Annotated in this window: 90 protein-coding genes, 5 tRNA genes, 1 other RNA gene and 1 pseudogene (1 of these 97 cut by a window edge); 48 read left to right on the top strand and 49 right to left on the bottom strand. The window is 66.8% G+C overall.

Going from position 1 to position 86,388, the window contains the following annotated elements; all coding sequences use genetic code 11:
• Positions 1 to 97 (top strand): MspA family porin (locus AB0I14_RS23150; RefSeq protein ID WP_207544394.1); only part of this gene is annotated, 97 nt, incomplete at its 5' end.
• Positions 98 to 195: 98 nt separating this feature from the next.
• Positions 196 to 612 (top strand): pyridoxamine 5'-phosphate oxidase family protein, encoded by a 417-nt coding sequence (locus AB0I14_RS23145; protein WP_358026351.1) that lies wholly within the window; start codon positions 196 to 198, stop codon positions 610 to 612.
• Between the two features lie 3 nt (positions 613 to 615).
• Here the strand turns inward: AB0I14_RS23145 and AB0I14_RS23140 are convergent, their stop codons facing one another.
• From AB0I14_RS23140 to AB0I14_RS23120, 5 genes are read right to left on the bottom strand one after another with little or no spacing between them, the layout of a single operon-like run.
• Complete coding sequence (locus AB0I14_RS23140) at positions 616 to 1,446, bottom strand: ABC transporter permease (RefSeq protein ID WP_358026347.1); 831 nt, start codon at positions 1,444 to 1,446, stop codon at positions 616 to 618.
• Positions 1,443 to 2,399 (bottom strand): glycosyltransferase family 2 protein, encoded by a 957-nt coding sequence (locus AB0I14_RS23135; protein WP_358026434.1) that lies wholly within the window; start codon positions 2,397 to 2,399, stop codon positions 1,443 to 1,445. Before AB0I14_RS23135 ends, AB0I14_RS23140 begins: the two co-directional genes overlap by 4 nt.
• The gene (locus AB0I14_RS23130; RefSeq protein ID WP_358026344.1) at positions 2,359 to 3,156 is read right to left on the bottom strand and encodes an ABC transporter ATP-binding protein; all 798 of its coding nucleotides are present in this window, start codon (positions 3,154 to 3,156) and stop codon (positions 2,359 to 2,361) included. The genes AB0I14_RS23135 and AB0I14_RS23130 overlap by 41 nt, the downstream gene beginning before the upstream one ends.
• Positions 3,157 to 3,162: 6 nt before the next feature.
• Complete coding sequence (locus AB0I14_RS23125; RefSeq protein WP_358026341.1) at positions 3,163 to 3,678, bottom strand: bacterial proteasome activator family protein; 516 nt, start codon at positions 3,676 to 3,678, stop codon at positions 3,163 to 3,165.
• A gap of 30 nt (positions 3,679 to 3,708) precedes the next feature.
• Entirely contained in the window at positions 3,709 to 5,667 is a 1,959-nt protein-coding gene (locus tag AB0I14_RS23120; RefSeq protein ID WP_358026338.1) for a DUF6541 family protein, read from the bottom strand.
• A gap of 124 nt (positions 5,668 to 5,791) precedes the next feature.
• Between AB0I14_RS23120 and AB0I14_RS23115 the strand changes: the two genes are divergently transcribed.
• Positions 5,792 to 6,988 carry a cysteine desulfurase-like protein gene (locus AB0I14_RS23115; RefSeq protein ID WP_358026336.1) on the top strand — a complete coding sequence of 399 codons (1,197 nt, stop codon included), beginning with the start codon at positions 5,792 to 5,794 and terminating at the stop codon, positions 6,986 to 6,988.
• Here the strand turns inward: AB0I14_RS23115 and AB0I14_RS23110 are convergent.
• A complete protein-coding gene (locus tag AB0I14_RS23110; RefSeq protein WP_358026334.1) occupies positions 6,985 to 7,962 on the bottom strand; it encodes an NAD(P)H-quinone oxidoreductase in 978 nt (325 codons plus the stop codon). The genes AB0I14_RS23115 and AB0I14_RS23110 overlap by 4 nt on opposite strands.
• Positions 7,963 to 8,029: 67 nt before the next feature.
• Here AB0I14_RS23110 and AB0I14_RS23105 point away from each other — a divergent pair, with 67 nt between their 5' ends.
• Both AB0I14_RS23105 and AB0I14_RS23100 read left to right on the top strand, forming a co-directional pair.
• The gene (locus AB0I14_RS23105) at positions 8,030 to 8,542 is read left to right on the top strand and encodes a MarR family transcriptional regulator (protein WP_064957336.1); all 513 of its coding nucleotides are present in this window, start codon (positions 8,030 to 8,032) and stop codon (positions 8,540 to 8,542) included.
• 19 nt (positions 8,543 to 8,561) lie between these two features.
• Positions 8,562 to 8,651 (top strand) — tRNA-Ser (locus AB0I14_RS23100).
• A 105-nt stretch (positions 8,652 to 8,756) separates the two neighbouring features.
• Here the strand turns inward: AB0I14_RS23100 and AB0I14_RS23095 are convergent.
• Together AB0I14_RS23095 and AB0I14_RS23090 are read right to left on the bottom strand one after the other, a co-directional pair.
• Positions 8,757 to 9,242, bottom strand: coding sequence for a DUF2628 domain-containing protein (locus AB0I14_RS23095; protein WP_358026331.1), 486 nt, complete (start codon positions 9,240 to 9,242; stop codon positions 8,757 to 8,759).
• Positions 9,243 to 9,431: 189 nt separating this feature from the next.
• A complete protein-coding gene (locus AB0I14_RS23090; RefSeq protein WP_358026329.1) occupies positions 9,432 to 10,211 on the bottom strand; it encodes a hypothetical protein in 780 nt (259 codons plus the stop codon).
• Between the two features lie 378 nt (positions 10,212 to 10,589).
• On the opposite strand from AB0I14_RS23090, the gene AB0I14_RS23085 reads away from it, so the two are divergent.
• On the top strand, positions 10,590 to 11,477 hold the full coding sequence (locus AB0I14_RS23085) for an AraC family transcriptional regulator (protein WP_358026326.1): 888 nt from the start codon (positions 10,590 to 10,592) through the stop codon (positions 11,475 to 11,477).
• Positions 11,478 to 11,528: 51 nt separating this feature from the next.
• On the opposite strand, the gene AB0I14_RS23080 is transcribed toward AB0I14_RS23085, so the two are convergent.
• The 5 genes from AB0I14_RS23080 to AB0I14_RS23060 form a co-directional block, all read right to left on the bottom strand.
• Positions 11,529 to 12,356 (bottom strand): DUF4344 domain-containing metallopeptidase, encoded by an 828-nt coding sequence (locus AB0I14_RS23080; protein ID WP_358026431.1) that lies wholly within the window; start codon positions 12,354 to 12,356, stop codon positions 11,529 to 11,531.
• Positions 12,357 to 12,401: 45 nt separating this feature from the next.
• Positions 12,402 to 13,280: a DUF4436 family protein gene (locus AB0I14_RS23075; RefSeq protein WP_358026323.1), complete on the bottom strand. Its 879-nt coding sequence runs from the start codon at positions 13,278 to 13,280 to the stop codon at positions 12,402 to 12,404.
• Positions 13,281 to 13,283: 3 nt separating this feature from the next.
• Positions 13,284 to 13,553 (bottom strand): hypothetical protein, encoded by a 270-nt coding sequence (locus tag AB0I14_RS23070; protein ID WP_358026321.1) that lies wholly within the window; start codon positions 13,551 to 13,553, stop codon positions 13,284 to 13,286.
• Positions 13,554 to 13,674: 121 nt separating this feature from the next.
• Positions 13,675 to 14,157 carry a hypothetical protein gene (locus tag AB0I14_RS23065; RefSeq protein ID WP_358026318.1) on the bottom strand — a complete coding sequence of 161 codons (483 nt, stop codon included), beginning with the start codon at positions 14,155 to 14,157 and terminating at the stop codon, positions 13,675 to 13,677.
• Entirely contained in the window at positions 14,154 to 14,429 is a 276-nt protein-coding gene (locus tag AB0I14_RS23060) for a hypothetical protein (protein WP_358026316.1), read from the bottom strand. The genes AB0I14_RS23065 and AB0I14_RS23060 overlap by 4 nt, the downstream gene beginning before the upstream one ends.
• An 89-nt stretch (positions 14,430 to 14,518) precedes the next feature.
• On the opposite strand from AB0I14_RS23060, the gene AB0I14_RS23055 reads away from it, so the two are divergent.
• Positions 14,519 to 15,538: a linear amide C-N hydrolase gene (locus AB0I14_RS23055; protein WP_358026313.1), complete on the top strand. Its 1,020-nt coding sequence runs from the start codon at positions 14,519 to 14,521 to the stop codon at positions 15,536 to 15,538.
• Here AB0I14_RS23055 and AB0I14_RS23050 read toward each other — a convergent pair.
• Entirely contained in the window at positions 15,535 to 16,314 is a 780-nt protein-coding gene (locus tag AB0I14_RS23050) for a hypothetical protein (protein WP_358026310.1), read from the bottom strand. The two genes, AB0I14_RS23055 and AB0I14_RS23050, sit on opposite strands and share 4 nt — an antisense overlap.
• A 380-nt stretch (positions 16,315 to 16,694) precedes the next feature.
• On the opposite strand from AB0I14_RS23050, the gene AB0I14_RS23045 reads away from it, so the two are divergent.
• The 4 genes from AB0I14_RS23045 to AB0I14_RS23030 all read left to right on the top strand — a co-directional run bounded on the left by AB0I14_RS23045 (position 16,695) and on the right by AB0I14_RS23030 (position 19,331).
• Positions 16,695 to 17,612 carry an acyl-ACP desaturase gene (locus tag AB0I14_RS23045; protein WP_358026307.1) on the top strand — a complete coding sequence of 306 codons (918 nt, stop codon included), beginning with the start codon at positions 16,695 to 16,697 and terminating at the stop codon, positions 17,610 to 17,612.
• 169 nt (positions 17,613 to 17,781) lie between these two features.
• Positions 17,782 to 18,477, top strand: a complete 696-nt coding sequence (locus AB0I14_RS23040) for a cutinase family protein (RefSeq protein WP_358026428.1) — start codon at positions 17,782 to 17,784, stop codon at positions 18,475 to 18,477.
• A 58-nt stretch (positions 18,478 to 18,535) separates the two neighbouring features.
• On the top strand, positions 18,536 to 18,685 hold the full coding sequence (locus AB0I14_RS23035; protein ID WP_358026305.1) for a hypothetical protein: 150 nt from the start codon (positions 18,536 to 18,538) through the stop codon (positions 18,683 to 18,685).
• Between the two features lie 157 nt (positions 18,686 to 18,842).
• Positions 18,843 to 19,331 (top strand): DUF1877 family protein, encoded by a 489-nt coding sequence (locus tag AB0I14_RS23030; protein ID WP_358026302.1) that lies wholly within the window; start codon positions 18,843 to 18,845, stop codon positions 19,329 to 19,331.
• Between the two features lie 39 nt (positions 19,332 to 19,370).
• Here AB0I14_RS23030 and AB0I14_RS23025 read toward each other — a convergent pair whose 3' ends face one another.
• Positions 19,371 to 20,255, bottom strand: coding sequence for a PLP-dependent aminotransferase family protein (locus AB0I14_RS23025; protein WP_358026426.1), 885 nt, complete (start codon positions 20,253 to 20,255; stop codon positions 19,371 to 19,373).
• A 290-nt stretch (positions 20,256 to 20,545) separates the two neighbouring features.
• A pseudogene (locus AB0I14_RS23020) lies at positions 20,546 to 20,746 on the bottom strand (GntR family transcriptional regulator); the annotation flags it as partial.
• Between the two features lie 46 nt (positions 20,747 to 20,792).
• Here AB0I14_RS23020 and AB0I14_RS23015 point away from each other — a divergent pair.
• Together AB0I14_RS23015 and AB0I14_RS23010 are read left to right on the top strand one after the other, a co-directional pair.
• A complete protein-coding gene (locus AB0I14_RS23015) occupies positions 20,793 to 21,215 on the top strand; it encodes a hypothetical protein (protein ID WP_358026299.1) in 423 nt (140 codons plus the stop codon).
• Positions 21,216 to 22,124: an NAD(P)-dependent oxidoreductase gene (locus tag AB0I14_RS23010; protein WP_358026297.1), complete on the top strand. Its 909-nt coding sequence runs from the start codon at positions 21,216 to 21,218 to the stop codon at positions 22,122 to 22,124.
• On the opposite strand, the gene AB0I14_RS23005 is transcribed toward AB0I14_RS23010, so the two are convergent.
• The gene (locus AB0I14_RS23005; protein WP_358026294.1) at positions 22,111 to 22,926 is read right to left on the bottom strand and encodes a crotonase/enoyl-CoA hydratase family protein; all 816 of its coding nucleotides are present in this window, start codon (positions 22,924 to 22,926) and stop codon (positions 22,111 to 22,113) included. The two genes, AB0I14_RS23010 and AB0I14_RS23005, sit on opposite strands and share 14 nt — an antisense overlap.
• A gap of 19 nt (positions 22,927 to 22,945) precedes the next feature.
• Here AB0I14_RS23005 and AB0I14_RS23000 point away from each other — a divergent pair, with 19 nt between their 5' ends.
• Positions 22,946 to 23,491, top strand: coding sequence for a TIGR03086 family metal-binding protein (locus AB0I14_RS23000; RefSeq protein WP_358026291.1), 546 nt, complete (start codon positions 22,946 to 22,948; stop codon positions 23,489 to 23,491).
• On the opposite strand, the gene AB0I14_RS22995 is transcribed toward AB0I14_RS23000, so the two are convergent.
• Positions 23,488 to 23,961 (bottom strand): DUF4334 domain-containing protein, encoded by a 474-nt coding sequence (locus tag AB0I14_RS22995; RefSeq protein WP_358026288.1) that lies wholly within the window; start codon positions 23,959 to 23,961, stop codon positions 23,488 to 23,490. The two genes, AB0I14_RS23000 and AB0I14_RS22995, sit on opposite strands and share 4 nt — an antisense overlap.
• Complete coding sequence (hisC, locus tag AB0I14_RS22990; RefSeq protein ID WP_358026286.1) at positions 23,958 to 25,040, bottom strand: histidinol-phosphate transaminase; 1,083 nt, start codon at positions 25,038 to 25,040, stop codon at positions 23,958 to 23,960. Before hisC ends, AB0I14_RS22995 begins: the two co-directional genes overlap by 4 nt.
• Positions 25,041 to 25,128: 88 nt before the next feature.
• Between hisC and AB0I14_RS22985 the strand changes: the two genes are divergently transcribed.
• Together AB0I14_RS22985 and AB0I14_RS22980 are read left to right on the top strand one after the other, a co-directional pair.
• Positions 25,129 to 25,220: transfer RNA gene (locus tag AB0I14_RS22985), tRNA-Ser, on the top strand.
• A 37-nt stretch (positions 25,221 to 25,257) separates the two neighbouring features.
• Positions 25,258 to 25,330, top strand: a tRNA-Arg gene (locus AB0I14_RS22980).
• Between the two features lie 165 nt (positions 25,331 to 25,495).
• On the opposite strand, the gene AB0I14_RS22975 is transcribed toward AB0I14_RS22980, so the two are convergent.
• Together AB0I14_RS22975 and AB0I14_RS22970 are read right to left on the bottom strand one after the other, a co-directional pair.
• Positions 25,496 to 25,909 (bottom strand): hypothetical protein, encoded by a 414-nt coding sequence (locus tag AB0I14_RS22975; RefSeq protein WP_358026283.1) that lies wholly within the window; start codon positions 25,907 to 25,909, stop codon positions 25,496 to 25,498.
• Positions 25,910 to 26,013: 104 nt separating this feature from the next.
• The gene (locus AB0I14_RS22970; RefSeq protein ID WP_358026281.1) at positions 26,014 to 26,370 is read right to left on the bottom strand and encodes a Fe-S protein; all 357 of its coding nucleotides are present in this window, start codon (positions 26,368 to 26,370) and stop codon (positions 26,014 to 26,016) included.
• Positions 26,371 to 26,463: 93 nt separating this feature from the next.
• On the opposite strand from AB0I14_RS22970, the gene AB0I14_RS22965 reads away from it, so the two are divergent.
• From AB0I14_RS22965 to AB0I14_RS22945, 5 genes are all read left to right on the top strand, one after another.
• Entirely contained in the window at positions 26,464 to 26,964 is a 501-nt protein-coding gene (locus AB0I14_RS22965; protein WP_358026278.1) for a metallophosphoesterase, read from the top strand.
• A gap of 65 nt (positions 26,965 to 27,029) precedes the next feature.
• The gene (locus AB0I14_RS22960; protein ID WP_358026275.1) at positions 27,030 to 28,907 is read left to right on the top strand and encodes an alkyl sulfatase dimerization domain-containing protein; all 1,878 of its coding nucleotides are present in this window, start codon (positions 27,030 to 27,032) and stop codon (positions 28,905 to 28,907) included.
• Between the two features lie 108 nt (positions 28,908 to 29,015).
• On the top strand, positions 29,016 to 30,161 hold the full coding sequence (locus AB0I14_RS22955; RefSeq protein ID WP_358026272.1) for a TIGR03364 family FAD-dependent oxidoreductase: 1,146 nt from the start codon (positions 29,016 to 29,018) through the stop codon (positions 30,159 to 30,161).
• Between the two features lie 29 nt (positions 30,162 to 30,190).
• The gene (locus AB0I14_RS22950; RefSeq protein WP_358026269.1) at positions 30,191 to 30,889 is read left to right on the top strand and encodes a phosphonatase-like hydrolase; all 699 of its coding nucleotides are present in this window, start codon (positions 30,191 to 30,193) and stop codon (positions 30,887 to 30,889) included.
• A 181-nt stretch (positions 30,890 to 31,070) separates the two neighbouring features.
• Positions 31,071 to 32,405 (top strand): MFS transporter, encoded by a 1,335-nt coding sequence (locus AB0I14_RS22945; RefSeq protein ID WP_358026266.1) that lies wholly within the window; start codon positions 31,071 to 31,073, stop codon positions 32,403 to 32,405.
• A 52-nt stretch (positions 32,406 to 32,457) separates the two neighbouring features.
• On the opposite strand, the gene AB0I14_RS22940 is transcribed toward AB0I14_RS22945, so the two are convergent.
• Both AB0I14_RS22940 and AB0I14_RS22935 read right to left on the bottom strand, forming a co-directional pair.
• Positions 32,458 to 33,198 (bottom strand): GntR family transcriptional regulator, encoded by a 741-nt coding sequence (locus AB0I14_RS22940; protein ID WP_358026264.1) that lies wholly within the window; start codon positions 33,196 to 33,198, stop codon positions 32,458 to 32,460.
• 65 nt (positions 33,199 to 33,263) lie between these two features.
• Positions 33,264 to 34,019, bottom strand: coding sequence for an SDR family oxidoreductase (locus AB0I14_RS22935; protein ID WP_358026261.1), 756 nt, complete (start codon positions 34,017 to 34,019; stop codon positions 33,264 to 33,266).
• 51 nt (positions 34,020 to 34,070) lie between these two features.
• Here AB0I14_RS22935 and AB0I14_RS22930 point away from each other — a divergent pair, with 51 nt between their 5' ends.
• Positions 34,071 to 34,679, top strand: coding sequence for a histidine phosphatase family protein (locus tag AB0I14_RS22930; protein WP_358026258.1), 609 nt, complete (start codon positions 34,071 to 34,073; stop codon positions 34,677 to 34,679).
• 9 nt (positions 34,680 to 34,688) lie between these two features.
• Positions 34,689 to 35,711 carry a phosphotransferase family protein gene (locus AB0I14_RS22925; protein WP_358026255.1) on the top strand — a complete coding sequence of 341 codons (1,023 nt, stop codon included), beginning with the start codon at positions 34,689 to 34,691 and terminating at the stop codon, positions 35,709 to 35,711.
• Positions 35,712 to 35,715: 4 nt separating this feature from the next.
• On the opposite strand, the gene AB0I14_RS22920 is transcribed toward AB0I14_RS22925, so the two are convergent.
• Entirely contained in the window at positions 35,716 to 36,111 is a 396-nt protein-coding gene (locus tag AB0I14_RS22920) for a lipopolysaccharide assembly LapA domain-containing protein (RefSeq protein WP_358026252.1), read from the bottom strand.
• A gap of 117 nt (positions 36,112 to 36,228) precedes the next feature.
• Between AB0I14_RS22920 and AB0I14_RS22915 the strand changes: the two genes are divergently transcribed.
• Genes AB0I14_RS22915 through AB0I14_RS22895 form a run of 5 tightly spaced genes read left to right on the top strand, consistent with a single transcriptional unit; the run spans position 36,229 to position 40,320 of the window.
• Positions 36,229 to 37,161, top strand: coding sequence for an ABC transporter substrate-binding protein (locus AB0I14_RS22915; RefSeq protein ID WP_358026249.1), 933 nt, complete (start codon positions 36,229 to 36,231; stop codon positions 37,159 to 37,161).
• Positions 37,158 to 38,264, top strand: coding sequence for an ATP-binding cassette domain-containing protein (locus AB0I14_RS22910; protein WP_358026247.1), 1,107 nt, complete (start codon positions 37,158 to 37,160; stop codon positions 38,262 to 38,264). Before AB0I14_RS22915 ends, AB0I14_RS22910 begins: the two co-directional genes overlap by 4 nt.
• Positions 38,265 to 38,267: 3 nt before the next feature.
• Positions 38,268 to 38,942, top strand: a complete 675-nt coding sequence (locus AB0I14_RS22905; protein WP_358026245.1) for an ABC transporter permease — start codon at positions 38,268 to 38,270, stop codon at positions 38,940 to 38,942.
• Entirely contained in the window at positions 38,939 to 39,733 is a 795-nt protein-coding gene (locus AB0I14_RS22900; RefSeq protein WP_358026243.1) for an ABC transporter permease, read from the top strand. Before AB0I14_RS22905 ends, AB0I14_RS22900 begins: the two co-directional genes overlap by 4 nt.
• Entirely contained in the window at positions 39,730 to 40,320 is a 591-nt protein-coding gene (locus tag AB0I14_RS22895; RefSeq protein ID WP_358026241.1) for a putative glycolipid-binding domain-containing protein, read from the top strand. The genes AB0I14_RS22900 and AB0I14_RS22895 overlap by 4 nt, the downstream gene beginning before the upstream one ends.
• Here the strand turns inward: AB0I14_RS22895 and AB0I14_RS22890 are convergent.
• The gene (locus AB0I14_RS22890; RefSeq protein ID WP_358026424.1) at positions 40,283 to 41,227 is read right to left on the bottom strand and encodes a prephenate dehydrogenase; all 945 of its coding nucleotides are present in this window, start codon (positions 41,225 to 41,227) and stop codon (positions 40,283 to 40,285) included. The two genes, AB0I14_RS22895 and AB0I14_RS22890, sit on opposite strands and share 38 nt — an antisense overlap.
• A gap of 98 nt (positions 41,228 to 41,325) precedes the next feature.
• Here AB0I14_RS22890 and AB0I14_RS22885 point away from each other — a divergent pair, with 98 nt between their 5' ends.
• From AB0I14_RS22885 to AB0I14_RS22875, 3 genes are all read left to right on the top strand, one after another.
• On the top strand, positions 41,326 to 41,832 hold the full coding sequence (locus AB0I14_RS22885) for a tRNA adenosine deaminase-associated protein (protein ID WP_358026238.1): 507 nt from the start codon (positions 41,326 to 41,328) through the stop codon (positions 41,830 to 41,832).
• Positions 41,829 to 42,284 carry a nucleoside deaminase gene (locus tag AB0I14_RS22880; protein ID WP_358026236.1) on the top strand — a complete coding sequence of 152 codons (456 nt, stop codon included), beginning with the start codon at positions 41,829 to 41,831 and terminating at the stop codon, positions 42,282 to 42,284. The genes AB0I14_RS22885 and AB0I14_RS22880 overlap by 4 nt, the downstream gene beginning before the upstream one ends.
• A gap of 70 nt (positions 42,285 to 42,354) precedes the next feature.
• Positions 42,355 to 42,445 (top strand) — tRNA-Ser (locus AB0I14_RS22875).
• 113 nt (positions 42,446 to 42,558) lie between these two features.
• On the opposite strand, the gene AB0I14_RS22870 is transcribed toward AB0I14_RS22875, so the two are convergent.
• Genes AB0I14_RS22870 through AB0I14_RS22845 form a run of 6 tightly spaced genes read right to left on the bottom strand, consistent with a single transcriptional unit; the run spans position 42,559 to position 48,417 of the window.
• Positions 42,559 to 43,023 carry a DoxX family membrane protein gene (locus AB0I14_RS22870; RefSeq protein WP_358026234.1) on the bottom strand — a complete coding sequence of 155 codons (465 nt, stop codon included), beginning with the start codon at positions 43,021 to 43,023 and terminating at the stop codon, positions 42,559 to 42,561.
• A complete protein-coding gene (locus tag AB0I14_RS22865) occupies positions 43,020 to 44,435 on the bottom strand; it encodes a Dyp-type peroxidase (protein ID WP_358026232.1) in 1,416 nt (471 codons plus the stop codon). The genes AB0I14_RS22870 and AB0I14_RS22865 overlap by 4 nt, the downstream gene beginning before the upstream one ends.
• A complete protein-coding gene (locus AB0I14_RS22860; RefSeq protein ID WP_358026229.1) occupies positions 44,432 to 45,781 on the bottom strand; it encodes a hypothetical protein in 1,350 nt (449 codons plus the stop codon). Before AB0I14_RS22860 ends, AB0I14_RS22865 begins: the two co-directional genes overlap by 4 nt.
• A 5-nt stretch (positions 45,782 to 45,786) precedes the next feature.
• The gene (locus tag AB0I14_RS22855) at positions 45,787 to 46,257 is read right to left on the bottom strand and encodes a hypothetical protein (RefSeq protein ID WP_358026227.1); all 471 of its coding nucleotides are present in this window, start codon (positions 46,255 to 46,257) and stop codon (positions 45,787 to 45,789) included.
• On the bottom strand, positions 46,254 to 48,047 hold the full coding sequence (locus AB0I14_RS22850; RefSeq protein ID WP_358026225.1) for a peroxidase family protein: 1,794 nt from the start codon (positions 48,045 to 48,047) through the stop codon (positions 46,254 to 46,256). Before AB0I14_RS22850 ends, AB0I14_RS22855 begins: the two co-directional genes overlap by 4 nt.
• Entirely contained in the window at positions 48,007 to 48,417 is a 411-nt protein-coding gene (locus AB0I14_RS22845) for a hypothetical protein (RefSeq protein ID WP_358026223.1), read from the bottom strand. Before AB0I14_RS22845 ends, AB0I14_RS22850 begins: the two co-directional genes overlap by 41 nt.
• A 131-nt stretch (positions 48,418 to 48,548) precedes the next feature.
• Between AB0I14_RS22845 and AB0I14_RS22840 the strand changes: the two genes are divergently transcribed.
• The 4 genes from AB0I14_RS22840 (at position 48,549) to AB0I14_RS22825 (ending at position 54,268) form a co-directional block, all read left to right on the top strand.
• On the top strand, positions 48,549 to 49,904 hold the full coding sequence (locus AB0I14_RS22840; protein ID WP_358026221.1) for a wax ester/triacylglycerol synthase family O-acyltransferase: 1,356 nt from the start codon (positions 48,549 to 48,551) through the stop codon (positions 49,902 to 49,904).
• An 88-nt stretch (positions 49,905 to 49,992) separates the two neighbouring features.
• A complete protein-coding gene (locus AB0I14_RS22835; RefSeq protein ID WP_358026422.1) occupies positions 49,993 to 52,212 on the top strand; it encodes a propanediol/glycerol family dehydratase large subunit in 2,220 nt (739 codons plus the stop codon).
• Entirely contained in the window at positions 52,209 to 52,553 is a 345-nt protein-coding gene (locus AB0I14_RS22830) for a diol dehydratase small subunit (protein ID WP_358026219.1), read from the top strand. The genes AB0I14_RS22835 and AB0I14_RS22830 overlap by 4 nt, the downstream gene beginning before the upstream one ends.
• 2 nt (positions 52,554 to 52,555) lie before the next feature.
• Complete coding sequence (locus AB0I14_RS22825; RefSeq protein WP_358026420.1) at positions 52,556 to 54,268, top strand: diol dehydratase reactivase ATPase-like domain-containing protein; 1,713 nt, start codon at positions 52,556 to 52,558, stop codon at positions 54,266 to 54,268.
• Here the strand turns inward: AB0I14_RS22825 and AB0I14_RS22820 are convergent.
• From AB0I14_RS22820 to AB0I14_RS22805, 4 genes are all read right to left on the bottom strand, one after another.
• On the bottom strand, positions 54,265 to 54,501 hold the full coding sequence (locus AB0I14_RS22820; RefSeq protein WP_358026217.1) for a hypothetical protein: 237 nt from the start codon (positions 54,499 to 54,501) through the stop codon (positions 54,265 to 54,267). The two genes, AB0I14_RS22825 and AB0I14_RS22820, sit on opposite strands and share 4 nt — an antisense overlap.
• A 101-nt stretch (positions 54,502 to 54,602) precedes the next feature.
• Positions 54,603 to 56,375, bottom strand: coding sequence for a penicillin-binding transpeptidase domain-containing protein (locus AB0I14_RS22815; protein WP_358026214.1), 1,773 nt, complete (start codon positions 56,373 to 56,375; stop codon positions 54,603 to 54,605).
• A 22-nt stretch (positions 56,376 to 56,397) separates the two neighbouring features.
• Positions 56,398 to 57,735, bottom strand: coding sequence for a PE-PPE domain-containing protein (locus AB0I14_RS22810; RefSeq protein ID WP_358026211.1), 1,338 nt, complete (start codon positions 57,733 to 57,735; stop codon positions 56,398 to 56,400).
• Positions 57,736 to 57,841: 106 nt separating this feature from the next.
• Positions 57,842 to 58,342, bottom strand: coding sequence for a lipoprotein LpqH (locus AB0I14_RS22805; RefSeq protein ID WP_358026209.1), 501 nt, complete (start codon positions 58,340 to 58,342; stop codon positions 57,842 to 57,844).
• A gap of 137 nt (positions 58,343 to 58,479) precedes the next feature.
• Between AB0I14_RS22805 and AB0I14_RS22800 the strand changes: the two genes are divergently transcribed.
• Complete coding sequence (locus AB0I14_RS22800) at positions 58,480 to 59,388, top strand: haloalkane dehalogenase (protein ID WP_358026207.1); 909 nt, start codon at positions 58,480 to 58,482, stop codon at positions 59,386 to 59,388.
• Here AB0I14_RS22800 and AB0I14_RS22795 read toward each other — a convergent pair.
• Entirely contained in the window at positions 59,375 to 59,824 is a 450-nt protein-coding gene (locus tag AB0I14_RS22795) for a lipoprotein LpqH (RefSeq protein ID WP_358026205.1), read from the bottom strand. The two genes, AB0I14_RS22800 and AB0I14_RS22795, sit on opposite strands and share 14 nt — an antisense overlap.
• 66 nt (positions 59,825 to 59,890) lie before the next feature.
• On the opposite strand from AB0I14_RS22795, the gene tgt reads away from it, so the two are divergent.
• Positions 59,891 to 61,135, top strand: coding sequence for a tRNA guanosine(34) transglycosylase Tgt (gene tgt / locus AB0I14_RS22790; RefSeq protein WP_358026203.1), 1,245 nt, complete (start codon positions 59,891 to 59,893; stop codon positions 61,133 to 61,135).
• Here tgt and AB0I14_RS22785 read toward each other — a convergent pair.
• Positions 61,114 to 62,316, bottom strand: a complete 1,203-nt coding sequence (locus AB0I14_RS22785; protein WP_358026201.1) for an MFS transporter — start codon at positions 62,314 to 62,316, stop codon at positions 61,114 to 61,116. The genes tgt and AB0I14_RS22785 overlap by 22 nt on opposite strands.
• 73 nt (positions 62,317 to 62,389) lie before the next feature.
• Here AB0I14_RS22785 and AB0I14_RS22780 point away from each other — a divergent pair, with 73 nt between their 5' ends.
• Genes AB0I14_RS22780 through AB0I14_RS22770 form a run of 3 tightly spaced genes read left to right on the top strand, consistent with a single transcriptional unit; the run spans position 62,390 to position 65,702 of the window.
• Positions 62,390 to 63,703, top strand: coding sequence for an acetyl-CoA hydrolase/transferase C-terminal domain-containing protein (locus AB0I14_RS22780; protein ID WP_358026199.1), 1,314 nt, complete (start codon positions 62,390 to 62,392; stop codon positions 63,701 to 63,703).
• Between the two features lie 59 nt (positions 63,704 to 63,762).
• Complete coding sequence (gene hpnE / locus AB0I14_RS22775; protein ID WP_358026197.1) at positions 63,763 to 65,109, top strand: hydroxysqualene dehydroxylase HpnE; 1,347 nt, start codon at positions 63,763 to 63,765, stop codon at positions 65,107 to 65,109.
• An 11-nt stretch (positions 65,110 to 65,120) separates the two neighbouring features.
• Positions 65,121 to 65,702 (top strand): TetR/AcrR family transcriptional regulator, encoded by a 582-nt coding sequence (locus AB0I14_RS22770; protein WP_358026195.1) that lies wholly within the window; start codon positions 65,121 to 65,123, stop codon positions 65,700 to 65,702.
• Here AB0I14_RS22770 and AB0I14_RS22765 read toward each other — a convergent pair.
• Genes AB0I14_RS22765 through gluQRS form a run of 3 tightly spaced genes read right to left on the bottom strand, consistent with a single transcriptional unit; the run spans position 65,699 to position 68,855 of the window.
• Positions 65,699 to 66,463 (bottom strand): amino acid ABC transporter ATP-binding protein, encoded by a 765-nt coding sequence (locus tag AB0I14_RS22765; RefSeq protein ID WP_358026193.1) that lies wholly within the window; start codon positions 66,461 to 66,463, stop codon positions 65,699 to 65,701. The two genes, AB0I14_RS22770 and AB0I14_RS22765, sit on opposite strands and share 4 nt — an antisense overlap.
• On the bottom strand, positions 66,460 to 67,929 hold the full coding sequence (locus AB0I14_RS22760; RefSeq protein ID WP_358026191.1) for an ABC transporter permease subunit: 1,470 nt from the start codon (positions 67,927 to 67,929) through the stop codon (positions 66,460 to 66,462). Before AB0I14_RS22760 ends, AB0I14_RS22765 begins: the two co-directional genes overlap by 4 nt.
• Before the next feature lie 44 nt (positions 67,930 to 67,973).
• Entirely contained in the window at positions 67,974 to 68,855 is an 882-nt protein-coding gene (gene gluQRS, locus AB0I14_RS22755; RefSeq protein ID WP_358026189.1) for a tRNA glutamyl-Q(34) synthetase GluQRS, read from the bottom strand.
• Positions 68,856 to 68,891: 36 nt separating this feature from the next.
• Here gluQRS and AB0I14_RS22750 point away from each other — a divergent pair, with 36 nt between their 5' ends.
• The 3 genes from AB0I14_RS22750 (at position 68,892) to AB0I14_RS22740 (ending at position 73,991) form a co-directional block, all read left to right on the top strand.
• Positions 68,892 to 70,193, top strand: coding sequence for a carboxylesterase family protein (locus tag AB0I14_RS22750; protein ID WP_358026187.1), 1,302 nt, complete (start codon positions 68,892 to 68,894; stop codon positions 70,191 to 70,193).
• Between the two features lie 74 nt (positions 70,194 to 70,267).
• Positions 70,268 to 73,066, top strand: coding sequence for an AAA family ATPase (locus AB0I14_RS22745; protein WP_358026185.1), 2,799 nt, complete (start codon positions 70,268 to 70,270; stop codon positions 73,064 to 73,066).
• A 70-nt stretch (positions 73,067 to 73,136) separates the two neighbouring features.
• A complete protein-coding gene (locus AB0I14_RS22740; RefSeq protein ID WP_358026182.1) occupies positions 73,137 to 73,991 on the top strand; it encodes a hypothetical protein in 855 nt (284 codons plus the stop codon).
• Here AB0I14_RS22740 and AB0I14_RS22735 read toward each other — a convergent pair.
• Complete coding sequence (locus AB0I14_RS22735; protein ID WP_358026180.1) at positions 73,988 to 75,061, bottom strand: ATP-dependent DNA ligase; 1,074 nt, start codon at positions 75,059 to 75,061, stop codon at positions 73,988 to 73,990. The two genes, AB0I14_RS22740 and AB0I14_RS22735, sit on opposite strands and share 4 nt — an antisense overlap.
• 219 nt (positions 75,062 to 75,280) lie before the next feature.
• On the opposite strand from AB0I14_RS22735, the gene AB0I14_RS22730 reads away from it, so the two are divergent.
• Both AB0I14_RS22730 and ligD read left to right on the top strand, forming a co-directional pair.
• Positions 75,281 to 76,339 carry an ATP-dependent DNA ligase gene (locus AB0I14_RS22730; RefSeq protein ID WP_358026178.1) on the top strand — a complete coding sequence of 353 codons (1,059 nt, stop codon included), beginning with the start codon at positions 75,281 to 75,283 and terminating at the stop codon, positions 76,337 to 76,339.
• A 1-nt stretch (position 76,340) separates the two neighbouring features.
• Entirely contained in the window at positions 76,341 to 77,384 is a 1,044-nt protein-coding gene (gene ligD / locus AB0I14_RS22725; protein ID WP_358026176.1) for a non-homologous end-joining DNA ligase, read from the top strand.
• 6 nt (positions 77,385 to 77,390) lie between these two features.
• Here the strand turns inward: ligD and AB0I14_RS22720 are convergent, their stop codons facing one another.
• From AB0I14_RS22720 to AB0I14_RS22690, 7 genes are all read right to left on the bottom strand, one after another.
• Complete coding sequence (locus tag AB0I14_RS22720; RefSeq protein ID WP_358026174.1) at positions 77,391 to 77,954, bottom strand: TetR/AcrR family transcriptional regulator; 564 nt, start codon at positions 77,952 to 77,954, stop codon at positions 77,391 to 77,393.
• Between the two features lie 4 nt (positions 77,955 to 77,958).
• Positions 77,959 to 78,426 (bottom strand): GreA/GreB family elongation factor, encoded by a 468-nt coding sequence (locus AB0I14_RS22715; protein ID WP_358026172.1) that lies wholly within the window; start codon positions 78,424 to 78,426, stop codon positions 77,959 to 77,961.
• Between the two features lie 97 nt (positions 78,427 to 78,523).
• On the bottom strand, positions 78,524 to 79,774 hold the full coding sequence (locus AB0I14_RS22710) for an FAD-binding oxidoreductase (RefSeq protein WP_358026169.1): 1,251 nt from the start codon (positions 79,772 to 79,774) through the stop codon (positions 78,524 to 78,526).
• 75 nt (positions 79,775 to 79,849) lie between these two features.
• Positions 79,850 to 81,415 carry a helix-turn-helix domain-containing protein gene (locus AB0I14_RS22705; protein WP_358026167.1) on the bottom strand — a complete coding sequence of 522 codons (1,566 nt, stop codon included), beginning with the start codon at positions 81,413 to 81,415 and terminating at the stop codon, positions 79,850 to 79,852.
• A 4-nt stretch (positions 81,416 to 81,419) separates the two neighbouring features.
• Positions 81,420 to 82,442, bottom strand: a complete 1,023-nt coding sequence (locus AB0I14_RS22700; RefSeq protein WP_358026165.1) for a S1C family serine protease — start codon at positions 82,440 to 82,442, stop codon at positions 81,420 to 81,422.
• A gap of 50 nt (positions 82,443 to 82,492) precedes the next feature.
• The gene (locus AB0I14_RS22695) at positions 82,493 to 83,260 is read right to left on the bottom strand and encodes a hypothetical protein (RefSeq protein ID WP_358026163.1); all 768 of its coding nucleotides are present in this window, start codon (positions 83,258 to 83,260) and stop codon (positions 82,493 to 82,495) included.
• Positions 83,261 to 83,344: 84 nt separating this feature from the next.
• A tRNA-Ser gene (locus AB0I14_RS22690) sits at positions 83,345 to 83,430 on the bottom strand.
• Positions 83,431 to 83,499: 69 nt separating this feature from the next.
• On the opposite strand from AB0I14_RS22690, the gene ffs reads away from it, so the two are divergent.
• Both ffs and AB0I14_RS22680 read left to right on the top strand, forming a co-directional pair.
• An RNA gene (ffs, locus tag AB0I14_RS22685) (signal recognition particle sRNA small type) lies at positions 83,500 to 83,594 on the top strand.
• Between the two features lie 34 nt (positions 83,595 to 83,628).
• Positions 83,629 to 84,909 (top strand): aminotransferase class I/II-fold pyridoxal phosphate-dependent enzyme, encoded by a 1,281-nt coding sequence (locus AB0I14_RS22680; protein ID WP_358026417.1) that lies wholly within the window; start codon positions 83,629 to 83,631, stop codon positions 84,907 to 84,909.
• A 51-nt stretch (positions 84,910 to 84,960) separates the two neighbouring features.
• On the opposite strand, the gene AB0I14_RS22675 is transcribed toward AB0I14_RS22680, so the two are convergent.
• Positions 84,961 to 85,857, bottom strand: coding sequence for a DUF559 domain-containing protein (locus AB0I14_RS22675; RefSeq protein ID WP_358026161.1), 897 nt, complete (start codon positions 85,855 to 85,857; stop codon positions 84,961 to 84,963).
• A gap of 198 nt (positions 85,858 to 86,055) precedes the next feature.
• Between AB0I14_RS22675 and AB0I14_RS22670 the strand changes: the two genes are divergently transcribed.
• Positions 86,056 to 86,388, top strand: partial view of a DNA polymerase III subunits gamma/tau gene (locus AB0I14_RS22670; RefSeq protein WP_358026159.1) — the beginning only. 1,701 nt of this gene lie beyond the right edge of the window; only the first 333 of its 2,034 coding nucleotides appear in the window; the start codon lies at positions 86,056 to 86,058; its stop codon lies beyond the right edge, outside the window.

The following is an 86,388-nucleotide window of genomic DNA, read 5'->3' as shown; positions in this document are numbered from 1 at the left end:
TGCGGCCGGTGGTGTGTTGCTGCGTCCGTTCGCCCGCCTGATCGCCTCGACCGGTGACAGCGTCACCACCTACGGCGAGCCCTGGAATATGAACTGAGGACGTGAACGTCCAGTAGTCATCCTGCCGATCGGCGCGTCCCGCTTCTCTCGAGGAGCCGGGCGCGCCGATCGCCATTTCGGCGCTACGGTGGCCTCATGACGTCGCAGGGCCCGGTTTCGGTGCTCGGGGAAGACGAGTGCTGGCAGCTGTTGTCCAGCGTGACCCTGGGTCGGCTGGTCACGACGATGGGCACCCGGCTGGAGATCTTCCCGGTCAACTTCGTCGTCCAACACCGCACGGTGTTGTTCCGAACCGCCGAGGGGACCAAGTTGGTCACCGCCCTGTTCAACGATCGGGTGCTGTTCGAAGCCGACGATCACACTGTCTCCGGTGGGTGGAGTGTGATCGTGCGCGGCGAACCGCGACTGCTTGAGGCACCGGACGAGATCGCCGAGGCCGAGGGTGGCCAACTGCTCTCGTGGATTGCCACCACGAAACGCCGCTACGTCCGCATCCAGCCCAAAGAGATCTCCGGACGCAGGTTCGTGTTCGGCGGCGCGCCTGCGCCCTAAGGGCTACACCCAGTACGGGACGCGTGCCCGGTACTGGCGCATCGCGATTGCCGCGAAGCCCCAGCCGATCGCGGTCAAGACCAGCACCACAATCCAGTGCCGCGCTTCCTGATCGGCGCCCAACAGCGGCGCACGCACGATGTCCAGGTAGTGCAGCAGCGGATTGATCTCGACGATCTTCGCCCATGATCCGGCGCCCTGCTGCCGCAGCGTCGACTCGTTCCAGATGATCGGAGTCATGAAGAACAACAGCTGTACCACCGAGGCCAGCAGCGGACCGATGTCGCGGTAGCGGGTGGCGAGGATGCCGAAGCAGATCGACACCCACACGCAATTCAGCACGATCAGCCCCAGCGCCGGGATGACCGCCAGGTCGACCCATTTCCACGGCTTCGGATAGATGATCGCGATCACCACGAAGATGACGATGTTGTGGCCGAACAGGATCAGCTGCCGCCACACCAAGCGGTAGACATGTACCGACAAAGGGGTCGGAAGTTGTTTGATCAGGCCCTCATTGGCGATGAACACCTCGGAGCCCTCGAGGATCGACGCGTTGATCAGGTTCCAGATGATCAACCCGAGCGTCACGTAGGGCAGGTGTTCTTCGAGGGGGAGCTTGAACAGTTTCGAGTACAGCAGGCCCATCGCCACCGCGGTGGTGCCGGTGGCGATCGTGATCCAGAACGGGCCGAGCACACTGCGCCGGTAACGCTGCTTGATGTCCTGCCAGCCCAGGTGCAGCCACAGTTCGCGCTTGCTGAAACCTTCGGAAAGGTCGCGGATCGCTCGGGTCATGGTCTTGGACTCGGACGCCGCGTCAGTGAACGTCATCTGTTGTTCCTCCCGTCGCTTCGCTCGCCCCGCTCGAATCTCTCGCGCCTGCCCAACCGCCGCAGGCGAATCCACTCGCGCAGACCCGCCGGGTCGCGGCGGGACACCAGGAAGTACCAGCCGAACCGCACCCACTCCTGCGCCAGCAGCTTGCGCAAACCCGGCTGTGACAGCAGATAGCCGCGGTTGCGGTAGGTGAAGAACCGCTTCGTCTCGTCGTCGGGGTACTGCGTGTGCATCCGGCCGCCGAGGATCGGTTTGAACTCATCGGTCCCGCACGGGTGCAGATAGCTTGCGGTCAAACACGTTCCGAACGGCAGGCCGGAGCGCACCAACCGCCGGTGCAGTTCGACCTCGTCGCCGCGGACGAACAGGCGCAGATCCGGGACGCCGACGGACTCCACCGTGGTGGCCCGGAACAGGGCGCCGTTGAACAGTGAGGCGATACCGGGCAGCAGATCACCCTCACCCTCGGTGCGTAACTCGCTGACCAGTCGTCGCCACACCAGTCCACGGCGCAGCGGGAACGCCAGGCGGTCGGGATCATCGAGGTTGCACACCATGGGTGAGACCTCGGCCAGGCTGTACTGCTCGGCACAGGCCAGCAGGGTGGACAGGACGGTGTTGTCGGCGGGGCGGCCGTCGTCGTCGGCCAGCCAGATCCAGTCGGCTCCCTGAGCCAGGGCGTGCAGCATGCCCAGCGCGAAACCGCCTGCGCCGCCGAGGTTTCGGCGGGATCCGAGATAGGTCGCCGGTACCGGCTGGTCGAGGACCAGCTCACGCACGGCCTCGTCGTCGTCGTTGTCGACCACGATCAGGTGATCGGGTTTGCGGTCCTGGTTCACCACCGCGGCCAACGATGCGGCGAGCAGTTCACGACGGCGGTGCGTGACGATGACGGCAATTACGGACTCAGGCTCCACGAGCCGTCTCTTCCAACACCTCGCGCACATGCCGGGCCGCATCCGGACCCTCGTAGGCGCCGACGACTTCTTCGATGCCGCCCGTCATCTTGATGGTGCCGTGGTCGATCCACATCGCCGTTTTGCAGAGCCTGGCCAGGAATTCGTTGGAATGGCTTGCGAACACCAGGATTCCGGACCGTTCCACCAGGCTCTGTAGGCGTGACTGCGCCTTCTTGAGGAATTCTGCGTCGACAGCGCCGATGCCTTCGTCGAGCAGCAGGATCTCGGGGTCGATGCTGGTGACCACGCCCATCGCCAGGCGCACCCGCATACCGGTCGAGTAGGTGCGAAGGGGCATCGACAGGTACTCGCCCAGTTCGGTGAACTCGGCGATCTCGTCGACCTTGGCCAGCATCTGCTTGCGGGTCTGCCCGAGGAACAGGCCGCGGATGAGGATGTTCTCGAACCCGGAGATCTCGGGGTCCATCCCGACGCCGAGGTCGAACACGGGGGCCACCCGGCCCCTCACTGTGGCCGAGCCACGTGTCGGCTCGTAGATACCCGAAAGTAGCCGCAGCAGTGTGGATTTGCCCGCACCGTTATGGCCGACCAACCCGACGCGGTCGCCCATTTTCAGCGACATCGTGATGTCGCGCAGTGCTTCGATGACGACGACGTTGGACTCGTTGCGTCCGATGGCGCCGCCGGCCTTGCCGAGGAACGCCTTCTTCAGCGAGCGGGTCTTGGCATCGAAGATGGGGAACTCCACCCACGCTTCGCGCGTCGAGATAAACGGATCAGACAACGCGACCTACAAGTACTGGCCGGTGCCGGGGTGAGCCGGACCGCCGCGTTGTCCGCCCGGGACCTGAAGTCCTGGCGGAAGGGCACCCTGGCGCATCGACTCGAGCTGTGCGCGGGCGGCCATCTGCTGGGCGAACAGTGCCGTCTGGATGCCGTGGAACAGCCCTTCGAGCCAGCCCACCAACTGTGCCTGCGCGATGCGCAGTTCGGCGTCGGACGGCACGCTGTCCTCGGTGAAGGGCAGTGTCAGCCGCTCGAGTTCGTCGCGAAGTTCGGGGGCCAGGCCGTCCTCGAGTTCGCGGATGCTGGTCCGGTGGATGTCGCGCAGCCGGTTACGGCTGGCGTCGTCGAGCGGAGCCGCGCGCACCTCTTCGAGCAGTTGCTTGATCATGGTGCCGATGCGCATGACCTTGGCCGGTTGTTCGACGAGGTCTGTCAACGCCTTGCCGTCGGCGTCGGCATCGGTCTCATCGGCCGTGCTGGCCAGGATCTCGATGTTGTCATCGTCGGGGTTGATGGTCATGGCCTTCCCTTGCAACAGTTCTGTCTCGTGTCAGTTCTTCTTCGTCGCCGCGTTCTCTCCGTGCCAGCGGTAGATGCGGTCCTCACCGTTGTCGTAGATCTTCTCCCACGACCGTGAGCGCTCTAGCGACACTAGTCCGTCGGGCATGACGAACCCTCGAACCACCGGTGTACTGGTGATCACGTAGCGAATGTTGAGCGCCTCAACCGCCTCGGCAACCCTGGGATCGGTGTCCGCGTCGTCGGCGTAGGCCCAGAAGATGAACCGGTGGTACCCGGGGCCTTGTTGCACCGGGTAGTCGTAGTGGGTCCACAGCGGGTGCAGCCCCGAAACCGCGTACATCCAGGCGGTGCCGTCGGTGTTGGCGTCGCCGATCAGCGTGGTGCGGGCATCGGGAAGCTCGGCCAGGTAGGCGAAGGCCTCCAGGTCCTTGGCGCCGATCATCACCGAGTCGTACTTCTGCCCGAACAGGTACTTGTGCCGGGGGAAGTAGTGCCAGGCCAGCCCGACGGTGGTGGCGACCAGTGCGACGGCAGCCGTCGCGCGGATCCACGCCGGGCGGGCGCCGGTCCGGCGCAGGGCCGCGGCGCCCAGCAGGACCAGTGTGCCCAGGCCGATGGCCGCCATCGGTGCGTACAGCAACGTGACCACCGCCGACAGTCGACGCGGATCGCTGTAGAACAGGTCGCTGAACTTGCCGGTGATGACGCCAAGCGGCCCGCCGAACGGGGCGCCGGAATGCACGATCGACGCGATCAGGATCAGCCACACCGCCAGCGGCCACCACATCTTCTTCACCAGCATGACCAGTCCGCCGACGGCGGCCATGGCGATGAGTGCGTTCTGGATCGGGAAGTCGTTGAGGTGACGGGTGTGCTGGACCACCGCCGCGAACAGCGAGTGTTTCTTACCGAGGTGGTTGACGAAGGCGTGGCCGACGATGATGTCGGCCTGTTGCAGGACCCCGAGAAACTGGGGGAGCAGGATCAGCAGGGTCGGCACCGCGACGGCGGCCAGCGCCAGGAAGTCGGACAGCCTGCCGCGCACCGGCCGCCACAGCGCATCCGCGAGCCACCAGACGCCCACCAGCAGCGCCGTCACCACGCCGCCGGTGAGGTGCACCGAGAAGACGCCGACCGTGGCCAGCACGGCCAGGCCGATGCGGTCGCGATGGGCCGGCGTCGAGGCGATCAGGACGAACACCGGTACCGCGAGGCCGTAGGCCACCAGGTTGGGCATCGCCGCGACATCGAATTCGACGTAGGGCACCGCGGTGAACGACGCGGCGAGTGCCGCGGCCGTGCCCGCAGCGACAGCGGTGCGCATCTCGCAGGTGTGTGGGCGGAGCATCTTCCACGTCAGCACCGCGGCGCTGACCGGGAACAGCCACACCGCGGCGGTGACCGAACTCACGGTGTACGCGGTGGTCGCGGCGGCGCCGGTGAGCTGGCAGTAGACGGCGGCCAGGGCGTGGAAGGCCGACGGGTAGTAGAGCGCCTCGTGGGTTTCGACGTTGCGCAGTTCACCCATGTGAGTCGGCGAGGCCTGGCCGGTGTCGAGGATCCACCGGATGGTGTTGGCGTGCCACACCGAGTCCCAGGTGCTGGGGATGGATTGCCAGTGCGCCAGGCCGGCGAAGGCCGCGGCAGCAATCAGTACGGCGCCCAGCAGCACGCCCGCCGCAACCACCGCTGTGGGCCGCAGCGTCATGGCTGACGCCTCGGCATCGCGGTCACGGAAGCGGGCAAGAAGCCTCCGCAAGCCGGCCGCAATGGCAGTAACGACGACCACAGCAAACAGCGCCGTCCACGCGTTCCACGGCACGCCGATGGCCCCGAGAGGGACGATCGTCAATGCGACGGTGCCGTAGGTCAAGGCCGGACCCACTGCGACCGCCGTCGACACGGTCAGCCCGCCCGCCCTGGCTATCAGCGCCCCGGGGATCACCAGCAACAACAGTGCGATTAGCACTCCGAACCCGAAGCCCACTGGACTAGTATGGCTGCCCAGGGTGACCCGGTCCGAGCATGGTCTCGGAAGTGCAAACGTGCGGTCGGGCGCTCACCAAATCGTGTCGGTTTGTGATATCTGCGGACGCTCTAAGGTGGCTGGCATGGCATACGACGTCGCCCGGGTGCGGGGCTTGCACCCGTCATTGGGCGATGGGTGGGTCCACTTCGATGCCCAGAACGGCATGCTGGTGCCCGATTCCGTCGCGACGACGGTGTCCACTGCGTTCCGCGGCTCGATGCCCACGGCAGTGGGACCGCACCCATCGGCACGCCGCAGCGCGGCCGTCCTCACCGCTGCCCGGCAGGCTGTCGCCGACCTGGTCAACGCCGATCCGCGGGGCGTGGTGCTCGGCGCGGACCGCGCTCAACTGCTGACCTCGCTGGCCGAGGCGTCCTCGAGTCGGGTCGGGCTCGGCTACGAGGTGGTGGTCACCCGCCTGGATGACGAGGCGAACATCGCGCCCTGGTTGCGGGCTGCGAATCGCTATGGCGCCAAGGTGAAGTGGGCCGAGGTCGACATCGAGACGGGTGAGCTGCCGTCCTGGCAGTGGGAAGGGTTGATCGACAAGCCGACCCGCCTGGTGGCCATCGCGTCGGCGTCGTCGACGCTGGGGACCGTCACCGATCTGGGTGAGGTGACCAAGCTCACGCATGAGGTCGGCGGAATGGTGGTGGTCGACCATTCGGCCGCCGCTCCGTACCGGCTGATCGACATCAATGAGATCGACGCCGACGTCGTCGCCCTCAACGCGGTGCCGTGGGGTGGCCCGCCGATCGGTGCCCTGGTGTTCCGCGACCCATCGGTGATCGACTCGCTGGCGTCGGTCTCGTTGAATCCTCAGGCGACCGGTCCGGCCCGCCTGGAGGTGGGCATGCACCAGTACGGCCTGCTGGGTGGCGTGGTGGCCAGCATCGAGTACCTGTCGAACCTCGATGATTCGGCCAGCGGCTCGCGGCGCGAACGCCTGGCCGTGTCGATGCAGTCGGCCGGCGCGTATCTGGACCGCCTGTTCGAGTACCTGGTGGTCTCGCTGCGCTCGTTGCCGTTGGTGATGGTGATCGGCAGGCCGGAGTCCCAGATTCCGGTGCTCAGCTTCGTGGTGCGGGACATCCCGGCCGAGCGGGTGGTGCAACGGTTGGCCGACAACGGCATCCTGGCGATGTCGAATGCCAGCTCGCGCGTGCTCGACGTGATCGGGGTGAACGACATCGGTGGCGCGGTGACAGTGGGGCTGTCGCACTACTCGACGGGTGCCGAGGTCGATCAGCTCGTGCGGGCTCTGGCCTCGCTCGGCTAGACCGTCAGCACGATTTTTCCCGACACCTCGCCGGAGGCCAGCAGTTCGTGGGCCCGCTGGGCCTGCTGGATGGGCAGTTCGGCACCGATGATCGGCCGCACCCGCCCGTCGGCGATCATCGGCCAGACGTTGTCGAGCACGGCCCGCACGATCTCGCCCTTGCCGCCGGGTCCGTCGACGGGCCGCGGGCGCAGTGAGGTGGCGATGACCCCGGCCCGTTTACCGAGCAGCTTGGCGATGTTCAGTTCGGCCTTGATGCCGCCCTGCATGCCGATGATGACCAGGCGTCCACCGGTGGCCAGGGCGTCGACATTGCGGTCCAGGTAGGCCGCGCCCATGATGTCGAGGATCACGTCGGCCCCGGAGCCGCTGGTCTCGGCCCGCAGCCGTTCGACGAAGTCCTCGTCGCGGTAGTTGATGGTGATGTCGGCGCCCAGGTCGCGGCACAGGGCGAGCTTGTCGGCGGAGCCCGCTGTCACCACGACCCGGGCGCCGAGCGCGTGGGCCACCTGGGTGGCGTGGGTGCCGATGCCGCTGGCGCCGCCGTGCAACAGGACGAGGTGACCGGCTGTCAGGCCCGCTGTCATCACGAGGTTCGACCACACCGTGCAGGCCACTTCGGGCAGGCCTGCGGCGTCGTTCAGGGCAACGCCATCAGGCAATGGCAGCACCTGGGGGGCCGGTACGGCGACGTATTCGGCGTAGCCGCCGCCGGCGAGCAATGCACATCCCGGTTGCCCAACTGACCAGTCGGTAACATCCGCGCCGAGCGCGGCGACGGTGCCCGACACCTCCAGTCCGATGACCTCGCTGGCGCCTGGCGGGGGCGGATATTTGCCCGCCGCCTGCAACAGATCGGCCCGATTGACGCCCGCAGCCTGAACCCGAATCAAAATCTCGTCGTTTGCTGGTGCGATATCAGCGACGTTTTCCCAGGTCAGATGGCCATCGACGGACGCGACAATTGCATGCATTTTTTCCACGCTACAAGCCTTCTGTTTCCCAAGCGCAGCAATACTGACGTCCCTTACGATTGCGCCCATGGCGGGGATGATTGCGGGGCGCACGGCGGGTGACATGCCGGGCCTGGACATCGCCGAGCAGAGGTCATGGCAGAACTACCTCGACTCGGCGTTGCGTATGTATGCGACCTTGAACCGGTCGTTGGTGGACGCGCATCATCTGACGCTGAATGATGTGCGCCTGCTCGATATCTTGGACAAGTCGTCGACCGGGTCGGCGCGGATGGGCGACTTGGCCGAGCGGCTGATGTCTCTGCCCAGCCGGGTGACCCGGCAGATCCGGCGGCTGGAAGTTCAGAACCTGGTGACCAGGTGTGCCAGTCCGGACGACGGGCGCGGCGTGGTCGCCACGATCACCGAAGAAGGCAGGGCTGCTGTCCGCGAGGCGATGGTGACGTACGGGCAGGGCGTCCGCTCGCACTTCCTCGGCAGGCTCTCACGTCCGCAGATCGCGGCGATGGGGGAGAACTGTCGTCGCATCAGCGTCGCGCTGAAGAACGGATCGCCGCCCGCCCACATCGGCCGGGTGTGAAACCCGTACGCTTGTCGGCGGTGGCGTGGCAGAGCGGCCTAATGCACTCGCCTTGAAAGCGAGAGACGGCTAACACCGTCCGGGGGTTCAAATCCCTCCGCCACCGCCATCAGGGCGGGGTTGCCGGGACTCGGCGATGAGTCCCGCAGCGCATCCATCACCGCCGCGTCGTGCGACGCGATGGCGTCACGAGCCGTGAACCACGACGCAAACCCTAGCTCTTCTTGCGGAAGAAGGGCGTGCCCTCGTACGGGTTCCAACTGGTGCTGCCGCGGGTGACGTGGAGGAAGTAGGCCCAGTTCGCGGTGCTGGAGTAGAGCACGCCGATTGCCGCGCCGTAGGCGGCTGGCGGAAAGGTGAACTTCAGGATGTACTCGACGAGCGCGATGACGAAGCTCAAGACGAACGAAATGGCGAAGAGGCTGAGGCCCTTGCGCCAAGGCCCCTTGATAGCAAAGTAGATCGGGCCGAAGAAGAACGCGGGCCCGTTCGCTCCGAGCCGCATCCGCTGTCCGAACGAGAGTTGCTTGAATGCGGCCGTTGCCTCGGGCGAGGATCCGGGCTGGCCATAGCGTGAGAAGAAGTCGAATCGGCTGCGCCACTTCTCGGGCACCTCGAAGGCCGCCGGGGCCGGTGCGGGCGCCCCGTACGGGCTCTGCGGATCATTCGAGTACTGAGGAGGAACACCGTTGTCGGTCACCGCGCGATAATAGCCGTCGAGCAGAAGCTCGTTGCGGTCAGCGAAGTCTCCTGCGGTACGGGAGCACGCCGACGAACCTACGCATGGGCCGGCCACTCCACCTGATCCAATGAGGTTGGGGTGTAGTCGAGTTCGACACCCGAGACATTGAGCGCGGCGTTTGCGACGGCATCAACCACTGGTCCGCACTCAGTCCGCCCGCAGTACCTCGAGCATCCCCGGTCGCAGCAGATCGGCGATCCGGTCCCACGGCACGGTCACGGGCACGTAGTCACCCATCGCATGGACGACAGACACGTACACCTGGAGCCCGCTCGGCGTGGGCAGCCAGTTGGCGGCGATGTCCTCGCCCGACAGCCATTGCTCATCCAGACGGCGGCTGGGGTCCAGTTGCGGCAGGAGCGTCCGCAGCCGGGCCAGCGCGCCAGCGCGGTCCAGGTACAGATCGTCGACGGTGACCGGTGTCGCGCTGTGGGTCTCGATCACCACGGTGCCGAGACTGTGATTGGGGTGTGCGGCGCCTTTGCCGTACCAGAGCAGGACGATCCGTCCGGCTACGACTCCGGAGCCGATTCTGGTCACGCCGCTGCCGAACCCGCCGGGGAGCTCACCATCGTCCACGCTCATGTCGGCGGACTGTTCGGGCATCCCGGCCCGGGAGGCCTGCATGGCAGCGTTGAAGCGGGCGGTGACGGCCGGTTCGCCGCCGGACAACTGAGGGATGGTCACCGACTTGCCCGGCTGCGAGCCGGGGGCAGTGATCGACGTGATCGTGTACCCGTGCGCGTCGGTGGCCAGTGGTGCGGCCGATTCGGCGCCGGCGGACGGTTCGGGTGTCGCGATCGGTGACGTCGTCGTACTTTCCGCCGCAGATGGTGTCGACGGCGCAGGGGCCGGTCCGCAGCCCGCGAGGGCGAGAACGACTACCGTCGCCGCCGCGACCAGGGCGCCACTTCGGGGCATTGCCATGAACGCAACACTTTGCTCATCGCGTTGCGTGGGCGGCATAAAGGCAAATCCTATCGGTTAGCTGTCCGAAATCGCGTGATACGGCACGGGCAGAACTACGTGAGCCGCGGCCGAGGCACCCGCGATCACAAGTTTTTTGGAAAGTCTGTCGACGGATTCTGAAGGCGTTGCCGAGCGGTGAGTGTCTATGGTGGCTGTGCGTCATACGAATTAGGCGACGTAGACGTGCATCCGGTTGCCGCGGACTTGTTCCCGGCAACCGGATTTCGCCTGTACAGCGCCGCTCCGCCTGCGGGTCACGAAGTTTGCGCGCCAGGCCGGTCGCCATAGACGTTACGATCGTTGCGTGTTAGCTGAACGAACGGTCGGCCTGTTGTCGTGACGGTGAATCACGATGTCGGCGACGGCGAACACGTGCACGGTGCGACCGGAGACGGCTTCCGCGAGCGCGACGTCATGGTGCTCGGGATCGGTGTCGAGTTTGTTACCCAGCAGTTCGCTGAATCGGTTGATTGGTCATTTTCTGAATCCGATCACAAGGTCCTTGTTTGGCGTGGTGGGCAGGCGAGTTCTAAGGAGGTTGAGTTCGAGGGCGGATTCGCTGGTCATGTCATCCCCCGCACGAGCAACGTGTGGGTGATCCCCGCCGAACTGCGGTCGGCCGCCATGGCAAGAGAGACCGAATGCCGATTCGTTCAGCTGACCTTCCCGACTGCGATCATCGGGCGCGATACGTTGCGCCCATCGGCCGGGCAGCAGGATCCCTTGTTGCACCACATGATTGAGCGGATCATCAGCGTCGAGGAGCGCGAGGACATGGCGGCGAGGCTGCTGCAGGAGTCCCTTGCCGACGGGCTGCGCCTGCATGTGCGCGACCGGTACGGCGAGGCTGCTCCACCGACGCGGCTGCCGCGGAGGGTCCGGGAGTTGAGCCGGGACGAACAGCGGTGCCTGGTTGAGTTCATCCGCGACGGCGTGGACTCTGAGGTCAGCCTTCCGACGTTGGCGGGGCTGGTCGGGATGAAGCTCGACGTGTTTCGTCGTGCGTTCGAGCGGGCGTTTCACATGACGCCCTACCAGTTCGTTCTGGACCAACGGATCGCCGAGGCCAAGCTGCTGCTGGAATCCGCGCCCATCTCGATCACTGAGATCAGCAATGTGGTCGGGTTCTCCACGCCCAGCCACTTCTCCACGACGTTCAAACAGCGGGTGGGCGTCACCCCGACCGCATACCGACACGCAACGTGGGGTAGCCGCGAGGTGTAATCCGTTGAGGCTCAGCCATTTACGGATGGATCCTTGGAAGTGTTGTGGTGGTTACTGTTTGAGGTGAGGTTTGAGGAGTTCGGACCAGGCGTTGGTGAGCTTGACGAACTCGTCTTGGCAGCCGTCGGCTCGGTCTTGCGGCAGCAGCCCATCGGTGACGACGTCGGCGTTGGCCTCGGGATCGGATCCGTAGATCCAGCATTCGAAGTTGTACATGCGGGCTTCGTTGAGGGTGTGCACGTCGGCCATCAGCGCTTCGTCGGGTTGCGGACCGTCGTCCTGGGCGTACAGGCGGTATTCGCGAGCCTGATCCTTGGCGGCCTGCACCTCGTCGGGGTCGACGTGGCCGTCGGTGTCGGCGGCCAGCAGCAGGTACGCCGAGAGTTGGTCGGCAACGTCCTCTTCTCGCCCGGTGGCGGGCAGTTGGTAGAGGTCGATGGCCATGTGGCCGAGCTCGTGGTAGAACGACGCGACCGCTACCCGGCGCGCAGTGGCTTCCGGATCGGGGTCGTCGGCGAAAAGGGTGAGACTCTCGGCGATGTCCTCGTAGCACAGGACCATCTGCTGATCCTCCGGGCTCCAGAAGTCGTTGGCCTCCCCGCACTGGGATCCGACGAGCGGAATATCGTAGGGCAGCTTGAAGATCCCGGTGACCTCGTCGGCCAGTCCTTCGAGCACCTGGGTTTTCTCCATCAATGCCCGGCCCTGTTGGGCTTCGGGTGTGGTGGCTTCTTCGAAACTGACGACCATGGCGCCGTCGTCTGCCTCGGTGGCTGCGGCGGAGGTGGTAGGGGGCGTCGTTGCCGGCGGGGACTGCGCGTCCTCGGCGCAGCTCGATGCCAGCAGTGCGATCGCCACCAGTGCCGTGGTGATAGGGATCCGGCGCACTGTGTGTCCTTTCGGGGGATCAAAAAGCATTGTGGGTCAGTCAGTTCCGTCGAGTTCATTGGCAATCTCGACCCGGTAGCCGATGACCACCGAGGCGATCAGCGCGGCGGCGATCAGGATCTCGGCGATGAAGAACGACACGAAGTCGATCACCGACCCGATGGGAGGGTCGCCGGGAACGGCGTTGCGCAACGGGATCAGCGCGAACAGCACCGCGGCCATCATCGAACAGGCGGGGAAGATCAGCCCGCGTCGCCAGCGCAGGATGTAATAGCTCGCGGTCAGGGCCGCGATCGACAGGCCCAGCATCAGTACCATCACGAACACCGCGAACACCAGGGTAGGGGTGGAACGCGTTGCGCTCAGGGTGATCTCGACGGTCTGGTCTGATTCATCGGGTGGGGCGGATTCGGCGGGCGCGATCCGGAAGAACGGGTCGTCGCTCCACATCGTCACCGCCACCGGAATTGCCGTGCCGTCGGGGCTGCTGGCGGCGAAACTCATGGTTGCGCTGTAGCGGTCGAACGGGTAGTCGGTGACGGTGCCCGAGCCGGTCCAGAAATGGCGCTCGACATCGAGCAGGATGTCGCTCTTCTTGACTGCCATCGGCCCGCCCAGGGCCGAGGTGGTCAACACCGTGTCGCTGCCGAAGTTTCCGTCGGGATCCGTCAGTGCCCCGGCCGGCTCTACGTTCATGTGCACCACGACCGTTCGGGCGCTGGGATCGATGCGCGTGATCCACACGGACACGTCCACCCGGTCAGCGGCGTCGGCCGCACCGAAGGTGTATGAGTAGTCGGAGTTGCGGTGCATGAGGTAGAGACTGAGGCTCCCGGCCATCACCAGGACCAGCACCAGCCCCGCTGCCGCAGCACCTTTGACGCCCAGCCGCCGGATCTCGGTGTTCGAAGCCACTGACTAGTTCGGAATGTCGGTGTTCCACAGGTACCAATGGACGGTGTCACCGCGATCGTCGCCGATCCGGCAGTACCAGTACGGGTAGGTGGTGTCGTTGATCTGCAGGTGGACGGTCGGCCCGTCCTCTTGGCATTCGGCTTCGGTGTTGTAGTACTCCTCGACGCCGTCGTACCCCACCACCAGGATGTCATCGGCCTGTGCGACGCCGTTCCCGTTCGCAACCATGGCACCCAATGCCAGCGCACCAGCCACAGCAAACCTCGTCAACATGGAATCTCCTCAGCTCGTTCGTCAGACCGTGCGGTCTGGAGCAAACGCGGCCGACGTTACCCAGGTAATTCCGAAAACGCCTTCGGAAAAATGGCGGACTTTCGGGAAACTTGTTGTCGTTTCAGCTGTCCCGTGACGGGCGTGGGGCGAATGCCCGGCTCCACACTTCACGGACGGCCACCCCGAGCAGCACCAGCACGAGCACGACGATCGGGTTGAGCTGCAGCTCACCTGCGAATCCGGTCCGCGCATAGAGCGCGACCAGGACGACGGCCGCGCTGGTCACCGGGGCAAGGATCGTGCCAATGCCGATGGGCCACTTGCCGACTGCCACGGCTTCGGTCACCGCGCCGATGACCGTCACCGTCAGTGCGACGATGGCGACGCTCGAGATGAGGTTCGTGCTGTAGAAGTAGTCGCCTTGGCCCAGGCCGACCCCGAACAAGGAATCCTCGGAGAAATCCGCGTAGCGGCGGGGCATGCCGTACGAGTTCATCTCCGCCATGAGTCGGGCGACGACGAATATCCACCAGGCCGCGTCCCCGGTGACGTGGGCGATCCGTGCGATGGCGTAGCGCCGGTTGCTGAAATTGTTGAGGCTCAACCGAACACCGGTATCCCGTTCGGCCCGATCTGCGGCGGCGGCATGAAGCACGGCGGGATGCCCGGCGCGTACGGTGGCACGCACGGTTGCGGGAAGCAAGGCTGCCCGTTCCAGTTGGACGGCTGGTTGGGTGGGCACACCGTCATCGGATCGGCCCCGGCCACCGCGGTACCCGGTAGCGTCGTCACGGCGGCGAGCGCGGTTGCCGTGAGGACCGTGCGAAGCATTGCCGGAAGCGCGGAACGCAACTTGAACAACGTCGTTGACGCCATGACTGGAAACGATAGCGGTTAACTGGCCGATGGGAACTGGTCCGTGCGTTCGTCATACATCGACGCGCCCCGGCACTAGGCTCGCTCCAATGTGTACGCGAGTCATGTGGCCCGAAGCGGGCGATGGGGTTCTGGTCGGCAGGAACATGGATTTCCACAAGGATTTGATGACCAACCTGTGGAAGCAGCCCCGCGGCGTGCAGCGTGACGACGCGGTTTCGGGCAAGCTCACCTGGACCTCGAAGTACGGCAGCGTCATCGCCTCGGCTTACGACATCACCACCGTCGACGGCATGAACGAGGCGGGTCTGGGCGGGCACATCCTGTGGCTGGCCGAATCGACGTACGGCGAGCCGGATGACTCGCGCACGCAGCTGGGCCAGGCCATCTGGCTGCAGTACTTCCTGGACAACTTCGCCACCGTCGCCGAGGCGACCGCATGGATCGCGGAGACCGACGTGCAGGTGGTCCAGATGGACGATCCGACCGGTGGCGTCCGCCCCGGACTGCACCTGGCGCTCGATGACGCGACCGGCGACTCGGCGATCATCGAGTACGTCGACGGCAAGGCCCGGGTGTATCACTCGAAGGACTACCGGGTGATGACCAATTCACCGACCTTCGATCAGCAGCTGGAGCTCGTGAAGTCGTTCACCGGTCTCGGTGGCGATCAGCCGATCCCGGGCTCCACCCTGGCCAGCGACCGCTTCGCCCGGGCGAGCTACTACGCCGGCCGGCTGCCCACGCCGTCCAGTCAGGTTGAGGCCATCGCGAGCATGTTCTCGGTGATCCGCAACGCCGCTCAGCCGTTCCGCATCCCCGACCCGGGCAAGCCCGACGCTTCGCAGACCATCTGGCAGGTGGTGCTCGATCTCACCAACAAGCGGTACGTCTACGAGTCGACCACCCGCCCCAACATCGTGTGGGTCGACCTGGCGGACCTCGACTTCTCCGAGGGCAGTCCGCAGCTCAAGCTCGACCTCATCGGGGAGCTTGCGGTGCAGGGCGGCATCGCCGGCAACGTGGCCCACAAGTTCGAGGACAAGGGCCCCATGACCTTCCTGTCGCTCGGGTTGCTCCATCAGTTGGAGAAGGCGGGGGAGCGTTAATCCGCCTCGTCGCCTGACGCGGGTCCGGTGAATGTCGTCTGCCCCGGTTCAGGTGGCCCGTCCGCCGCGGGTCCGGTGAACGTGTTCTGGCCCGGTTCGGGTGGTCCGTCCGGTGTTGGTCCGGTGAAGGTGGGGTGACCCGGTTCCATCGGACCCGCCGGCGCGGGGCTGGTGAACGTGTTCTGGCCCGGTTCGGGTGGTCCGTCCGGTGTTGGTCCGGTGAAGGTGGGATGGCCCGGTTCCATCGGACCGTCCGGTACGGGTCCGGGGTTGACGGGCTCGGGTACGACGGGATATCCGGGTACTGCTCCCGGGTTGCTCGGCTGCGGGACGACGGGCGTCGCACCGCCGGGTGAGGCGGGACCCGGCGCCGGTGGCGCGGTCCGCGCCGGTGCTTGCGGTGCCGACTGTCCATTGCCCGGTCCCGCCGGGGCCGGGACATTGGGGCTCGTGGCCGACGACGGTGGTGCCAGGGGGGCGGTGTTCCCGGTAGGGGTTGTGTTGTCGTCGCGGCTGACCATCAGAGCGACCGCCACGGCGATGATCCCGACGACCGCACCACCGAGAGCGATGAGAACCGCAGGGACCTTGTACCACGGCGGTGATTGCTCAGGGGCGTGATCAGAAATTTGCTCGTCACGCGGAATCTCGTTGGAGACCGTCGGTTCTGCCGGCGCCTCGCTGTACGCCGTCGGTTCCGGTGGAACCTCGTTGTACACGGTCGGCTCATCAGGAACCTCGTTGTACATCGTCGGATCTTGCGTGGGGTCAGACATTGCCGGAGCATACCGCCATCGGGAATCGCGATGTGTCAGGAAATGCGCGGTAACCGTGGGATATTCGAGTTCTTCCGATCGAATCCCATTGGGATGGTGAAGATTACACTCCCGTGGTGCTGTGACGGTCGGCGACGTGAGCGGGCATGTCTTTTCATTGCTGTCGGCTCCGATGGTGGAACTAGTGTTTGCGTTCCTTGCTTGTCGGCTGCCTGTCGGTGTTTGCCGAGTGGCTCCGCTGGCGGCTGCTCCGCCGCTCGCCGTCCTCGGGCCCTTTCGTTTCACCAATATGTAACCTACGGTTCCGTAACCTACGGTACCGTAGGTTACGGAAGGCGCGCGGATGTCGATGCGCAGCCAACACGTTGGGAGGACTGGAAATGGACACCCAGGCCGGATTGCTTCACGAGCTGGAGCCGGTAGTCGCGAGCAACCTCGATCGCCATCTGTCGATGGCGCGGGAATGGTTTCCGCACGACTACGTCCCGTGGAGCCGAGGGCGCGACTTCGCCTTCCTGGACGGAGAAGACTGGCAGCCCGAGGACTCGCCGTTGGACCATGTGGCCAAGGTGGCGATGACGGTCAACCTGCTGACCGAGGACAACCTGCCCTCCTATCACCGTGAGATCGCCACGCGGTTCTCCCGCGACGGCGCGTGGGGCACTTGGGTGGGGCAATGGACGGCCGAAGAGGGCCGTCACAGCATCGCGCTGCGCGATTACCTCGTCGTCACGCGCGGAGTGGATCCCGTTGCCCTGGAACGTCTTCGCATGACCCATACGGTGGCCGGGTACGACTCCGGTGACAAGACGCCGCTTGCGGCGCTGGCCTATGTGTCGTTCCAGGAGCTGGCCACCCGGGTATCGCACCGCAACACCGGGCGGGCGTCCGGTTGCCCCATCGCCGATCAGTTGCTCGCGCGGGTAGCCGCCGACGAGAACCTCCACATGGTCTTCTACCGCAATCTCATGGCGGCAGCGCTGGATATTGCGCCCGACGCCTCGATGACCGCGATCCGCGATGAGGTGGTGAACTTCGCGATGCCGGGTCAAGGAATGGCCGACTTCGCACAGAACGCGATCACCATCGCCAAGGCCGGCATCTACGACCTGCGTGTCCATCACGACGACGTGGTGCAGCCGGTGTTGCGGTTCTGGCGGATCTTCGATCGAACCGATTTCGGGCCCGAAGGTGAGAAGGCCCGCGAGGAGCTCGCACAGTTCCTCGACGTGGTCGATGAACGGGCCCGGTTCTACGAGGAAAAGCGCGAGCGCCAGCGCGTCGGGGCCGCCTCGTAGCAAATCGAAGACCCCTCCGTGTCCGGTAAACGTGTCATACATCACACACCCGGAGAGATTCGTCCGGCCTTGATCTTGGGTATCGAGGAGTAGTTGGTACGAAAAGTTGTCGCGGGTCGAAACGAGTGTGGGGTCGAAAATGAACCGGATTGGTCGTTGGTTGGCGGCGATGGCGTCGTCGGTGTTCGTGGCGGGTGGGTGTATCGCCGCTGCCGGTCAGGCTTCTGCGGAATCGTGTGCGGACGTCCAGGTGGTCTTCGCGCGGGGCACCTTCGAGCCGCCGGGAGCCGGGGGCGTCGGGGATGCGTTCGTGAACGCGCTGCAGGCCAGGACGGGCGGGAAGTCCGTCGATGTCTACGCGGTGAATTACCCGGCGTCACTTGACTTTGCGACTGCGGCCGACGGCGTCGCCGACGCGAGCAACAAGGTCAGGGCGACGGTGGCGGCCTGCCCCGACACAAAGATCGTGCTGGGCGGTTTCTCGCAGGGTGCAGCGGTGACCGCTTACCTCACCGAGGATTCGGTGCCGCAGGGGTTCGTGTTGCCGCCGAGCATCAGTGGCCCGCTGCCCGCGGAGGTGGCCGACCATGTCGCCGCGGTGGCCCTGTTCGGCAAACCGTCGAGTGGCTTCCTGCAGATGATCTACACCGGTGCGCCGCCGATCACGGTCGGTTCCCGGTACACCGCCAAGACTGATGACCTGTGTATCCCGGAGGACCCGGTGTGCTCACCCACCGGCAGCGACAACAATGCGCACAACTTGTACGCCGCCAACGGGTTGACGGATCAGGCGGCGGACTATGTGGTCGGCAAGCTGGGCGTCAAGCGGGCGGACCAGGGTGTCGACCAGGCCTCCGGGCGGTAGGAACCCCGGAGCCGACGCACGCTACTGTTCGATCACGTTCTCGGATAGGGGAGATTCAGTGACGGAACAAGAGCAGCAGTTGACGGCAGGCCAGAAGGCAAAGCTGTACTTTCAGGCCGCAGGCGCGTTCGCGCGCAATCCCAAGGCGCTGGTCGCTCTTGTGAAGTACAAGCTCGCCGAGCGGAAGTCGGCCAAACAGGCCGGCTGACCATCTGGCGTAGCCCGGGAGCGGCCCGGGTGGCGCGGTCTCTGGATTACCGAACTGCCGGTGTCGGCAAGGCTTTTGGCGGGTCTGATCCGCTCGATCAGGTGGGCGCCCGCTAGATTGGCGATCACGCGTGCCGTGCGCGAAAGATCGGGGGACCATGGAGCTCGGAGTTCACTTCCGTCTACGCGACGCCGAGGCCGAGCGCGTGCTAGGCGTTGTCGGCGACGATGAACGCCTGCATGAAGTGATCGGTGCCCTCGAAGCCGACGACGAGGTCTGGGCGCAGGCGTGCGAGACCGACAAGGCCTGGGATCCGATCGCGTGCGCGCTTGCGCCGGCGGGCGACGACGGTGAGTGGCCGGCCCGCGGTGTGATCGGCGGCGCCCGTGCGCTGCAGCAGGACGACGAGGAGTGCTGGGTCACCCATCTCAACCCGGCCGAGGCCGCCGAGGTCGCCGCCTATCTTGCGACGCTCGATGACGAGGCGTTCGTCAGCGCCTACGGGCTCATGCCACCCGAGTTGCGCAATCCCGAGTACGGCGACGACGAACAGGTCTACGCCCTCGCAATGCTCGCGGGGCTGCGCGAGTTCTTCGCATCGGCCGCAGCCGAGCGGCAGCACGTCGTATTCACGGTGTGGGGGTAGGGCACGCGCCCGAGCGCATGCTCTCTGGCGGTCAGAAGCTCAGTGCGCAGCCTTGCCGAGTAGTTCCACGCCCGTTGCGATCTGGGATTCGGTGAGGTTCGCATAGCCCAGGATCAACCCGGGCGGCGCGGTCGCGGGATCGGCGTAGCACGGGGCCAGTGGCTCCAGTCGGATGCGTAATTCGGCGGCGCGACGGGTCAGGTCGTCGATGGGGAAGCCGGCCGGGAATCGCACGGTCAGGTGTACGCCGGCGGCCGCACCGAGAACCTCGGCCTGGGGTAGGTGCCGCGACAATGCTGCCAGCAGTGCGTCGCGTCGGGCCGGATAGCGCCGGCGCATCTGACGTAGGTGACGGTCGTAGGCGCCGGAGGTCAGGAATTGGGCGAACGCGATCTGATCCATCACCGAACCCCCGGTGTCGGCAAGGCTTTTCGCGGTTCGGACCCGATCGATCAGATGGGCCGGTATGACCATCCAGCCGATCCGCAGTCCGGGGGCCAATGTCTTGCTGGTCGAGCCGAGGTACACCACGCGATCCGGCGCGACCCCTTGCAGTGCGCCCACCGGCGCCCGGTCGTAGCGGTACTCGGCGTCGTAGTCGTCCTCGATGATCAACCGTCCGGGTTGGGCCCATTCCAGTAGTTCGGTCCGCCGGGCGGCCGAGAGCACCACCCCGGTCGGAGATTGGTGGGCCGGGGTGGTCAGCACCGCGGTGGCGTCGGTGGCGGCCAGTGCACCGACGTCGATGCCGTCGTCGTCCACCGGGATGGGGATCGGTTCGGTGCCGTTGTGTCGCAGGATCATTCGGTGTAGCCAGAATCCCGGGTCCTCCACCGCGATCGGCCCGTCCAGGCATCGGGCGAGCAGCGCGATGGCTTGCGTTGCGCCAGAGCACAACACGATGCCGCGTGGGTCGGCGACCACGCCGCGGGTACGCCGCAGGTAGTCGGCCACCGCGGTCCGGGCGGCCCGTGCGGGGCCGCGTAACCGAATGCGCTGGATTCGATCTCGGCCAGGCCCTGGCGCATGGCGCGGAGCCAGGCCTGACGCGGGAAGCTGGCGAGATCCGGTGAGCCGGGGGCGAAATCGATGTCGAAGCGGGAACGGGTCCGTTCGGGATGAACATGGTTCGCGGGGGCAGCGTCGACGGACGCTACCCGGGTGCTGCCGCCCTGGCTGCTGTGCAGGAATCCCTCTGCCGTCAGTTGCCCGTAGGCCTCGACAACGAGCCGTCTGGACACCCCGAGGTCGGCGGACAGCACGCGGGTGGACGGCATGCGCGAGGCGGGGGCCAACCGGCCGGAACGGATGGCGTCGCGCAGCCCGTCGGCGAGTTGGCGGTGCAACGGCGTCTTGCTGTCCCGGTCCAGGGCGACCAGCAGCTCCGGACCGGAACTGGTACCCGAATCTGCCATGGAATTGGAGCCTACTCGGAGACCACTGCGGCGTTAATGTGATGGCATGGCCAACGCCGCGCCCCCGGTCACGCACACTCGGCGCTACCCCGAGGTGGTCCTCGCGGTGTTCGGTGTCTACTCGGTGAGCCTCGGTCTGTTCATGCTGCTGGCGCCGGGCACGTTCTTCGACACCCTCGGCGCGTTCGGCACGCGCAACGATCACTACATCCTGGACAACGCGTCCTTTGAACTGCCGCTCGGGTTGATGATGCTGGCCGCCCTCAAGTGGCCGCGCTGGCGCGTGCCCGCACTGGCTTTTGCCACCGTGCACTGGGCGCTGCATTCGTTGAGTCACCTGATCGACACCCACCACGCCGCCGGCAGCTGGGTCGGCTGGCTGGAGGCCGGGGGCCTGGTGGTGACCACGGTCCTGCTGGCAATCGCCTTGCGTATCAGCATTTCCGACGAGAAGGCAGGAGAACCATAGATGCGCGTCCTGGTGGCGGGTGCAACCAGTGTCCCGGGGATCCCGTTGCTGCGTGAGCTCAACGCACGCGGCCATGAGGTGATCGGGGTGACCCGGTCACCCGGCAAGACCGCCAAGATCTCCGCCGAGGGTGCCAAGCCGGTGGTGGCCGACGTCCTCGATGCGGGCCAGATCGACTCTGTGATGGCCGAATTCAACCCCGAGGCCGTGGTCAGCCTGCTGACCACGCTGCCCAAGTTGGGTCCCAAGCGGATGAAGGACTTCGAGCCGGCCAGAGAGTTGTGGAGCCGGGGTGCCGGCAATCTGATGGCCGCCGCCCAGCGGGCCGGAGTCCGCCGCGTGGTCGCCGAATCGGTGATCTTCGCGTACGGGTACGGATCGACCGGACCTCGACTGATCGACGAGACCGACCCGTACCCGGGTCCGCCGCCGCGCGGCGGCGAACAGATGCTGGCTGCGTTGCGGGGGATGGAACGTGACGTGTTGACGTCAGGGGAGCGCAGCGGTACCGAGGGAATCGTGTTGCGCTACGGCGTTTTCTACGGTCCCGGCGTCACCCACGACGATCTGTTCCGCCGGCTGGCCAAGTGGTGGGCCGTGCCAGCGATGACCGGGACCGGGGTGCTGTCGTGGGTGCACATCGACGACGTCGCCCGGGCGACCGCCGACGGGCTCGACAAGGGCCGGGGTGGGCAGATCTACAACATCGTCGACGACCGGCCGCAGTCCTTCGGCGATTACGTCCGGGAACTCAACGCGAAGCTGAACCGGCCGCGACCCTGGCCGATTTCGCACCGGCTGGTCGGATTGGTCGCGCCCTATCCGGCCACCGCGTTCGGCACGGCCTGGCTGCCCCTGTCCAACGCGAAGGCCAAGGCTGAGCTCGGCTGGACGCCTATTCCCCGGTGAACTGGGGCGGGCGCTTCTGGAACATCGCGGTGACCGCCTCGGCCAGATCCTTCGACGGCAGGAACGCCGAATTCCATGCGGCCACGTATCGCAGGCTCTCGGCGACCCCGGCGGTGCGCTGCTGGTCGAGCACGTCCTTGACCCCGGCGACGGTCAGCGGCGGGTTGGTGGCGATCTCGGCTGCCGTGGCGTGTGCGGCCGCCAACGAGGCGTCGGCGTCGGCGTGCACGTCGTTGACCAGACCGATCTTCTCGGCCCGCGCGGCATCAATGTCCTTGCCGGTCAGGACCAGCTCCCGCAGATGTCCGTCGGACAGGATCAGCGGCAGGCGCGCCAGGCTGCCGACGTCGGCGACGATGGCCAGCTTGGTCTCGCGCACCGAGAACTTGGCGTCGGCGCTGGCGTAGCGGATGTCCACGGCGCTGATCAGGTCGACGCCGCCGCCGATGCACCAGCCGTGGATCGAGGCGATGGTCGGGGTGCGGCAATCGGCGACGGCCGTGATCGCGCCCTGCATCTTCCGCAGCGTGGTGTGAAAGTCGGCCCGGGCTTTCGCGCCGGCGTCCAGGCCGGGCATCGTCGCACCCATTGCGGGAAGGTCGAGGCCGTAGCTGAAGTTCTTGCCGGAGCCGGTCAGCACGATCGCGCGCACTTCGGGGTCGGCGTCGAGGGTGCCGAACACGTCGGGCAACTCGGCCCAGAACGCCGGACCCATCGCGTTGCCCTTGCCGGGACCGAGCAACGTCACCTGGGCGACGTGATCCTTGGTCTCGATGGAAAGGGACTCGTACGTGTCGGTCATGGAGTGGACACTACCGAGTATGGAGGAACTCGATAGTGCCGAGGCCACGCTCGACGTGCTGCAACGCGTGCTGCACGGCATCACCGCAGATGATCTGTCCAGGCCGACACCGTGTCGCGAGTTCGACGTGGCGGGGCTGACGGACCATCTCCTGAACTCGATCACCGTGATCGGCTCGGCGGCCGGGGCGCAGATTCCCGAACGCGACCCCGGCACCTCGGTGGAGGACCAGGTGATCAACGCGGCGCGGCCGGCCGTGGCGGCATGGCGACGGCGCGGGGTCGATGGCGCGGTGCCGTTCGGGCAAGGCGAGGCGCCCGCGCGGATGATGGCCCGGATCCTGTCGCTGGAATTCCTGGTGCACGCCTGGGATTACGCCGCGGCCACCGGGCAGACGGTCGACGTGCCGGATCAGCAACCGGAGTGCGTCCTGGGGTGGGCGCGGGAGATCATCACGCCGGACGGGCGCGTGCGCGCCGGCTTCGACGACCCGGTCGAGATCGGCGCAGACGCACTGCCGCTGGACCGGTTGCTGGCGTTCACCGGCCGCCGGCCGACGGACTAGACGCGCTGCAGGTAGAAGTACAGGTAGCGGGCGACGCCCGAGGTGGCGTCGACCGCGCCCTTGCCGTTCATGATGCCCATGACGGTGTTGTCGTCGACCACCTTGAAGTGGTCGTGCACGGGGCGGCCGTCGTAGACCATGGTCGCGGTCACCTCGCCGCGGAACTCCTCCAGCCACAGGCTGGCCTCGCCGTTCATGGCCTCGGTGTTGGAGAACTTGTTGCCGTCGGCGTCCAGGCACACGAGCGGCTGGGCCTCGGCGGCCGAGCGGAACGTCTTACCGAACCAGTTGAGCCGGTTCATGAATCCGTTGGCCTTGTGCCCGGTCTGGAATTCGCCGCCCTTCCACTCGCCGAGCATGAAGTCGATGCCGGCGGGCCGCAGCAGCGCCCAGAACGCGTCGAGTTCGGCGTCGGGGATCTGCCCCTCGCGGCTGACGAATCCGTCGAACGTGCCGCGTGCGTCGCTCACTTGGTCTCTCCTGTCCGAGTCCCGGCGTCACCCGCGATCCAGCCCCGGGCGAACTCCAGAAAGGCGTCGTTCTCGTGCGGGGCCCCGATGGTGACCCGCACGCCGTCCTCACCGTACGGGCGCACGATGATGCGGTTGTCGGCGGCCCTGGCCACGAAGTCCAGGGTGCGTTCGGCCAACGGCAACCAGACGAAGTTGGCCTGAGAGGGCGGGAGCTCGAATCCCGCGTCACGCAGTGCCGCGCTGACGCGGATGCGCTCGGCGACGACGGCGTCGGTGCGGGCGAGGAGTTCGTCGGCGGCTTCCAGGCTGGCGATGGCCGCGGCCTGGGACACGCTCGTCGCACTGAACGGCACGTAGACCTTGCCCAGCGCGGTCACGATCTCCGGATCGGCCACCGCGTACCCCACCCGCATGCCGGCCAGCCCGTAGGCCTTCGAGAAGGTGCGCAGAACAACCACATTGCGGTGCGACCGGACCAGGCCGAAGCTGTCGGGCAGCAGCCCGTCGCGGATGTACTCCACGTACGCCTCGTCGAGCACGATCAGGATGTCGTCGGGTACCGCCGCGACGAACCGGGCGAGCGCCTCGGGTTCGACCACGGTGGAAGTCGGGTTGTTCGGGTTGCAGACGAAGATCAGCCGGGTGCGGTCGGTGATCGCCGCGAGCATGGCGTCGAGATCGTGAGTCTCATCACGCAACGGCACCGGGACGCCGGTCGCGCCGGCGGTGCGGATCTGCAGCGGATAGATCTCGAAACTGCGCCACCCGAACACGACTTCGTCGCCGACGGTGGATGTGATTTGTATCAACTGCTGGCACAAGCTCACCGAACCGCAGCCCACAGCGACGTTCTCGGGCGCGAAGCCGACGTGTTTGGCCAGGTGTTCGCGCAGGTCAAGGTATCCGTTGTCGGGGTAGCGGTTGATGTTCTCGGTGGCGCGCAGGATCGCCTCGCGCACGCTGGGAAGCGGCGGAAACACGGTTTCGTTGCTCGCGATCTTGATTGCGCCCGGAACTGTTTTGCCTGGTGCATACGCCGGGAGGTCGGCCATTTCGGGGCGCAATCGGATACTCACTTGGCCAGAATAGGGGAGGCTGTGTACTGTGTGCCCTCGGCGGTTTCGGGCGACAGGACGGAGTCCGGTACCCTCACAGAAGTTCAAAGGAGGCGTGCCAGAGCGGCCGAATGGGACTCACTGCTAATGAGTTGTCCCCCTTAAAGGGGACCGGAGGTTCAAATCCTCTCGCCTCCGCCACGGTTGACTTGTCAACCGCACAACTGAATAACGCTAGGCGCCCGTAGCTCAACGGATAGAGCATCTGACTACGGATCAGAAGGTTAGGGGTTCGAATCCCTTCGGGCGCACGCATAGAAATCGAGGCGCGGTCTGCGGACCGCGCCTCGATTTGTTTTCTTCGGGGGTGCCATGTCGGCGGAGCCTTGGTGCATCGAGATCGACACCAGGGCTGTGATTCGTGCGAAACAACAAACCTGACGTCGCTCTCGGCGTCGGCTGAGGCCCGAGGGGGCTTACTCAGAGGCGACGGCGTTGGCGATGTCGACGGCCATCTCGCGCAGTACGTCGTCGGTGACGAACTGACGCGCGGTCTGACGGTCCAGCCGCAGCACGGAGACCAGGAGTTCGACGTGACCGGCCACCTGGACCCGGGCCAGCTCCAGCGGGAGGTGCAGCCCATGCAGATCGGCGAGGAAGCCGCGCAGCACGGTGACGCGATCGTTCATCCACGGTGACCGGCCGGCCACCGTGGATGTCGAGGTCTTCAGCTGTCCGATGTAGCGGCGTTGCCGCGGCCTCTCGAACACGCCGTGGTGGGCTTGACGTGCGGACTCCGCGGGACGGGTCCTGGCGCGCAGGTGGGCGTCACCGTGCGGTGATCCGCATCCGGTGAATGCCGCCGTGCGCATGACCCTGGCGGTTGCCATGGCGTGTCTGTGACCCATTGATTCCCGTACCTGCCGACAATTGTTCTTTGCCAGTTAACTTTACGGGAATGTCTCAGGTTCAGCTCAGATTCGCGCCTGGGGCCTCAGTTCCACAGCACCGCGATCGCCGATGCGAGCAGGGGCAGTACGCCGGCAGCGATGAAGAGCGGCATGACCGGTTGGCCGCCCGCGCGACGCTGCCGCGCGGTGCCGATGCCCAGCACCGCGCCGAGCGCCACCAGGATGATCAGCTTGGTGCCGAGTTTGGGGTAGTTCAGCACGATGCCGGCCGGCCACGGTGCGGCCAGGGCCAGGCCGGTGATGAGCGACAGCGTCATGCCGTAGGTCATCACAGGGGTGATCAGAAAGCGTCGGGCCGCGGCTTCGGCGATCCAGGCGCCGACCATCACTGCGAAGCCGAGCAGATGTGCATATACAACTACGTTGCGTAGTAGATCCATGGTCGGAGTGTAAGCGCCGCGGCGGCGCGGGGTGCCTGAACCAGTCGGTGTGCTTCCAGGCTCATCGGCATCGGTCACGTAGGCTCGGCTGGCATGCGGCTGCTGCTGATCGCCGATACCCATGTACCCAAGCGCGCCACAGATCTGCCGGCTCAGGTGTGGGACGAGGTGGACCAGGCGGATGTCGTTGTCCACGCCGGTGATTGGGTCGATCCCGCCCTGCTCGATGCGCTCAGTTCACGCGCAGCGCATCTGGTCGGCTGCTGGGGCAACAATGACGGGGCCGAGTTGCGCAGGCGGCTGCCCGAGCGTGCCGACGTGACCTTGGACGGCCTGCGATTGACCGTCGTGCACGAGACCGGTGCGGCCACCGGGCGGGAGGCCCGGATGGCCAGGGACTACCCCGGAACCGACGTCCTGGTCTTCGGCCACAGCCACATCCCATGGGACACGACCGCGAAAACGGGTCTGCGCCTGTTGAATCCGGGCTCGCCGACCGACCGCCGCCGGCAACCGTACTGCACCTACATGACGGCCCGCATCGCCGCCGGAGTGTTGTCCGACGTCAGCCTGCACACTCTCGATCGGCCGTGACCGAACCCGCGGGTCAGGTTCGCGGTGCCGTGACGCCGACTGCATGAGGTGGCACGCTCGACGGTATGGAACAGAAGCCACCTGCCGACGTCATCGAGGCCGCCCACCGTGCGCACCTGAAAGACCTGCCGTTCGAGGACACCAGGGACTTCGAAGACACCGACCGCGGTTTCATCGCCGCGCTCGATCCGTGTGTGGTGAGATCCGCTGACGGAACCGTGGTGTGGGACAACGACGCCTACGCCTTCCTCAAAGGGGACGCGCCGCCGTCGGTACATCCGAGCCTGTGGCGCCAGTCGCAGCTGTGCGCCAAACAGGGCCTTTACGAAGTGGTCGAGGGCATCTATCAGGTCCGCGGGCTGGACATCTCGAACATCAGCTTCATCGAGGGCGATACCGGCGTCATCGTCGTCGACCCGTTGATCTCCACCGAGGTCGCCGCGGCCGCGTTCGGGCTGTACCGCGAGCACCGCGGCGACCGGCCCGTCGTCGCAGTCATCTACACGCACAGCCACGGCGACCACTTCGGCGGCGTGCTCGGTGTCACCAATCAGGCCGACGTCGATGCGGGCAAGGTCGCGGTGCTGGCGCCCGAGGGTTTTGTCGAACACGCCGTGCAGGAGAACGTCTACGCCGGCACCGCCATGACCCGGCGCGCCACCTATATGTACGGCGCGCTGCTGGATCGTGGCCCGCAGGGGCAGGTCGGCTGCGGGTTGGGGCAGAGCACGTCCACCGGCGAGGTGGCGATGATCGTGCCGACGATCGATATTCGCCACACCGGGGAGCGGCACACCATCGACGGTGTCGAGATCGAGTTCCAGATGGCGCCCGGTACCGAAGCACCGGCCGAGATGCACTTCTACTTTCCCAAGTTCCGGGCCCTGTGCATGGCCGAGAATGCCACCCACAATCTGCACAACCTGCTGACCCTTCGCGGTGCGCTGGTACGTGATCCGCACGGGTGGGCGGGGTACCTGACCGAGGCCATCGACACCTTTGCCGACCGCGCCGACGTGGTTTTCGCCTCGCACCACTGGCCGACCTGGGGCCGCGAGCGGATCGTCGAATTCCTGTCGCTGCAACGGGATCTGTACGCCTACCTGCACGATCAGACGTTGCGCCAGCTCAACCAGGGCTACACCGGCGTCGAGATCGCCGAGCAGTTCCAGCTCCCGCCCGCACTGGAGAAGGCTTGGCACGCCCACGGCTACTACGGCTCGGTCAACCACAACGTCAAGGCGATCTACCAGCGGTACATGGGATGGTTCGACGGCAATCCCGGCCGGTTGTGGCCGCACCCGCCCGAAGCGATCGCGCCCCGCTACGTCGAGGCGATGGGCGGCGCCGACCGGGTCGTCGAACTGGCCGGTAAGGCCTTCGATGAAGGTGATTACCGCTGGGCGGCAACCCTTCTGGACCATGTGATGTTCACCGATGCCGAGCACGCCGCAGCACGTGCGCTCTACGCGGATACCTTCGAACAGCTCGCCTACGGTGCGGAGAACGCCACGTGGCGCAACTTCTTCCTGGCCGGCGCGACCGAGTTGCGGCAGGGCAAGTTCGGTACCGCCGGGCAGATCACCGCGCCGACGATGCTGGCCCAGCTGAGTCCGGAGCAGATGTTCGACGTCCTCGCGATCAGCCTCAACGGGCCGCTGGCCTGGAATCTGGACCTGGCGATCGACGTGACCTTCCTCGACAAGGCAACCAATTACCGCCTGACGGTCCGCAACGGGGTGCTGGTCTACCGCAAGGCCGACGCTGACGAGACGAGTGCGCTGACCACGGTGAAGCTGGCGAACAAGTTGCGGCTGCTGGCCTTCGCGGCGGGTGATGCCACTTCACCGGGCCTCGAGGTCGCCGGTGGCGCCAGTGCCCTGCCCGCGCTGTTGGCCGCCCTGGATCGGCCCGACCCGGACTTCAACATCGTCACACCATGAGGTGAACACAACACCTACTTATATAGACAGGTAGACTTATATAGACAGGTAGAAAACTTCCTCAACTTGTATTGACAAGTTGTGGTGATGTGGCCCACAGTACTCGGCATGGGAAATCATCACAGCTACGACGTCGTGGTCGTCGGCGCGGGCATCGTCGGCCTGGCGCACGCCTATCACGCGCATCAACGGGGACTGAGCGTCGCCGTCGTCGACCATGCCGACGGCGTCGTCGGCGCGTCGGTCCAGAACTTCGGTCACGCCTGCATCACCGCTCAGTCCGGCGAAGCGCTCGAATACGGCCGCGCCGGGCGTCAGCACTGGCTGGACCTGTCCCACAAGGCGGGGTTCTGGTCGGCCGAGGCGGGCACCTTCTGCGTCGCGCGCCACGATGACGAGCTCGCTGTCATGGACGAATTCGCCACCACTCGCGAGGACGGCGAGGTGCGGCTGCTGAGCCGCGAGCAGATCCTGGAGCAGATCCCGGTGGTGCCGTCTGGAATCACCGGCGGCATGTACCTTCCGAACGACCTGCAGGTCGACCCGCGTACGGCCGCTCCGTCGATCGCCCGGTGGCTCGCCAGTGAGGGTCTCGACTTCCATTGGCGTACCGCAGCTTCCGGGTTCGAACCGGGAATCGTACGCACGTCGCGCGGACCGTTGCGCGCAGGCACGACGTTCGTCACGGTGAACTACGACGTCGATCGGTTGTTCCCGGCGCTGGCCGAACGCGACGGTCTGCTGAGGTGCCGGCTGCACATGCTGAAGGCCCGGCTGCCGCTGGCCTTCGCCCTGCCCGCGCCGTTGTTCACCGGCTGGTCGTTGTTGCGCTACGCCGGTTTCGAGAATCTGCCCGCCACTGCGGCCGTCGCCGAGCGGCTGCGCACCAAACATCCCGACTACGTCGCCATCGACCTGCACCAGATGTACACCCCGCAGCCCGACGGCTCACTGCTGATCGGCGACACGCACTACCGCGACGTCTCCGCACCGCCGTTCCAGTCCGAGGAGGGCTTCGCCGTGCTCCTCCAAGAGGCCCGGAAACTGTTCGGGGTCAATGAAATCGAGGTCACCGAGCGCTGGCAGGGCGTGTACACCTCCGCGCCCGGGAAAGAGTTCCTGATCGAGCAGCCCATCGAGGGCACCCACGTCGTCACCGTCACCACCGGCATCGGCATGACCACCAGCATGGGCCTCGCCTACGCCACCGTCGGCAATGCCCTGGACCGCGACAGAGTCGTCGCACACGCCTGAACGATCCAACTGAACCGAAGGGATAACCAATGAGCATCAACACAACTGACTCAATCAGCCTCGTCGTGTTCGACATGGCCGGAACCACTGTCGAGGACACCGGGCTCGTCCAACAGTCGTTCCTGGCCGCCGACAGGCACGCTGGTCTGTCGAAGACCGATGCCGACCGCGACGAGATGCTGCGCTACGTCTCCGACACCATGGGACAGTCGAAGATCGTGGTCTTCCGTCACCTGGCGAAAGGTAATGAGGAGCAGGCGCAGGCCGCGAACAAGGAATTCGAACGCTGCTACGCCCAGCTGGTCGCCGAGGGCAATTGCAGCCCCATCCCCGGTGCCGAAGATGTCATTACATCTTTGCGGTCCAGCGGCATCAAGACCGCGCTCACCACCGGATTCGCCAAGGAGACCCAGTCGGCCATCATCGAGACGCTGGGCTGGCAGAACCTCGCCGACGTGGTGCTGTGCCCGTCGCCGGGTGTGCGCGGCCGGCCCTATCCGGACATGCCGCTCACCGCACTGATGCAGACCGAAACCGATTCGGTGCGTTCGATGATCGTCCTGGGTGACACCTCCTCGGATGTCATCAGCGGGCTACGTGCGGGTGCGAGGGCCTCGATCGGAGTGCTGACCGGAGCCCACAACCGGGCACAGCTGTCCGAGGCGGGGGCCACACACATCCTCGACAGCGTCGCCGATCTCCCCGCTCTGGTGGCAGCCCTCCGATAGTCCACCGACCGTTACAGCCCCGCGGCGGTCGGTCGTAGGCCTCGCCTCCCGACCGCCGCACCTCCTCTGCACCCGTTCTCGCAAGAGAAACCTGCCTTTGACGTTCGGCCGAACTCGCTCGGCAATCTGCCCCGGCCCGTCAGCACACCGTCTGCAGCACGCCCATCAGAGGTGCAATCTCATGACCCAAGTAACGACCGCCGTCAGTCCAACGACCGCTCCGCGCTACAAGCGCTGGCGTATCCAGATCTTCGCAGTCACCTGGATCGCCTACGCCGGCTTCTATTTCACCCGGCAGGCCTTCTCGGTCGCCAAGCTGGGCATTCTCGAAGACCCGATCCTCTCCATCAGCCTGACCAAGAGCACCCTGGCCAATCTCGACGCCGCCTACCTCGCGGCCTACGCGGCCGGTCAGTTTGTCTGGGGTCAGGTGTCCGACCGCTTCGGTCCGCGGGTGGTCATCCTCGGCGGATTGGCGATATCGGCCATCGCCACCGTCTTCATGGGCTTGCTGCCCGCACTGGTGTTCCTGCTGCCGCTGATGATCGTGCAGGGTCTGGCCCAGTCCACCGGCTGGTCCCCGACGCTGAGCAACATGGCCCAGTTCTTCTCGATCGGAGAACGCGGCCGCGTTCTCGGTTTGTGGAGTACCAACTACGCATTCGGTGGTTTGGTCGCCGCACCGATCCTGGGCTGGGCCGCCTACGACGTGTTCGGAACCTGGCGGGCGGCGTTCTTCACCGGTGCCGCCATCGTGGTCGGTGTGTTCGTGCTCGTGCTGCTGTGCCAGCGCAACCGGCCGCAGGACGTCGGGCTGCCACCGATTGAGGAGTACCGGGCAGCTCAGGACGCCAGCGAAGGTGTCGAACTCGATGACTCGCCCGAAGCCGAGGCGGTTGCCGAGCCGACCCCGTCGTGGCGGGATTCGCTGAAGGTGGTGCTGAGTGACAGCATGGTGAGAACCCTTGGTGCGTCGTACTTCCTGCTCAAGCCCGCCCGCTACGCGATCCTGCTGTGGGGTCCGGTGATCGTCGCGGAACGACTCGTCGACGGCGACAAGTTCCAGGCCGTGACCATCCCGGTGGCGTTCGGTGTGGCCGGCGTGATCGCCCCGATCCTGCTCGGCCGGATCTCTGACCGGGTGTTCAGCGCGCGCCGGGTACCTGCTTGCGTGATCAGTCTCGGGATCCTGGTAGCGGTACTCGCGCTGTTCGGTCCGCTGACCGCAACGGGCAGTGCCTGGGTCATGGTGGTGGTGCTCGGCCTGATCGGGCTGAGTGTCTATGGCGCCGACGCGATGATCTCCTGTGTGGCGGCCGTCGACTTCGGCACCTCCAAGCACGCCGGGACCGCGGCCGGCTTCATCAACTGCTGTGGTTCGGTCGGCGCGATCCTCGGCGGGTTGCTGCCCGGTTACCTGAACACGTCGACCCTGTTCTACGGATTCGCCGGTGCCGCTTTGCTTTCCATGCTGCTGCTGATTCCGCACTGGAACCGGATGCCTGCCGCTGACTGACCGTCCGCGAGCAAACGCGAAACCCCCCTTTCCCGCTCGGAAAAGGGGGGTTTCACGTCTGGTCTGCGGAGGAAAATTTGGTGCGGGCGTTGACGATGCTGAACGCCACCATGTCCGGCCGGTACCGGTCATCGGCGGATTCGAACACGACGCCGTGCTGATCGCGTGAAATCCGGCGCTCACGCAACAGCGGGCTGCCCGGCGCGATCCCGAGGTTCGCGGCGTCGTCCGGACCGGCGGCCACCGCGTCGAGCACGTGCTCCATGGAGTCGAAGGACACGCCGTGGCTTGCCAGATAGTCGGTCATCGAGCCGGAATCGGTGTCGAAGTCGAACAGCAGCGAACCCACGGATTCGATGAACGTGCTGCGCTCGATCATCGCCGGTTCACCGTCGAGCAGACGTACGCGCAGCACCTCCACCACGAAATCGCCGGCCGTCAAACCCAGTGCCTCGATGGTGGTTTCGGAGGCGCGTCGCCGCGCCACCTCGATCGTGCGGTTACCCGCGACGCGCCCGACGCGCTCGGCCCACTGGGTGAACGGGGTGAACGTATCGAGCGTCTGGGTGGCGTCATGACTGCGGACCACTGCCGGCTTACCGCGCGAGACCCGGATCAGGCCCTCGTTCTTCAACGTCGCCAGGGCCTGGCGGACGGGGCCGCGGGACACGTCGAACTCCGCGCACAGTGCGCTCTCGGTGGGCAGCGGCGCTCCGATGGCGTAGTCCCGGCGCCTGATGCGCTGACGCAGTTCGGCGGCGACGTGCTCGTGGCGCGAACGGGGCTCCGCCATCCGCATCACCCTTCGGTCAGGTTGTCATGACAAGTTTGCTATCCAGCTACATTACCGTGCCGTGCTCAGGGCAATCCGCCGTCCACCCGCAGGATCGAACCCGTGGTGAAGCTGGACGCGTCCGACATCAGAAACAGTGCGGCGCCGACGATCTCGGCAGGGTTGCCGGCCCGTTGCAGGGCGAGGTGGCCGAACGGGTCGCCGGCCATGTCCCAGGCCTTGCTGACATCGGTGAGAAATGGCCCGGCCATCAGGGTGTTGACCCGCACCGTGGGCCCGAACGCCTTGGCCAGCCCTTCGGTCATGGCGTTCAGCCCGGCCTTGGCCGCGGCGTAGGGCAGCATGTACTGGTCGGGCCGCAGCGATCCCGACGAGCTGACGTTGATGATCGCGCCGCCGCCGGCCGCCACCATCCGCTCACCGAGCAGGGCCGAAAGCCGGAACGGCCCTTTGAGATTCAGGTTGAACACCGAGTCGAAGAGTTTCTCGGTGACCGAGCCCAGCGATTCGTACAGCGGGGACATGCCGGCGTTGTTGACCAGCACATCGACCTTGCCGAAGCGGTCATAGGCGGCCTCGACCAGACCGTCGAGTTGATCCCACCGGCCCACGTGCACCTGATAGGGCAGGGCGGCGCGACCGGTGGCCGCGGTGATCTCCTCGGCCGCGGCCACGCAGGAATCCAGGTTGCGGCTCGCGATGACCACGTCGGCCCCGCAGCGCGCGGCTCCCATCGCGATCTCACTGCCCAGTCCGCGGCTGCCGCCGGTGACCAGCACCACCCGGTCGGTGAGGTCGAACAATTCGTCGGCATATCCCATGTGATGAAAACCCTCTCCGGCCGTCCGGCACCGCGGCCCTATGGTGACACGGTGCAACTGCTTCTGGTCCGACATGCTTTACCGCTGCGCAGCGAGCCCGGTCAAGGGTCCGATCCCGACCTGTCCGAGGAAGGCATCGCGCAGGCGGAGCGGCTGCCCGCCGCGCTGTCCCGGTTTCCCGTCAGCCGGCTCGTCAGCAGCCCGCAGCGGCGCGCGATCCAGACCGCGGGACCGCTCGCCAAGGAGCTGGGACTGCAGGTCGAGGTCGACGAGCGGCTCGCCGAGTACGACCGCGACATGTCGCACTACGTGCCGATCGAGGAGATCGCCAAGGAGAACCCCGAGGAGCTGGCCCGACTGGTGAACGGCCACCTGCCCAGCAGCGTGGACGAGGACGCGTTCATGGCACGGATCGGCGCCGCGGTCGAGGACCTGGTGGCGGCCGGCGACCATGACGGCACCGTCGCGGTGTTCAGTCACGGCGGGGTGATCAACGTGCTGCTGCACCAGATCCTGCAGACCCAGCGGCTGCTGTCCTTCCACGTCGACTATGCGTCGGTCACCCGGCTGCTGTCGTCCCGTTCGGGCAAGCTGGCCGTCGCCTCGGTCAACGGCACCGAGCACGTATGGGACCTGCTGCCGCGAAACGTGCGGTGGTAGACAGTGACGGTGACAAATCTGGAGGGCCTCGACCTCACCGCGCTGGACCGGCACCTGCGTTCCGAGGGCATTGCCCGCAGCGGTGAGCTCCGCGCCGAACTGATCGCCGGTGGCCGCTCCAACCTGACCTTCCGGGTGCGTGACGACGCCTCGGCGTGGGTGTTGCGACGTCCGCCGCTGCACGGTCTGACCCCGTCCGCGCACGACATGGCCCGCGAGTACAAGGTGGTGGCGGCCCTGGCCGGCACCGCGGTGCCGGTCGCCCGTGCGGTGACGATGAGCAACGACGACTCCGTGCTGGGGGCGCCGTTCCAGATGGTCGAGAACGTCTCGGGTCAGGTGGTCCGCAGCGCCTCTGAGCTGGCCGCCCTCGGCGACGATCAGGTGATCAGCAGCAGCGTCGACGCCCTCATCCGGGTACTGGCCGACCTGCACGCGGTGGACCCCGAGGCGGTCGGTCTCGGCGATTTCGGCAAGCCCGCGGGCTATCTGGAACGCCAGGTGCGCCGGTGGGGTTCGCAGTGGGACCTGGTCCGCCTGCCCGAGGATCCCCGCGACGACGACGTCAAGCGTCTGCATCAGGCCCTGGCCGATTCGGTTCCGGTGCAGAGCCGCAACTCGATCGTGCACGGCGACTACCGCATCGACAACACCATCCTGGACACGCAGGATCCGACGAAGGTCCTCGCGGTGCTGGACTGGGAACTCTCGACGTTGGGCGACCCGCTGAGCGATGCCGCGCTGATGTGCGTGTACCGCGACCCGATGTTCAACCTGATCCTGAGCATGGAAGCCGCGTGGAGTTCACCGCAGATGCCGTCGGCCGACGAGTTGGCCAACCGCTATTCGGTGCAGTCCGGCCAGGACCTGGCGCACTGGGACTTCTACATGGCGCTGGCCTATTTCAAGGCAGCGATCATCGCCGCGGGTATCGACTTCCGCGCCCGCCAAGGTTCTGAGGCGCCGGGCGGTTCGAGTGTCGGCGAGGCGGTCGCCCCGGCGATCGCCTCGGGTCTGCGCGCCATCGGCTGACGCGTCAGCTGCGCTGGGCGGCCTTGAAGTTCTTCTTGGCGGCCCGGCGCAACTGGAAGATCCTCGCCGATCCGGCGGCGACGGTCAGCAGTCCGCCGGCCACCGCGGCACCCAGGATGGCCACCCCCGTCGGCAACGACCAGTGCCAGCTCAGGAACGTCAGCGGGACCGGGGCGGTGTTCTGCGCGATGAAGATCAGCAGCACGATCAGCACCAAAAAGCCCAGGATCAGTGCTGACCACAGCGCTCCGGCGCGGGTGAGTTTGGGCTCGGTGGCCTTACCCGTTTTGGCGGGGGTCTTGCCGGCCTCGGGAGCCTTACCGGTGTCCGGGCGCGGCGTATCCGGCGTGACCGGTGTGGGTTCAGGCAAATCGGGCGATGCAGACGGATCGCTGGTCATAGTGACATCTTTGCCCGTCGCGGCCTCAAAGCAAACCACCATGAGATAAAGCACGGCGGCATGTCGGGTGTGCCGTTAGGGTCTCAGAGAGGCTGAACGCGCCGAAAGGACGTGCGGATGCAGCGCAAAACCCTGGCAATATTGGCGACCTTGCTTGCACTTTTGTTGTCTGCCTGCGGAAGCTCCAATCCACTGGGCGGCGGAGAAATCTCGGGTGACCTGAAATCGATCACCGTCGGATCGGCTGACTTCCCGGAGTCCAAGATCATCGCCGAGATCTACGCCCAGGCTCTGGAGGCCAATGACTTTCAGATCAGACGGCAGTTCGGTATCGGCAGCCGCGAGACGTATGTTCCTGCGGTGCAGGATCATTCGATCGATCTGATCCCCGAGTACACCGGAAACCTCCTGCAGTACCTCGACGCGGAGGCCACCGCCACCACGCCGGATGAGGTGTTGATCGCGCTGTTCAAGGCATTGCCGGGGGATCTGTCGATCTTGTATCCCTCACCGGCTGAGGACAAGGACACCCTCGCGGTCACAGCCGAGACCGCCCAACGCTGGAACCTGAAGACCGTTGCGGACCTGGCCGCACATTCGGCCGAGGTGAAAGTCGGTGCACCATCTGAGTTTCAGACTCGGCAGACGGGGCTGGTCGGCCTGAAGTCCCGCTATGGGCTGGACATCGCGCCGGTCAACTTCGTCGCGATCAGCGACGGCGGTGGGCCGGCCACGGTTCAAGCCCTGAACGGCGGCGCCGTCACGGCCGCGAACATCTTCAGTACCTCACCGGCAATCGAGCAGTACCACCTGGTGCCTCTCGAGGATCCCAAGAATGTCTTCCTGGCCGCCAATGTCGTTCCGTTGGTGGCCTCGCAGAAGATGTCGAAAGAGCTCAAGACGGTGCTCGATGCGGTGTCGGCCAAACTCACCACCGAAGCCCTGATCGAACTGAACACTGCGGTCGAGGGCAATGCCGGCATCGACCCCGACGAGGCCGCCGAAAAGTGGATCAGGGACAACGGATTCGACAAGCCGGTGACCAAATGATCACCTTCGAGAACGTCACCAAGCAGTACCCGGACGGCACCGTCGCCGTCGACAACCTCAATCTGGAAGTGCCGCAGGGCACGCTGACGGTGTTCGTCGGCCCGTCGGGCTGCGGCAAGACCACCTCGATGCGGATGATCAACCGGATGATCGACCCGACCTCGGGCACCCTTACGGTCAACGGGGAGGACATCAGCACGGTCGACCCGGTCAAGCTGCGGCTCGGCATCGGCTACGTCATCCAGAGTGCCGGGCTGATGCCGCATCTGCGGGTGGTGGACAACGTCGCGACGGTGCCGGTGTTGCGTGGCGAATCCCGGCGCAGCGCCCGCAAGGCCGCGATCGGGGTGATGGAACGGGTGGGGCTCGACCCCAAGCTGGCCGACCGGTATCCGGCGCAACTGTCGGGCGGGCAGCAGCAGCGGGTCGGGGTGGCTCGGGCGTTGGCCGCGGACCCGCCGATCCTGTTGATGGACGAGCCGTTCAGTGCAGTGGACCCGGTGGTGCGGGAGGATCTGCAGGCCGAAATCCTGCGATTGCAAAGCGAATTGCGCAAGACCATAGTCTTCGTCACGCACGACATCGACGAGGCGGTCAAGCTCGGGGACAAGGTCGCGGTGTTCGGCCGCGGCGGCGCGCTGTTGCAATATGCCGATCCCGCCTTTGTCCTGTCGAATCCGGCCAACGAGCTCGTGTCGGGATTCGTCGGGGCCGACCGCGGTTATCGCGGGCTGCAGTTCTTTCACGCCAGCGGCCTGCCCCTGCACGAGATCAAACACGTCGACGAGGACGACGTCGACGCGCTGAACCTGAGCCCGGGGGAGTGGCGCCTGGTCATCAAATCCGGCACGCCGTTCGCGTGGATCAACGCCGAGGGCGTCGAGGTGCATCGCAAGGGCAATGAGCTCTACGACAGCACCATCGGCGGCGGCTCTTTCTTTCCGCCCGACGGCAATCTGCGGCAAGCGCTGGACTCCGCACTGTCCTCACCGAGCGGGCTCGGTGTGGCGGTCGACGAGGCCGGCAGGCTCGTCGGGGGTGTGCGCGCCGACGATGTGCTCGATGCACTCAAGGAGCAGCGCCGCGTCCCGGAGCTGGGGTAGCTCATGCGATATCTGCTGAACCATCTCGACGACCTGTGGGTGCTGACCATCGTGCACCTGAGGTTGTCGTTGGTGCCGATCGTGCTGGGGCTGCTGATCGCCGTCCCGTTGGGAGCCGCCGTTCAGCGCACCACCGCGCTGCGGCGCATGACCACTCTCGCCGCGAGCATCATCTTCACCGTCCCGTCGCTGGCGCTGTTCGTGGTGCTACCGCTGATAATTCCGACCCGTATCCTCGATGAGGCCAATGTCATTGTGGCGCTGACTCTTTACACCACGGCCCTGTTGGTGCGGGCGGTGCCGGAGGCGCTCGACGCGGTGCCGGAGCAGGTGCGCGACGCGGCGACGGCCATCGGGTACCGACCGCTGGTGCGGATGCTCAAGGTCGAACTTCCGCTGGCCATCCCGGTGTTGGTGGCGGGGCTGCGGGTCGTGGCGGTCACCAACATCTCGATGGTGTCGGTGGGTTCGGTGATCGGAATCGGCGGCCTGGGCACCTGGTTCACCGAGGGCTATCAGTCCAACAAGAGCGATCAGATCATGGCCGGGATCATCGCGATCTTCGTGCTGGCCGTCGTCATCGACAGCCTGATCATGCTGGCAGGCAAGGCGATCACGCCTTGGATGCGAGCGACCCGCGCACCCCGGGCGTCCCGGCTCGCCAAGGCGGCCACATGAACTTCCTGCAACAGGCACTGGACTTCATCTTCACCGCCGCCAACTGGGGCGGGCCCGCGGGCCTGGCCGCCCGCATCGTCGAACACCTGCAGTACACGGTGGTCGCGGTGCTGGCCTCCGCGGTGATCGCGATCCCGATCGGCCTTCTCATCGGGCATACCGGGCGGGGCACCTTCCTCGTCGTCACCGGGGTCAACGCGTTGCGTGCCCTGCCCACGCTCGGCGTGCTGTTGCTCGGCGTGCTGTTGTGGGGGCTCGGGTTGGTGCCGCCGACGGTCGCCTTGATGCTGCTTGGCATCCCGCCGCTGTTGGCCGGGACCTATGCCGGGATCGCGAATGTCGATCCCGCCGTGGTGGACGCGGCCAGGTCGATGGGCATGACCGAGCGGCGGGTGTTGTTCGGGGTCGAGGTGCCCAACGCGCTGCCGTTGATCATGGGCGGTCTGCGTACCGCGACGCTACAGATCGTGGCGACCGCGACGGTGGCGGCCTACGCGAGCCTCGGCGGGCTGGGCCGGTATCTGATCGACGGCATCAAGGTGCGGCAGTTTCACATCGCGCTGGTGGGTGCGCTGATGGTCACGGCGTTGGCATTGATTCTCGATGCCGCGCTGGCGTTCGCGGTGTGGCTGTCGGTGCCCGGTAGTGGCCGCTTGGGGGGTCGACGACCGATTCCGCAGCCGTTGCTCGGTGACGAGGTGGCGCTCGAGTCGCGGCCGACGTCACGCTCGGCGGGGAGTTCCGGACTCGGCTACGAAGGCCGAGCCTCGTCGCATACGGTAGAAGGGTGAGTGACCAGAAGGACAGTGCCTGGCCGGCGGTGTTGACGTGGCGGGCGCACGATGAACCCCGGATGGAGTCTGCGCGGGTTCAGCTGTCGGGCAAAAGGATCAAGGCCTACGGCCGGATCGTGGCCGCCGCCACCGAATCCCACCCGGCGTTCTCGGCCTCCTATGACCTGGTCACCGACGAGACCGGCGCCACCAAGCGGCTTTCGCTCACTGTCACACTGGCCGAGCGTGAACGCCAGCTCTCCATCGCCCGCGACGAGGAGAACATGTGGCTGGTTCAGGATCACACCCAGACCAAGCGGTCGGACTTCGGTGGCGCGCTCGATGTCGATGTGGTGTTCAGCCCGTTCTTCAATGCCCTGCCGATCCGGCGGACCGGCCTGCATGAGCGCGCGACGTCGTTGACCGTGCCGGTGGTCTATGTGCGGTTGCCCGACTTCGCGGTGGAGACCGCGAACATCAGCTACACGAGTGGTGGACCCGGAGTGCCCGGGGTGAAGCTGCGCTCACCGCTCTCCGACACCACCATCACGGTGGATTCCGACGGCTTCATCCTTGATTACCCAGGACTGGCAGAGCGGATCTGATCACCCCGCCGGCCCGTCCGGCGGCGGCCAGCTCGGCCCGCCAGTTGTCGGTGCCCACCACCGTGGTGATGATCTCGGGGCGGCTGAAGCTGTCGTAGCGCATCCGCGCGGCATGGCCGGTCTCGACCAGATCGGCCACCGAACCCGTGTCTGCCAGTGTTTTCTTGGCGTGCGTCAGCAATTCGATGCCGCGTTCGAGCGCGGGCAGCAGTTGTTCGGCGTTGGCCTCACACATGGCCCGCACCAGGTCCGGTGCGGTGGCCGCCACCCGGGTGCCGTCGCGGAACGACCCGGCGGCCAAGGCGAAGGCCAGCGGCACCTCGCCGGCGATCACGGCCAGGGTTTCGGCGAACAGGTGCGGCAGGTGCGAGATCGTGGCGGCGGCCGCATCGTGCTCATCGGAGCGGGCCGGAACGACGACGGCGTGGCAGTCCAGGGCCAGCTGGGCCACTTGTGACCAGATGTGGGCGTCGACGTGGTCGTCCACGCTGACCACCCACGCAGCGCCGGTGAACAGGGCGGCATCCCCGGCCGACCAGCCGGAGTGCGCGGTCCCGGCCATCGGATGGCCGCCGACGAAGTTCTGCAAGAGGCCGACTCGCTGCACCTCGGAGAGCACCGCGCCCTTGACGCTGGTGACGTCGGTCAACGGGCACTGGGGTGCGGTGTTGCGGATGCGGTCGAGCATCTGCGGCAGGGCCGGCATCGGCACCGCCAGCACGATCAGCGCGTTGCGGTCGGCGGCCCGGCAGAGCGCCTCGTCGAGGTTCGCCGTGGCATCGAACCCGTCGAACTTGGCGGCCGCGACGGCCTCCATCGACCGGTTGTAGCCGAAGACCTCACGGCCGGCCCCCGCGGCGGCGCGCATCAGCGAGCCACCGATCAGGCCGAGGCCCACCACGCACACGGGTGTGTTCGTCACGCATCAAGGTTGGCATACCGACCCGGCCGGGGCCGAGGGTGATCCCTGTCAAAATTGCTGGTCGGCGACTACCGTAGGCGGGCATGGAGGCACAGCGTGCGCCGGCAGACCTGCCCGATGGCTTCGGGGTGGCTGTTGTCCGGGAAGACGGTAAGTGGCGGTGCGCGCCCATGCGTTCATCTTCGTTGAAGAGTTTGACCGCGGCTGAGACGGAGCTTCGCGAGCTGCGCAGCGCCGGCGCGGTCTTCGGGCTGCTCGATGTGGACGACGAGTTTTTCGTGATCGTGCGGCCTGCACCTGCGGGAACCCGGTTGCTGCTGTCGGATGCCACGGCGGCCCTTGACTACGACATCGCCGCCGAGGCGCTGGAGAATCTGGACGCTGACCTCGAACAAGAGGACCTTGAGGACGCGGACCCGTTCGAGGAGGGCGACCTGTCGGTGCTGTCCGATATCGGTCTGCACGAGGACGTGCTCGGCGTGATCCTGTCCGAAACCGATCTGTACGCCGACGAGCAGATCGGGCGGATCGCCCGCGAGATGGGCTTCGCCGATGAGCTGTCCGCGGTGCTCGACCGGCTGGATCGGTGAGTTCGTCCGATGAAACGCTGATCCGCGCCGCGCTCGATGCCGCCCGGACGGCCGGTCCGCGCGATGTGCCCATCGGCGCTGTGGTGTTCGCCGCCGACGGCACCGAACTGGCCCGGGCCGCCAATGTCCGCGAGGCCACCGGGGATCCTGCCGGGCATGCCGAGATCGTGGCGATGCGCGAAGCCGCCCGGGTGCTCGGCGACGGCTGGCGGCTGGAAGGTGCGACGCTGGCCGTGACCGTCGAGCCGTGCACGATGTGCGCGGGCGCGCTGGTGCTGGCCCGGGTGGCGCGGGTGGTGTTCGGCGCGTGGGAACCCAAGACCGGGGCGGTCGGCTCGCTGTGGGATGTGGTGCGTGACCGCCGGCTCAATCACCGACCCGAGGTGGTCGGCGGAGTCCTGGCCGACGAGTGCGCGGCCCTGCTGGAGGATTTTTTCGCCGCCCAGCGCTGACTGTGTGAGCGTCGGCACCCGTGCTGGGTGCGATTAGGGCCAGCGGCGCTCGCCCGGTAAGCTGCCACACGGTGGCGTGTCCGAGCGGCCTAAGGAGCACGCCTCGAAAGCGTGTGACGGGTAACCCCCGTCCGAGGGTTCAAATCCCTCCGCCACCGCCATAAAATCCCGCTTCCTGCTATCGCAGGTAGCGGGTTTTTGGTTTCGAACGTTCTGGTGTGGCCGCCTGTCAACCGCATACGCCCGCGGGTCGCCTTCTCCAGCGGGTCGGGTTTCAAGCTGTGCCCGGGGAATCCCATTCAGGCTGTCGCTGCGCATGGTGACCTACTAATTTCCCGGTCAGCGAAAGTCGGCCGGGCCCACTGAGCAGCAGGCTCAACAGGCCCGCCAGGATCAGCAGCGCCTCACGGAAACCGGGCAGCGGATCACCTCCCGGCAACGGCGCGGGAATACCGCCCGCGACGAAGCCGAACACCAACAGGCCGGCGACGTTGAGCGCGTTGGCCACCGTCGCGAGCCGGAAGAAAACACCCAGCAGGATGCCGATACCGCCGCCGAATTCGACCAGGCCCACCACCCAGCCGGTCGCGCCGGCGAACGGCACCCCGAGCTGCCCCACGAGGTAGGCGATGTTGGCGTGCCCGCCGGAGGTGAACAGTTTGATGCCGCCGTGCAGGATCAGCCCGCCGCCGAGGAACAACCGCAACGGCAGCGGTGCCCAGTCCCGCCAGGCGGTCATGGCAGGGCCGCGAGATAGCGCGTGGCCGCGACACCTGGCATGAAGAAGTACGCGCCGCCGACGGTGTGGACGAAGCGGGGCAGGCCCGTGACGCGTCGTCTGACCGGCTCCTGCTGCACCGTGAACGTGCCTGCGGCCGTGCCGTTTCCATTGCCGCGCGCGCCGGTGATCGGATCGTCCTCGGCGTATCCGCCGTCGAACTTGGTGCTGTTGACCCAGGTGTGCTGGATGAACTCGAACTGGCGCCCGAGTTGGGTGTTGAAACAGATGAAGTGCAGGCCGCGCTCGACGCCGTCATCAGCCGCCGCGATCATGTCGGCGGGCTCCATCGACGGCGCCAACGGCGGCCCGTAGGCCCGGCCGCGACGGATGATCCGGTGACGCTTTCCCACGTCGATCGACCGGTCGGATCCGGGGACGGGGTCGAGCGCATCGCGCGGATTGGACCGCCGCAGATGCGAACCGATCGGGCATTTCAGACCGTCCGGATCTTCGGACCGGAAGTACATGAAGTCGTTGTCGTCGGCGAGTGCGGGATTGTCGGCAGTGGGCGCTTTCACCAGCGGCGCGCCGCTGGGCCAGCGGCCCACCATCTTGGCCGCCAGCCCGACACATGCCGGCACCCGGTCGAGCGCATCGGCGGATCGGTCGGCCAGGCTGTTCCAGAACCCGGCCACATCCTGCTTGAGCTGCCGGAAGACCAGGTAGCTTCCGCCCTTGCCGAGGTCGCGCAGTGCCGGCGCATCGGCCGCCGCAGGCAGCAGTCCCCGGGTGTCGGCGGACGGGTCCACCAACGGCCGGTCGGTGTACTGCCCGTAGGCGTTCGGATAGCCGAGCACGAATTCGCCTGCCGCAACGGTGTTGCCCGCCGGTCCGCCCTCGTCGTAGCCGTCGATCAGCGGTTGCGATATGCCGTCACGAAAACCGAAGTGCTCCTTGCGTCCCGGAAGTGTCAGCGAATCGAGCCGCCGGACGATGTGCAGGCCGGAGCCGGGCAGGTCGTGACTGTTCTCCAGTTCGGCGACGGCGGTGGAGTCGTGCCCGTAGAGCAGCAACAGTGCGTGAACGTCCGCGCCGTCCCAGCGCCAGGCCGACGGGCAGCTCTGACCGTGGTCGCCGAGGATGCGGCGGCGATGCTCGGTGCCGCTCATTCCTTCGCGGAACTCGCCCGCCAGCATGTCCAATTGTTCTTGCGGCAGGCCGAGTTTGGCCAGCCCCGACGGTGTGAACGCGATGTTCGTGCAGGTGTCGGCGGCTTCGGGGGTGGCTGTGCTGTCACGTAACTCCAAGCCCGCCAGCCAACGTTTGGCCGCCGCGACGTCGTCGATCGCCAGCAGCAGGAACGCGGCGTCATCCAATGCGCCGTAGCCGTGCAGGATGACGCCCTGGATGTCGTCTAGTTGGAGAGTCATAGCCTGTCCCAGGGGATGCTGTCGAGCTTTCGGGCCGCCCAGTTTGATTCGGGAAGGTCATTGCCGCAACCGAACCGGCGCAGCCAGCGCCGGGCCTCATCGTCGTCCATCTTCTGTGACAGCCCGTGGCGGATGGCTTCGTTGTTGGCGATGTTTTTGGTGGTCAGGTGCGGGTAGGCGCTGTACCAGACATTGCTCGGGGCCTGACGGGTGGGCAGCAGCTTCTTGTAGGCCTTCTCGTCGGTGATGCCGCCGAAGAACAAGAACCGTGTGCGCGGAAAACCGTCGCCGTTACTGAAGATGGCGTTGAGCCCCCAGAAGGCCTTGTCGATGAAGTCGTTCATGTAGCTCTCCAGGCTGCCGTCGTAATTGCTGGAGAAGAACAGGCCGCGGTTGCCGTTCATCCGCACCCACCGGGCGAAATGAATTGTGTTGAGCCCGGACAGCGTTCCGCGGTTGTAGATGTGGCGGGTCGCGTAGTCGGTGAGGAACAGGATCGCGGTCGTGGTCAGCCGGCGGAACACCCCGGGTTTGAGGAATCCGACGGCCACGATCTGGTTGTGCACCCAGTAGTCCTCGTCGTCGCGATAGGCCCGGACCACCTCGGGTGCTGCCCCACGGGTGTCGGGGATGTCGCGCTTCTCGTGGTGGCGCAGCGCGACCACGAACAACGCCAACCCGAGCACCACCAACGGCAGGAACAGCACCGTCACCACGGCCAGCGCGGTGATCCAGAAGTACTGGTGGAAAGCCTCTTTGGCGCACCACAGGAAGGACGGCCCCTCCGCCTGTTTCAAGGCCCAGGCCAGGTCCTCGCGGTCGCGCACGAAGTCGACGATCGCGCTCTTGAGTTTCCCGGTGTCGAGCGAACCCAAGTCGCCGGAGTCCAGGAACCGGTTGATCTCGCGCTGCAGCAGGTCCTCCTGCCGGATCTGGCTGACCGATCGGCCACGTCGGTTAATGTGTGCCGCAGCGGATTTGACCTGATGCTCCCGCAGGAACGCGTGCCGGGCAGGTGCCGAGGCCGGCTGCGGGTAGCCGACGCAGTGGGAGAACACCGCGTCGAGCCCGTCGCCGCAGATCGTCGCGAGTTCGTCGAGATGGTTGTGCAGCGGAGCGTCGACGTCGGTCAACAGCGCCAGCTGGGCCGGCACCGGCCGCCCGTCGAGATCCCGGTCCGGGTCGAAGAGTACGAGCCTGGCGAAGTGCAGGCCGCTCAACTGCTCGAACGGCAGCACGTCCCATCGTTCGACGTGGTCGGGGATGCGTCCGAGCAGGTCTCGCAGTGACGCCAGGCGGTCTGCGCTGACCTCGGCGAGCACCGTGAACGCTTCCTGGTGTGGCATCGCGATCACCCGGTCGAGCGAATGGTGAACCACCCGACGCGTTTCCGCCACAGCCATACGACCCCGAGGTAGAAGCCGGGACCGACTTGGCGGATCTCGTCGCGGACCATGCGGGCCAGGAACGACGTCTCGGAGTAGTCGATGAGCACGCAGTCACCGCTGTCCACCCAGCTTGATGCGATCGAGAGCCGGGCTTTGACGAGCCGCAGACCGAACGGGGTGACCTTGTTGCGCAGCACCCGCTCGCGACGGTCGAGCACCTTGCCCTGCCAGATGATCATGCGGACCAGCAGGGCAAGTGGCTTGGCCAGCCACGTCCCGGGCCAGGCCAGCAGCGTGCCCCGGGTATCCCCGTCGGGGATGGGGCCGGCCTCCGACTGCCGGAACAGCAGGTCCAACGCGCTGTTGGGATAGCCGAGCAACAGCGACTCGTCGAGCGCTGCCGCCCGGTTCAGCTCCGGCTCGGGGCGTGTCATCGTCGTTCCTGACTCAGGCGCGGCCACGGTGCGAATGCGTTGCTGTGGCCGCGCAGTACCGGTTCGAGCTCGGGATAGTGCCGGATGAGCACCGAGCACATGTCGTTGTCGGCGATCCAGGCGATGCCCTCTGGTGTGTAGACCCGCGGCGTGAAGTCGACCGTGAAGAACCGGTCACTCTTGAGCCGTCGGGTCGCCATCAGGACGAAGATGCGGAACGCCGTGTCGCTGAATCCGAACTTCTCGGGCAGCTTCTCGCCGAACATGCCCACCATGGCGTCGACCTTCTCGATGTCACCGCCGTAGATTTCGCTCATCTTGAGGGCAGTGTCGCGGTCCCCTCCGCTGATCTCATCGAACGATGTCGCCGGGTTCAACCGCAGCTGGCGGCGGAACTCGTTGTAGCGCGGCACGCCCCGCTCGCGGGAGCGGATGATGTCGGTCGAGATCATGTCGATGACGTGGCCGTCGGTGCGGTCGAAGCGGCGCATGAAGTTCGGACTGTTGTGCAGGGTGACCGCGCCGGGGTGTGCGACGCCCAGCGAGTAGATGCAGTTCGAGAGCCCGACGCTTTTGAGCACGCCGCGCGAATTGGCGCCGCCGTGGATGCTGTCGAACGAAAGTTGCTGCGGCTCGGCATTTCCGGCGAGGTTGAGGAACTCGTACTCGTCGGGCACCAGTGGGTGCATGCGATAGACGGTGACGAAGTCCTCGGTGATGGAGTACGGCGCGGTGTGGTGATCGGTGGCCGATCCGACGACGCCGCTGATCGCCTCGCTGGAGCTGATCCGTCCGAACAGCTGCTTGACGCGTTCGCCGGCGAGCCCGAACCAGTTGGCCCGCATACCGATCTGCAGCGTCGGGTGGCCGAGGATCGCAGGCGTCCACTCGATGGTGTGGATCTTGGCGATCAACGCGGCGTTGATCATCCGCGCCTTGTTGAAGATCTGGTCGCCGGTCCAGTCCGGGTAGGCGGCTTTCAACCGATCGCAGATGGCGTTGTGTTCCCGCAGGAAGATCGTGCCCATGAGCTCCAGGCCGAGCCACCAGCCGTCGGCACCGCCGGAGGCACCGAGCATCGACGGATCCAGATCGATGAAACCGTCGGCGTCGATGCGTACCTTGCCGTCGTTCGCGTTCTGTGTGCGGATCGCGCGTTGAAACTGCTGATTGCTGCCGTAGATCTGCGACGCATCCCACCAATGGGTCTCGGTGTTGATGAAGGTCGTCTCGCCGGGTGTCGGGTTCGGGTCGGTCGGCGTGGACGGAATCCGGATGGTGGTCTCGTCCCAGTCGTCGCCCTCGGGCACCGGGATCTCGATCATCCGGCTGGGGTCGGTGTCGTGGCTGAACCAGTCGCGGGTCTCGAACTGCAGCCAGGCCGCGGCCAGGACGTTGAGCGTGGTGGCCGGCTTGAACGTGTCGCGGCGCAGCAACTCGTTGCTGATGGTGCGCGGGTTGGGGTCCATCAGGTGCGGCGGCCGCTCGGCGTGCCCCTTGTCGAGCGGCACGTTGCGGCCGAACCGGGTCTTGGCCATACCCATCGAGGGCGAGGACAAGTCGTTGTAGGAGCCGTCGACTGTCCGGACGGTGAGGTATTGGGCCGGGGTGTGGCTCGGTGCCGCCGGGGGGTTGCCCCGGTACGTGTCGTAGAGGTTGTGTTCGCGCAGCGCGTCGCGAACTCCGATCAGAACGCCGAGTCCGAGCGACGGCGGGAGCTTGTCCCACCCGATCCGGCGGTCGACGACCTCAGTGGCTTTGATGAACCACCTCGTGAGCAGTGACGACATCCTGGCCTCCTTTCCATGCGGTGACGGCAAGTGTGGTGTTGATCGCCGAGATGACGATGGTCATCAGGCCCTGTTTGCGGGGCAGGTCACCGCGGGCGGCGGTGACGGTGGCAGAGACGGTGTCGGCGGCGTGGATCAGAACCGCGAGCCTCTCGGCGCGACGCAGTTCCTCGCCGTGCAGCACGAGGAGGTCGAGCCCGATGAGCACGGTTCGGATTCCGAACATCCGGAAGGGATAGGTGCCAGAACGATCCTGGGACGTATCGACGCCCAGCCGGCCGAGCAGTTTCTCCGGCACGAGCAATCCCGCCGCCCCGTTGACGATTCGGATCACTGCGAGCGCCTTACGCGCTGCGGTTGAAATCAGCACCCCGACACCTCCGCTCGACGACTTCGCTGTGCATAGATCGTGCGGGTAATTCGGTGCGGGCGAACGAGTAGTCGGCTACTTGTTTTGCCGGGTATTCGCCGGGGGTCGTCGCAACAGCGTTGAATATGTCCATGGAGCTGATGTCGCCGACCGACTCGATGTTTCTGATCGCCGAGACGCGGGAGCATCCGTTCCATGTCGGCGGACTCGCGCTCTACGAGCCGCCGGCCGGCGCGGGGATTGATTTCGTGCGCGAGCTGCACGAAGACATGGTGGCTCAGACCGACATTCAGCCGGTGTTCCGCAAACACCCGGCGACCATCCTGGGCGGCATCGCGAACGTCGGCTGGAATTACGACAACGACGTCGACCTCGACTATCACCTGCGCCGCTCGGCGCTGCCGACCCCGGGCCGGGTGCGGGATCTGCTGGAGCTGACCTCGCGCCTGCACGGCAGCCTGCTGGACCGGCACCGTCCGCTGTGGGAGGCCCACCTGATCGAGGGGCTCGCCGACGGCCGGTTCGCGGTGTACACGAAGATGCACCATTCCCTCATCGACGGGGTGTCGGCGCTCAAGCTGTTGATGCGCACGCTGTCGGAGGATCCCGGAGACACCGAGGTGCGGGTGCCGTGGACTCTGCCGCGCCGCAAGCGGCCGCACCAGAGTTCATCGGTGCTGCGGACGGTGACCGATACGGTCGGCTCGGTCGCCGGGCTGGCACCTTCGACGGTCAAGCTGGCCCGTTCGGCGCTGCTCGAACAGCAGCTCACGTTGCCGTTTGCGGCACCCAAGACCATGTTCAACGTGAAGATCGGCGGTGCCCGTCGGGTGGCGGCACAGTCCTGGCCGCTGGAGCGGTTCCAGCGGATCTCGCGGGCGGCCGGGTTCACGGTCAACGACGTGGTGCTCGCGGTCTGTGCGGGAGCGTTGCGTGCCTACCTGTTGGAGCAGGATGCGCTACCAGACCGGCCGTTGATCGCGATGGTGCCGGTGAGTCTGCGCGCCGAACACGAGGCCGACGCCGGCGGCAATATGGTCGGTACGGTCCTGTGTAATTTGGGCACCGATCTGGAAGATCCAGCGGACCGGCTCAATGCGATCGGCGAGTCGATGCGGGACAACAAGAAGGTGTTCTCCGAGCTGCCCCGGGTTCAGGCCCTGGCACTGTCGGCGTTGATGATCGCCCCGCTGGGCCTGGCCGCGGTGCCGGGGTTCGTCAGGGCCACTGCGCCGCCGTTCAACCTCGTCATCTCCAACGTGCCCGGGCCGCGACATCCGTTGTACTGGAAGGGCGCTCGTCTGGACGGCAACTATCCGCTGTCGATCGCGCTGGACGGGCAGGCGATGAACATCACCCTGGCCAACAATGCCGACAACCTGGACTTCGGTCTGGTCGGCTGCCGGCGCAGTGTGCCGCATCTGCAGCGGATGCTCAGCCATCTGGAGGACTCGCTCAAGGCGCTGGAGGTCGTGTCCGGAGTCTGACACCAAAAGGCGTAATGGGTAGACCAAATAGCGTTCGTCGCGCAAAATGGTCGGCGTGACGGACGACGGCGGTGCCTACCTCGGCAGGATGCGGATCCTCGACGCGAAGCCGGTGAACCTCGACGGGTTCAGCGTGACCAATCCGGATCTGGGTCTGGTCGCGATGCGTAGCCCGCACGATCCGGAACCGTCGCTGGTCATCAGCGATGGGTGCGTCACCGAGATGGACGGCAAGGCCGCCGCCGACTTCGATGTCATCGACGAATTCATCGCGCACTACGGCTTGGACCTCGATGTCGCGGCCGAGGCCATGGCGTGCTCCGACGTCGAACTGGCCCGCAAGACCGTGGATCCCAACGTGCCCCGCGCCGAGGTGGTCCGGCTGATCGGCGGCACCACCCCGGCCAAACTCGCACGGGTCATCGCGGTGTTGACGCCGGTCGAGATGCAGATGGCGATGGCGAAGATGCGCGCCCGGCGCACCCCGAGCAATCAGGCCCACGTCACCAACCAGCTGGACGATCCGATGCTGATCGCCGCCGATGCTGCCAGCGCGGTGGCCTACGGGTTCCGTGAGGTCGAGACGACGGTGCCGGTGCTCGGCGATGCCTCGTCGAATGCCGTTGCGCTGCTGATCGGTTCGCAGGTGGGGACGCCGGGCGCGATGGCGCAGTGCGCGATCGAGGAGGCACTGGAGCTACGCCTCGGTATGCGCGGGCTGACCAGTTACGCCGAGACCATTTCCATCTACGGCACCGAGCAGGTGTTCGTCGACGGCGACGACACCCCGTTCTCCAAGGCGATCCTGACGAGTGCCTACGCGTCGCGCGGGCTCAAGATGCGGGTCACCAGCGGCGGCGGGGCAGAGGTGCTGATGGGTGCGGCCGAGAAATGTTCGATCCTGTACCTGGAATCGCGCTGTGTGTCGCTGGCCCGGGCGCTGGGATCCCAGGGCGTGCAGAACGGCGGTATCGACGGCGTCGGTGTGGTGGCCTCGGTGCCCGAGGGCATGAAGGAGTTGCTCGCCGAGAACCTGATGGTGATGCTGCGCGATCTGGAATCGTGCGCGGGCAATGACAACCTGATCTCCGAGTCCGACATCCGGCGCAGCGCGCACACCCTGCCGGTGCTGCTGGCCGGTGCGGATTTCATCTTCTCCGGGTTCGGCTCGATCCCGCGCTACGACAACGCGTTCGCGCTGTCCAACTTCAATTCCGACGATATGGATGATTTCCTGGTCCTGCAACGGGATTGGGGTGTCGACGGCGGATTGCGCACGGTGTCGCCCGAGCATCTGGCCCAGGTGCGACGACGCGCGGCCACCGCTGTGCAGGCGGTGTACCGCGACCTGGGTCTGGCGGATTACGACGACGGCCATATCGAGGAGGTCGTGATCGCCAACGGGTCGCGCGATCTGCCGCCCGGAGATCCGAAGGCGGTCGCGGAAGCCGCGAACGCGATCGAGGCAAAACAGCTGACGGTGTTCGATGTGATCGCGTCGCTGCACCGCACCGGGTACGACGAGGAGGCCGAGGCCATCATGCGGTTGACGGCCGAACGCCTGCGCGGTGACCAATTGCAGACCTCGGCGATCTTCGACGAGCAATTCCGGGTGCTCTCCAAGATCACCGATCCGAACGATTACTCCGGTCCCGGAACGGGGTACACGCTCACCGAAGCGCGCCGGGCCGAGATCGACAACATCCGCCAGCAGCGCAACGCCGCCGAGCTCACCGCCGACCAGGCCCTGCATGCCGGCCACATCACCGTCACCGACCTCGAACCCGCCCGGCAGGGCAGCGATCCGCGGGAGGTGTGCATCGGGCTGTCACCGGCGTTGGGCCGCAGCGTGTGGCTGAGCCTGTGCGGCCTACCGATCGGCGAGGTGATCCGCCAACTCTGCGCCGGGCTGGAGGAGGAGGGCTGTGTGCCGCGGTTCGTGCGGGTGCGCTCGACCATCGACGTCGGCCTGATCGGGCTGACCGCGGCCAAGCTGTCCGGGTCGGGGATCGGAATCGGCTTGCAGGGCAAGGGCACTGCGCTCATCCACCGACGGGATCTGGCGCCACTGGCCAACCTCGAACTGTTCAGCGTCGCGCCCCTGCTGACCGCCAAGAACTACCGCGAGCTGGGCCGCAACGCCGCCCGTCACGCCAAGGGCATGGCTCCGGTGCCGATTCTCACCGGCGGTACCGACGAGTCGATCTCGGCGCGCTATCACGCCCGCGCGGTGGCGTTGGTCGCGTTGGAGCGTGAGGCCAGCGAACCGGGCCGGCCGCCCGTCACGGTGGAGGTGACACGAGCATGAGCGAGATGTCCGCCCAGAAGTTTTCCGTCGACGCCGCTGTCGACGGCAAGCTGGACCTGTCGGATCTGCGGATGGATCCGGCGACTTTGGCACACCAGGCCGTCGTCGCCGAGGAGAACGGCAACCCCCAGCTGGCCGAGAACTTCCTGCGTGCAGCGGAATTGGCGACCATCGACGATGAAGAGGTGATGGGCCTGTACGAGGCGCTGCGCCCGCACCGCTCCACGGCCGCCGAACTCGATGCGTTGCAGGCGTCGCTGGAAACCCGCGGTGCCGGACGCTGCGCGGAACTGGTGCGGCAGGCCGCCGCGGTCTATGCCCGGCGGGGCCTGTTGCGGTGACGGTGCCTGAACGCATCGTCGCCGGGATTGACGTCGGCAACCACACCACCGAGATCGTCCTGGCCGGCATCCTCGACGGCGCGGTGCAACCGCTGAGCCACGGTCAGGCACCGACCCGGGGCCGCAAGGGATCCCGGGATTCGCTGGAGGGAGCGGCCGCGCTGCTGCAGCGCATCGAGGTCGACGCCAAGGTTCGTGCCGATGAGCTTGTGCTGTCGGCGATCCGGCCGGTCGACACCGAAACCGCCCCGCTGGCCCCGGCGCCGTCGCCGCGCTCACCGGTGCGCAGCCTGCGCCGGGCCGATGCCAGTACCCCGGCAGGTACGGGTTACGCGGTCGGCCGGCACGAGCTGCTGGGGGAACTGGCCGGTGAACCGCAACCCGGCCCGGTGATCGTCTCGGTGGACGCCGATACCGATTTCGAGGTCGCGGCGGCCGCGATCACCGACGCGGTGTCCCGGGGGTGGACCATCGCCGGTGTGCTGGCCGCCCAAGACGATGCGGTGTTGATCCGCAACCGGATTCCGCTCGACGTTCCGGTGGTCGATGAGGTGATCCTCGACGGGTTGGCGACCGGGGCACTGGTTGCGGTGGAGGTGGTGGCCGAGGGCCGCGCCTATCGCGCCCTGGCAGATCCGATCGCGTTGTGTGCGGCACTGGAGCTCGGGCACGACCGGATCCATGATGTCGCCGAATTCACTAGGGAGCTCTCGGATTCGCCTGCTATCGCCGTGACGGCGCGGACCGATCCGCCGGAAACGCCTGCGGTGGACGACGACTACATCGAGTTCCGGATCAATGGGGCGCTCGCAAGATACTCGCCGGCCCAGGCGCACGCCATTCTGCGCCGCGAACCGCCGGGCAGCGTGGTGCGCGTCCGGTTGCGTTCCATCCCGACCGCCGATCACGAGATCGCCGTCGATGACGCCTTTTTCACCGACCTCGCCGCCCTCGACAGCGGAACGTGGCTGCGCCGCGGCGTGGCCGACGCCCGCGGCACGGTCGTGGCGCTACTGGCGGCCGACCACGTCGAAGATGCCGCGACGACACTCACCGAGCTGACCGGGCGTCCGGCCCGCACGATCACCACCGAGCCGGAGGCCGCCGCACGGGGCGCCCGCACCACACCGGGGCTGCCGCCGGATTCGGTGGTGTGCGATATCGGCGGCGGCACCATCGATCTGATCGGCGCCGATCACACGGTCACGGCAGCGGGCGCGGGGGAGACCATCACCGTTGCGGTGGCACGGATGCTCAACATCCCCCGGGCCCTGGCCGAACGGGTCAAGCGCACCCCGGCGATCCGGGTCGAGGGACCGCACGTGGCGCACGAGGAGGACGGGCGGCGGCTGTTCCTCGATGCGCCCGCCCCGGCTGATGCGATCGGAAGGCTGTGCACCCGCGGCGTGGCCGGGTTGGTGCCGTTCTCGACCAAACTGGCGGCCGAGGAATGGCGCAGCCTACGGCTGGCGATCAAACAGGAGACCGTCGCGGCCAACATCGCCCGCTGCCTGGCCGCATTCGAGAAACCCCCGACCGCGCTGGTGCTGGCCGGCGGCGGTGCGCTCGACGACGAACTGTTGCGTACGGTCGGCGAATCCCTGCGCACCGTGGGAGTTGTGGTGGGACGAGCCAACATCGACGGGGTGCACGGCCCCCGCTACGCGGTCGCCTCGGGCCTGGTCCACCTGGCCGCCGAATCCGGCACCGGCTAGAACGGCAGATCCACGCCGCCGCCCGTGGTGTTGGCCTCGTCGTGGTTGGAGTCGACGTAGCCCAAATGGTTGGGGACCGTCGGGTCGGTGCCGAAGGGGACGAGCGGATCGGTCCCGTTGGCGGCCGGCGTGTGCGAAGCCGTCACGGCGCCGGCGACGGGGGCCAATGCGACCGCCCCACCGATCGCTGCGGCGGCGAGTGCGGTGGCGACGAACTTCATCGGGTTCTTCATGATGTTCTCCTAGGTGCTGGTCGCCGGTGCCGGCGATGATTGAATCTTGTCGCTCCAGCACTTCGCAGTCGCCACAGCTGACACCCATCTCGCGGGTGGGGCTAGCTGGTAGACCGCAGGAAATCGCCCGAGATCTTCACCGCGGGGGTCGACGAGTCGCCGCCGACCACCAGCGTCGCGAACGCGATATCGCCGACGATCCCGGCGAACCACCCGTGTGAGTGCGTGTTGTCGCCGAATTCGGCGGTGCCCGTCTTGCCGCCGAGATCGGGGATGTCGCTCAATTGGCTGGCGGTGCCCTCGGTCACGGTCTTGCGCATCATGTCCCGCAGTGCGTTGGTGACGCCGGCCGGAAGCGGTTGGGAGGCGGTATCGGCGGTCACCATCTCGCCGTCCACCAGACTGGGCAGGATGGTCGAGCCGTGCGCCAGACTGGCCTCGGCGACCGCGAGACCGAACGGGCTGACCGTCACGGTGCCCTGGCCGATGCCGTTCTCCACCCGCTGGGCGGCGGTGTCGGCGTTGGGAACCCGGCCGGTTACCGTGGTGAGCCCCGGAATGGTGAAGTCCACGCCGATGCCGAATGCGCGGGCGGTGTTGGTCAGCGCGTCAGCGGGCAGCTTGTCCGACAGCGCCGCCATGCTGGTGTTGCACGAATGGGAGAAGGCTGAGGTCAAGGGCACTGTCCCCAGGTCGAAGTCGTCGTCGTTGGGAATGGTGCGGTTCTCGATGGTCAACCGTCCCGGGCAGGCCACCGGGGTGTCCGGGGTGGCCAGGTTGGCTTCCAGTGCGGCGGCGGTGGTGATGGTCTTGAACGTCGACCCCGGCGGGTAGAGCCCCGAAAACGCAATGGCACCTTGGGAATCCGCAGCCATGTTCTGTGCGGCAGCCAGAATCCCACCCGTCTTGCCGGACATCGCGACCAGCACCGCCGGCCGGGTCTCCTGGGCGACGGCCTGTTGTGCGAGCAGTTGCAGCCGCAGGTCCATGGTGGTGCGCATCGGGTCGGTCGGCGCGGGCGGTTGTGCGGTGAGCCGCTGCGCGGGCGCGCTGTCCCCGTCGACCAGATAGACCGACCACCCGGCAGCTTTGGTGATCCGGTCGTGCCACAGCTGGGCCAGCCCGCCGATGGCCGGCGAGGACAGCTGGCGGTCGGTGGTCAGCAGCTCACCCTGCTCGGCCACGGTGACGCCAGGAATCTGGGTCAGTTGGTCGCGTACCTGAGCGAGGTCGTCTTCGCGCAATTTCATCACCGTCACGCGATCGTCGGTGTTCGACGTGAACTGCGCGCCGATGGATTCCGCGGTCGTGCCGGCATCGAAGCGGGTCAGCAGCGCGGCGAGTGGGCCGGCGGAATCGAGGTGGGCGCGGTCCAGCGAGATGACGCCCACCGTCTGCCACGTCATCAACGGCTGGCCGGTCCGGTCGAGCACCGGGGTCTGCAGGTCGCTGTCGGTGCTGTACTGAAATCGCAAGCCGTCTCGCAGATCTCGGTGCAACAGCGTCGGCGTCCAGGTGATGAGCCAGTCGTCACCGGACTTGGCCGCGGTGCCGGCGGTGTCGTAGCCGAAATCGTGGCCCTCGCCCCAGGACCACTGATATTTCAGGGTCGCGCCGGTCTGATCATCGGGTTCGGCGCTGACCTTGACCGAGGCAGCGTCGCCCATGCCGTTGAACATCGAGGTGATTGCCGGCTCGGCCGCTGCGGGGTCGTTGGTCTGCGTGGCCGCTCCGTGGGCGTCTTTGCGTTGCAGCGCATCGGCGAAGGCGGCGAATCGGTCAGCCGGGTCCGGGGACGACGAGCATCCCACGACGGGGAGAAACAGGCCGAGCAGCAGGAACCAGACGATGGCGGGACGGTGCCGTCGAGTCATGCTCCCAGCATGACATCAGAGCCTAAGCGGCCTTGTCCGTGTCCGACGCCCGTTGCGGCTTGGCCCGGTGTTTGGGCTCGGACTTGGTCCCGGACTTGAACGTATCCCTCACGTTCTTCGCGACGTCCGACATGGCGTTGTGCACGTCATCGCGCCGCTGTGTGGGGGTGCGCGTGACGGGTTTCTTCGGGGCCTCGGCCTCGGCCTCGGCCTCGTCGTTCGTGTCGTTCGTCGCGACGACCTTGGGGGCTTTCGGCTTGGCCGCGATGCGGTCGGTGGTTGCCGGAGTCGTCGAAGGCGATGTCGTAGAAGGCAATCCGCCCGTGAAGTTGTCCGCACCCTGCTGAAGGGCGCCCGGCAGCTGATTCAGGGTCTCGGCAATCCGCTTCGGTGGCGTGATCAACGAGAACCGGGTCGGCGTGGCGGGATCGGAGTAGTCGCGATCGGTGTAGCCCATGTCGACGGCGAGCTTGAGCGTCGGCTCGATGGCGCCGAGCACCGGCTCGGTGAATGCCGTGGTGTGCAGCGCGGTCGAGACGTCGCGGATGGGCTGCAGCAAGGGCAGATGCTCGGTCTTGACCAGGATGTAGGTGTCATTCCCGCCACCCGGTGTGTTGACGTGCTTCACGATGACCGCGTCCGGGTCGGCGAGGTCGGCGGCGTCCGGGGTCGGATCACCGTGCAGATAGACGAACCCGGCCGCGGCGTTGGCCAGAGCCAGCGGGTTGGCGTAGGCCGGGAAGTCGCCGACGGGGTCGTACTCGATGGTGATGAAGGTTTCGTCGTACGGCGACTGTTCGGCCGCGCCGGTGCTGGTGAACCCGAGGAGCCCGAGCGGCCCCAGATTGGGGAAGCGGGCGTAGATACCGCCGTTGGGAACCGTGGGCGCAGCGATGTAGACGAACTTGAGCGTGTCGGTGCCCTGGCCGCCCTGGGCATCGAGTTCGCGTTTGTACTTCTCGGCGACGATGGTTCCCTCGGAGTAACTGACGATGTAGATCGTGCCGTCCTCGCCGATCGTCGTCCGAGCTTCGGCGACTGTGTCGATCAACGGTTGGCGCCCCTCGGCCACGCTCGTATCGATCGGCAACGTGGCCGGATAGTTGACGCCGTAGAAGCGACCGTCAGCCGGTCCGGCGTACCCGCCGTTGTACGGCACGTAGTCGCCGCGGAACTTGTTCTGGATCCGGTCGCTGGTCGGATTCTTCGCCCCGCCCACGCCGACGACGGCATCGTAGCCCGGCAGGGTGGCCGCCAGCGCGTCGGCGACATGTCCGAACGTGAGCACTGCCGCCATGCCCGCGGTAGCGCCGGCCACCACGGCAGCGGATGAACACGCGCGCTTCCGGTGACTGGCCACGTTGCTCCTCAGGGTCGTCCGGGTGAAACGACTGAGAACGGAGCGTGGGCCCGGGATCAGTCCGGGCCCACACTATGCCAGATGTTTGCTAAAAGTGAGTCGATTGCTACGGGCAGGAGACTTCCAGCTCGAAAGCCTTGGTCACCGGGTTCATTCCGTCCACACCCGTTGCCTCACCCTTGATCGTGTACTTGTTGCCATCCTTGGTGGCTTCGGCGCTGCCGCCGGGCACGCCGGGCGTGTAGCCGAGGCTGACGCCGTCGATGTTGCCGAGTGCCACTGCGGTCACCGACGGCTGGTCGCCCTCGCCGAGTGTGGCGCTGACTCCGGACATGCCCTGGCCCACGGTCAGGCTGACATTGCCCGCGACCGTGGCGCACACGACCGTGCCCTCGACCTTGTGGTCCGTTCCGTCGATGGTGACCCGAGCGGTGCCCGCACCTGTTGTGGCCTTGGCATCGCCGGCCTCGACCGAAGCCGATGCTGACGCCGATGCGGTCGCCTTCGTGTCGCTGGAGCTGTCTTTCTTGTCGCTCGACGAACAGCCGGACAGTCCGGCGATGACGATCGCGGCGCCGCCAACGGCTACCAGGAACTCACGCTTCACCACTGCTCTCCTCACGGTTGCGCAGCCCGTCATGAATGGCGGACTGTCAGGCAGAAGTATGGAGTTAGTGCAGGTCGTGGGCGTCCGAATGGCCGAATTGCTCGCAGCGGTCGTGGGGTGGTCGTAAGTTCAGCGTCATGCAGACGTTGCGCACTCCAGACGACCGGTTCGGCAACCTGCCTGAGTTTGCTTATCTACCAGCATATTCCGAGATCGACGACAACGAGGGTGGCCGATTGCGGGTGGCCTGGGTGCAGGCCGGTCCACCTGACGCCGACCCGGTGCTGTTGTTGCACGGGGAACCATCCTGGTCGTTTCTCTACCGGCGCATGATCCCGATCCTGACCGCGGCGGGCCATCGCGTCGTCTGTCCCGACTTGGTCGGCTTCGGCAGATCGGACAAACCCACGCGCCTCGAGGATCACACCTATGCCCGGCACGTCGAGTGGATGCGGACGCTGGTCTGCGATGTCTTGGACTTGCGGCGGGTGACCCTGGTCGGTCAGGACTGGGGCGGTCTGATCGGGCTGCGCCTGGCTGCCGAGAATCCCGACCGATTCGCCAATATCGTCGTCGCCAACACGGGCCTGCCCAGCGGCGACATTCCCATGCCGGAGATCTGGTGGCAGTTCCGCACGGCCATCCAGAATCTGCCGACGATCGATGTCGGCAGGTTTGTCGAGGCCGGGTGCCGCCGCCCGGTCGGTGCCGAGGTCAGGGCGGCTTACGACGCCCCGTTCCCCGACGACACCTTTTGCGCGGGTCCGCGCGCGATGCCCGGGTTGGTTCCCACCACACCCGACGATCCGGCTGCGGCCGCGAACCGGTCAGCTTGGAAAGCGTTGGCGGCCAGTGAAACCCCGATGCTGGTGGCGTTCAGCGACGGCGACCCGATCACCGGAGCCATGGCGCCGATCTTCCAGCGGGACATGCGCGGCGCGCAGGGTATCGAGCACCCGGTGATCGCGAACGCCGGTCACTTCCTGCAGGAAGACGCCGGCGAGGAACTCGCCGGGGCGATCGTGACCTTCCTCAGGAGCAGGTGACGGCGATGTCGAACGGCATGTCCACCGGCGTACCCGGTTCGTTGGGATCGATGCCCATGCCGTTGCCGGTGATGGTGTAGCCCTTGCCGTCGCGCGCGGCCACGACCGGGGCACCCGACAGTCCGGAGAGATAGGTCAGCGAAGCTCCCTCGCCGTTCACGTCGCCGATCTTCACCGACTGCACGACCGGGGCCTCTCCGTCGGTCAGCACCACCGAGGCCGGCATCTTCCCCTCGATGCCGATCGTCGTCAGCCCGTCCTTGGTCTCGCAGTTGACGCTGGTCACCGGACCGGCGTCGTTGGGGCCGAAGGTGACCCGGCCCTGGCCGGTCTTCGTGGAAGAACCCGAATCCTGCGACGAGCATCCGGCGACTGCAGCCAGACAAACAGCAAATCCGGCGGCGATGACAATGGGGCGGCTCAGGACCAAATTCACGTCCGCAGTATGGACGCGTCCGCCCCCGTGACGGAAATCGGACGCGCATCCGGTTGAATACCTGGTGTGGACCAGCCGTATTTCACCGTGGAGGCCGAGTTGCCCGGCCGACTCGGCCGGGTCGGGACCATTCACACTCCACACGGCGATATCCACACTCCGGCGTTCATCGCGGTCGGCACCGCGGCCACCGTGAAATCGGTCCTTCCCGAGACCATGAAACAGCTTGGCGCCCAAGCGGTCCTGGCCAATGCCTATCATCTGTACCTGCAGCCGGGCCCGGACATCGTGGCCGAAGCCGGCGGGCTCGGGGCGTTCATGAACTGGCCCGGGCCGACCTTCACCGACAGCGGCGGCTTCCAGGTGATGTCGCTGGGTGTCGGGTTCAAGAAGGTCCTGGCCATGGACACCGCGCGGCTGAAGAACGACGACATCATCGCCAAGGGCAAGGAACGGCTGGCCGTCGTGGACGACGACGGAGTTACGTTCCGCTCGCATCTGGACGGTTCGAAACACCGGTTCACCCCGGAGGTCTCGATCGGCATCCAGAACAAACTCGGCGCCGACATCATCTTCGCGTTCGACGAGCTGACCACCCTGGTCAACACCCGCGCCTACCAGGAAAGCTCGGTACAGCGCACCCATGACTGGGCGGTCCGGTGTCTGGCCGAGCATCACCGGCTGCAGGCCTCGTCGCCGGAGCGGCCGCGGCAGGCGCTGTTCGGGGTGGTGCAGGGTGCTCAGTACGAGGATCTGCGTCGCCAAGCCGCGCGCGGACTGGCCTCGATCGGCCAGGAGGCGGGGCCGGCCGAGGGGTTGAGCTTCGACGGCTACGGCATCGGCGGCGCGCTGGAGAAGCAGAATCTGGCCACCATCGTCGGCTGGGTCAGCAGTGAGCTGCCCGCCGACAAGCCTCGGCATCTGCTCGGGATCAGTGAACCCGATGACCTGTTCGACGCGGTGGCCGCCGGGGCGGACACCTTCGACTGTGTGTCGCCGTCGCGGGTGGCGCGCAATGCCGCGGTGTACTCGGCGACGGGGCGGTACAACATCACCGGGGCCCGGTACAAGCGGGACTTCACCCCGATCGACGCCGAATGCGATTGCTACACCTGCGCCAACTACTCGCGCGCCTACATTCGGCACCTGTTCAAGGCCAAGGAGATGCTGTCGGCGACGCTGTGCACGATCCACAACGAGCGGTTCGTGATCCGGCTGGTCGATCGGATCCGGGCGTCGATCGTCGCCGGTGAGTTCGATGAGCTCCGGTCCGAGGTGCTGGGCCGGTACTACGGGACTTCCGTGCACTGAGCTGCGCGTCCTTCGACGCCTGCACGGTCGCTGGCGCAGAGCACGAGGGCAACGCCGATCGCCGCCGCGGTGACAGCCGCGGTCGCCGGCCAACCAATCCATCCGACGGCGGCTGCGCCGAATGCGGTGCCCAGGCTGCCGCCCACGAAGTACACCACCATGTAGGCGCTGTTGAACCGCGCGGGTGCGGCGGAGTCGATGGCCAGAACCGTGCTCTGATTGGCCACCTGGGCCGCAAACAGCCCGGCGTCGAACACGGCCAGGCAGACGAGTGTGACCGCCGGACTCGGCAGACTTCCGGCCAGGGCGACCGCACTCAAGGCGGCGACGACCAGTCCGATCAACATGACTCGTCGCGAGCCCACGCGATCGGTCCACACGCCGGCGATCCGCGTCGCGACGATGCCCAGCAGGCCGGCCAGGGCGTACAGGCCGATCCGTTGGGCTGAGTACGAGTACGGCGGCTGCGCCAGGGCGACCGCGAGCCCGGCCCACACCGCGCAGAATGCGAAGAACCAGAGCGCACCGCGTACCGCCGCGATGCGCAGTATCGGGAATCGTGCGTAGAGGCCGGGAAGGGCACGAAGCGTCGTCAGGATGCCGCTCGTGACCGACCCGGTTGTGGCAGGCAACGTCCGTAATGCGACAAGTGCGGTGACGGCGGACGCGAGCGCGAACATGAGCAGGGCACCCCGCCAGCCCGACACGTCTGTCAGCCAGCCACCGGCGATTCGGCCACCGATGATTCCGGCCGAAATGCCTGCTGTGACAATGCCAAGTGCGGTTGCCCGACGGCGTTGCGGGACGAAGCGCGCGGTGATCGAACTCAATTGCGCGCCAACCGTGGAACAGGCACCGATCAGCGTGACGGTGAGCGCCAGCAGCCACATCGTGCCGGCGGCGGCGTTGGCCGTCAAGGCTGCGGCCAGGCCGCCGAACTGCGCGGCGAGTACGTATTTCGGTGGAAACCGGTCGACGAGCGGCACCAGCAGCGCGAGGCCCAATAGATAACCGATGGGGCCGAACGCCAGTGCGACGCCGACCTGAGCAACCGAAACGTCAAGACTGTCAGCGACATCGGATACCGCAGGTTGGAGTGGATAGATCGCCGCGGTACCGAGAGCTGCGGCAATCGCCATGAACCACACGGTGATTCGGTGCATTTCTGGCTGCGATGTCATGCCGGTGACGTTATGAGCGCCGACGCCGAGGTGCTGGCGGAAATCGGACCATGCGGTGTGGAAGAGTGACGCCATGCCGGAAGAGCTGACCGCCGAACAGGCCGCCACGCGCCTGGCGACCGCCGACACGCTCGGTATCCCGCTGGGGCCCGGCCAGCCGCCGGCGTTCCTGCGTGCGCTCGGGGAGCGCACGGATTGGACGGACCTGCGCGTCTACGGCGCACTGCTCGGGGTCGGGACCGAACTGTTCACCCGGCCGGGTGTCCGTTACCTGTCCGGCTTCTTCGGCCCCTTCGAGCGGATGTTGCGGGATATGGGCGCCGACGTGGAATTCGCGCCCGCGGATTTCCGTCGGTTCGCGCCGCTGCTCGAGCGTCAGGCGCCGCGCGTGATGACGACCGTGGCGGCGGCGCCCGACGAGGATGGCTGGTGCTCCCTGTCGCTGCATGCCGGTGCCACGGTCGGTGAATTACGCCGGGCCGGCGCCGATCCGGAGCGGTTGCTCGTCGTCGAGGCATCCGACGCCTATCCGAGAACATTCGGGCTCGACGGGTATCGACATGCGCTGCACGTCGACGAGATCGACGTCCTCGTGCACTCGACCGATGCGCCGCTCGCGCTGCCGTCGGCATCGCCCTCCGACGTCGACCGGGCGATCGCGGGGCACGCCGTCGAGTACATCCCATCCGGCGCGACACTGCAGACGGGCATCGGCTCGATTCCCAGCCAGATCGCCACACTGCTCGCCGAAGGCGAGGGGGGAGATTACGGGCTGCACAGCGAGATGTTCACCGATGGGTGCATGCAGTTGCACCGTGCGGGCAAGGTCACCAATACCGGCAAGGGTCTGTACGACGGAGTGAGCGTGACGACCTTCGCGTTCGGTTCGACCGAGCTCTATGCGTGGCTGGACGGCAACTCCGAGGTCGCGTTCCTCCCGGTCGAGATCGTCAATGCGCCGGAGGTGATCGGCGCCAACAACGACATGGTCACGATCAACGGCGCACTCGGGGTCGACGTCCACGGCCAGGTCGTCGCCGACACCATCGCCGGCGACCAGTTCAGCGGGATCGGCGGCGCCGAGGATTTCGTGGCGGGCGCCGGGCTTGAGCTGTCGGACCGCTCGTTGATCTGCCTGCCCTCGACTTTCGAGAAGGACGGCGTGCTCCAGTCGCGGATCGTGCCGTGGTTCGGTCCCGGCGCCGTGATCACGACGCCACGGCATCAGGTCGACGTGATCGTCACCGAGTACGGCGCAGCCGAATTGGAGGGCCGGACGGTCCGTGAGCGCGGTGAGGCGCTGGCCGCGATCGCACACCCGCAGTTCCGCGGTGCGGTTCTGGCGGCCGCGCAGCGGGCGTCGCAGGGACGCTCGCCGGTCCAATAGCACCCGCGCGCCCCGGCTTCTAACTTACAATCTGTAAGTTACTCGACGGAGGGGCTGGCATGGGTGATCGCTACGTGGTGATCGGTGGCGGGTTGGCGGGACTGGCCGCGGCGGTATGGCTGAGCGAAGCCGGAAAGAACGTCACCCTGCTGGAACGCCGGGGCCAGTTGGGTGGGCGCACGCACGCGATGCGGGCCGAACTCGCCGACGACACACCCGACAACGGCCAGCATGTGGTCGCCAGTGGATACGAGCACCTGTGGCGCTATCTCACCAGCGTGGGCACCCGGCAGTTCATCGAGTTTCCCAAAAGCTCGACGCTGCGCTGGCCCGACGGACGCAAGGTCACCATGCAGACGACCGGTCTCGGTGCCATCCGCGCGCTGTTCGGGGTCCATCCCGACGCCAGTGTCGCCGACCGTCTGCGAGCGGCCCGCGCCACGCTGCGGCTGGGTTGGCAGGCGTTGCATCAACCGGCCTACCTCGCGGATCTGAGCACCGAGCAGTGGTTCGACCGGGTGGGTATGCCCGCCCCGGCTCGGGAAGCGTTGTGGGACTGGCTTGCCCTGGGGATCGCAGCCGAACCGGTGTCCCGTGAATCGGCGAAGGTCTTCGCCAACGTGATGGCCACCGGCTTCCGTCTCGGTGTCAAAACCCGCACCCCGGTCACCATCGGCTACCCCACCGTGGATCTGGACACGCTCTACATCGCCGGGGCGTTGAAAGTATTCGAGGAGCGCGGTGTCGAGGTGCGGTACCGCTCGGTGGCCCGAAAGATCGTGATCGACAACGGCAGGGTTACCGGCATCACCCTGGCCGACGGCACGCAGATCCCTGCCGACGCCGTGGTCTGCGCAGTGCCCAACTCGAATGTCGGCGGGCTGCTCGATGACCTGCCTGAGCATCCCGAAATCTACGCCGCGGCAGACAAACTCGGCTATACACCGATTGTCAGCACCAATCTGTACCTGGATCGGCCACTGGGAACCGAATCCGCGTTCGAGGGTCTGATCGGCGGCACCGGGGTGATCGACGAGGTCTTCGACCGTCAGATCATGCACGGCCGCAGCACCGAATGTGCCTGGCTGTACTGCCTGACCACCAGCGGCGCCTATGAACAGATCCACAAGAGCAACGAGGACATCGTCGATGAGCAGATGGCGCTGCTGCGCCGGTACTACCCGGCGGCACGCGAGGCGCAGGTGGTTCAAGCGCAGGTGGTCAAGATGCCGAAGGCGACGTTCTCGCAGGTGGTCGGGACCGATGCGTTACGCCCACCGCAACGCACCACGGTGCCGTCGCTGGTGCTCGCCGGCGACTGGACGGCCACCGATTGGTCGGCGACCATGGAGAGCGCGGTGCAGAGCGCGGCCAAGGCGGTGGATCTGCTGCTCGGGCGGAAATGACCAAGCGACGCATGTCCGGCGCCGACCGCCGGGCCCAATTGCTCGATATCGCCCGCGATATCGTCGCCGCTGACGGATTCACCGGGCTCACGATCGAGGGCGTCGCAACCCGGGCGCACGTCACCCGCACCGTCGTGTATCAGCAGTTCACCGATCTGGCCGGGCTGACCACCGCACTCCTGGACCGGGAGTCGGCCATCGCATTCGCCGGGATGAGCACCGTGGATCAACCCGACCTCGATCCCGAGCATCTCGGCCGCGGAATCCTGGCCTATCTGCATGCCGCACCGGTCAGTTGGCGCATCATCCTGCGGCCACCCGAAGGTGCGCCGGCCGAGGTGCGGCAGCGCATCGAACTCGGCCGTGCCTATGCCAGAAAGGTGGCGGCCAGAGCGTTGTCCGGCGCCGGCAAGGCTGTCGACCCCGAAGGTGCAGGCATGCGGATTCTGTTGTCCGCCATCGAGGAATTGGCCCGCTTGCATCTGGAGGACCCGGTCGCCCATCCCGACGATATGGTGCTGATCTATCTGCGCTCGCTGGTCGCCTGGGCCGTCGCCATCTCCGCGGTCCCAGATCCGTCGCGCGAAGTCTAGAGCGGGTTGAGGATCCGCTGCAGGAACTGTCGGGTGCGCTCTTCTTTCGGGTCGCCGATCACGGCGGCGGGTGGACCCTGTTCCAGGATCACCCCGTGGTCGGTGAACAGCACCTGATCGGAAACCTGTCGGGCGAACTGGATTTCGTGCGTGACGATCACCAGGGTCCAGCCTTCGACCGCCAGATCCCGGATCACCGCGAGCACCTCGCCGACCAGTTCCGGATCCAGCGCCGAGGTCGGCTCGTCGAACAGCACGACTTTCGGTTTCAATGCGAGTGCCCGGGCGATCCCGACGCGCTGCTGTTGGCCACCGGAGAGCTGGTACGGGTACTTGTCCTGCTGGTCGGACAGCCCGACCTGCCTCAACAGCTCGGCGGCCTCGGTCAGTACCTCGTCACGTGGACGCTTCTGCACCACGAGCGGACCCTCGGTGACGTTCTGCAACACGGTCTTGTGCGGAAACAGGTTGTGGGACTGGAACACAAAGCCGCTCTGCGCCCGATAACGGCGAAGCGTGTCCTTGGGCGCCGGCTTGGAGAAGTCGAGTTCGGTGTCGCCCACGCGGATCACCCCGGAGTCGGCGACATCGAGGGCGTTGAGCGTGCGCAGCAGTGTGGTCTTACCGGAACCCGACGGGCCGATGACGGTGGTCGCGGTGCCCCGCGGCACGGTGAACGACACGCCCTTGAGCACCTGGAAGTCGCCGAAGGCCTTGTGCACATCGGTGGCGACGATGCGGTCTTCACGTTCTGTGGTCATCGCGCAACGTGCCTTTCCAGTCGGCGCTCCAGGCGACTCTGGCCGAACGACAACACCAGGCAGATCACCCAGTAGTAGATCGCGGCCGTGCCGTAGAGCGCGAAGAATTCGAAGGTCGGCGCCGCGATGATCTGGGCTTGGCGCAGCAGTTCGGTCACCAGAATCGTCGACGCCAGGGACGTATCTTTGACCAGCGATATCAGCGTGTTCGACAAGGGTGGCACCGCCACCCGGGCGGCCTGCGGCAGGATGATGCGCTGCAGGGTTCCCGTGTAGTTCAGCCCGATCGTTTCGGCGGCCTCCCACTGTCCCTTCGGGATGCTCTGGATCGCCGAGCGGATGATCTCGGCCGCATAGCCGCCGACGTTGAGGCTGAACGCGATCACGGCGGCCGGGAACGGGTCGATCTTCACCCCGAACTCGGGCAGCGCGAAGAACACGATGAAAAGCTGCACCAGCAGCGGTGTCCCGCGGATGATCGAGATGTAGAACCGGGCGATGTTGCTCAGCACCACATTCGACGACAACCGGGCCAGCGCCACGGCCAGCGCGATGACGAGGCCGATGGCGAAGCTGATGATCGTCAGCGGAATGGTCATCGTCAGAGCCGCTTTGGCCAGCGGCCACAGATTGTCGGCGATGAGCTGCCAGGTAGAACGCGGGGCGGGGGCACCTTCGGCCGGCGCCCCGGAGGCGTTGGCCTTGAGGTAGCGCTGCGAGATGGCGGCCAGCGTGCCGTCGGCCCGCAACTCGTCGAGTGCGGTGTTGAGTTCGGGCAGCAGCCCGCTGTCCTTGCGCGCGGCGAAGCCCTGTTCGCTCTTCTCTCCCACGGTGCCCGCGATCTTCACCGACTTGTCGTTGGTCTCGGCCAGGTATGCGTAGACGGCGATGCTGTCGTTGACCACGACATCGACCCGGCCCTGGTTGAGGAGCTTGATCGCCTGGGTGAACCCTTCGACCGCTTCCACGCGAGCCCCGGCTTTCCGGGCGATCTCCGACCAGTTGCTGGTGGCGTTCTCGGCGGCGACTTTGCCTTTCAGGTCCGCGAGGGTCTTGATCGAGGTGTCGTCGGTGCGGGTGACGATCACGCCCTCGCCGACCGAGTACGGCTGGGAGAGGTCGTACTTGGCCTGCCGCTCCGGCGTGATCGTGACCTCGTTGGCCACCACGTCGAACCGGTCCGCCTCGAGTGCGGCGAAGATCGAATCCCATGGTGTCTCCACGAATTCGGCACGGACACCGAGTTTGTCGGCGACGGCACGGGCCACGTCGACGTCATAACCGACGAGTTGACCTGTGGCGGTGTCGTGATAGCTGAACGGGGAGTACACGCCTTCGGTGCCGATCCGCAGCACGCCGGCCGACTTCAGCGGTTCATCGGTGTTGCCGGCCTTCCCGCCGCAGGCGGCCAGCAGTACCGCGACGATCAGCAGGAGCCCCAGCAGTGGAATTCGTCGGGAGCGCACTGCCGGACGCTAACAGGGGCGCGAGATGTTCTGCAGGTTTCTGCTCAGCCCGGCTGATATATCCACGGCCGGCGCGGCAGGTGTGCCGGATCGAACCGGTCCAGCATTCCGGTGAGATCGAGCGGAGGCCACCCGAGCGACGCACTGATCTGATCCAGCGCCGGCTCGACACCGATCTCGGCCAGGGTGACCGCCCCGTCACGTTTGGCCAGCCGAGCGCCGTCTTCGTTGAGCACCAGCGGCACATGCGCGTAGATCGGCTCCGGATAGTCCAGCAGGCGGGCCAGGTAGGCCTGGCGAGGCGACGAGCTCAACAGGTCGTCGCCACGCACCACCTGGTCGATACCGCCGGCGGCATCGTCGACCACGACGGCCAGGTTGTAGGCGGGTACGCCGTCGCCGCGGCGCACCACGAAGTCGTCGATGATCCCGGTGTAGCTGCCGTGCAGGAGGTCGGTGACGGTGCCGACGAACGTGTCGGTGCGCAGGCGCAGCGCAGGCGGGCGGCCGGTCTCGGCGCGGCGCTGCGCACGTTCGGCCTCGGTCAGGTCTCGGCAGGTGCCCGGGTACGCCCCTTCGGGGGCGTGCGGTGCTTGCGGTGCCTGGGCGATATCTCTTCGGCTGCAATAGCATTCGTACAGTAGTCCGCGCCCGGACAGTTCGTCGATCACCGCGTCGTAGTGGTCCCGATGGCCGGACTGCCATTGCGCCGGCTCATCCCACGTCAGCCCGATCGCGGCCAGATCCTGGACCTGGCGGTGTCCGATCGAGGCGAACGTGCGGTCGTCGAGGTCCTCGACCCGCAGCAGGAATCGCCGCCCGGTGGACCGGGCGAACAGCCACGCCAGCACCGCTGTGCGCAGATTGCCGATGTGCAGATCGGCCGACGGGCTCGGCGCGAACCGCCCGGCGGGGGTGGGGCTCACGCCCGCAATCTAGCCGTAAACGCTAGCGTTGGGTGCGTGCGCGAGCGACACATCACCGGCGGCACGATCCAGGTCGAACATCAAGACGGGCTCATACGCGCGCGGGGTGTGCGCTACGGCACCGCCAAACGATTCGCGGTGTCCGAACCGCCGGCAGCCTGGTCAGGGGTCCGAGACGCGACCCAATCGGGTCCCGCCTGCCCGCAGCGGCCGTCGCGCCTGGGCTGGGTCACCGGTGACGCACTCGCGGGCCTGTCGACGAACGAGAACTGCCTCGTGCTCACCGTCACGGCCCCGGCCGATGCGCAGCGGCTCCCGGTCATGGTGTGGTTTCACGGCGGTGCGTATGTCGCGGGCAGCGGCGAGTCGGCCAAGTACGACGCCGGCTCGCTGGCCCGGGCCGGCAACGTGGTGGTGGTCAATGTGAGCTACCGGCTCGGCATCTTCGGTTACCTGGCGCCGCCAGGAACCGGCGCGGACAACCTGGGGCTGCGCGATCAGATCCTGGCGCTGCGCTGGGTGCGGGACAACATCGCCGCGTTCGGTGGCGACGCGTCCAACGTCACCGCATTCGGCCAGTCGGCGGGTGCTCATTCCGTCTGGTCGCTGATGTTGTCCGACGAGGCCGAGGGCCTGTTCCACCGCGCGATCCTGCAGAGCGCCCCACTGGAGTTGGACGACGGGCGCGACGACATGGCTCAGGCCATGGGCTCGGCAATGGCCACCTCGCTGGCCGGTGCCGATCCGGTCGAGGCGAGTGTCGAACGGCTGCTCGCCGCCGAAGGTGCCGCGGTCGCGGCCGCGCAGGGCTTCGGTCTCCTGGGCGGGCTGGCGTTCGCGCCGCGGCTCGGCCGGGCATCGCTGCCGGCGCCCGCAGATGTACCTGACGCTCTCGCCGCCGCCGCGCGCCGCATCGAGTTGCTCGTCGGCTACACCAAGGACGATGCGGCGCCGTTCGTGGCAATGGATGCTCGGGTGGCCAAGCTCAACCGGATCCCCGTCCTCGGCCGCCTCGCGGTGCGGGCCGGTTCGAAGGTGATCACGAAACAGGCGTTTTCCGGCCCGGCTGAGCGGCTGGCTGATGCCTGGCGGAATCACGGCGGCCGGGTGGGCACCTACCGCTTCGACTGGGCACCGGTCAACGCGCCGTTGGGCGCCTGCCACTGCATGGAGTTGCCGTTCCTGTTCGGCTCACCGCAGACCTGGTCGGATGCCCCGATGCTCGGCCTGCAGCGAGCGATCGACAACCAGCTCTCGGTCGAGATGCGCACTCGCTGGACGCAATTCGCCCACCATGGAGTCGAATCGCTGCCCGCGCCGGCACTGCGGTTCGGCTGAATCAGTAGTCGGCCGGATCGGCCGTTCCCGGTCTCCCTTGATAAGGTTTCGGCAAAATTCGGAGCGGTGGTGTGATGGCGATTATGGGCGCAGTCCCGTCCCTACACGGCCGCGCCAGCGAATGCGCGGCACTTCGAACACTGGTGTCGGGTGGCCGTTCCGGCGGCAGCGCGGTGCTGGTGGTGCGCGGCGAGGCGGGTGTCGGGAAGACGGCGCTGCTCGACTACGTCGTCGAACATGCGCCGGGGTTCCGGGTGGCCCAGGTGGCCGGGGTCGAATCCGACATGGAACTCGCGTTCGCCGGATTGCATCATCTGTGCGCACCGCTGCTGGATCGTCTCGACAAGCTGCCCGAGCCGCAGCGCGACGCGCTTTCGGTGGCCTTCGGTCGTGGCGTCGGTCCGGTACCGGACCGGTTCCTGGTCGGTCTGGCGGTGCTGAGCCTGTTGGCTGCCGCTGCCGACAGGAAGCCATTGCTGTGTGTGATCGACGATGCGCAGTGGCTCGATCAGGTGTCGGTACAGACCCTGGGTTTCGTCGCACGGCGGCTGCTGGCCGAGCCGGTCGTCTTGGTCTTCGCCGTCCGAGACAGTCACGCCGGTGCCGCAGACATGCTGCCCGGCCTGCCCGAGTTGCGGGTCGAGGGGTTATCGGACAGCGACGCCAGGGACCTGCTGGACTCGGTGGTCGTGGGGCGGCTCGACGAGCGGGTCCGTGACCGGCTCATCGCCGAAAGCCGCGGCAATCCGCTGGCGCTGTTGGAAGTGCCGCGTAATGTCTCGGCCGCAGAGCGCGCCGGTGGCTTTTGGATCGCCGGGACGCGGCCATCGGTCGGGCAGGTGGAGGAGGGCTTCGTCCGCCGAATCCAGTCGCTGCCGGACGACACTCGTCAGTTGGCGCTGCTCGCGGCGGCGGATCCAGTCGGTGATCCGGTGGTGTTCTCGCGTGCCGCAGGGTATTTGGGTATCGGCATGGACGCGCTGGCGCCGGCCGAGGCCGCCGGGGTGATCGAGTTCGGCCCCCGCATGCGGTTTCACCACCCGCTGGTCCGGTCGGCGGCCTATCGGGCGGCGGACGTAGCCGACCGCCGGGAAGTGCACCGCGCCTTGGCCGTTGCCACCGATCCCGAACTCGATCCCGACCGCCGGGCCTGGCATGCGGCAAACGCCGCGGCCGGTCCCGATGACGTGGTGGCCGCCGAGTTGGAAGCCTCCGCATGGCGGGCCCAGAGCCGGGGCGGGATCGCCGCCGCTGCGACCTTTCTCGAGCGGGCGGCGATCCTGTCCGCCGATCCGGCCCTGCGCAGCTCCCGGGCGATCGCGGCTGCGGCGGCCAAACGTGAGGCAGCCGCTCCCGAAGCCGCCTACGAGCTGCTGTCCCTTGCCGAACTGAATCCGTTGACCGAGCTGCAGCGGGCCCAGGTGGGCCGGCTGCGGGCGCAGATGGAATTCACCCGCAGCCGGGGCGGCCTGCCCGGTGCGCCGCCGGTCCGCCACGCGGCCGGATTGCTGCTCGATGCCGCCAAGCGGTTGGAGAATCTCGATGACGAGCTGGCCCGGGAGACCTACATCGAGGCGCTGGCCGCCGCGATGTTTGCTTCGCGTAGTCAACCTGAGGCTTTGTTGGTCGCCGCCGAGGCGGCGCGCGCCGCGGTTTCCGGGATCGCCGCTCCGACACGGCCCATCGACTTTCTGCTCATCGGCATGGCGAATCTGATCACCGATGGGCTCCCTGCGGCGGCTGCCCCCCTGCACACCGCGCTGGAGCTGTGGTGTGAGCACTCCCTGCGCCACGATGGCCGGGCGCTGCACTGGTTGGCGTTGGCCTTTCCGATCGTGCACGAGTCCGCTGCCCATGAGATCTGGGACGACGACTTGGTCGACCGGCTGGCCACCGACATGGTGGGCTATGCCCGCGCCACCGGCGCGTTGGCCATCCTGCCGCCGGCGATCGCGTACCAGGCCGGTGTACAGACACACAACGGTGAATTCGTCACGGCCGCAAGGATCATGGAGGAGGCCGACTCGATCTCTGAGGCGATCGGCCATAGTCCGATGAAGTACCACAAGGTTGAACTGGCCGCTTGGCGTGGAGATCTCACCGAGGCGGGCGATCTCATCGAGGCGGGTATGGCCGAGGGCATTGCCAAGGGCGAGGGTCGCCTGCTGGGGGCGGTGGGCTATGCCGCCGCAGTGCTCTACAACGGGTTGGGCCGGTACGAGGAGGCCTTGACCGCTGCCAAACAGACATGCGGATACCACGACATCGGGTTCTACTGCTGGACCCTGCTCGAGCTGATCGAGGCCGCCATGCGCCTCGGCGAGCGGGATGTTGCCGAGGATGCGGTGCGGCGGTTGGAGGTCTGTACGGCTTCCAGTGGAACCGATTGGGGGCTGGGCGTATTGGCCGGCGCCCGGGCTCTTGTGGCCGATGACACCGAGGCCGAGGTGCTGTTCAAGGAGTCTGTGGAGCGGCTCCGCCGCACCCGGATCGGGGTTCAGCTGGCCCGCACCCATCTCCGTTACGGGGAATGGCTGCGCCGCCAGAAACAGCGCACCAGCGCACGCGAGCACCTCAACGCCGCGTACGAAATGTTCACCAAGATGGGCGCCCAGGGGTTCGCCGAGCGGGCCCGCCGCGAGCTGACTGCCACCGGGGAGAAGGTGCGCAAACAGCCGTTGGCCTCGGGCGATCAATTGACCGCGCAGGAGGCGCAGATCGCGCAGTTGGCCCGCGACGGGCTGACCAATCAGGAGATAGGCGCGCAGTTGTTCATCAGCACCCACACCGTCGAATGGCACCTGCGCAAGGTCTTCGTCAAGCTCGGTGTCACGTCGCGCCGACAGCTGCGCTCCGTGTCCTGGACGAGCTGAACCGCACTCACCCAAAGACCACGGGTTTTCAAGGGTCCCGAGCGTCATTGCAGCAACGAGGCTGGATCGCATGGCGACAATCTTGTTGCAGACCACGATCCCGGCGAATCCCGACGACTGGGATGCCAGCCGATTCACGATGCTGGCCGCCGAGTTGCGCGCGGCCGGGCACGAGGTGCTGGCCCGCAATCGGACTGACCATGCCGGGCAGGATCCGGTGCTCAGCCACTTGGACGAGCTCGGATTCGACCAGCTGTGGTTGATGGCCGTCGACGTCGGTAACGGTCTGACCCCCGAGGAATGCGCGGCGATCGGCAGGTTCCGCGGGCTCGGCGGCGGTGTGCTCGCCGCGCGCGACCATCAGGACCTGGGCAGCTGTCTGCGGGGGCTGGGCTCCCTGGGGCAGGTCAACGAATTCCACGACGACAGCCTGGACCCGGAGTCACGGTGCGACGACCAGGACAATCCGGACATCTCGTGGCCCAACTATCACTCGGGCGCCAACGGCGACTACCAGCCGGTGCTGGCCGGACGGCCGGTACATGAGCTGTTGCGCACCAACAGGACCGCCAGCGGCCGCATCGAGTGGTTCCCGGCCCATCCCCATGAGGGTGCGGTCTCGGCCCGGGGGCCGTTCGCGACGGTGATCGCTCAGGGTCGCAGCAGCGCGACCGGCAGACTGTTCAATCTCGCAGTGGCACTCGATGGTGAGCGCACGCCTGACCGCAGGCCGATGGGCCGGGCCGTGGCCGAGTCAACCTTCCACCACTTCGCCGATTACAACTGGGATCTGGACTGCGGGGCACCGTCATTCGTTACAGATCGGCCCGGCTGGCACATCAAGGCCGACCCCTCGCGTCTGGCGGTGTTCAAGGATTACGTCCGCAATATCGCCACCTGGTTGCAGCCGCCGGATCACTGCTAGTCGGGAAGCAGGCCCGGAACGATGTCGTTGAGCCGGAAGGTGACCGGCTGGTCCAGCTGGGCGTACGTGCACGAGGACGGGTCCCGGTCGGGCCGCCACCGGTTGAACTGGGCGGTGTGCCGGAATCGCCTGCCTTCCATGTGGTCGTAGCGGACCTCGACGACGCGTTCGGGTCGTAGCGGCACGAAGGACAGGTCCTTGCCGGCGTTCCAGCGCGAGCCGCCGCCGTATCGGCGCGCGAGGTCCGGATCGGCGGCCACCTGTGCGGCCCAGTTCCACGGGTGATTTTCGAAACCGGTGACCAGGGGCTGCAATTCGGTGAACAGGGCCCGGCGTCGTTCCATCGGAAAGGCGCCGATGACGCCGACGGACGCCAGCTCACCGTCATCGGTGTAGAGCCCGAGCAGCAGTGAGCCGATTGCATCGGGGCCCGACTTGTGGAGCCGATAGCCGGCGACCACGCAGTCGGCGGTCCGCTGGTGCTTGATCTTCACCATGACCCGTTTGTCGGGCTGGTAGGTGAGCGTGAGCGGTTTGGCGATCAGTCCGTCGAGCCCCGCTCCCTCGAATTCGTCGAACCAGCGCCGCGCGGTCGGCAGATCGGTGGTGGCCGGGGTGACATGGAACGACGGACCTGAACCCAGCGCGTCGACCAGAGCGGCGCGACGTTCACTGAACGGGCGCCCCGTCAGGTCGTCGTCGCCCAGCGCGAGCAGGTCGAAGGCGATGAAGCAGGCCGGTGTCTGTTCAGCCAGCAGGCGCACCCGGGACGCCGCCGGGTGCAGACGCAGTTGCAGCGCCTCGAAATCCAGGCCACGGTCGGTGGGTAGGACGATCTCGCCGTCGATGACGCACCGCGGCGGGAGCTCGGTCGTGGCTGCCGCGACGAGTTCCGGGAAGTACCGGGTCATCGGTCGCTCGTTGCGGCTGCCCAACTCGACTTCGTCACCGTCGCGGAACACCAACGCCCGGAAGCCGTCCCACTTCGGTTCGTAGGACGCGTCCGGTGGAATCACCGTCGCCGGCTTGGCCAGCATCGGCGAGACGGGCGGCATCACGGGTAGCAGCATGGATCCGAATCTGGGTGTGGATTGGGCAGTTTGTGGCTACTCAGTATGCGCGACACAGTCCGGCCGAGCCGCGAGACAAGAGCGGGATTACTGGGTTTCAGGCGGCCCATCGGGTATGCGTCAAGCAGAGCACGGCTGGTCCCACCCGCCGCCGGGTGTCCGCGCGATGAGTTCGTCGCGGCGCGGCGGTCTAGATCCGTGACGCCCCCATGAACCAGGATGGAGCCCGTGGACCTACCCGTAGTGCCGCCGATCGAACCGATGCTGGCCAAAGCCCAGGTGAAAGTGCCCGACGAGGCCGGGGTGTGGTCCTACGAGCCGAAATGGGACGGCTTCCGCGCGCTGGCCTTCCGTGACGGCGACGAAGTGGTGCTGCAGTCGCGCAGCGGAAAGGAACTCGGCCGCTACTTCCCCGAACTGCTCGACGCGCTGCGCGACGAACTCGCCGACCGCTGCGTCCTCGATGGCGAAGTGGTGGTGCCACGCGAGATCGACGGCCGGGTACGCCTGGACTGGGAATCGTTGTCGCAGCGCATCCATCCCGCCGAGTCGAGGGTGCGGATGCTGGCCGAACAGACCCCGGCACACTTCATCGGATTCGACGCACTGTCCACCGGTGACCGGTCATTGGTCGCCGAGCCCTTCCGCGTGCGTCGTGAGGCGCTGATCGAGGCAGTGCGTGCCAAACAGTGGTGTCATGTCACGCGGACCACCACCGATCCTGAACTCGGTGCGCAGTGGTTGCAGACGTTCGAGGGTGCCGGCCTGGACGGGGTGATCGCCAAGAAGCTCGACGGGCCCTACCTGCCGGGCAAGCGGGAGATGGTCAAGGTCAAACACCACCGCGACGCCGACTGCGTGGCCATCGGCTACCGCATCCACAAGAGCGGTGAAGGCATCGGCTCGATCCTGCTGGGCCTCTACCGCGCCGACGGTGAGCTGCAGATGGTCGGCGGCGCAGCCTCGTTCAGCGTCAAGGACCGGCTCAAGCTGCTGGCCGATCTGGAGCCGCTTCGTGAGGGCGACGAAGTCCGCGAGGGTGACCCGAGCCGCTGGAACTCCGCCGCCGACAAGCGCTGGATCCCGGTGCGCCCGGAGCGGGTGTGTGAGGTGGCCTATGACCAGATGGAAGGCAACACCGCTCACGGTCAGCGCTTCCGGCACGCGGTGAAGTTCATGCGGTGGCGCCCGGACCGGGAACCGTCGAGCTGCACCTTCGGCCAGCTCGACGTGCCGCTGAACTACGACCTGTACGACGTCCTCGCGAGGGAGAGCTGAGATGGCAACACCGGCAACCGAACTCGACGTCGACGGGATCAAGGTCCGCTTCACCAACCCGGACAAGGTGTACTACCCGAAGCTCGGCTCGGCCGGGACCAAGGGCAAGTTGATGGAGTACTACCTCAGCGTCGCCGACCGCATGGTGACGCTGTTGAAAGACCGGCCAACGCACCTGCAGCGCTTCCCCGACGGCATCGAGGGTGAGGAGATCTACCAGAAGCGGGTGCCGCAGAAGCATCCCGACTACCTGGAGACCTGCGTCGTCACCTTCCCGTCCGGCCGAACCGCCGACGCGCTCAAGGTGACCCATCCGGCGGCGATCGCGTGGGCCGCGCAGATGGGCACGATCACGTTGCATCCCTGGCAGGTTCGCTGCCCCGACACCGAACATCCCGATGAGCTGCGCATCGACCTGGACCCGCAACCGGGCACCGGTTTCGCCGAGGCCGCCGCAGTGGCCTGCGACGTGCTCAAGCCGCTGCTCGACGAGCTCGGCCTGGTCGGCTATCCCAAAACTTCGGGCGGTCGCGGCGTGCACATCTTCCTGCCGATCTTGACCGACTGGGATTTCATCGCGGTGCGCCGGGCCGGGATCGCCTTGGCCCGGGAGGTTGAACGTCGTGCCCCCGATGCGGTGACGACGTCCTGGTGGAAAGAGGAGCGCGGCGAACGGCTGTTCATCGACTACAACCAGAACGCCCGCGATCGCACGTTCGCCTCGGCCTATTCGGCCCGCAAGACTCCGATCGCCACGGTGTCGACGCCGTTGTCCTGGGATGAACTGCGCACCGCCAACCCCGACGACTACACGATCGCCACGGTCCCGGATTTCCTTGCCGGACGCGAAGATCCGTGGGCCGGCATCGACTCGAAGACGCAATCCCTGGAGCCACTGCTGGACCTGGTGGCCGCCGATGAGGAACGCGGCCTCGGAGATCTGCCCTACCCACCGAGCTACCCCAAGATGCCGGGTGAGCCGCCGCGAGTACAGCCGAGCAAGAAGGTCGCCGAGAACTGGGACGAGGACGGCAACCGGAAGTAGTGGACCTCAGCTCCCCAGCATCAGGTCCAGGAATCGTTCGTACCGGTCCGCAGTGGTCAGGGCGTCGGCCGAGTCCATCAGGTGCAGCACCCCGATACCCGTCGCGAAGGTGGCCTGGCCGCGCAGCGCTGCGTCCTCGGGGCTGAACCCGTAGTCGGCATACGCCTTGGTGACCGCGACCAGAACGCGATGGTCGGCTGCGCGCACATTGGCCGCGGCGATGTCGTCGGATCTGGCCCACTCCCGCATCGCGCGTTCCAGGGTCCAGTGCCGGGGGGAGAGCAGATCCTTCATCATCCCCGACAGGCGCTCGCGCGGCGGGAGGTGTTCGAGTTCGGCCAGTGAGCGGCGGTCCTGCTCCAGGAACGCATTCCACGACGCGACCAGGGCAGCCCGATAGCCCTTCATGTCGGTGAAGTGCCAGTAGAAGCTGCCCCGGGTGGCGCCGATCTGCTCGCAGAGGCGTTCGATCTTCAGTGCCCGCATTCCCTCGGAGGCCAGCAGGGCGTACCCGGCCTGCACCCAGTCATCGGCGGTCAGGCTGCCGGGCATGCCCTTGCGTTCGGCCATCCCCTCAGGTTAAGGCGCGCACATCCTGCATCCCGAACGGCACCGCGCTGATCAGGGTGACCGGCACGGCGTCCCCGCTGGGTACCGGGTAGTGGCGCTGCTCGCCGGGACGCGCGCCGACGATGGCCTCGCCCAACGGCGAGTTCACCGAATAGACCTCCAGATCGCCGTATTCGGCGCCGCGGATGCCGAGCAGGAACGTCTCGATCTCGCCGGTCTGGTCGTAGCGCACGGTCAGCACCATGCCCGGTTCGGCCACCCCGTCGTCCGGCGGATCCTCACCCACGACGGCGTTGAGCAGCAGGTCGTGGATCTGCTGGATGCGGGTCTGGCGAGCCCGCTGGATGGCCACCTGGTTCTCGTCGGAGTCGGAAGCTGCTTCTCCTGCGAGCAGGTCGCGCAGCATCGACAGCTCGACCTGCAGGCGTTCGTAGGCCTGTGGCGATAACCAAACACGTTGGCTGACAGTCATTGTGGGTTTCCTTCCGATGATGCAGAGCTGCCGCCAGGGGCGGGTTGCGCGCCGCCCCTGACGGCTCGTGGGCCCGTCAGGGCAAAGTCGTGAATCGTCAGCGCAGGGGATCGAATTCCCGCAGTGCCTCGGGTTGTTTTCCGGTGGTCATGTATTCGGCCAGCAGTCGGCCGGTGACCGGGCCGTGCGCCAGCCCCCACATTCCGTGACCGCCGGCCACATAGATGCCTTGTGCCACTTCGCCTATCAGTGGGCGCCCGTCGGAGCTGACCGGGCGCGGGCCCACCCACACATCGGTGCGGGCTTCCCAGTCCACCCCGTCGAGCAGCGGGGCGGCCGCGGCGATGATCGCGTCGACGCGCGGCGGTTGCACCGGATCGTCGGGGGAGCGGAACTCCATGGTTCCGGCCACCCGCAGCCGGCCTTGATACGGCGTGCAGGCGACACGCGCGTCGGGCAGGTAGATGGGCCCGAGAATCGGGCGGTCCACCGGCACGGTGAACGAGTAACCGCGTCCGGCCTGCACAGGTGTGCGGACCCAGGGTTTAGCGAGCTTCGACAGCCACGCCCCGGTGGCGATCACGGCCGTCTCGGCGCTCAACGATCGGTCCGCCAGGTCCACGTTCACACCGGCACCCATGGCGCGCACGTCGGTGACCTCACCGATGACCAGCTCCGCGCCCCTGGAGATGACGGCGTCGCCGAGTGCCTGGACGAACCGGCCCGGGTCCACGAAGCGCTGGCCTTCCACACTGATGCCCGCGGTGATCGCCGACGACGCCAGCGGGACATGGTCGCGCAGCGTCGCACCGGACAGGCCGGTGACCGTGACAGACTGTCCGACGGCGGCCATCCGGCGCAGTTCGGTCATCAGGTGCTCGGCCTGACGGGAGGTTTCGAACAGTGCGGTGATCGGCCCGTCGGTGGTGGGCACCGCCACGCCGTTGGCGGTCAGTACGTCGTACGCCTCGAGGCACTCCTCGTTGAGCGGCACGTTGGCCTTGGCGACCCTGGTCCAGGTCGAGAGCCGGCAGCTCATGGCAAACCGGGCCAGGAACGCCAGCAACCGGGGGCCCGATGTCAGCGGGATGTGCAGGGGCGCGGCCGGGTTGAAAAGTGACCGCAGGCCGTAACGCAGCACCGCCGGATCGTTGAGCGGGATGGTCAGCGTCGGCGAAACCCAGCCGGCATTGCCCCACGACGCACCTGCGGCGACTCCGGTGCGGTCGACCACGGTGACCTTGACCCCGTGCTCCTGGAGAAACCATGCGGTGGACAGGCCGACGATGCCTGCACCCACGACAACCGCTGACCGCGGTGCACCGTCAATGCGCTCGACCCCATTCATGCTTCCCATGGTGAGGGCGACCACCCGTTCCGTGTTTGCATGATCTCGACAAACGGAGGGGGTGTGATTGTCGGATTACGACAGATCTTCGGTCGCCGCCAGCTCGATCATCATCGCCAGCCGCTTGCGTGCATCGGCCAGGTCCAGCTGGGTCAGTTCGGCCATCTTGCGCAGCCGGTAGCGCACGGTGTTCTCGTGCACACCGAGCGCCCGCCCGGCCCCGGCCAGATCGCCCTGGGCTTCCAACCAGGCGCGCAGCGTGGCCGCGTACTGCGTGCCATTGGCCTGGTCGTGGGCCCGTAGCTCGGCGACGGGTCCGCGCTGCGGAGCACGGCCGGCGCGGGCGGCGATCCGCAGGCGCTGCAGCAGGATCTCGTCCCAGGCCTCGTCGTAGACCGGCACGCTGTCGTAGAGGCCGACCGCATCCCCGTGCCCCACTTCATGCAGGACTTCGTGCAGGGCCAGGCACTCGTCGGCCTCACTGCGGGCCAGCGCCAGCTCAGCGGCGGTGGCCGGGCCGCTGATGCCGGCCAGCACGGTCACCGGCTCGGGCAACGCGGCGCGCAGCCCCGCCACCCACCGGCTCGCGGCCTCGGCCTCGGCGCCGGGCAGCACGGTGTAGACGGTGTTGCCGGCCAGGGCGCTGCGCCCGGGACGTGACCAGCCGAAGCCCGCGGTCGCCCGCTCGAACGCCAGCAGCAGCGCGGCGTGCCGCTCGTCCCCGGTCCGGGCGCGCAACGCGATCACCCGCAGCGGCGTCTGCGGTAACCCGAGCCGGCTGGCTGCCGTCGTGGCATCGGCGGCGCCCTCGAGGAGACGGATGACGAGCTCCGACTCCACCTGGCGTTCCAGGTCGGCGCTGGCGCGCGAGCGCAGTAGATGCAGGGCGACCATACGGGCGCCGTCGGCCAGCGCGGCCCGGCGCGCGTCGGGCAATGGCGCGACACATGTCACCCAGATCGAACCGAGCAGTTCGCGGCCGGCCCGGGCGGCCACCACCATCCGCCCGGTCAGGCCGAGCTCGTCATCGCCGTCGACGAACATCGGCTCGTCCGATTCGGCCAGATGCCGGAACACCCCACGGGCCTCGAACAGGGCGCGCAGCCGTTCGGGTGCGCCACGGCTCAGGATCGTCTCGGCGCGGGCCGGATCTGCGTGCTGCTGCAGCCGCGAGTACGCCAGCACCGCGCTACGCCGATCCTCGATGGTGACCGCGCCACCCACGGCATCGGCGAGGCTGTCGGCCAGGGCGAACAAATCGGTTGGGCCGCGCCCGGATTCGGTCTCCCGGCCTTCCAGCACGACGCCGTAGACCACGGCCGCCAGCTCGCTCCAGGAGACTTCGGGCTCGACTGTCATCACCGCAATGCGGTTGTCGGCCGGCAGTTCATCGTCATCGGTGGGGCTGTGCGAGCCGCGGACCAGGACCACCACGGCGCGCGCTGCCTTCGCCCACTGCATCGCCTCGGCCACCGACTCGGCCCCGACCGCCAGCAGGACATCGCCGACGATCTGGCCGGGTTCGTGCATCACCACGCTGCGCAGCTCGGTCGAGCGTGGCGCCGGACAGGGTCCATGTGGGGCGCGGAGCCGCACCCCGTAGCCGCCCAGGACGTTGATCAGGCGGTCCAGCGTGACCACGGATTTACGGCCCGGCAGCCAGCGTGGCCTTGCCGGTGCGCTGCTGGCCGCCCTGGTCCAGCCAGGTCAGGCCGATCACGTCGCCCGGGTAGTGCCGATCGAGGACCAGCGTGAGGGTGCGCGCCGAATCCAGCGGGGTGCTGTCGATGTTGGTGAGCACATCGCCCGGGATCAGCCCGGCCGCGTCCGCCGGGCCGCCGGCAATGACGTCCTGGACGATCACGCCGCCGCTCTGGCGCTGCGCGGTACGGACGCCGACGCCGAGCAGGGTCGGCGGCCCGATGTGCACCGAGCCCGACGGAGTGCGGGCGCGGATCTGTCCGGCGATGGCCATCGCGTCATTGATCGGGATCGCGAACCCCTTGCCGCCGGGGCCCATACGGAAGTTCACCGACGCGGCGGTCGTCATACCCACGACCTGCCCGGCGTCGTTGACCACGGGACCGCCGGAGTCACCGGCACGCACCGGTGCGGCGAACTCGAACAGGCCGTTGATCTCATCACTGGTTCCGGTCAGCTCGTCTTCGGCGTTGACGGTGCGGTTGAACGCGCTGACGGTGCCCACCTCGTGGGTCAGGGGCGAGCCGGTGCCCCCGGCATTGCCGAGTGCGACGACGGGGTGGCCCGGTGCCAGCGCGGCCGAATCGCCGATCGGTGCCGGTGGCAGGCCGGCCGCACCGTGCAGTTGCAGTACCGCGATGTCGTTCTGACGGTCGTAGCCGACCAGGTCCGCGGGGAATCGCTGGCCGCCGACCGTGGCGCTGATCGAGTTGGCTCCCTGGACGACGTGGTAGTTGGTCAGCACCTCACCGTTCGGCGACAGCACGATGCCGGTGCCGATGCCGTAGGCCTGTTGGTAATCCACGACGGTGTCGATGCGGGCCACCGACGGTTCGACCTGGGCGGCCACCGTCTCCGGGTCACCGGGTGCGGCGCCGGCGGGTGCAATCGGGGCGATAACGAGCGCCGCGGCGGCCACTGCCGCCGCGACGATCGTTCTGAACGGATGTGAGCTCACTTTGCTCATATACCCATCTTGGCTGGATAAGTACCCGATGTCGACGCGATTGGCGTGCGTCAGTCCTCGGCTGTGACTTCGCCGCGCGAGCGCCGGCCGCGCTGTTTGGTACCGCTCTTGCTGGACGGCCGCCGGTTGCGCAGGGACGTGCCTTCGATCGGCTCGGCTTCCTCGGCCGTCGACTGCGGCTCCTCGGCGCCGGACTCTTCGGCCTGGTCCTCGGCCTCTTTCGCGTCGGCCTCGGCCTCGGCTTCGGTGGCGTCTTCGGTCTCGTCGGCCCCGTCGACCTCGTCAGTCTCTTCGGTCTCGGCTGACTCAGGAGCTTCCTCAGCCTCGGCGGTAGCGGTCTTGCGACCGCGGCGCTCGGCCTTCTCCCGGGTCTTGACCGGCTTCGGCGGCGGTGGCGGCAGTTCGGCGACGAATGCCAGATAGAAGGCGAAGATGCCGAGCAGCGCGATCGCGGCGGCGGCGCCGTAGATCCCGAACAGCCACGGCCCGAAGCTGTCCAGTGACAGCCAGATCTCGGCGACGGCGGTGCCGACGATCAGTACCGCTGCCAGTACGTGCAGGGCGATCGAGACGGTCCGCAACCGTAGTGCCAACTCGGGGGTGGCCAGCTCGGGACGCTTGGTCCGCTGCAGAGTGAACACCACCGGCAGGGCGGCCAGACCGATGAGGACGGCCGTGACGATGCGCAGGATCAGCCCGAGTGTCGTTGAGGTCTCGCCCATGAGTTCGGGCCAGCGCGGCAGAACGAAAAAGAAATAGAGGCCGGCGGCCACGATCGAAAACGACACGTGCCAGATCACCGCGACGGTGCGGCCCATACTCCTCCTCGGGGTACTTAATTGGGCCGGGGTGCGAACCGCTGATCAGGGTTGATTCAGCAGGTCGCACCCCGGACCCGAGCGCGGAGGATAGGGGATTTGAACCCCTGAGGGCTATTAACCCAACCCGCGTTCCAGGCGAGCGCCATAGGCCACTAGGCGAATCCTCCGTCGGCAATCGTAGCGGACGCCCGAACCGGTCCCGTAAACGCCGGGGAAGGGGCGGGTATTACACTCGCCTTGGACCCCGCGCGGCGTCCATCCTGTGAACTCCCCCAGGGCCGGAAGGCAGCAAGGGTCAACGGGCTCTGGCGGGTGCGCGGGGTCCCCTTATGTCCAGCTCATTCGGCTTCTGTGAAAGGCGCGCGGTGTCGTTCCAGTCTCTTGGCCGCGACGATCTGCTCGCGCAGCATGAAGTCCAACAGCGCAACTATGCCGAGCTTCAGGCGAAGAAGCTGAGCCTGGACCTGACCCGCGGTAAGCCGGCCCCCGAGCAGTTGGATCTGTCCAACGCGCTGCTGTCGCTTCCCGGCTCGGAAAAAGATTCCTTCCGCGACCGCACGGGCACCGATACCCGCAACTACGGCGGCCTGCACGGGCTGCCCGAGTTGCGGGAGATCTTCGGGGAGCTGCTCGGAATCCCGGTGCAGAACCTGATCGCGGGCAACAACGCGAGCCTGGAGATGATGCACGACGTCATCGTGTTCTCGCTGTTGCAGGGCGGCGTGGATTCGGTGCGGCCCTGGGTCCAAGAACCCGTCGTGAAGTTCCTGTGCCCCGCGCCAGGCTACGACCGCCACTTCGCGATCACCGAGTCTTTCGGGATCGAGATGATCGCGGTTCCCATGCGCGAGGACGGCCCCGACGTCGACCTGATCGAGGAGTTGGTCGCGGCCGATCCGGCGATCAAGGGCATGTGGTGCGTTCCGGTGTACGGCAACCCGACCGGGGTCACCTACTCCTGGGAGGTTGTGCGACGGCTCGTCCAGATGCGGACGGCGGCAAACGATTTCCGGCTGATGTGGGACAACGCCTACGCGGTCCACACCCTCACCGACGAGTTCATCCGTCAGGTCGACGTGCTGGGGCTGGCCGAGGCGGCGGGCAACCCGAACCGTCCGCTGGTGTTCGCCTCGACCTCCAAGATCACCTTCGCCGGGGCAGGGGTGAGCTTCCTCGGCGGCTCGCTGGGCAACATCGCCTGGTACCTGCAGCACGCGGGTAAGAAGTCGATCGGACCGGACAAGATCAACCAGTTGCGTCACCAGATCTTCTTCGGCGACGCCGACGGCGTGAAGTTGCAGATGCAGCGTCACCGCGAGCTGATCGCGCCCAAGTTCGCCTTGGTCGCCGAGATCCTCGAGGACCGGTTGGGTGAGTCCAAGATCGCGTCGTGGACGGATCCCAAGGGCGGCTATTTCGTCAGCCTCGACGTGTGGCCCGGCACTGCCAAGCGCACCGTCGCATTGGCCAAGGACGCCGGGATCGCAGTGACCGAGGCGGGTGCGTCGTTCCCGTATCGCAAGGACCCCGAGGACAAGAACATCCGCATCGCGCCGACGTTCCCGTCGCTGTCCGATGTGCGTGAGGCGATCGACGGCCTGGCCACCTGCGCGCTGCTGGCGGCGACCGAGCAGCTTTTGCGTTGACTTAGAACTGACGCTGCATTTGTGCGGGTAGCGGTGTGCGTGGTTTCAAAGTCAACAGCCGAGTTCCAGTGGGGGACCGGCGAGGGGCGCCCGGCGCGGCGTGATCCCGAGCTCTGGCCGCCAAATTCGATCCCATTCGGACTCCACCCGGGCGATGATGCCGGGCCGTCGGTGTCCCGCGGCCACTCTCACGTGGGTCCAGCCGTCTTGCGTGATGTAGTCGGCACGCGCGATGTCATAGCCGAGCTGATCGGCGTGCTGCACACCCTCGTATTCGACCGCCAGCATCAGTTCCTCCCAACCCATGTCGAGGAAGTACCTCGGGTAGCCGTCGGGCCCGAGCACCGGTATCTGTGTCTGCGGCCGCGGAAACCCTGCGTCGATGAGCATCAGCCGCAGCCAGGTTTCTTTCGGGGACTGGCCGCCGGAGTCGAATAGATCCAGCGCCCGTTCGAGTTGCCGCAGGCCACGGGCGTGGCGGTGGTGTGCGGCGAGCGTCAGCACGTCGTCCGCCTTAAATCCGGTGGCTCTGGCAAGTGCGTCGAGTCGCGCGACGGCCTCACCGATCAACCCGCGGCGCCCAAGGTCAAAAGCAGTGCGCTCGACGCTCGTGACCAACAGACCGTCGATGCGCGTGACCTCCCCGTCGCAGGTCAGGTCCTGTCGCGTGATCACCTTCTCGGGTGGCTTGGTCTTGGCGCTGATCAACTCGATCGGAACGTCGTCGGCCACCCACTTCGCGCCATGGAGCGCCGATGCGGCGGCTCCCGCGATCACCGCGGTACGACCCGACCACAACCACGCCGCCGTACCGCGTTGCCGCAGCGACACAGCAGTTCGCTTGTCCACGTAGATGTTCGGCAGGATCGTGCGGTGGTAGCGGTTGAGCTGGTAGCGGTTGACGACGCCGGCCGCCAGGGCTTCGCTGCCGATGAAGGGCTTACTCATTCGGCGAGAGTCGCCGGTGGCAGGGACAAAGACCGGTGTGTGCCGGTCTCGGCGTCGCCACCTGTGGATGAATCGCGCTCTGTGCAGAACTATGTGTTGACCTTGAGCTGACGCTGCATTTGTGCGGGTAGCGGTGTGCGTGGTTTCAAAGTCAACGGGCACCGGCGCGGCGTCATACGCAGTCGGTAGCCTTCTCCCGTGGCTCTTTACCGCAAATACCGGCCGGCAAGCTTCGCGGAAGTCGTTGGCCAGGAACATGTCACCGAGCCGCTATCTACCGCGCTGACCGCGGGCCGGATCAACCACGCGTATTTGTTCTCCGGGCCGCGCGGCTGTGGCAAGACATCGTCGGCGCGCATCCTGGCCCGCTCGCTCAACTGTGAGCAAGGGCCGACGCCGACACCGTGCGGGGTGTGCGATTCGTGCGTCGCCCTGGCCCCCAACGGCCCGGGCAACCTTGACGTCACCGAACTGGACGCGGCCAGCCACGGTGGCGTCGACGACACCCGTGAACTGCGCGACCGCGCGTTT

The sequence above is a fragment of the Mycobacterium sp. NPDC050441 genome, assembly GCF_040655355.1.
In the GTDB taxonomy this organism is placed as follows: domain Bacteria; phylum Actinomycetota; class Actinomycetes; order Mycobacteriales; family Mycobacteriaceae; genus Mycobacterium.
This window is presented reverse-complemented; position numbering and strand designations above follow the sequence as displayed.

Excerpts from the sequence above, each read along its gene's own strand:
- AB0I14_RS23145 (WP_358026351.1), top strand. The coding sequence starts at position 196 with ATGACGTCGCAGGGCCCGGTTTCGGTGCTCGGGGAAGACGAGTGCTGG.
- AB0I14_RS23140 (WP_358026347.1), bottom strand. The coding sequence starts at position 1,446 with ATGACGTTCACTGACGCGGCGTCCGAGTCCAAGACCATGACCCGAGCG.
- AB0I14_RS23135 (WP_358026434.1), bottom strand. The coding sequence starts at position 2,399 with ATGTGCGCGAGGTGTTGGAAGAGACGGCTCGTGGAGCCTGAGTCCGTA.
- AB0I14_RS23125 (WP_358026341.1), bottom strand. The coding sequence starts at position 3,678 with ATGACCATCAACCCCGACGATGACAACATCGAGATCCTGGCCAGCACG.
- AB0I14_RS23115 (WP_358026336.1), top strand. The coding sequence starts at position 5,792 with ATGGCATACGACGTCGCCCGGGTGCGGGGCTTGCACCCGTCATTGGGC.
- AB0I14_RS23110 (WP_358026334.1), bottom strand. The coding sequence starts at position 7,962 with ATGCATGCAATTGTCGCGTCCGTCGATGGCCATCTGACCTGGGAAAAC.
- AB0I14_RS23105 (WP_064957336.1), top strand. The coding sequence starts at position 8,030 with ATGGCGGGGATGATTGCGGGGCGCACGGCGGGTGACATGCCGGGCCTG.
- AB0I14_RS23090 (WP_358026329.1), bottom strand. The coding sequence starts at position 10,211 with ATGGCAATGCCCCGAAGTGGCGCCCTGGTCGCGGCGGCGACGGTAGTC.
- AB0I14_RS23070 (WP_358026321.1), bottom strand. The coding sequence starts at position 13,553 with ATGTTGACGAGGTTTGCTGTGGCTGGTGCGCTGGCATTGGGTGCCATG.
- AB0I14_RS23060 (WP_358026316.1), bottom strand. The coding sequence starts at position 14,429 with ATGGCGTCAACGACGTTGTTCAAGTTGCGTTCCGCGCTTCCGGCAATG.
- AB0I14_RS23055 (WP_358026313.1), top strand. The coding sequence starts at position 14,519 with ATGTGTACGCGAGTCATGTGGCCCGAAGCGGGCGATGGGGTTCTGGTC.
- AB0I14_RS23050 (WP_358026310.1), bottom strand. The coding sequence starts at position 16,314 with ATGTCTGACCCCACGCAAGATCCGACGATGTACAACGAGGTTCCTGAT.
- AB0I14_RS23045 (WP_358026307.1), top strand. The coding sequence starts at position 16,695 with ATGGACACCCAGGCCGGATTGCTTCACGAGCTGGAGCCGGTAGTCGCG.
- AB0I14_RS23040 (WP_358026428.1), top strand. The coding sequence starts at position 17,782 with ATGGCGTCGTCGGTGTTCGTGGCGGGTGGGTGTATCGCCGCTGCCGGT.
- AB0I14_RS23030 (WP_358026302.1), top strand. The coding sequence starts at position 18,843 with ATGGAGCTCGGAGTTCACTTCCGTCTACGCGACGCCGAGGCCGAGCGC.
- AB0I14_RS23015 (WP_358026299.1), top strand. The coding sequence starts at position 20,793 with ATGGCCAACGCCGCGCCCCCGGTCACGCACACTCGGCGCTACCCCGAG.
- AB0I14_RS23010 (WP_358026297.1), top strand. The coding sequence starts at position 21,216 with ATGCGCGTCCTGGTGGCGGGTGCAACCAGTGTCCCGGGGATCCCGTTG.
- AB0I14_RS23005 (WP_358026294.1), bottom strand. The coding sequence starts at position 22,926 with ATGACCGACACGTACGAGTCCCTTTCCATCGAGACCAAGGATCACGTC.
- AB0I14_RS23000 (WP_358026291.1), top strand. The coding sequence starts at position 22,946 with ATGGAGGAACTCGATAGTGCCGAGGCCACGCTCGACGTGCTGCAACGC.
- AB0I14_RS22975 (WP_358026283.1), bottom strand. The coding sequence starts at position 25,909 with ATGGCAACCGCCAGGGTCATGCGCACGGCGGCATTCACCGGATGCGGA.
- AB0I14_RS22970 (WP_358026281.1), bottom strand. The coding sequence starts at position 26,370 with ATGGATCTACTACGCAACGTAGTTGTATATGCACATCTGCTCGGCTTC.
- AB0I14_RS22965 (WP_358026278.1), top strand. The coding sequence starts at position 26,464 with ATGCGGCTGCTGCTGATCGCCGATACCCATGTACCCAAGCGCGCCACA.
- AB0I14_RS22960 (WP_358026275.1), top strand. The coding sequence starts at position 27,030 with ATGGAACAGAAGCCACCTGCCGACGTCATCGAGGCCGCCCACCGTGCG.
- AB0I14_RS22955 (WP_358026272.1), top strand. The coding sequence starts at position 29,016 with ATGGGAAATCATCACAGCTACGACGTCGTGGTCGTCGGCGCGGGCATC.
- AB0I14_RS22950 (WP_358026269.1), top strand. The coding sequence starts at position 30,191 with ATGAGCATCAACACAACTGACTCAATCAGCCTCGTCGTGTTCGACATG.
- AB0I14_RS22945 (WP_358026266.1), top strand. The coding sequence starts at position 31,071 with ATGACCCAAGTAACGACCGCCGTCAGTCCAACGACCGCTCCGCGCTAC.
- AB0I14_RS22940 (WP_358026264.1), bottom strand. The coding sequence starts at position 33,198 with ATGGCGGAGCCCCGTTCGCGCCACGAGCACGTCGCCGCCGAACTGCGT.
- AB0I14_RS22935 (WP_358026261.1), bottom strand. The coding sequence starts at position 34,019 with ATGGGATATGCCGACGAATTGTTCGACCTCACCGACCGGGTGGTGCTG.
- AB0I14_RS22920 (WP_358026252.1), bottom strand. The coding sequence starts at position 36,111 with ATGACCAGCGATCCGTCTGCATCGCCCGATTTGCCTGAACCCACACCG.
- AB0I14_RS22915 (WP_358026249.1), top strand. The coding sequence starts at position 36,229 with ATGCAGCGCAAAACCCTGGCAATATTGGCGACCTTGCTTGCACTTTTG.
- AB0I14_RS22910 (WP_358026247.1), top strand. The coding sequence starts at position 37,158 with ATGATCACCTTCGAGAACGTCACCAAGCAGTACCCGGACGGCACCGTC.
- AB0I14_RS22905 (WP_358026245.1), top strand. The coding sequence starts at position 38,268 with ATGCGATATCTGCTGAACCATCTCGACGACCTGTGGGTGCTGACCATC.
- AB0I14_RS22900 (WP_358026243.1), top strand. The coding sequence starts at position 38,939 with ATGAACTTCCTGCAACAGGCACTGGACTTCATCTTCACCGCCGCCAAC.
- AB0I14_RS22885 (WP_358026238.1), top strand. The coding sequence starts at position 41,326 with ATGGAGGCACAGCGTGCGCCGGCAGACCTGCCCGATGGCTTCGGGGTG.
- AB0I14_RS22870 (WP_358026234.1), bottom strand. The coding sequence starts at position 43,023 with ATGACCGCCTGGCGGGACTGGGCACCGCTGCCGTTGCGGTTGTTCCTC.
- AB0I14_RS22865 (WP_358026232.1), bottom strand. The coding sequence starts at position 44,435 with ATGACTCTCCAACTAGACGACATCCAGGGCGTCATCCTGCACGGCTAC.
- AB0I14_RS22860 (WP_358026229.1), bottom strand. The coding sequence starts at position 45,781 with ATGCCACACCAGGAAGCGTTCACGGTGCTCGCCGAGGTCAGCGCAGAC.
- AB0I14_RS22855 (WP_358026227.1), bottom strand. The coding sequence starts at position 46,257 with ATGACACGCCCCGAGCCGGAGCTGAACCGGGCGGCAGCGCTCGACGAG.
- AB0I14_RS22850 (WP_358026225.1), bottom strand. The coding sequence starts at position 48,047 with ATGTCGTCACTGCTCACGAGGTGGTTCATCAAAGCCACTGAGGTCGTC.
- AB0I14_RS22840 (WP_358026221.1), top strand. The coding sequence starts at position 48,549 with ATGGAGCTGATGTCGCCGACCGACTCGATGTTTCTGATCGCCGAGACG.
- AB0I14_RS22835 (WP_358026422.1), top strand. The coding sequence starts at position 49,993 with ATGCGGATCCTCGACGCGAAGCCGGTGAACCTCGACGGGTTCAGCGTG.
- AB0I14_RS22830 (WP_358026219.1), top strand. The coding sequence starts at position 52,209 with ATGAGCGAGATGTCCGCCCAGAAGTTTTCCGTCGACGCCGCTGTCGAC.
- AB0I14_RS22820 (WP_358026217.1), bottom strand. The coding sequence starts at position 54,501 with ATGAAGAACCCGATGAAGTTCGTCGCCACCGCACTCGCCGCCGCAGCG.
- AB0I14_RS22815 (WP_358026214.1), bottom strand. The coding sequence starts at position 56,375 with ATGACTCGACGGCACCGTCCCGCCATCGTCTGGTTCCTGCTGCTCGGC.
- AB0I14_RS22800 (WP_358026207.1), top strand. The coding sequence starts at position 58,480 with ATGCAGACGTTGCGCACTCCAGACGACCGGTTCGGCAACCTGCCTGAG.
- AB0I14_RS22785 (WP_358026201.1), bottom strand. The coding sequence starts at position 62,316 with ATGACATCGCAGCCAGAAATGCACCGAATCACCGTGTGGTTCATGGCG.
- AB0I14_RS22780 (WP_358026199.1), top strand. The coding sequence starts at position 62,390 with ATGCCGGAAGAGCTGACCGCCGAACAGGCCGCCACGCGCCTGGCGACC.
- hpnE (WP_358026197.1), top strand. The coding sequence starts at position 63,763 with ATGGGTGATCGCTACGTGGTGATCGGTGGCGGGTTGGCGGGACTGGCC.
- AB0I14_RS22770 (WP_358026195.1), top strand. The coding sequence starts at position 65,121 with ATGTCCGGCGCCGACCGCCGGGCCCAATTGCTCGATATCGCCCGCGAT.
- AB0I14_RS22765 (WP_358026193.1), bottom strand. The coding sequence starts at position 66,463 with ATGACCACAGAACGTGAAGACCGCATCGTCGCCACCGATGTGCACAAG.
- AB0I14_RS22745 (WP_358026185.1), top strand. The coding sequence starts at position 70,268 with ATGGCGATTATGGGCGCAGTCCCGTCCCTACACGGCCGCGCCAGCGAA.
- AB0I14_RS22740 (WP_358026182.1), top strand. The coding sequence starts at position 73,137 with ATGGCGACAATCTTGTTGCAGACCACGATCCCGGCGAATCCCGACGAC.
- AB0I14_RS22735 (WP_358026180.1), bottom strand. The coding sequence starts at position 75,061 with ATGCTGCTACCCGTGATGCCGCCCGTCTCGCCGATGCTGGCCAAGCCG.
- AB0I14_RS22730 (WP_358026178.1), top strand. The coding sequence starts at position 75,281 with ATGGAGCCCGTGGACCTACCCGTAGTGCCGCCGATCGAACCGATGCTG.
- ligD (WP_358026176.1), top strand. The coding sequence starts at position 76,341 with ATGGCAACACCGGCAACCGAACTCGACGTCGACGGGATCAAGGTCCGC.
- AB0I14_RS22720 (WP_358026174.1), bottom strand. The coding sequence starts at position 77,954 with ATGGCCGAACGCAAGGGCATGCCCGGCAGCCTGACCGCCGATGACTGG.
- AB0I14_RS22715 (WP_358026172.1), bottom strand. The coding sequence starts at position 78,426 with ATGACTGTCAGCCAACGTGTTTGGTTATCGCCACAGGCCTACGAACGC.
- AB0I14_RS22710 (WP_358026169.1), bottom strand. The coding sequence starts at position 79,774 with ATGAATGGGGTCGAGCGCATTGACGGTGCACCGCGGTCAGCGGTTGTC.
- AB0I14_RS22700 (WP_358026165.1), bottom strand. The coding sequence starts at position 82,442 with ATGAGCAAAGTGAGCTCACATCCGTTCAGAACGATCGTCGCGGCGGCA.
- AB0I14_RS22695 (WP_358026163.1), bottom strand. The coding sequence starts at position 83,260 with ATGGGCCGCACCGTCGCGGTGATCTGGCACGTGTCGTTTTCGATCGTG.
- AB0I14_RS22675 (WP_358026161.1), bottom strand. The coding sequence starts at position 85,857 with ATGAGTAAGCCCTTCATCGGCAGCGAAGCCCTGGCGGCCGGCGTCGTC.